Genomic DNA, 115,343 nt, shown 5'->3' on the forward strand with positions numbered 1-115,343 from the left:
TGGTTCAGAGCACCTCGTTTACACCGAGGGGGTCGGGGGTTCGAACCCCTCATCGCCCACCAAATTAAATCCTACAGAAATGTGGGATTTTTTTATACACCAAAATTTAATTTACAGGCCCTATTTAGTCTGCATTCTTCAGAGCCTGAATAAAGACAAGTTTTAAATTATATTATTAATTTAAAAAATACATGTTATTAATTTGAGATTAATAATAAAAAAAGCTTCGAGTTCCCTCGAAGCTTTCCAATGTTAAGGGTGAAAGACGGGTCTCGAACCCGCGACCTTCGGAACCACAATCCGACGCTCTAACCAACTGAGCTACAATCACCATTTGTTTTGCGAGTGCAAATATAGGGGTTTACTTCTATCTTGCAAAGATTTTTTTTACTTTTTTACGACTATTTTACTTTAAATCTCCTAAGCTATTGACTGCCAAATATCTTTCTACAGTAAAACCTTCAGCATATTCTACTCCAATTAGCCTTCCAAGGTCTTCAGCACGATATTTTACACTATCTAAAAATGTTTTTGAAGTAATTGGCGTAACTGGCTCTTTGGAGTTTGGATCATAAAATTGTGAACCGTACGCCAACACTGATTCCATTTTTTTATCCATAAATCCTGAAATATCAACCACAAAATCAGGTTCGATGTTTTGCCATTGAATGTAATGGTAGACTACTTTTGGTCGCCAAGCTTGTTGTTTTTCTCCGTTTAATTCGGTTTCAATTTTAACCAAACCTGATAAAAAACAAGCATCACTAACCAATTTACTTCCTTTTCCGTGATCTATATGTCTATCAGCAATTGCATTACACAACACGATTTCAGGACGGTATTTACGAATCATTTCAATTACTTTTGTTTGATGTGCTTCATCGTTTACGAAGAAACCATCACGCATATCTAAATTTTTACGAACAGAAACACCTAAAATTTCAGAAGCTTTTGCCGATTCCGAATTACGAATTTCAACCGAACCACGAGTGCCAAGTTCGCCACGAGTTAAATCGATAATCCCGACTTTCATACCAAGGCTAACTTCTTTGGCAATGGTGCCACTACAACCTAATTCTACATCATCTGGATGCGCTCCAAAAGCTAATATGTCTAATTTCATTTTTAAACTTTTATATTTTTTAAACACATAGAATCATAGATTTTCTTTGTGTTTATTTTAGTCGTTTCACTTAACATAGTCTGCATAGCATAGCATTTCTATGCAAACTATTTAAAATACAATGCCTTTCAAATTTTTCTATGTGCCTATGTGTTTACATTTTATTTTGAAACTAAAACATTTCGCATTGTCATGGATTTATTCTCGGTTTCAATGAATTCCTTTTCAGGGTTGCTGTCTTTTGTGATGCCACAACCTACGTAAATATTTACCACATCATTTTCTAGTTCTAAACAGCGTAAATTTACAAATAAATCGGTTTGATTGTCTTTATTGTATTCGCCTAAAAAACCAGCATAATATTTTCGATTATATCCTTCATTTTTCAGAATAAAATCGATGGCATTTTCTTTGGGTAAACCACAAACTGCTGGAGTTGGATGTAAGGTTTTTATTAAAGCATTCGCCTGAAAATCAGCAGTTAATTCTCCTGAAATAAACGATTTTAAATGTACTAAATTTCCAGCTTTAACTGTTTTAATATCAGAAACAATAAGGTTATTTACTTTATCTTTTACTTTAGATACAATATAATCCGTTACAAATTGCTGTTCTTCTATTTCTTTGGTTGCCCAAATTACATTTTCTGAATACAATTGCGTTCCCGCCAAAGCAACAGTTTCAAAGTGATTTTGATTGATTTTCACAAATTGTTCAGGCGTTGCTCCCATCCATAAACCAATTTTGGGATGAAAAAACAAATAGCGAAAAGCCGTTGGATACGTCGAAATCAAGTTCTGAAACGTTTCTATAATTGAAATTTGCTCATTTAAAACTATTTTACGAGACAAAACTACTTTATCAAATTCATCATTTTGAATAGTGGAAATTCCTTTGGAAACTAAATCTTCAAAAGCTGATTTTTGATTCGTTTGAGTAGTGAAATTTTCAGCTGATTTTTGCTCCAATTTTTCAAGATTTCCTTGCGAGAACTTATTCCCTTCAAACGGAATTACGATTTGTTTTCCTTCATGAAAAGGTATAAATACAAATCCGGCTTGACCTGAAAATTCAATAATTCCATCATTTTCTTGTGAAAGTAAATTCCAAACTATTTCATTTGGTTTTACATAACACACAAACGTTTTATGTTGCAATAATAAAGCTTGTATTTCTTCGAAAACTTGCATTATTGTCTTCTTGAAAGTATCATATTTGTCAATTTACAAAGCGAAATCAATTTTCCTTGTTCATCAACAATTCTAATTTCCCACAAATGTATACTTGCTCCTTTATGAACAATTTTAGCAGTAGCTGTAACAATTCCTTCTCGTTTGCTTTTCAAATGATTTGCCGAAATTTCAATGCCACGAATTTCTTGTTTTTCTGGATTAATAAACATTATTGAAGCTGCACTTCCAACACTTTCTGCTAAAGCTACTGTTGCTCCTCCATGCAATAATCCCATAGGTTGATGCACTCTTGGATTAACAGGCATTGTAGCGGTTAGGAAATCTTCACCTGCATCGGTGTAAACTATTTCTAAGGTATTCATTAAAGTATTTTTGCTCCAATCGTTACACAATTGCAGCATTTTTTCTCTATCAAACATCATAACTTTATTTTTTGTAAAATTAAGCATTCCGAATAGAATATTTCATGTTATTTAACGTTTTATAAATATTTGTACGTAACTAAAATTGACTAAAACAAAATAATTACCACATAGATACATAGTCCTAAAATTGAATTTAAAGGCCTTCAAACTTAACATTAGGAAACATAGCGCTATGCTATTCAATATTTGAACTAAAATGAACTCAGTCAAAAAGGTTATCTATGTTTCTATGTGGTTAAAACGAAAAGTTTATTTTCAAAAATTTAAATTAATAATTACATTTACCAAAATTAACACTACATGCGTCGTTTATTACTTTTATTACTTATAGGTTTTGCCGTTTCATTAACTTCATGCCGAAACGATTTTGATTTTGAATCAAGAACTGGTGGTTTGGAATTTTCTAAAGACACCGTTTATTTAGATACTGTTTTTACTGACATTGGTTCAAGTACTTACACCTTAAAAGTATATAACCGAAGTGATAAAAACATTTCAATTCCATCACTTAGATTAAAAGAAGGAACAGCATCAAAATACCGTTTAATGGTAGATGGAATGGCAGGTCAAGTATTTGAAAATGTAGAAATCTTGGCAAAAGATAGTATGTACATTTTTGTTTCCGTTACTGCCGAAGTTGCCGATGCAAATCCTACTGATTTTCTCTATACTGATAAAATTTTATTTGGTGATGAATCTAATCCAAATCACCAAAAAGTGGAATTGGTTACTCTAATTCAAGATGCTTATTTTATTTATCCTGGAAGAGTTCAAAATCCTGATGAATCCTATACTTATGATGAACTAAACTTAGGTGTTGATGGAGACGGAAATCCTATTACGATTCGTGGTAGATTTTTGGAAGAAACGAATCCAATCAATGGAAACGAATTACATTGGACCAATACCAAACCTTATGTCATTTATGGTTATGCGGCTGTTCCTTCAAACAAAACTCTTGTTGTAGATGCTGGAGCAAGAATTCACTTTCATGCAGAATCGGGGTTAATCGTTGCTAATAATGCTTCGATTCATGTGAATGGGACAAGTTCAACAACCGCAGCTTTAGAAAATGAAGTCATCTTTGAAGGCGATCGTTTAGAACCCGATTTTGCAGAAGTTCCAGGTCAATGGGGAACGATTTGGCTCACACAAGGTAGTACAAACAATCAAATCAAAAATCTAACTATCAAAAATGCTACAGTTGGGCTTTTAGTTACTGGAAACGATGGAACTCCTACTCCAACTTTAGATATCGAAAACACTCAAATTTATAATTGTGCTAATGTTGGACTTTTAGCTCGTACCGGTAACATTGAAGGAAGAAACATGGTTATCAATAATTGCGGTCAAGCTTCTTTTGCAGGAAGTTTTGGCGGAAATTATGAATTTACACATTGTACCTTTGCAAATTATTGGCCAAGTCCAACACATACAGCAGTTTTATTAGACGATTATGATGGAAATGCGATTTATGCACTTACCAAAGCGAATTTCAAAAATTGTATTATTCATTCTTCTAGTAATTTAGCCATTAACCTGAAAAAAGAAGGAACGACTTTTGTTTACAATTTTGACCATTGCTTAATCAAATTTGCTGATTTTAGTAATCAATTTACGAATAATCCGCTCTATGATTTTTCTAATGCTACGCTTTATGATACTTGCTTAATTGCTACCAATTCAACTGTTAATAATCCAGATTTTAAAGACGCTAGAAATAATGAATTAATTATTGGAGAAGATTCTGCTGCAAAAGGCGTGGCTGACAACTCTTATTCAACGTTCAATGATATTTTAAACAATCCAAGAATTGGAACTACAGATATTGGTGCTTACAATTGGACAACATTTAATTAAATATTAAAATTTTCAATAAAATAAAATAAATCAAAATAATTACATAATTTTGCAAAATCAAACTATCTGATATTTAATATTTTAAAATTTTTTTTCTAATAGTTTTAAATATTTCAAAAAATATTTTAATGAAATTATTTGTTTTGTTTTTTTGTTTTTTTGCAACTTCATATTCACAAGTAGGTATTGGTACTACTTTTATAGACGATGATGCTTTATTACAACTTGAAAGTACCAATAAAACTTTTGTTCCCCCACGAGTTACCACTACAGAAATGAACTTAATAAGTTCTCCTCTTGAAGGTTCCTTTGTATTCAATACAACTTTAGAAACACCTTTCGTATATATTAATGGAAATTGGATTGAATTTATAAGTAATAGAACTCCTACTTTACTTTTAAGAAGAAGTACTGGGATTTTTCCAACATCTTTAGTAAGTGAATTCCAAATACCATTAAATGCTTCTCATATCATTGAAAATGAATCATCTGTATATTCGGTTAATAGTGATGGTAATATCACTATTTTAAAATCAGGAATATATGTGTTTTCTGCCACTATAAGCACAAGTAATTTAGCTAGTGGTAACCGAAAATTTTATCTTAAATTATATAAAAATGGAATTCCTTGTGGAATACTTTCAAACACAAGTTTCACAATGCCTTCAACTGATTTTTGGGGAGGAAATGGCATTATAATAATTAATGCCTCTATAAATGATGTATTTGATTTAAGATATTTTTTAAATGAAAATAATGTAAATAAAAATATTGCCCTTATATCCTATAATATTACTAAACTTAAATAATGAAAAAGATATTAGTGTTGTTAATTTTATTGATTTCTTCAATAAAAAATCATGCGCAAGTTGCAATTGGAACCATAACTCCTAATAGTAGTTCTTTACTTGAATTAGAAAGTAACGCCAAAACGTTTGTTCCGCCAAGAATGAGTACGGCACAAATGAATGCAATCCCCTCTCCTTTAGACGGTTCTATGATATATAATACAACCGAAGATGCTATGTATGTAAAAACAAATATAGGATGGAAAAGTATGTTTTATGTAAATAATGACATTATATTATTAAATAAAGAATTTACACCTGGTAATAATGTATTAGCTACTTCCAATAATACATATTTTGATATACCTATAAATGCAAGTAGCATCATTCAAACAGACCCTACTACTTTTAGTGTTATTGGCGACGGTACCATTCAAATATTAAAAACTGGAGTTTATTCAATTGTTTCAGGATTGTCAACATCAAATTTACCTCCAGGAAATATTAAGCATATTATTGCTGTTTATGTAAATGGTGTTTTATATAATTATTTAGCAAGAGGAATCGTTAACAACATCACTACAGATGAATTTGGTTTTAGTGGATCAACGGGAATAACAGCAAATACAGGTGATATTATCAAAATTAGGTATGTATTAAATAATAACGGAACTCCATTAGATGCAAAATTTATTAATATAGGTGTTACAAGACTTAAATAATAAAATCTTACAGCTGTTCAAAAAGAACAGCTTTTTTTATTTTTAAAAACTCTTAAAACTTTGAACTTCTAACTTTTTGCAATAAATTTGCACTTTCAAACAACAACACAAAACATTCAAACAAGTCTTGACTTGTTCATTAAAACATAACTACAATGATTCATTTCTTCGGAAACCAATCCAACACCGTTTTTGCGGTACAAACGCAAAACGACTTATCGACTGAAGACATCAACAAATTAAATTGGCTTTTTGGCAATGCACATAAAATAGAAAAATCCGTATTGTCGGATTTTTTTGTTGGACCTCGTGCCGCTATGGTTACGCCTTGGAGTACAAATGCGGTAGAAATTACTCAAAACATGGGGATTTCTGGCATCATTCGTATCGAGGAATTTGAAAAAGTAGCTGCTGATTTTAACGATTTCGACCCAATGCTTTCGCAAAAGTATTCGGAATTAAATCAAGACATTTATACGATTAATATCCAACCAGAACCAATTTTGAATATTGAAGATATTGATGGGTATAATAAATCAGAAGGTTTAGCATTGAGTCCAGAAGAAGTGGAATATCTAAATAATCTATCCACTAAATTAGGAAGAAAGTTAACCGATTCTGAAATTTTTGCTTTCTCTCAAGCGAATTCAGAACACTGCCGTCACAAAATTTTCAACGGAACATTTGTTATAGATGGCGAAGAAAAACCAACTTCTTTATTCAAATTAATTAAGAAAACATCAGAAACCAATCCAAACGATATAGTTTCAGCTTATAAAGATAACGTAGCTTTTGTTAAAGGACCGAAAGTAACGCAATTTGCTCCAAAAAGTGCTGACAAACCTGATTTCTACCAAGAAAAAGAATTTGATTCTGTACTTTCTCTAAAAGCAGAAACACACAACTTCCCAACCACAGTTGAGCCATTCAACGGAGCTGCAACCGGTTCAGGAGGAGAAATTCGTGACCGTTTAGCGGGAGGACAAGGTTCGTTACCCTTAGCAGGAACTGCAGTTTACATGACTTCTTACTCTCGTTTAGCACCTTTCGACTCCGCTCAAGATGACAAACGTCCATGGGAAAACGGAATGGCAGAAAGACCTTGGTTGTACCAAACACCAATGGATATTTTAATTAAAGCTTCGAACGGTGCTTCTGATTTTGGAAATAAATTTGGACAACCTTTAATTACAGGTTCTATTTTAACTTTCGAGCACGAAGAAAACAATCGTAAAATTGGTTACGATAAAGTAATCATGCAAGCAGGTGGAATTGGATACGGAAAATTAGATCAAGCGATTAAAAAGAAACCTACGGCTGGCGATAAAATCGTTATTTTAGGTGGAGAAAATTATAGAATTGGAATGGGCGGTGCTGCGGTTTCTTCTGCAGACACAGGTGCTTTTGGTTCAGGAATTGAATTAAATGCTATCCAACGTTCGAATCCAGAAATGCAAAAACGTGCTGCTAATGCTATTCGTGGTTTGGTAGAAAGTGATAACAATCCAATTGTTTCGATTCACGATCATGGAGCAGGCGGACATTTGAATTGTTTATCGGAATTAGTAGAAGAAACAGGAGGATTAATCGATTTAGATAAATTACCTGTTGGTGACCCAACACTTTCAGCTAAAGAAATCATCGGAAACGAATCGCAAGAAAGAATGGGATTAGTTATTGGTGAAAAGGACATTGAAACATTACAACGAATTGCCGATAGAGAGCGTTCCCCAATGTATCAAGTGGGTGACGTAACTAACGACCATAGATTTACTTTTGAATCAAAATCGACTGGTGTAAAACCAATGGATTATGCTTTAGAAGATTTCTTCGGAAGTTCGCCAAAAACGATTATGACGGATAAAACCGTTGCCACCAACTATTCAGATTTAGAATATTCAAAAGAAAATATAGGAAGCTACTTAAGTCAAGTTTTACAATTGGAAGCAGTAGCTTGTAAAGATTGGTTAACAAACAAAGTTGACCGTTGTGTAGGCGGACGCGTTGCAAAACAGCAATGTGTTGGACCATTACAATTACCTTTAAACAATGTCGGTGTAATGGCATTGGATTTCAAAGGAAAAGAAGGAATTGCTACATCGATTGGGCACTCACCTATTTCGGCTTTAGTTAATCCAGTTGCGGGCTCAAGAACTGCGATTGGTGAAGCTTTATCAAATTTAGTTTGGGCACCATTAAAAGAAGGAATGAAATCGGTTTCCTTATCAGCTAACTGGATGTGGGCTTGTAAAAATGAAGGAGAAGACGCTCGTTTATATGAAGCAGTGAAAGGTTGTTCGGATTTTGCTATTGAATTGGGAATCAATATTCCAACAGGAAAAGATTCGCTTTCAATGAAGCAAAAATATCCAAATGATGAAGTAATTGCACCAGGAACGGTTATTATTTCAGCAGCTGGAAATTGTTCAAATATTACTAAAGTCGTTGAACCTGTTTTACAAAGAAACGGTGGCAACATTTACTACATCAACTTATCGCAAGATTCGTTTAAATTAGGTGGAAGTTCATTCGCTCAAGTTTTGAATAAAATTGGAAATGACGTTCCAACGATTCAAAATTCAGAATTCTTCAAAAAAGCATTCAACGTTTTACAAGATTTAATCAAAGACAGAAAAATTAAAGCAGGACATGATATTGGAAGCGGTGGTTTAATCACGACTTTATTAGAAATGTGTTTTGCAGATGATAAATTAGGAGCCTTAATCGACTTGACTTCTTTAGGTGAAAAAGATACGGTTAAAGCCTTATTTAATGAGAATATCGGAGTTGTTTTCCAAGCGAATGCTGAAGTGGAAGTAACTTTCGCACAACATAATATCGAGATTTTCAAAATTGGTTCAGCTACAGATGGTGATGCGTTTACCGTTATTAATGGTGAAGATAGTTTAACATTTAGTATTTCAACTTTAAGAGATACTTGGTACAAAACGTCTTTCTTATTAGATTCGAAACAATCTAAAAATGGAATGGCTCAGGCACGTTTTGATAATTATAAAAATCAGAAATTACAATTTACTTTCCCATCGCATTTTACTGGTAAATTACCTGTCATTTCGAGCGTAGTCGAGAAGCCAAAAGCAGCAATCATTCGCGAAAAAGGAAGTAACTCGGAACGTGAAATGGCAAATGCTATGTTCTTAGCCGGTTTTGATGTAAAAGATGTTCACATGACCGATTTAATTTCGGGAAGAGAAACTTTGGAAGACATTCAATTCATTGGAGCAGTTGGAGGATTTTCGAATTCGGATGTTTTAGGTTCGGCAAAAGGTTGGGCTGGAGCGTTTTTATACAACGAAAAAGCCAATACAGCGTTGAAAAACTTCTTCAAAAGAGAAGACACACTTTCAGTCGGGATTTGTAATGGTTGTCAGTTACTTATGGAATTAGAATTGATTAATCCAGAACACGAAGTTCATGGAAAAATGCATCACAATACTTCAAACAAACACGAAAGTGGCTTTACTTCGGTAACGGTTCAAAAGAATAATTCAGTGATGTTATCAACGTTAGAAGGAACAACTTTAGGAGTATGGATTTCGCACGGAGAAGGAAAATTCAAATTACCATATTCAGAAGAAAAATATAACATTGTAGCTAAATATGCTTACGAAGGTTATCCAGCAAATCCAAATGGTTCTGATTTCAACACAGCTATGATGTGCGATACAACTGGAAGACACTTAGTAATGATGCCACACATTGAGCGTTCAACTTTCCCTTGGAACTGGGCACATTATCCAGAACGCGGACAAAAAGACGAAGTTTCTCCATGGCTAGAAGCGTTTGTAAATGCTAGAAAATGGATTGAAAATAAAAAATAAAATAATAAGTATAAAAAAACAGCCTTCTTAAGAAGGCTGTTTTTTTATACTTATTTAATAGAATCATTTCTACTAATATAGGAATTAAGAAAATCTCCTTTAGGTTTACCTATATCAAAAGGACTCCATTTCGTAATCCATCTTGTTTTTTTTCTTGCTTGCTCTTTATCCATATTTTCATATTCAATTCTGTAAATAGCAGAATACATTTCGGCTCTTCCCACACCATGATAACAATGAATAAGTACCGGATAATTATCTGGATTATCCATAATCTTAAAAAAATAATCTAAATTATGTTTTTCTGGAACTTGCTTTGATCCGTTATTAAAGTAATTTACACCTTTAATCTTAGCGACTGCAGCTCGTTCAGATTTTAATTCCTCAGGAACTTCAGGATTATTAATTTTATCTTCTGTACCAGGAAAACGTAAATCTACTATACTTTTAATTTTATATTTTTTAACATAATTTTCAATTTCATTTGGAGGTATAACCCCAGATTTATATACTTTTCCATCAGAAATCGTTTCGAAATTATGATTGATATGCATTTGAAACACATAGGCACCAACCCCAACTAATACTACGAAAAATAATAATATTCCAATTCTTTTTTTCATTTTGTAATTATAATTTTTTATTAACGATTCTATTAAAATAATCTTGTAAAAATGCTTTGCATTTTAATTCTAAAGTATTCATTTCTGAATTTCTTTTACTAATTAAATTTTTTTCCAAACCTTTATCTGAAATATCGTAAAAACCTGTAGCTTTCTTTCCATCAAATGTACAAATATAATTTCCACTTTGAAATTGATATTGATTAGAAAAATAATTAATTACATATGGTGTTTCATTTGTATTACTAACTAAACTTCTACCCCAACTTCTGAAAGGTTTATTATATCCGATCATATCTAATATTGTTGGATAAATATCTATGTGCTGTACAATATCTGTTCTTTTACCTATTAAATTCTTTTTTGGATAATAAATTAATAATGGAATAGCAGAACGATTCACCACTTTTTTATATTCTGGATAAAATGTTTGATTACAATGGTCTGCAGTAATAATAAAAATAGTGTTTTCAAACCAAGGTTCTTTTTTAGCTTCCTCAAAGAATTTTTCAAATGCCATATCGGTATAACCAACACATTGATGAATAGGTAAATCTCCTTTTGGAAACTTATTTTCATATTTCTTAGGAACAATGTATGGTTCATGAGAAGAAACCGTAAAAATGGTACTGAAAAAAGGACCTTTCTTTTTATCCATAGTTTGTTTCATGAATTGAAAAAATGGTTCATCCCAAATTCCCCAAACACCATCAAAATTATTATCGTTGTTATATTCTGTTTTACCATAATAATGATCAAATCCTAAAATATTACCAAATCCTTGAAAACCCATAGAACCATTAGGCGCTCCATGAAAGAAAGAAGTATCGTAACCTTGACTTTTTAAAATTGAAACTAAAGATTCTACTTTTTGTTTTGCATATGGTGAAGATGTGTATGCATCTTTAAATGATGGAATTCCTGCTAATACAGAAGACATTCCATGAATAGATTTACTACCATTTGCATAAACATCAGTAAAAATCAAACTTTTCTTGGCTAGCCCATCAAGAAATGGTGTATAACTTACATAATTAGGAATTTGCTTTTCTTCATTAAAAGCTCCCCAATATTCTCTTCCATAACTTTCTGTAATAAACAAAACGATATTAGGCTGTGAATTTTCTTTTGTAGTATAAACCTTAATAGGTTTTATATATTGATTTACAATTTCATCAGAAATATTAAAATTAGTCTCTTTAAAACTTGTTTTTCCTAATGTTCTAATGATAGCAAAAGGAGTATTTAAAATGACATCAGCATGCTCAACTTTTGTAACATTTCTGTTTGCGTCAATCATGTTTAATGGTCTTGTACTCTTTTTGAAATCTCCTCTAATTCCACCTACCATTAACAAAAGAATTAAAACAACACCTATTTTAGAAAAAGTAAAATATTTAATTTTAGAATATTGAATTTCTTTATGTTGTACTCTAACTTTTTTGTACAAATAAATCCATAAGCAAGATGTAAAGAAAAACAATGCAAAAACATGCCAATAGCTCACTAAAAATCTAAAAAACATACTTCCCAGATTATTTTCATCTTTTAAAGAATCTAAAACAGCAATAGTTGTTCTTGCGTATATAAATTTATAATAAATAAAATCAATGAAATTTGTAGCATAAGCTATTAAATTGGTAATAAAATAAAGATAAAATATAAATTTTTGATATCCTGGTTTTGTATTTTTCCAAAAAGGTAAAATAGAAAATAAGATAAACAAAGCATTGATATACAAAATAGCCGTAGTATCAAATGCCAAACCTTGGTATACTAAATTAAAAAACTCAGAAATACTAGTAACTTTTAAAAGACTGAAGTTGTAAATTAGAAACAAAACTCGAGCTATAAAATAAAAAAAGTATACTAAAAGAATTCTGTAAAGTAATGTCTTGTATTCTTCTATTCGGAAAAAATTCTTCATATATTAATTAAACTAAGGTAAGATATTGCAAATTTACAAATAATAAATTGGATACAAATAATTGTTATGCATGCATAATAAATTACAAATCAATAAGTTAATACGATATCATTATCATATCAATAAAAAATTGCTTAATTAATTATATTTTCTTAATTTGCATCAATTAATAATTGCGAATTATGAACAATATTACACGCTTATTCGACTTTCCTTACTATCAATTAGAAAAGTATAATTTAAAAGATGCTTTAGTTACTAAATATGACGGAGAATGGATTAAAACATCTACTCAAGAATATTTAGACAAAGCCAACGCCATTTCTAGAGGTTTGCTTCGATTAGGCGTAAATAAAAATGATAAAATTGCTATCATTTCGTCTAATAATAGAACGGAATGGCACATTACAGATATTGGAGTTTTACAAACAGGAGCACAAACAGTTCCTATGTATCCAACAATTTCAGCCGAAGATTATGAATATATTTTAAATCACTCAGAATCGCAGTATGTTTTTGTTTCTGATGATGAAGTGTATGAAAAATTGCAAAGTATTAAAGCTAATGTTCCTTCATTAAAAGAAGTCTATTCTTATAATGATATTGCTGGATGCAAAAGTTGGAAAGAAATAATAGAACTGGGTGCTGATGCAGCAAATCAAGATGTTGTTGAAGATAGAAAAAATCAAGTCTTAACTACAGATTTAGCTACTATTATTTATACTTCTGGAACTACAGGAAGACCAAAAGGTGTAATGTTAACGCATCAAAATATTGTTTCCGATGTTTTAATGAGTGCTCCAAGAGTTCCATTGAGAGCTGGAGATACAAGAGCTTTAAGTTTCTTACCTATTTGTCATATCTTCGAAAGAATGCTAACGTATTTGTACCAATATTATGGTATATCGATCTATTTCGCCGAAAGTATAGAGAAAATTTCGGACAACTTAAAAGAAGTAAAACCACATGTAATGTCGGTTGTTCCTCGTTTATTAGAAAAAGTGTACGATAAAATTTATGCTAAAGGTGCCGATCTAACTGGAATCAAAAAAGCACTTTTCTTCTGGGCATTAAATTTAGGCATGGACTACAAACCTTATAAACAAAACGGTGCTTTTTACGAATTTAAACTTAAAATTGCTCGAAAATTAATATTCTCTAAATGGCAAGAAGGTTTAGGTGGCGAATTAGAATTACTAGTTTCAGGAAGTGCTGCGTTACAAAGTAGATTAACAAAAGTTTTCTGCGCTGCTAATATTCCAGTTATGGAAGGTTATGGTTTAACTGAAACTTCTCCTGTAATTTCTGTAAACGATATGAGAAATGGTGGTTTCAGAGTAGGATCTGTTGGAAAAGTATTAGACGGAGTTGAAGTTAAAATAGCTGAAGATGGAGAAATCTTATGTAAAGGTCCAAATGTAATGATGGGATACTACAAAGATGAAACTCAAACTGCTGAAGTATTAAAAGATGGTTACTTCCATACAGGTGATATCGGTGAAATTGATTCAGATGGTTTCCTAAAAATTACCGATCGTAAAAAAGAAATGTTCAAAACTTCAGGTGGAAAATACGTAGCACCTCAAATTTTAGAGAACACTTTCAAACAATCTAGATTTATTGAACAAATCATGGTTATTGGTGATGGCGAAAAAATGCCAGCCGCTTTCATTCAACCTAATTTTGAATTTGTTAGAGAATGGGCAACTCGTAATAACAATGCTAGTTTTGCTACTAATGAGGAATTATGTAATAGTAAAATGGTCATTGATAGAATCCAAGAAGAAATTGATGTTGCTAATGAGAAATTTGGTAATTGGGAAAAAGTAAAACGTTTCGAGCTTACTCCAGATGTTTGGTCTATCGTTGATGGACATCTTACTCCTACTATGAAATTAAAACGAAAAATCATTAAAGAAAAATATAACGACTTATATCAAAAAATTTACGGATAGAAATGCTAAAACCCACATTTCGTGGGTTTTGCTATTTTAAAATGTTAAATTTAAAAAAAAATGTCAAAAATACTATGCATGCATAGTATTTTTTTTTATATTTGAAAAAGTTTAGATAGTAATTCTATGAAAGATAAAACAATAGACTATATACTCAGAGCAACTTGGCAAGCAGTTGCCAGGATGTACAACGAAGAAGCTGCAAAATACAGTGCCACAATGGCTACTGGATTTGCTCTTTTAAGTATCGATAGAGAAAAAGGTTCTCCTTCTACAACATTAGGTCCAAAAATGGGTATGGAAGCAACAAGCTTAACTAGAACGCTAAAGTCAATGGAAGAAAGAGGATTAATTACTCGTAAAAAAAATCCAACTGACGGAAGAGGCGTAATTATTCAATTAACTAAAGAAGGAAAAGAAAAAAGAGAACTTTCGAAAGAAACCGTACTTCGTTTTAATGAAACCGTAAAGCAACATATTAGTGAAGAAAAATTACAACACTTTATGGAAGTTGCCGAAATCATCAACGAATTGATTGCAGACAAAAAAATCTATAACGACAAATAAAACAACAAACCTATAAACATGAAACGTAATATTAAAAAAGTTGCTGTTATTGGTTCCGGAATTATGGGAAGTGGTATCGCTTGCCATTTTGCTAATATTGGTGTAGAAGTCTTATTATTAGACATCGCGCCAAACGAACTAACCGAAGCCGAACAGAAAAAAGGATTGACTTTAGAGAGTAAAGCCGTTAGAAACCGATTAGTGAATGATCATTTAGCTAACGCTTTAAAATCAAAACCTTCTCCTATTTATCATCCAAGTTTTGCATCAAGAATTACAACAGGTAACACTACAGATGATATGTCAAAAATTGCAACTGCCGATTGGGTTATCGAAGTGGTTGTAGAACGTTTAGACATCAAGAAAATTGTTTTCGAACAAGTTGACAAATACAGAAAACCAGGAACTTTAGTAACATCAAATACGTCTGGTATTCCAATTCAATTCATGAGCGAAGGAAGAAGCGACGATTTTCAACAACATTTCTGTGGAACGCACTTTTTCAATCCAGCACGTTACTTAAAATTATTTGAAATCATTCCAGGTCCAAAAACCTCTAATGAAGTATTAGATTTCTTGAATGGTTATGGTGAAAAATTCTTAGGAAAAACTTCAGTTGTAGCAAAAGATACTCCAGCTTTTATCGGAAATAGAATTGGAATCTTCGGAATTCAAAGCTTATTTCACCAAGTAAAAGAAATGGGCTTAACCGTTGAAGAAGTGGATAAATTAACGGGACCAGTTATTGGTCGTCCAAAATCAGCTACTTTTAGAACGGTTGATGTAGTTGGTTTAGATACTTTAGTTCATGTGGCTAATGGAATTTATGAAAATTGTCCAAACGACGAAGCGCATGAATTATTCAAACTTCCTGAATTTGTTAACAAAATGATGGAAAACAAATGGTTAGGAAGCAAAACTGGACAAGGTTTCTACAAAAAAGAAGGTAAAGACATCCTAACCTTAGATTTAGATACATTAGAATATAGAGCCAATAAAAAAGCATCATTCGCTACTTTAGAGTTAACCAAAACGATTGAAAAACCAATCGATAGATTCAAAATTTTAGTGACTGGAAAAGACAAAGCAGGCGATTTTTACAGAAAAAACTTTGCTTCTATGTTCCAATACTGTTCAAACAGAATTCCTGAAATCACAGACGCGTTCTACAAAATCGACGATGCTATGAAAGCTGGTTTCGGTTGGGAAAACGGCCCATTCGAAATTTGGGATGCTATCGGAGTTGAAAAAGGAATCGAATTAATGAAAGCGGAAGGTTATCAACCTGCTTCTTGGGTAACGGATATGTTAGCTTCTGGAAACACTACTTTCTATTCTATTAAAGATGGAGCAACGCACTTCTACTCTATCACCAACAAAAAAGTGGAGAAAGTTCCTGGTCAGGATGCTTTCATTATCTTAAATAACATTCGCGAAAGCAAAAAAATATGGAACAACAGCGATGCAATCATTACCGATTTAGGTGATGGAATCATCAATTTAGAATTTACATCTAAAATGAATTCTATTGGCGCTGGTGTTTTACAAGGAATTAACAAAGCTATTGACATTGCTGAAAAAGATTACAATGGTTTAGTAATTGGAAATCAAGGCGCTAATTTCTCTGTTGGAGCCAATTTAGGAATGATTTTCATGATGGCTGTTGAGCAAGAATATGACGAATTAAACATGGCAATCAAAATGTTCCAAGACACAATGATGCGTTGTCGTTATTCAGCTATTCCAGTTATCGCAGCTCCACACGGAATGACATTAGGTGGTGGTTGCGAATTAACTATGCACGCAGATAGAGCGGTTGCCGCAGCAGAAACCTACATCGGATTAGTAGAATTTGGTGTTGGAGTAATTCCTGGTGGTGGTGGTTCTAAAGAAATGGCTTTAAGAGCATCTGATTTATTCCGTAAAAATGATGTTGAGTTAAATGTGCTTCAAGAATATTTCTTAACTGTAGGAATGGCAAAAGTAGCTACTTCAGCTTACGAAGGCTTTGATACCGGAGTTTTACAAAAAGGAAGAGATATTGTTGTCGTAAACAAAGACCGCCAAATTGCAACAGCTAAACAAGTAGCATTACAAATGGCAGAGCAAGGTTACACACAACCAGTAAGAAGAAAAGATATCAAAGTATTAGGTAAACAAGCTTTAGGTATGTTCTTAGTAGGAACTGACCAAATGGAAGCGGGTAAATACATTTCTGAACACGATAAGAAAATTGCAAACAAACTGGCTTATGTTATGGCTGGTGGCGATTTATCAGAAGCAACTTTAGTTTCTGAACAATATTTATTGGATTTAGAAAGAGAAGCATTTTTATCATTAACTGGAGAAAGAAAATCTTTAGAAAGAATTCAGTACATGTTAACCAAAGGGAAACCATTAAGAAACTAAGAAATGAGAACAGCATATATAGTAAAAGGATTTAGAACAGCAGTTGGAAAAGCTCCAAAAGGTTTATTCCGATTCAAAAGACCTGATGAATTAGCAGCAGAAACCATCGAACACATGATGAAAGAGTTGCCTGATTTCGACAAAACACGTATTGATGATGTCATGGTAGGAAACGCCATGCCAGAAGCAGAACAAGGTTTAAACGTTGGGCGTTTAATTTCATTAATGGGATTAAAAATCACAGATGTTCCTGGAGTTACTGTAAACAGATATTGTGCTTCTGGAGTAGAAACTATTGCAATGGCAACCGCTAAAATTCAATCAGGAATGGCAGATTGTATTATTGCTGGTGGAGCTGAAAGTATGAGTTATATTCCAATGGGAGGTTACAAACCAACACCAGACTACAAAGTTGCCGCTGCAGGTCACGAAGATTATTACTGGGGAATGGGTTTAACAGCTGAAGCAGTTGCAAAACAATTCAATGTTTCTCGTGCTGACCAAGATGAGTTTGCTTATCAATCACACATGAAAGCGTTGAAAGCGCAAGCAGAAGGGAAATTCGACAAACAGATTGCGCCTATCACGGTTGAACAAACGTTTATTAATGAAAACGGTAAAAAAGAAACCAAATCTTATGTAGTAAATAAAGACGAAGGTCCAAGAGCTGGAACTTCGGTAGAAGCTTTAGCAGGATTACGACCAGTATTCGCTGCTGATGGTTCGGTTACCGCTGGAAACTCTTCACAAATGAGTGATGGTGCAGCTTTCGTTTTAATCATGAGCGAAGAAATGGTTAAAGAATTAAACCTAGAACCAATCGCAAGAATGGTAAGCTATGCTGCTTCAGGTGTAGAACCAAGAATTATGGGAATTGGTCCAGTTACTGCAATTCCAAAAGCATTAAAACAAGCGGGATTAAAACAAGACCAAATCGATTTAATTGAGTTAAACGAAGCTTTCGCAGCACAATCTTTAGCTGTTGTCAGAGAATTAGGTTTAAATCCTGAAATCGTAAACGTGAATGGTGGAGCCATTGCTTTAGGTCACCCACTAGGTTGTACTGGTGCTAAACTATCAGTTCAATTGTTTGACGAAATGCGCCTGAGAAACAGCAAATACGGAATCGTTTCAATGTGTGTTGGAACAGGTCAAGGTGCAGCTGGAGTATTTGAATTCTTGAAATAAAAAAACAAGGAACACAGATTAGAAAAATTAGAGAAATTTTAAAATTTTATTCATTTCTTCAATCTGTGTTCCAAAAAATAATTAACCAATAATGAAAAGAAATTAAAATTTTCTTTTCTCTAAAAAATAAAAGTTATGTCAGATATCATCAGAGGAGGACAATTCCTTGTAAAAGAAACAAAATGCGAAGACATCTTCACTCCAGAAGACTTCAATGAAGAACAAGTTATGATGCGTGATTCCGTAATCGAATTCGTAGACAAAGAAATTTGGCCAAACAAAGAACGCTTCGAAAAGAAAGATTACGCTTTAACCGAAGACATCATGCGTAAGGCTGGAGAATTAGGTTACTTAAGTGTTGCCGTTCCTGCTGCTTATGGCGGAATGGAAATGGGATTCGTAAACACCGTTTTAGTTTGTGATTATATTTCAGGAGCAACTGGTTCGTTTTCAACAGCTTTTGGAGCACACACTGGAATTGGAACGATGCCAATTACTTTATACGGAACAGAAGAACAAAAACAAAAATATGTACCAAAATTAGCTTCTGGCGAATGGTTTGGAGCTTATTGTTTAACTGAACCAGGCGCAGGTTCTGATGCAAATTCAGGAAAAACAAAAGCCGTTCTTTCAGAAGATGGAACACATTATAAAATCACTGGTGGAAAAATGTGGATTTCAAATGCTGGTTTTTGTAACGTAATGATTGTTTTCGCTCGTATTGAAGACGATAAAAACATAACAGGTTTCATCGTTGAAAATGATCCTTCAAACGGAATTTCAATGGGTGATGAAGAGCACAAATTAGGAATTCGCTCCTCTTCTACGCGTCAAGTTTTCTTTAACGAAACAAAAGTTCCTGTAGAAAATATGTTGGCAGGTCGTGGCGAAGGTTTCAAAATTGCGATGAATGCTTTAAATGTTGGTCGTATTAAATTAGCAGCAGCTTGTTTAGAAGCACAACGTAGAACCATATCTACAGGTGTAAATTATGCTAATGAAAGACTTCAATTTAACGTTCCAATTTCAAGTTTTGGAGCAATTCAAGCTAAAATTGCTGAAATGGCAACAAATGCTTATGCAGGAGAAAGTGCTACTTACAGAGCTGCATCAGATATTGAAAACAGAATCAATATTAGAGTTAGTGAAGGAAATTCACACCAAGAAGCTGAATTAAAAGGGGTTGAAGAATTCGCAATCGAATGTTCCATTTTAAAAGTAGCAGTTTCTGAAGATGTTCAAGCGTGTACAGATGAAGGAATTCAAATTTTTGGTGGAATGGGATTCTCTGAAGATGCACCAATGGAAAGTGCTTGGAGAGATGCTCGTATTGCCAGAATTTACGAAGGAACTAATGAAATCAACAGAATGTTATCTGTTGGAATGTTAGTAAAAAAAGCGATGAAAGGTCACGTCGATTTATTAGGTCCGGCAATGGCTGTGGCTGAAGAATTAATGGGAATTCCTTCTTTCGGCATTCCAGATTATTCAGAATTATTTGCTGAAGAAAAAGAAATGATTGCCAAATTGAAAAAAGTATTCTTAATGGTTGCAGGTGCTGCAGTTCAAAAATACGGCCCAGAATTAGAATCACACCAACAATTGTTAATGGCGGCTTCAGATATCTTAATCGAAATCTATATGGCTGAAAGTACAATTCTTAGAACTGAAAAATTAGCTAAAAAAGAAGGCGAAGACAAAGTTCAGGAGCAAATTGCTATGGCAAAATTATACTTATATCATGCCGTAGATATCGTGAACCAAAAAGGAAAAGAAGGAATTGTTTCTTTTGCTGAAGGCGACGAACAACGTATGCTGTTAATGGGATTAAAACGTTTTACAAAATATACGAATATGCCAAATGTAATTGGTCTTCGTGAAAAAATTGCTGCAAAAATTATTAGCGAAAATAAATACGCTTTTTAATACAGCAATTAATTGGTTTAGTTTGTTTAAAAAAACCATTCGTTTAGGCGAATGGTTTTTTATTATTTTAAAATCTGAGCAGCATGGGCTTTCGTTTTTACATCCGAAATTACTTCTTCAATAATTCCGTTTTCATCAATTACAAAAGTGGTTCGGTGAATACCATCATATTCTCTTCCCATAAATTTCTTTGGTCCCCAAACACCAAACGCTTGAATAACCGATTTATCTTCATCAGCTAACAAAGGAAAAGGCAAATCATATTTTTCTATAAACTTCGCTTGTGCTTTTGCACTATCCGCACTCACGCCTAACAAAGCGTAATTATTAGCCTGAAAACGAGCGTAATTATCTCTCAAATCACAAGCTTCTGTAGTACAACCTGGTGTACTTGCTTTTGGATAAAAGAAAACTACTAATTTTTTTCCTTTATAATCGGCTAATTTATGTGAAGTTCCACTTTGGTCAAAACCTGAAAAATTAGGTGCTTTATCTCCTGTTTTTAATGTTGTCATTTATTTATGGTTTAAAAGGTTATCAGTTTATAAGGTTAAAAGGGAAAGAACTCATCAATAAAATTGAATTTTGATATTGCGCTTTTACTTTATAACTTTACGAATCAAATTTAGTTAAAAATGACCAAAAGCGAGAAGGTAACATTTGTTATAAATACGTTAAATGAATTATATCCTGAAATTCCAATTCCTTTAGACCATAAAGATCCTTATACTTTACTAATCGCTGTGTTGCTTTCGGCACAATGTACGGATGTTCGCGTGAATCAAATTACTCCAATTTTGTTCGCAAAAGCAGATAATCCGTATGATATGGTAAAAATGACAGTGGAAGAAATTAAGGAAATTATTCGCCCGTGTGGCTTATCGCCTATGAAATCAAAGGGAATTCATGGTTTATCAGAAATTTTAATTGACAAATACAATGGCGAAGTGCCTCAAAGTTTTGAAGCTTTAGAGTCTTTACCAGCAGTAGGACATAAAACAGCGAGTGTGGTGATGAGTCAAGCGTTTGGAGTTCCTGCTTTTCCAGTAGATACACACATTCATAGATTAATGTATCGATGGGGATTAACTAATGGTAAAAACGTACAACAAACAGAAAAAGATGCCAAACGTATTTTCCCAGAAGCATGTTGGAATGAACTACACTTGCAGATCATTTGGTACGGACGTGAATACTCTCCGGCTCGTAGTTGGAATTTAGAAAAAGATATTATTACGAAGACGATTGGGAGAAAAAGTGTTATTAATGAACTTAAAAAATAAATGGCAGCAAGAAGTATAAATCATATGATCTTTGCTGGTGTTTATCCTCATTACATAAACAAAGTAGAGAGAAAAAATCGTACAAAAGCAGAAGTCGATGAAATTATTTGTTGGTTAACAGGTTACACAATTGAAAGCTTACAACACCAAATTGATACTAAAGTTGACTTTGAAACCTTTTTTGAGCAAGCACCTAAATTAAACGAAAACGTTTCAAAAATTACTGGTGTTATTTGTGGCTATCGCATTGAAGAAATTGAAGGCCAATTAATGAAAAAAGTGCGTTATTTAGATAAGTTAATTGACGAATTAGCCAAAGGAAAAACCATGGAAAAGATTTTAAGAAAATAAAAAAAACTCATTTCAAAAATAGTTGAAATGAGTTTTTATAATAGTTATTTATTTAAAACATGATAAGCAATTAATCCATCAATAGGTCTTCTTAATACGTTTCCAATTTTAATATCATATTTATTAAGAATTTCTGACAATTCATCTTTTAAATAAAATGCAATTGAGCCGATAAAATGCACTGGTACTTCTTTACAATTTTCATATTGCATGATGTAATTTTTGGTGAATTTTTTAAGTTCATTTTTTATAATCTTTTTACAATATGGATGTTCTTTATGTTTGATTATAAATTTTGCTAAAGTAGCTAAGTACGCATTTGGATTAGCTTCTTTGTATAAGTTATGCTTAATATAATCTGCATCAACATTATATTCTTCTTGAAATTCTTTAGCCAAATCTTCAGGCATAGAATTAAAATAGTATTTTCTTAACAAGTGTCTTCCAAATCGGTTTCCAGAACCGTCATCCATTGCAATATAACCTAATGATTGTACTTTTTGATGTAAAACTTTACCATCAAAATAACTACAATTTGAGCCTGTTCCTAAAATACAAACAATTGCTTCTTCGTCTTTAGGTGTAGTGGCATATACTGCTGCAAAGGTGTCTTCATGAACTACAATTACTGCATTTTTAAAATAATTTTGAAAAACTTCTGAAAGAAAATTTTTCATTCTATCAGTTCCACAACCTGCTCCATAAAAGAATAAATGTGCGGCTTTGTCTTTGTTGTGAGAAATATCAAATTTATCTTCTAAACGATTGATGATTTCTTCTTTATCTAAAACTTCTGGATTTAAACCTAAAGTTTGTGTTGTGAATAGTACTTTTCCTGAATCATCAATTGCAATCCAATCGGCTTTGGTAGATCCACTGTCAACTAGTAATTTCATTGGGTTTTGATTTTGTTAGGTAACAAAAATCCCGTATACATAAGATGTCACGGGATTTTTTAATATATACATATTATTTTAAACCAGCTACGTGTACTGATAAGTCGATTAATTTACTTGAATAACCATATTCATTATCATACCAAGATACAACTTTAAAGAAAGATGAATTTAAACCAATTCCAGCTTTAGCATCAACAATTGAAGTTCTAGAATCAGAAATAAAATCTTGAGAAACAACTAAATCTTCTGTGTATCCTAAAATACCTTTCATAGATGTTTCAGAAGCTAATTTAAGCACTTTCATAATTTCTTCATAAGACGTTTCTTTTGCCGTTTTAAAAGTTAAATCAACAACAGAAACATCAACAGTTGGAACTCGCATAGACATTCCAGTTAATTTACCATTAAGTTCTGGAATAACTTGTCCAACAGCTTTTGCAGCACCAGTTGAAGATGGTATAATATTACAAGAAGCTGCACGTCCACCTCTCCAGTCTTTACGTGAAGGTCCGTCACAAGTCATTTGTGTAGAAGTAGTAGCATGAACAGTTGTCATTAAACCTTCAACAATACCAAAATTATCATTAATTACTTTAGCTAATGGAGCTAAACAGTTTGTAGTACATGAAGCGTTAGACACAACTTTATCTGCTGCTGTAGCTTTTTCATGGTTAACTCCCATAACAAACATTGGTGCATCAGCTGATGGAGCTGATATAACTACTTTTTTTGCTCCTCCATCAATATGGGCACTAGCTGTTTCAATTGTAGTAAAGAAACCTGTACATTCTGCTACCACATCTACATCAACTGAAGCATCATCCCATTGGATTAATTTTGGATCTCTTTCAGCTGTAACCCTAATAAATTTATCGTTAACGTATAATTTTCCTTCTTTAACTTCTACTGTACCATTAAATCTTCCGTGAACAGAATCATATTTAAGTAAATATGCTAAATGATCAACATCTAATAAATCGTTAATAGCAACTACTTCTACATTATCTCTATTAAAAGTTTCTCTAAAAACAATTCTTCCAATTCTTCCAAATCCGTTAATTCCTAATTTTACTTTTGACATTTTTTTCTTGATTTTATTTGTGTTTATGATGAAACAATATCTGAAACTTTAACTAGTTCCATATCGATTTCGCTTTGTCCTTTAATTGCTTGATCTAATGGAGTTAAAATTACTTTATCTTGATATAATCCTACCATTAAATTCGATTTTCCTTCCAGTAACGTTTCTATAGCTTTTACTCCTAATCTTGATGCTAATACACGATCAAAACATGATGGTGAACCACCACGTTGCATATGACCTAGAACTGAAACTCTAACATCATATTCTGGCATATTTTCTTCTATATAATCTTTTAACTCGAATACGTTTTTACCTATTTTATCACCTTCAGAGACTACAACAATACTTGAAGTTTTACCTGATTCTTTACTTCTTTTTAAGGATTCAACCAAACGATCTAACCCAAAAGCTTCTTCTGGAATTATTATTTCTTCAGCCCCTGCCCCAATTCCTGCATTTAAAGCAATATGCCCAGCATCTCTACCCATTACTTCAACAAAAAATAATCGATTGTGCGAATTTGCAGTATCTCTAATTTTATCAATTGCATCAATAACAGTATTTAGAGCAGTGTCATATCCTAAGGTGTGACTTGTACCATAAATATCATTATCTATAGTTCCTGGTATTCCTATAACTGGAAATTTATATTCTTCATTAAAAATTTCAGCTCCTGTAAAAGAGCCATCACCACCTATTACAACAAATGAATCAATTCCTGCCGCTACTAAATTTTCATACGCTTTTTGCCTTCCTTCTTTTGTTCTAAAATCGGCTGATCGAGCTGATTTTAAAATAGTACCACCTTTATTAATGATATTTTTTACATCTCTTGGCCCCATTTCTTTAAAATCTCCTTCAATCATGCCTTGGTAGCCTCTATAAATACCTACACACTCTACATTATAATAAGCACATGCTCTTACTACTGCACGAATTGCAGCATTCATTCCAGGAGAATCTCCTCCAGAAGTTAAAACACCAACTCTTTTAATCTTTGCTGACATATTATTTGATTGTTTATGTAAAATTATAAAACGAAAAATAAAAAAACGCCTTTTTTTGCTTAGTATTTAATAATACCTGCAAAATCAAACGTTTTCGTTAATAACTTTTTGTTTTTATTGCTAAATATATACGAATTAATCGATTTCAGGAACTTTTATTGCATCTTCAATAATTGCATCTGAAGATTTTGTTTTTCTTTGATTAATTAAATCCAAAAATTCAGGTGGAAATTCTGAATCTGGTAAGTCATCTTTAGATTTTGACGAATTTTTTTTCTTTTTGTTACTATTGAATATCTTTCGCAACATTTCTTTAAATGTATTGAATTCAACATTATATGTAATTCCAAGCCCTTGTGTATAACGAATACCGTCACCTACATAGTTAATATCATTCTCTCTATTAAAAACGTGAGCATTTAGTGAACCATCTTCATTTAACTGAATTAAAATTTCTAAATTACCTACAATGACTGACTCAGTTACACCTCCAACCGGTACACCAAGTTTACCATTAATAGAAATTTTATCATTAATCCTTGTATTCATTGTAACACCAACCCTATCTGAAACTTCAGTTAATCTATCTCCTTGTGAGTAATCAAATCCGAGTTGTAATTTACTATCCTCATCTGCAAAAATATCATTAATAATAGAGCTAGCTCCTTCAATTAATGAACCATAAGCTGAATTACCCGTAGATTCGGCTGTAATAAACGAACCTGTTGCCAATAATGCAAACGCTTGAGTTTGTCTTGTATCCTTATCCTGTAATTTATAATCTATTTCACTTTTAAGAACCGTACTTACAGTAGGAAAATCTATATTAAAATTAGGCTGAGGGTTACTTAAATTTCCATTTAACAATATGGAAACATTAGTATCTACCTTTCTATTAATAGAGGCACTTTCTACAAGTACAGAAGGATTAGCTTGAGTTTTATATGTAGCTTTTAAATCTAAAACAGCATTCATTGGTTGTCCATCCCAACGAATAGTACCGCCTTTTTCAACATTAAATTTTTTATCTATAACACCACCATATTTAAAATTATATTGCCCCTCCTGAACTATAAAATCACCAAACATTTCAAATTTTCCAAGTGTATTAATATTCATTTGCATTGAACCTACACCCTTTCCTTTCATAGCGTGACCAGTTTCTCTATTTAAAATGATTTCAATATCTGTATCTGTATCAATATCAAAATTAAAATCGAGTTCTAAACCTTGATATTTATCTTCATTTACAATTTTATTAATTAAAGATTTTTGATATTCTTCGACTGTCATAAAATTAATAAAAGAATTGTTCCCAAGATCTTCATCATCATTAACAGGAATCTTTATTGAAGTGCCTTTTTCTGATTCACCTGCAACATTAATAACCAAAGCATCAATAGACCCCATAATACTTGCTTTTCCTTTCATAAAAGCTGTACCATAATAATACGCATCTTCAGAATCCTCAGTATTAAGTGCTAATATATTATCGGATATTAAATGCAAATCTAAATCCCAATCTCCTAGTTTTTCATGACGAATGGTACCATCAAAAATTCCTTTTGTATTATATTTTGTATCAGTAATTTCTATTTTTCTTAAACTAAACTGATGCTCAGTCAAATCAATAATTGCATTTTTTTCAAGCGCATAGTCAACATTTAGATAAGGTACTTTAATACCTGCATCATTTAAATAGAGTCGTCCATCCATTTCAGGATTTGTAAAAGAACCTCCTATAGTTGTTCTACCTGTTGCATTTCCTCTAACATCAGATAATACTCCATTTAATAAGGTACCAAAGGGAGCTAAATCAAATTTATCAAAACCGGCTTCTAGTTCTAAAGTTGATTGTTCGCCTTCAAAATTAATGTTTCCATCAAGAAAAAACCGTTCAATATCTCCTTGTTCTAAACTAGAATTAATTTTAAATTGATTAAAGTTTTCATTGCCTTCAATTTTAAAATCTAAATCACCTAATAAAAATTGGTTAACAGCTAAACTGTCTATTGTTAAATTGGAAATTGGAGAATATTTATTATCATCTTGCTTATACGTAATCATTCCATTTATTTTTCCTCCTAATGACAAACTATCTAACGATGGTGTTATTTTATTTAAATCAACATCTTTAAATGTAAGATTAAAATCTTTATAATTTGTTCCTCTCATGGATCCAAAAAAATCTATATTTTGATGATTATGAGATAAAGTAAGTTTTTCAAAATCAAAATTTTTAAAATCCTTGTCAAACACAACCTTGTTGTTATCTGTTTCGTTTTCATTTATAAACCATAAATAATCTTTAAACTTAACTTCTGATTTTTTAAAACCTAAAATTGATTGCTTTTCTTTATTAATGGTATGATAAAGGTTTAAATCATAAGCATCTTCAGTCTTTGGTCCACCTTTAAATTCAGACCTTACAAATAAAGTGTCATTTAACGTAACATTTATTAAATCAAAATCTGCAATTTTATATTTACTGTTTTTAATTGTATCAACTGTAATATAGGCGTTATATAAAGGATTTTTATTATTAATTTCAATATTGATATTATTAATTGTGTTATCATAAGCAACTATATTAGGACAAGTAAAGTCAAACAAGAATTTACCTTCATCTCCATTTATTTTACCTTTAGCTTTTGTGTTTTCTGAAATTTTGATTTCCGGAATAAAAACTTCAACGATTTTATCATGTATTGTAATATCGAAATTTAAAAACTGACCTTTTAGTAATTTATTTGGAGTATAATTAGCATACAAACTTCCAAGTGCATTTTCAACAATCTTTTGCACTTGATTTACTTTATATTTCCCTACAATTGTTCCGGTTATGATATCTGGAGAATTCACTTCAATTGTTCTTACTTTCTCTTTATCAAATGATGAAGTAATTTCAAAATCATTAAAAAAATATGAATTCTTACTATTTTGATACGATACATTTTTAATATGTAAAATTCCTGCTAAATCATCAATTGAATTTCCGTTTGCTTTGAATTCAATGTTTCCTTTAAATATTGAAACTGAATCTGTTTTATAAAAATTTAAAATGTGTAAATCTGCGTAGTCAATTTGTGCCTTGAAATCGTAATTTTTAGCTTTTAAACTCAAATCTATGATACCATTAAAATCCATTTTTAAATTAGGATCATTGCTATTGAAATATCCTTTATAATAAGGCATTTTCATACTTCCATCCACCGTAATATTTTGATAGTTATATCCGTTGTAATAAAACTTTTCTATTTTACCTTTTATAGCTGTGTTTAGAAGTTTTTGGGTAAACCCTTTACCATCAACATTTAAATCTAGAGTTGCTTTTCCAATATCTTTCTGACTTAAAAGTGTTCCTAAATCAAAAGCATCTAATTTTATATTTCCTTGATACGAAGCATTATCTATGTTATTGATATTTTGCATAGCTAAGTCACCTTCAAGATAACCTAATTGGGATAACATACTAACATCAGCGTTAACATACTTTTGTGTTAGTTCAACATCTCCCGCAATATTTACATTTCCTAATTTGGCTAAAACCGATGGCAAATTACTACCCAAAATTCGCGGAAGAATTGATTTTAAATTTTCGTAATTTGAAGAAACTCTATCAAAGCTTCCCTTCATATAAAACTCTTGATTGCCTTTGCCAAAAAGATTTCTAAAGTTTGCAGTTCCAATAATCTCCGATTGATTTTTATCAGCTAATTTTAAATTATGAGTAGTGAAGTTGTTTAATGTTCCAACCAAATGCGTGTCTACATAGAAAACATTATTTTTTCCAAATTCGTTGTAAAAATAATTCAAATCGTTTGATGCAATTGAAGCTTTATCAAATTGAACATCAAAAATTACTTTGTTATTAAAATCAGAGAAATCTTTTCTATCATATTTCAACTCTACTCTACCTTTCATTTCCGATTGAGGCGTTTTCATCGATAAGCCATCTAATAAAATGTTCTTTTTTGTATAAGTAAAATCAGATGTAATATTTTCAACTACTAATCCTCTATGATCTTTAAAGGATAACTTATCAATATAAGTAGTAACATTTGCACCTTTAATAAAAAAATCTTCAATATTTGCATTCAACTTGGTAAAATCGAGCATTTTTGGCGTTTGAAGATTGTAATCAATATATTGAAAACGACTATTATAAACCGTCATTTTATTAGCTTTCATTCTAAATTTCCCTGAAGAAGGCGAACCATCGTCAAACGCTTCAATAAATTTATCTAAGTTGGTATAATCTTCATTTTTGTAATTTACAATTCGAACATCCATACCATGCAACACCAAATTTTTCAAATAAGGATGGCCTGGATCATAAATTTTCTTAAAACTTAAAATTGAAGTATTTAATTTCTTGATATAAAACAAAGTATCCTTATGATGGTCTAAAACCAAAACATTACCCAGTTTTACACTGCCAAAAGGCGTCATAGCAACTTTCCCTATTGAAATGTTAGTTCCAAATGATTTATTTAAACTATCAGTTGCGTATTTCCCAAGAGCTGTTTGCACAAAGGGTAAAGATAAAAGAATACCCAATAACAATAGAAGCAATAATATTGCAATCAAAGTTCGAAATAGTATTTTTTTAAATTTTTTGATACGTTTTTTTGTTTTAAATTTGCGTCAAAATATCCCTTTATGGTATAACTCAACAAAAATAGGGAATTTTGTAAGATAATTATAATATCTTTAGTTCAAATTTCATGCCTAAAATGTCAGAAAGAAAAATTTATACTTTAGCTATCGAAAGTTCATGTGATGACACTGCTGCTGCCGTACTTTGTAACGATGTAGTATTATCAAATATTGTGGCGCGCCAGGCAATTCATGAAGAATATGGTGGCGTCGTTCCTGAGTTGGCTTCAAGAGCCCACCAACAAAATATTGTACCAGTTGTTGATGTTGCTATTAAAAAAGCCGGAATTACAAAAAACGACTTGAACTGTATAGCTTTTACACAAGGTCCTGGATTAATGGGTTCGCTATTGGTCGGTGGGTCTTTTGCGAAATCGATGAGTATGGCGTTAGACATTCCGTTGATTGCAATTAACCATATGAAAGCGCATATTTTAGCCCATTTTATTGCCGAAGAAGGTTTTAAAAAACCCACATTTCCCTTTATTGCCTTAACTATTTCTGGTGGACATACACAAATTGTAAAAGTGAATAGCTTTTTTGATATGGAAATTATTGGCGAAACTACCGATGATGCTGTTGGTGAAGCATTTGATAAAAGTGCCAAAATTTTAGGACTTCCCTATCCTGGAGGACCTTTAGTAGATAAATTTGCTCAAGAAGGAAATCCGAAAGCGTTTCCGTTTACCAAACCAAAAGTTGAAGGATTGAATTTTAGTTTTAGCGGATTAAAAACTCAAATCTTGTATTTCGTTCAGAAAAATGTGGCTTTGAATCCCAATTTTATTGAAGAAAATAAAGCGGATATTTGTGCTTCAATTCAACACACCATTATCAATATTTTAATGGATAAGCTGAAATTAGCGGTTGCTGAAACTGGAATTAATCAGATTGCAATTGGTGGTGGTGTTTCGGCAAATTCTGGAATTAGAACTACATTGAAAGGAGCAGAAAAAAAATACGGTTGGAAAACGTACATTCCTAAATTTGAATACACAACCGATAACGCAGCAATGATTGGAATTGTAGGTTATTATAACTTTTTAGAAGAAAATTTTAGTAACGCTGAAATAACATCTAAAGCACGAATTGAATTTTAATCTTATGCAATTATTCTATAATTCAGACATAAAAAAAGGTGATTCAAACTTCTTTTTCGACAAAGAAGAAAGCAAGCACATCGTTAAAGTTTTACGTAAAAAAGAAAGTGATAAAATATTTATTACTAATGGATTAGGTTTTTTATTTGAATCTAAAATTATTTTAGCTTCAGAAAAAAAATGTGAAGTGAAAATCATCAAAGAAACCTTCAAAGAACCAGATTCTTTTTACACACATATTGCTGTAGCTCCAACTAAAATGAACGACCGTTTAGAGTGGTTTTTAGAAAAAGCAACCGAAATTGGTATTCATGAAATCACACCAATTATTTGCGATCATTCGGAAAGAAAAGTATATAAAATTGATCGAGCGGAAAAAATTATTCAGGCTGCCATGAAACAATCGTTACATTATTATTTACCTAAGATTAACGAACCTGTTTCTCTTACACAATTTGTAAAATCAAATATCGACGGACAAAAATTCATCGCACATTGCGAAGAAACAGATAAGAAATCGTTTAAAAATGAAGTTAATAAAAATAATAAAGTAACTATCTTAATTGGTCCAGAAGGCGATTTTTCTACAAAAGAAATAAATTTGTCTATTGAAAATAATTTTATTCCTGTAACTTTGGGAAACACAAGATTACGAACTGAAACTGCAGCTTTAGTAGCTTGTCATACAATTGCACTTATAAATGAATAAACTTTTAACTTTCGGAATTTTATTAGTTTGGAATTTGGGATTTACTCAAGAAATCGCTGTTGCTAAATATTCTGGTGGTGGTGATTGGTATGCAAATCCGACTTCTTTACCTAATTTAGCTAAATTTTGCAATCAGAATATCAAGACCAATTTAAATACTAAAATTGCAACGGTTGAAGTAGGAAGTGCTGAAATATTTTCCTATCCATTTGTTCACATGACCGGTCATGGAAATGTAGTCTTTAGCGCTAATGATATAATTAATCTAAGAAACTACCTTACTTCAGGTGGTTTTTTACATATTGATGATAATTACGGAATGAACGAATTTATTCGAAAAGAAATTAAAAAGATATTCCCTGATAATCCATTGACTGAAATTCCTTCCTATCACATTTTATTTCAAGAACCTTTTTCATTTCCTGGTGGGTTACCTAAAATTCACGAACACGACAATCAAAAACCTCAAGCTTTCGGAATTTTTATTGATGGTAGAATCGTTTTGCTTTACACTTTCGAAACTGACTTAGGTGATGGTTGGGAAGATACCGAAGTGCATAATAATCCCCAATCAACCCGAGAAAAAGCATTAAAAATGGGAGCCAATATTATCAATTACGTTTTTAAAAATTAGTAAATGACTTCAAAAGAATTATCCCTCGGAATTGTAAGAGCAGTTGCTATAATGGCATCTATTTTACTTCTTTTATTTTTCTTGTACAAAGTAGCAACCGTTATTGTTTACTGCATAGTTTCGGTTATCTTTTCACTTTTACTTTACCCTTTAGTATTATTTTTAAGAAGAAAGCTCAAATATAGAAATACATTGGCTGTAGTTGTTTCTTTATTATTAGTTATTTTTTTAATTGCGGGAATTTTTTTATTATTTGTTCCATTAATTATTTCACAAGGCGAAAATTTATCGCTTTTAGATATTAATTCTCTTGAAAATAATTACAATACTTTACTAAATGATGTCACAGTATATTTAAGTTCTCACAATATCGATTTACAACAAATTGCTAAAAGTTCTAATCTTACTTCTTTTTCCAATTTTGAATTTATTCCCAATTTCTTAAATAATATCATTATTACCATTGGTAATATCGGAATGGGATTGGCATCGGTTTTATTCATCTCATTTTTTATACTTAAAGAAAGAAGCTCCTTTTCATTAGCATTTAAAAATATTTTACCTGTAAATCAAAAAGAAAAAGTTTTAAATTCTGTTGAGAAAATCAACGAAATGCTATCCAAATATTTCTTAGGATTGTTATTGCAATTGTTCATCATCTTAGTTTTATATTTTATCGTCTTTTTGATTTTCGGAGTAGAAAACGCCTTAATAATTGCACTTTTATGCGCAGTTTTTAACATTGTTCCCTATGTTGGACCAATCATCGCCACTTTTGTAGCCGGACTTCTAATTATGATTAATAGTATAGGAACTGGTGCCGATTTTGCTTCCGAAACTTTACCAACTACTATTTACGTTTTAATAGGAATGTTTGTGGTGCAATTGATTGATAACAATGTGAGTTCGCCATTGATTTTTTCAAAAAGCACTAATTCACATCCTTTAGAAATCTTTTTAGTGATTTTAATTGCTGGAATTTTATTCGGTATTACCGGAATGATTATCGCTGTTCCTTTTTACACTTCGTTAAAAGTAATTGGCAAAGAATTTTTACCTGATAACAGAATCATTAAAGTCCTTACCAAAAACTTATAGTTTTGAATTTAGAATTTCTTTTACATACTGAAATACAGAATTTCATCAACCAAAATCTAAATTCGGATAGTTCGAAGTTGGCTTTAAAGAAAAACCCTTTTCCTGAAGAAAATTATTCGGTTATCATCAATCAAATTATTGCAAAAAAGAAAGCGAAAGACAAACTTCCAACTTGGTTTTCTTCTGAAAATATTATTTATCCTGAAAAAATATCTATCGAACAAACATCTTCAGAAACTACAGCAAAATATAAAGCTTCATTAGTTTCAGGTGAAAAATTAATCGATTGCACAGGCGGATATGGTATTGACGACTACTATTTTGCCAAACAATTTAAATCGGTTATTCATTGCGAATTAAATGCTGATTTATCTAAAATTGTAACACATAACTTTGAAGTTCTAAAAGTTTCTAATATCGAATGTTATCAAGGCGATAGCACTGAATTTCTAAAAAAACGTCAGATTGAGCTTGTCGAAATCCAAAAGTTCGACTGTATTTACATTGATCCTTCCAGAAGAAATGATGCGAAAGGCAAAGTCTTCATGCTAGCCGATTGTTTACCAAATGTTGTTGACTTACAAGATTTTTATTACCAATTTGCCGATACTATTTTAATCAAAACTGCTCCTATTTTAGATCTTCATGCTGGATTATTGGAATTGAAAAATGTTTCGGAAATTCACATCGTAGCTGTGGATAACGAAGTAAAAGAGTTGCTTTGGAAAATAGAGAAAAAATGCAATGAAGCACCTGAAATCATTGCCGTGAATCTTGAGAAAGAAAAACAAACGATTACCAAAATTGAAAGCTCAAAATCGTACTCAGCGCGTTATAGTTTACCAAAAAAATATCTGTACGAACCCAATGCATCTTTAATGAAATCTGGCGGATTTGAAGCCGTTTCCGAATTGTTTGCTGTTGAAAAATTGCACCAACATTCGCATTTATATACTTCGGATGAACTTATCGATTTTCCTGGAAGAAAGTTTCAAATTGATGCCATTGTTCCGTTTCAGAAAAAAGAAATTTCGCAACATATTCAAGGTAAAAAAATGAATGTTTCCACACGAAATTTCCCCATAAAACCTGAAGAAATTAAGAAAAAATACAAAATTACAGATGGTGGAACAATTTTTGCTTTTTTTACCACGAATGTAAATAATGAAAAAATAATTTTACTTTGCACCAAATTATAATCCAAATGAAACACCTTTTATCGCTGCTATTGTTACTTACGTTAAGTGTTAACGCTCAAAAGAAAGACTGCATTTACGACATTGAAGAAAAAACCGATTCTACTTCGTTAAAAGTATTACCAAATGTTCTAGTACACGAAAAAATATTTGGAAACACTAATGAATACTTATTCTTTGCACTTTTAAACGACAATGGAACGCCAATGCTAAGTATTCAACAATTGCAAAAAAGTAAAGATTTTATTAAAACCAATTGTATTGCTAAAAATTCAAAAATCATCTTACAATTAATGAATGGAAAAATCATAAACCTTATTAGTTCAGATGAAGAAGCTTGTAGTGTTTTGATATTTGATACAAAAGAAAAAAATAACATGCGTGTTTTAGATGGTTATTTTTACTTCACAAAAACCAATTACGAAGAATTAAAAAATAGTCCAATTAGTTTAATGCGAATTCAATTTGCAGGAGAAACAAAAGATTACGTACTAAAAAACGAATTAAACTCAGAAACTTTAAAAACAACTTCTAAACCCGATAGTTATTTTATGCAGTTTTTGAAGTGTGTGGAGTAGGTATTTAACGTCCCTGTCTATGGCAAGTGCGGGATTTTAAAACCAAATCTTTGTCCGCCAGCGGAATGTTGTTTAGTTGCAATGTCTTCATTTTTAAGCATTCAGCCCGCATTTGCTATAGCCGATGTTGTGCTTAGTTTTTTTTCTCATTCATTCTACTGTCATCAATAATATGAATACACACACTATCATTATCGGTGCAGTGTAAGCCATTATTTTTCGACATTTTCTAATTCTATCCGTTGTCCGTTTAAGTTTTTCATATTTCAAGTACTTGTCAGCTTTTGGAATTCCAATTATCCAACAGTCCAAAGTGTGAAAGTTAGTCAAATACCAACTTGTCGGCGCATGTGTTTTTGTTAGTTCCCCGTCCTTGTCGATCGAATCCATCATTGTCCGTAAGTTAAAACAGGCAGGAGTATAAAATACAACTGTCACTATCCAAAAAATCAGGAAGCTTAAACTTGTTAATATTAATAGGGTCGTCTCCATTTTACATTAAGCACAACTTGTTTATAACACCAAATATACCAAACTTTTAACCAAAATAAAAAAACATTTCAGGAAACTACAAAAAACAAAAAAGCCTTGCGTTTGCAAGGCTTTTTGTGATCGCGCCAGGATTCGAACCTGGGACCTACTCATTAGAAGTGAGTTGCTCTATCCAGCTGAGCTACGCAACCTATTTTATTATCGTCGGGGTGGCAGGATTCGAACCTGCGGCCTCCTGCTCCCAAAGCAGGCGCGATAACCGGGCTACGCTACACCCCGCAAAAACAAAAAAAAGCGGAGAGACAGGGATTCGAACCCTGGCGACGGTTACCCGTCGACAGATTAGCAATCTGCTCCGTTACCACTCCGGCACCTCTCCTATTATTCTGTAAGAACTTATCTTTTTTGCGGTTGCAAATGTATGTTTTCATTCGTTAATATACAACTATTATTAGAGATTTTTTAATATTTTTTTAATATAAATTTTAAAAGCACTAATAGTCAATACAATAACAATGATTAAAAATTTAGGAATAATTCGCATTTCATAGAAAATCAAAAATAAAGTCTAAATAGTAGAAATCCATTTTAATTATTAAAAATCAATTTCATTTCCTTTTTAAGGAAGAATTATAGTGTTTTCTTTATCAAAATTCGAATAAAAATAGTAATTTCGCAATTCAAATAAAAAACCATTCTATCATGAACAAAAAAGTAGTTATCGTTTCTGCCGTAAGAACTCCAATTGGAAGTTTCATGGGAGCTTTATCTAGTGTACCTGCAACTAAGTTAGGTGCTGCTGCCATCAAAGGCGCTTTAAATAAAATCAATTTAGACCCTAAATTAGTTGACGAAGTATTAATGGGTAATGTAGTTCAAGCTGGAAACGGCCAAGCTCCTGCAAGACAAGCCGTTTTATATGCTGGTTTATCTGAAAATGTAGCTTGTACTACCATAAATAAAGTTTGTGCGAGTGGTATGAAAGCTGTTATGCAAGGAGCTCAAGCTATTATTGCCGGAGATGCTGAAATCGTAGTGGCAGGTGGTATGGAAAACATGAGTTTAATTCCGCATTATGTTCATTTAAGAAATGGCGTAAAATTCGGTCCAACTTCATTAGTAGACGGAATGCAAAAGGACGGCTTAACAGATGCATACGATAATAACGCTATGGGCGTTTCTGCTGACTTATGTGCGTCTGAATATAACATTACAAGAGAAGATCAAGATAACTTCGCAATTCAATCGTATGAGCGTTCTGCGGCTGCGTGGGAAGCTGGTAAGTTTGATGCAGAAATTGTTCCTGTTGAAGTTCCTCAAAGAAGAGGTGACGCTATCATAGTTTCTAAAGACGAAGAATTCACTAATGTAAAATTAGATAAAATTCCATCTTTGGCTGCTGTATTTACTAAAGAAGGAACGGTAACTGCTGCAAATGCTTCCACTATTAATGACGGAGCTGCAGCTTTAGTATTAATGAGCGAAGAAAAAGCACAATCATTAGGATTAACTCCTTTAGCTTACATTAAATCATACGCTGATGCTGCTCAAGAACCAAAATGGTTTACAACTGCGCCTGCAAAAGCATTACCAAAAGCATTAGACAAAGCTGGTTTAACAGTTGCTGATGTTGATTTCTTTGAATTCAATGAAGCTTTCGCTGTGGTTGGATTAGCTAATGCACAAATCTTAGGATTAGACAATGATAAAATCAATGTAAACGGTGGAGCTGTTTCTTTAGGTCATCCTCTGGGATGTTCTGGAGCTAGAATTATCGTTACTTTAATCAGTGTTTTAAACCAAAACAATGCTAAAATTGGTGCAGCTGCTATCTGTAATGGTGGTGGTGGTGCTTCTGCAATTGTTATTGAAAGAGCGTAATTTTTAACATTTATTAATGGTGAATTTTGAAATTTAATTACATTTGTAATTAAATTCTTAATTCACCATTTTTTATTCAGACCAACATGTTTGGAATTTGTAATTTAGCCATAGTACCCGTAAGAGCGGAAGCCAGTGACCGAAGCGAACAAGTTTCGCAATTACTATTTGGCGAGCACTTTAAAATTATTGAAATGACTGCCAAATGGGTGCAGGTAGAATTGGCATTTGATAATTACATTGGGTGGATTGACTCTAAACAATATCAAGCTATTTCAGAAGAATATTACAACATTTTAAACGATACTCCTATTGTTTTAAATGCTGATTTGGTTGAATATATTACCGCTCCAAATAATCAATTAACTTCGATAACACTGGGTGCTTCGCTATCATTTTTAGATAATGAAGAAATTAACACCAATAAATACAATTTTGAAGGCATTAAAGTCTGCGGTCAAAAAAAGAAATCTGAATTGATTAAAACCGCTTTCATGTATTTGAATGCACCTTATTTATGGGGAGGAAAAACGCCATTTGGAATTGATTGTTCAGGTTTTACTCAAATGGTTTATAAATTAAACGGTTATTCACTTTTAAGAGATGCTTCACAACAAGCCACTCAAGGAGAAGCTTTAAGTTTTATTGAAGAAAGTGAACCAGGCGATTTAGCCTTTTTCGATAACGAAGAAGGTAATATCATTCACGTTGGAATTATGATGGAAAACAACTACATCATTCACGCATCAGGAAAAGTACGAATTGACCGTTTAGACCATTTAGGAATTTACAATGCAGAAGTCAATCGACACACCCACAAACTGAGAGTTATTAAAAAAATAATATAAAAAAATCCCGATGAAAATCGGGATATTTTGTTTTAGTTGATAGCTTTTGCTTTTTCAGGCTGACCAATTATTTCGTATGTCAATTTTAAAATGCTTTTTGTATTTGCATCATTTGGATTGATAGAATATGCTTTTTCAAAATCTGGCAATGATTTAGCAAACATTTCTTTTCTCTTTTGCATCAATTCATCATACTTTTTTTTATCTGCTCTTGAATTGTTGATTTCTGTTACCAATTTATCATCTTCCGCCAAACCTGAATATCCTGAGTTAAAATAGATATTAAATTCTCCATTTTTTAACTCTTCATCATTTGGAGATAATTTTCTAGCTTCTGCATAAGTTGCTTTAGCTTTATCCATATTTCCATTTTGAGTATACAAAATAGCTAGAATTTTTAACACATCTGGTTTAGTTCTACTTACTTTTACATCTCTTGGTTTTTCATATAATCCCATAGAAATGTATTTTGTTCTTTCTTCTCTGGAACCAATTTCTTCCTCATTCCCATTTGCTTTATTAGTAGCATAATAATACATTCCTGATTTCATGTAATCACTATTAGCCAATTCTTCGTACAATTTTTCAGCTGATTTATATTCTTTTGAATTTACAGCTAAAATTGCAGCATTGTTTAAAGCTTTTCCTTCTCCTTTTGGATCAAAAAGATATAAACTATAAAAAATGGCAGATGATTCTTTTAATTTTGAAGCATTGTTTAAACTTCCCGCTAAAGCATTTAATGTTTCTTTAAAACCTTTTTTCTCTTCAATTAGTTCATCTGTGTAAATCTTTTTTCCTGACTTTTTTTCGAATGCAATTGTTTCATCTATTACAACTCCATATTGCTTAATGAATTCAGGATTATACAATCCCATCTGATCTTGTATCGTTGCTTTATCACCTTTAGAAGCTAAAACAATTGTTGGATACATCGTTTTGTAAAATTTAGCATATACTTTATCTGACTCTTCTGTTGCAGAAGTTTCTAAAGCATCACTTGCTGTTTTGTATGCAGCTATGTCTTTATCAGATATAGTTTCTTTACTATAAATTTTCTTTAATGTTTTTAGCTCATCTTTTTGAGCAAATGTGGCAACTGACAATAAAAGCGTTGCACTTAATAGTAATTTTTTCATTGTTTTAAAATCTGGGTTAAACAAAAGCCCAAAATAAATTTGGGCCTTATACTTTTTTATTCTTGTGTTTCTTCTTCTGATGAATCAATGTCTGTGCTTGTTTCAGCATCTGAAATTTCTCCATTTTCGTCTAAAACAATTTCTTCCTCTTCACGAAGTACTTTTGTAACTGCTGCAATAGAATCATTACCTTTAATGTTAATCAATTTAACACCTTGAGTTGCTCTACCCATTACTCTTAAATCAGAAACCATCATTCTAATAGTTAACCCCGATTTATTAATAATCATTAAATCATCGTCGTCTGTTACATTGTTGATGGCAATTAAAGCACCCGTTTTTTCAGTAATGTTTAATGTTTTTACACCTTTTCCACCACGATTAGTAATTCGGTATACATCTACTCCATCTTCTTCAACTAATTTAGTACGTTTTCCGTAACCGTTTTCAGTAACTACTAAAATTTGTGTTTCGTTCACATCTTCTTTGTTTACTGTCACAATTCCAATTACTTCATCATTCTCATCAGCTAATGTAATTCCTCTAACTCCAGATGCAGTTCTACCCATTGGTCGCGTTTTTTCTTCTTCAAAACGAACCATTTTACCCGATTTTCCAGCAATTAATACTTGACTTGAACCGTTAGTTAATTTTGCACCTAATAATTCATCGCCTTCTTTAATTGTAATAGCTGCAACACCGTTTACACGAGGCTTAGAATATTTCTCTAAAGATGTTTTCTTAACTTGACCTTGTTTCGTTACCATAATTAAATTGTGGCTCTTAATGTAGTCTTGGTCTTTTAAGTCTTGTGTGCAAATAAATGCTTTTACTTTATCATCACTTTCTATGTTGATTAAGTTTTGAATAGCACGACCTTTACTTGCTTTAGTTCCTTCAGGAATTTCGTATACACGCATCCAGTAACACTTACCTTTTTGCGTGAAATACATTAAATATTGATGATTTGTTGCCACAAATAAATGCTCTAAGAAATCTTGATCTCTTGTTCCAGCTGATTTTTGTCCAACTCCTCCTCTATTTTGTGTTTTGTATTCTGATAATGAAGTACGTTTGATATATCCTGCATGAGAAATAGTAATTACTACACTTTCATCTGCAATTAAATCTTCAATACTAACATCGCCACCAGAATATTCGATTTGCGAACGACGCTCATCTCCATATTTATCTCTGATTTCTACTAATTCGTCTTTAATTACTTGCATTCTCATTTCTTTGCTTGCCAATAATTCTTTCAAATAAGCAATCAGTTTCATGATTTCTTCGTATTCAGCGCGTAATTTATCTTGCTCAAGACCTGTTAATTGTCTTAAACGCATTTCAACGATAGCACGTGCTTGAATTTCCGATAACTTGAAGCGTTCAATTAATTTTGTTCTAGCTTCATCACCATCCTTAGAAGCTCTAATGATTTTGATTACTTCATCTATATTATCAGAAGCAATGATTAATCCTTCCAAGATATGAGCTCTTTCTTCTGCTTTTCTTAAATCATATTGAGCCCTACGAACTACAACATCATGACGGTGTTCTACGAAATGATAAATCAAATCTTTAAGATTCAACATTTGCGGACGCCCTTTAACCAATGCAATATTATTTACACTGAACGAAGCTTGTAATTGAGTATATTTATAAAGTGTATTTAAAACTACGTTTGGAACCGCATCACGTTTTAATTCATACACCACACGCATACCATTTCTATCCGATTCATCACGAATATTTGATATACCTTCAATTTTCTTATCGTTAACTAAATCGGCAGTATGTTTAATCATATTTGCCTTATTTACTTGATAAGGAATTTCAGTTACAATGATAGCTTCTTTTCCATTCACTTCTTCAAAACCAACTTTAGCACGCATTACAATACGACCTCTACCTGTTTTGAATGCTTCTCTTACACCTTCGTAACCATAAATAATTCCTCCAGTAGGGAAATCAGGAGCTTTGATATGATTTATTAACTCATCAATTTCAATATCATTGTTATCAATATAAGCCAAAATACCATCAACAACTTCAGTTAAGTTGTGTGGTGCCATATTTGTAGCCATACCTACCGCAATACCCGAAGCTCCGTTTACTAACAAAGTTGGTATTTTAGTTGGCATAACCGTTGGCTCTTGTAATGTATCGTCAAAGTTTAATTGGAAATCAACTGTTTCTTTATCTATATCTGCCAACATTTCTTCCGAAATCTTTTTCATTCTGGCTTCCGTATAACGCATTGCTGCTGGACTATCTCCATCGACAGAACCAAAGTTACCTTGACCGTCAACCAATAAATAACGCATACTCCATTCCTGAGCCATACGTACCATAGCGTCGTAAACTGAGGAATCTCCATGTGGGTGATACTTTCCTAAAACCTCTCCTACAATTCTCGCCGATTTTTTGTGGGCAGATCTTGAGTTAACTCCCAAATCATACATACCATAAAGTACTCTTCGGTGAACAGGCTTTAAACCATCTCTAACATCAGGAAGTGCTCTTGATACAATAACAGACATCGAATAATCGATGTAAGCTGATTTCATTTCTTCCTCTATGTTAATAGGAATTAACTTTTCTCCTTCTGACATAAGTATTTACATTAAAATTATATATTAGTACTAAAACGTGCCAATATACGGCTTTCTGAACTTTTAACACAAATTTTGAACCACTAATTTCGACTATTTATTAACAATTTTGTTTACAAATTGCTTATAATTCACATAGAAGAAACTTTCATTTTTCAAATATTTTTTGTCATTTAGCCTATCTGTACTTTTTATAAGGTATGATTTTTGTATTTCCTTATAGAATTTTGTACTTTTACTTATATTACTAATGCTATGGACGATAATTTTTCACCGAGAGTTAAAGACGTAATTACCTACAGTAAAGAAGAAGCTTTACGATTAGGTCACGACTTTATTGGTACCGAACACTTAATGCTAGGAATACTTCGAGATGGCAATGGAAAAGCAATTAATATCTTGAATAATTTAGCTGTGGACTTATCTCACTTAAGAAAAAAAGTAGAGATATTAAGCCCTGCTAACCCTAATGGCATTCAAAATATTGAAAAGAAAAACTTGCATCTTACGCGCCAAGCCGAGCGTGCATTGAAGACTACTTTTTTAGAAGCGAAACTTTTTAACAACTCTGAGATAAGTACCGCTCACCTATTGCTATGCATTTTACGCAATGAAAACGACCCAACAACTAAATTGATGGGCAAATTAAAAATCGATTACGAAACCGTTAAAGAACAGTATACAGCCATGATGACAAACGAAGACGATTATTTAGAAAACTTACCGAAAGCCGAGTCATTCAATGACGATTCAGGACAAGATGACAGTTTAAAAGAAAGCTCATTTAACAATCCTCCCTCAGGTGGAAAAACCAATAAAAAATCAAAAACTCCAGTTTTAGATAACTTCGGTCGTGACTTAACGGAAATGGCAGAAGAAGGAAAACTTGACCCAGTTGTGGGACGTGAAAAAGAAATCGAGCGTGTGTCTCAAATTTTAAGTCGTAGAAAGAAAAACAACCCACTTTTGATTGGAGAACCTGGAGTTGGAAAATCAGCAATCGCTGAAGGTTTGGCTTTACGAATTATTAAGAAAAAAGTATCTCGAAATTTATTCAATAAACGCGTGGTTACGCTTGATTTAGCAAGTTTAGTTGCTGGCACAAAATACCGCGGACAATTCGAAGAAAGAATGAAAGCCGTTATGAATGAATTAGAGAAAAATGACGATATCATTTTATTCATTGACGAAATTCACACTATTGTTGGCGCAGGTGGCGCAACTGGTTCGCTTGACGCTTCTAACATGTTCAAACCTGCTTTAGCTAGAGGTGAAATTCAATGTGTTGGAGCTACTACTTTAGATGAATACCGTCAATATATTGAAAAAGATGGCGCATTAGAAAGACGTTTTCAAAAAGTAATTGTAGAACCAACATCTGTTGAAGAAACAATTACGATTTTAAATAACATCAAACCAAAATACGAAGATCACCACAATGTAATTTACACTCCTGAAGCAATTGAAGCGTGTGTAAAATTAACAAATCGTTATATGACAGATCGTTTTCTTCCAGACAAGGCTATTGATGCTTTAGATGAAGCCGGTTCTCGTGTTCATATTATCAATATTGATGTTCCAAAACAAATTTTGGAATTAGAACGTCAGTTAGAAGAAGTGCGTGAACTGAAAAATACGGTTGTTAAAAAACAGAAATATGAGGAAGCAGCTAAACTTCGTGATGATGAAAAACGCATCGAAAAAGATTTAGCTATTGCACAAGAACAATGGGAAGAAGATTCTAAAAACAACAAAGTTACCGTTACAGAAGATAACGTTGCCGATGTGGTTTCGATGATGACAGGAATTCCTGTAAATCGTATTGCTCAAACTGAAAGTAATAAATTAGCTCACTTACCTGAACTAATTAAAGGTAAGGTAATTGGGCAAGATGAAGCGGTGTTAAAAATCGCAAAATCAATCCAAAGAAATCGTGCTGGATTGAAAGATCCAAACAAGCCAATTGGTTCGTTTATTTTCTTAGGTCAAACTGGTGTTGGAAAAACACAATTAGCAAAAGTGATAGCAAAAGAATTGTTTGATTCTGAAGACGCTTTGGTTCGCATCGACATGAGTGAGTACATGGAAAAATTTGCAATTTCAAGATTAGTTGGAGCACCTCCAGGATATGTAGGATATGAAGAAGGTGGTCAATTAACTGAAAAAGTTCGAAGAAAACCATATTGCGTAGTACTTCTAGACGAAATCGAAAAAGCACATCCAGATGTATTTAACATGATGCTTCAAGTTTTGGATGACGGACATTTAACTGATAGTTTAGGAAGAAAAATAGATTTTAGAAATACGATTATCATTATGACTTCTAACGTTGGTGCTCGTCAATTGAAAGACTTTGGAACCGGAGTTGGATTTGGAACAGCTTCAAAACAAGCACAAACAGAAGAACATTCAAAAGGAATTATCGAAAATGCTTTGAAAAAAGCATTTGCTCCTGAGTTTTTAAACCGTATTGATGATGTAATTGTCTTCAATGCTCTTGAAAAAGAAGATATTGATAAAATTATTGATATCGAAATGGATAAATTATATTTAAGAGTTAAAGATTTAGGTTACACTTTAAAACTTTCTGAAGCAGCCAAAGATTACATTGCTGAAAAAGGTTTTGATAAGCAATTTGGAGCGCGTCCGTTAAAAAGAGCCATTCAAAAATATGTTGAAGATGCTCTAGCTGAAGAGATTATTACTCAAAAAATTCATGAAGGCGATCAAATTTTCATGGACTTAGATGAAACGGCTCAAGAACTCAAAATAGAAATTAAAAAATTAGAAGAACCAAGCTCATAGCTTGGTTTTTTTATTTTATGCAATTTTAAAATTATATTAAAAAAAATACTACATTAGATTCTTAATTTATTCGTTTAAAAATGTTAGACAAAGTTATTGTAGGTAGCGAAGAATGGTGTTCCTTCCCTACTTTAGGAATCCCAACAATTAAAGCACGTGTTGACTCAGGAGCAAAAACTTCTGCTCTTCATGCTATCAATATTGTTACTTTTGAAAAAGACAGTGAAAATTGGGTTAAATTCGACATCAACCCTATTCAAAATAACGCTAAAGCAGTAATTCATTGTGAAGCTCCTTTGGTAGACAAACGTGTTGTTAAAAGCTCTAGTGGCTACCGAGAACAACGTTATGTGATCAAAACCAAACTAGAAATTGGAGGAAAAACTTGGGATATCGAGGTAACTTTAACCAATCGTGACTCAATGGGTTTCCGAATGTTATTAGGTCGTGAAGCGATGTCGGGCCGTGTTTTGGTCGATCCTGAACAACGATATTTATTAGGACAACCAACTACTGAAAAACTTAAAGAATACTACTACGCTACAAATGAAACAAAAAAAGGATTAAAAATTGGTTTATTAGCAAGTAATCCCGAATTATACAGTAACAAACGAATTTTAGAAGCAGGCGAATTAAGAGGGCACGAAATGCACTTTTTAAATTTGAAATACTGCTACATGAAATTAGACGCAGACACACCAGAAATTCATTACCGTGGTGGAAAAGTTTTAAACGATTTTGATGCTGTAATTCCAAGAATTCGACCAAGTATGACCTATTATGGTTGTGCGTTAACCCGTCAATTTGAAGCTTTAAAAGTATTTGCTTTGAACAATGCTTCTGCGATTACTCAATCTAGAGATAAACTGTTTTCATTACAATTATTGTTGAATAACGGAGTAGACATTCCAACTACTGGATTTGCCAATTCGCCTTTAGATACTGACGATTTAATTAAAATGGTGGGTGGTTCACCTTTAATTGTAAAATTATTAGAAGGAACACAAGGAAAAGGAGTTGTTTTAGCAGAAACCAAAAAAGCAGCCGAATCAGTAATAAATGCTTTCAAGAGTTTAAATGCTAATATTTTAGTACAAGAATTCATTAAAGAAGCCAATGGTAAAGACTTGAGACTCTTTGTGGTAGACGGAAAAGTCGTTGCTGCTATGCAACGAGAAGCTGCGCCAGGAGAATTCAGAGCGAATATTCATATGGGCGGAACTGCTTCTGTGGTTAAAATTACTTCTGACGAAAAGAAAATTGCCATCAAAGCAGCAAAAGCTATGAATTTAAAAGTAGCCGGAGTTGATATTATTCGTTCGTCAAAAGGACCTTTATTGTTAGAAGTAAATTCATCTCCAGGTCTTGAAGGAATTGAAGGCGCTACTCAAAAAGACATTGCAGGCGAAATGATTAAAGCAATTGAGAAAAACTTTAAGTGGAAATAATATGAAAAAGCAATATACAGTTCCGTTGGTTTTATTCCTTTTAGGAATGGCAATTACAATAATTGGTTCTTTATTTAAGATTATGCATTGGCCTGGTGCAAACGTAGCATTAGTCATTGGAATGCTTACAGAAGTTTCTGCAATTATAACATTGATTGTTGTTGTAATAAAAAATACAAAATGAACAAAAACCGATTAGAAGCTTTTAGCGACGGCGTTTTAGCCATTATAATTACTATTATGGTCTTGGAATTTAAAGTTCCGGATGATACTACCTTTGAAGCCGTTACTAAATTATCGCATAAGTTTCTAAGTTATATATTAAGTTTTATTTATGTTGGAATTTATTGGAACAATCACCATCATTTAATTCATTCACTTAAAAATGTAAATGGAAAAATACTTTGGGCAAACTTGCATTTATTGTTTTGGTTGTCTTTAATTCCTTTTACAACAGCTTGGATTGGTGAACATCACTTTGCTTCTTTCCCAATGATGCTATACGGAATTGTATTGTTAATGAACGCTTTCGCCTACTTTATTCTGCAACGATTAATTTTAATTGACCACGGAAAAGATTCAGCTCTTTCAAAAGCAATTGGAAAAGATTACAAAGGAAAATTATCAGTAGTTTTATATTTGATTGCTGTTTTCCTAACCAAATATTCAGTTGAAATTTCAGGAACTATTTATATTTTGGTGGCTCTAATTTGGTTAATTCCAGACAAGAGAATTGAGCGTACTTTTAATAAAAACGACTAAATTATGCATTTCATTAGTAAAATATTCATCGTAATTATAGCCTTATTTCACCTGTATTTTCTATGGCTAGAAATGTTTGCATGGACAACTGCAGCTAAAAAAGTATTCCGAACCATTCCCGAAGATTTATTCGAAAAAACAAAAGTTTTAGCCGCTAATCAAGGTTTGTATAACGGATTCTTATCTGCAGGCTTACTTTGGTCTTTGGCTATTTCCGATGAAAACTGGAGTAAAAACATCGCTTTATTTTTTCTTTGTTGTGTTGCTGTTGCGGGAATTTTTGGAGCTTATTCCGCTTCTAAGAAAATATTTTATGTGCAAGCACTCCCTGCAATTATTGCAATTATTACAATTCTATTTTTATAAAAAAAGCTCAAGATTATCTTGAGCTTTTAATTTTATATACTTTGTATTAATCTTCCATTTCTATTTGAAAGCTATTCAAAAACGAAACTGATTTTTCAATATCGTAATGTAAAATTCTGTCTTCTGATACAAACGGAACATCTTCTCTATACGATTTAACAAAACTTTCAATAAACTCACTCGATTGTAATGGTCTTCTGAATTCTAAAGCTTGCGAACCGTTTAATAATTCAATTCCTAAAATACGTTCTACGTTTTCAACAATATGTAACGTTTTAGTTGCCGCGTTTGCTCCCATACTCACGTGATCTTCTTGTCCGTTTGAAGAAACAATACTATCAATACTTGCTGGAGTTGCCAATTGTTTGTTTTGACTCGCGATACTTGCCGCTGTATATTGTGGAATCATGAAACCTGAATTCAATCCTGGATCGTTTACTAAAAACGCTGGTAAACCTCTTAATCCAGAAATCAATTGATACGTTCTTCTTTCCGAAATACTTCCTAATTCTGATAACGCTATTCCTAAGAAATCTAAGGCTAAAGCTAAAGGTTGTCCGTGGAAGTTTCCTCCCGAAATAATCAAATCTTCTCCAACGAAAATATTTGGATTATCGGTCACCGAATTGATTTCAGTACGGAATACTTTCTTCACATAATCAATTGTATCTTTCGAAGCGCCATGTACTTGTGGAATACATCTAAATGAATAAGGATCTTGAACGTGAACTTTTGGTTGCGCAATGATTTCGCTATCTTCCAACAAATCGCGCATTCTTTCAGCGGTTTGAATTTGCCCTTTATGAGGACGAACTAAGTGAATCAAATCTGTAAAAGGCTCTAATCTTCCATCAAAACCTTCTAATGAAACTGCTCCGATGACATCAGCTAAATACGAAATTTTCTCAGCTTTAATCAAGCAATAAACCCCGTAAGCACTCATGAATTGCGTTCCGTTCAATAAAGCCAATCCTTCTTTCGATTGTAAAACGATTGGTTCCCAACCAAATTTCTCTAATACTTTTGATGAAGGTTGTCTGAAACCATCTAAATACACTTCACCTTCTCCTAACAATGGTAATGATAAATGTGCTAACGGAGCTAAATCACCCGAAGCACCTAACGAACCTTGAGTATAAATTACTGGAAAAATATCATTGTTGTAAAAATCAATCAAACGTTGCACGGTTACTAATTGAACACCTGAATGTCCGTAGCTTAACGATTGGATTTTCAATAACAACATGATTTTTACAATTTCATGAGGTACTTCCTCCCCTGTTCCGCAAGCGTGCGATTTTACCAAATTCTCTTGCAATTTTGATAAATTTTCATTCGAAATCTTCACATTACATAACGAACCAAAACCAGTGTTAATTCCGTAAATTGGATCTGAGTTTGATTTCATTTTATCGTCTAAGTATTTTCTACATTTCTCAATGTTTACAATAGCTTCCTCTGATAATGCCAACTGTTTTCCTTGAAAAACAATCTCGTTAATCATGTCGATAGACAATAAATCTGAACTTATATAATGTGTAGTTTCCATTTGGTTAATTTTAAAAGTCCAAAATTCCGCAAACAATTGTTAAAATGCAAGATTTATCAGCATTATTAATAAAAAATAAATATCGCTCAAATTTTAAGGGAATTCTGGGTGCATTTTTAAGAATTTTCAATAAATTAGCGCTCTCTAATAATACAACATCAAATCATGAAAAATACAGCGTTAACGCACATTCACGAAAGTTTAGGAGCTAAAATGGTTCCGTTTGCAGGATACAATATGCCTGTACAATATGAAGGAGTAAATGCAGAACACGAAATCGTTAGAAATGGCGTAGGTGTTTTTGACGTTTCTCACATGGGAGAATTTTTCTTAAAAGGAGAAAATGCGTTGGCTTTAATTCAGAAAGTAACTTCAAATGACGCTTCTAAATTAGTTGATGGAAAAGCTCAATATTCTTGTTTACCAAATAACGAAGGTGGAATTGTTGACGATTTAATCGTTTATAAAATTGCTGATAACCATTATATGTTGGTGGTTAATGCTTCTAACATTGAAAAAGATTGGAATTGGATTTCTTCGCACAATGATTTAGGTGTGGATATGCAAAATCTTTCTGAAGGCTATTCATTATTAGCTATTCAAGGACCAAAAGCTGCAGAAGCTATGCAATCATTGACTTCTATCGATTTAACGAATATGGGATATTACACATTTCAAATTGGTGAATTTGCTGGGAAAAGCGATGTAATTGTTTCTGCTACAGGTTATACAGGTTCGGGAGGATTTGAAATTTACTTCAAAAACGAAGATGCTGAATACATTTGGAACAAAGTTTTTGAAGCTGGAGCAGCTTTCGGAATCAAACCAATTGGATTAGCAGCGCGTGATACGTTACGTTTAGAAATGGGATTCTGTTTATACGGAAACGATATTAACGATACGACTTCTCCATTAGAAGCTGGTTTAGGATGGATTACGAAATTCGATAAAGAATTTACCAATTCCGAAAACTTAAAGAAACAAAAAGAAGCTGGTGTTTCTCGTAAATTAGTTGGTTTCGAAATGGTAGAAAGAGGAATTCCTCGTCACGATTACGAAATTGCTGATGCAAACGGAAATGTAGTTGGAATCGTAACTTCTGGAACACAATCACCTTCTATGGGAATTGCTATCGGAATGGGATATGTTCCAACAGAATTAGCAACTCCAGATTCTGAAATTTATATTAGAATTAGAAATAAAGATATTAAGGCGAAAGTGGTTAAAATGCCTTTTTACAAGAAATAGTCAAGGGCAAGAACAATGACAAGATCAATTACAAATTTGAAAATTGAACTTGAACTTGAATTTGAAATTATTATTTTTGCATCGAAATTTTGAACAACGAATTAAGAACATTGAAATTATATAGAAATGGGAAGAGCGTTTGAATTTAGAAAAGCCCGTAAAATGAAACGTTGGTCAGCAATGGCTAAAACGTTTACACGTATAGGAAAAGATATTGTAATGGCCGTTAAAGAAGGCGGACCAAATCCTGAAACCAACTCACGTTTAAGAGCGGTTATTCAGAATGCGAAGGCTGCGAATATGCCTAAAGATAACGTAGAACGCGCTATTAAAAAAGCATCGGATAAAGACACGGCTAACTTTAAAGAAGTATTATTTGAAGGCTATGCACCACACGGAATTGCAATTTTAATTGAAACCGCTACGGATAACAACAACAGAACCGTTGCTAATATTAGAAGTTATTTCAATAAATGCAACGGAACGTTTGGAACACAAGGTTCGGTAGAATTTATGTTTGATCATACGTGTAATTTTAGAATTCCAGCAGAAGGACAAGATGTGGAAGAATTAGAATTAGAAATGATTGATTTTGGTGTAGAAGAAATCTTTGCTGACGAAGACGGAATTTTAATGTACGCTCCTTTTGAACGCTTTGGAACTATCCAAAAAGAATTAGAAACTCGTGGATTAGAAATCTTATCTTCTGGATTTGAAAGAATACCACAAATAACAAAAGAATTAACACCAGATCAAGTAGCTGATGTTGAAAAACTATTAGAAAAAATTGAAGAAGACGATGACGTAATGAACGTATATCACACAATGCAAGAAAGCGCTGAGTAATCCTTTTTCTATCTTATATCCTAAATCCTCCCAAGAAATTGTGAGGATTTTTTTATATATTAGCGTATCTTAAAGATATCTTTTAGATGATATTTATTAGTTAGTGTTAATTTTATAAATCGAGAAAATTTAAAATGAGAAAAAAAATATTAATTATTATTCTATTAATCATAATTGGAGTATTATACTTCCATTTTCGACATCATATAACTCAATATTTCTTCAATCAACATGTAATCTACTGGTCAAAAGATGTAAATATTAATTTTTCAGATTATCAACAAAAGCCAAAAGCTGATAGTCAATTAAAAATTGTTGATTTTCATGGCTTAAATTTATACGTAGAGAATATTGAAAAAGCTAATGTTCGTGCATATTTTGATAAAAACCGTTCTTGGGTAAAGGACTCAACAAACTTTAATATTGAAGCTGTTAAACAATTTCAAAAGTTACGCTTTGATCTTTATGAAGTTTATGCACGAAAATTTAATTCAGAAATTGATAAAATTAGACATAATCCTAAAACCACATTTGCGGATTTGGAAAATATAGGCAATAGGATATATCAAGAACTACAAAGGTTCGAAGATGAAATTTACTCTGGAGAATATTCAACTCAAGAAAGAGTAGAAATATGGAAACCAAAAATCGACCAATTACTTGAAGAAGATACAAAACAAAGTAATAATTCTGATAAATCAATAAATCAGCAAAATGAATATGATGGTAGACAAATAACTCGTAAATATCATCCTAAAGAAATGATAATCAAATTAATACCCATAAAGAATAATGGAATAAAAGAAAATTATAAACTAACCCTTATCAAAAGTGATTTTCTAGATAATAATTTTGAAAATATTAATAAATATTCAAACGAAATTGTAATATTATATTATGATATTTTAATGAAAAATAACACTAATTTAAACTTTGATAAAATCACTATAGAAATTGTACATAATAGTGGAAAAAAAAGCAGGTTTTATTATAGTAATGAAGACATTAAAGAAATTACGAAATTAAACTAATAAACTCCCATAGCGCAGAGTTGCATTCCGTGCCCACAAAACAAAAACAAAAAAAACACACTATAGGGTGGAAAATATCATTCGTTCTGATTGAAAACATAAATCAGTTTATGAAAAATAAATAAAGCATAGAAAACAATTTGAGTTTTAAATTTCTTTTAAATTATTTAATATTACAAGAACAAAAAAGCAGCTAATTCATTATAAAATAGCTGCTTTTTCTATAAACAAACATGAAATCCTTATTTCTTAATAAACATATTAGTGTAGTATTTTCTACCTTGATCATCCATTTTAATTGCAGCTCCAAAATGAGTGTAATCTCCTTCTAAATTAGCTTTATGACCTGTGCTGTTTACCCATGCTGTAACAGTTGCTTGTACAGAAGAATAAGCAAAAGCTACATTTTCTCCTACTCGGTAAGCACCTAATACTTCTTGTAAATTTGATTTTCTTTGATCAAAACCTTCATGAGTTACTATTTGATTAGCCAACATGTAATCATTATGCTCTGAAGATTTGTATGATATATGTTCAATAATTTCTAACGGATTTAAACCTAATGAAACTCTGTAAGCATTAACTTCGTCTAATAATTCTAATTCTAGTATGCTATGTGTATAGCTTTTAGCTGTTTCTTTTGGTTCGTTTACAGTTTCGCTATCAGACGAACAAGATGTTAAAGATGATAATCCAATTGTTAGGGCAAAAAGAGTAATCATTAATTTTTTCATGAGTAGTGAGTTTTTTTTAGTTGTTGTGTTAATCATTCCTAAAAATCGATTAAGTGATTGATTAACAGGACAAATGTACAAAAACATCGGTAACGTGCAAAAAAAATCGATGAAATACATTAAATTTTAACTTTTTAAACATTTGGATATCAATTACTTACAATTTTACTTACAGAAATAAAAAAATCCCAAGCTATTAAACTCAGGATTTTGTTTAAAAAAACTAAAATATTGATTATCAAGGCGATAATCGTTGTATTTTCCAATCGTATTCATTAGTTAATTGATAGCGAATTCTGTCATGCAAACGATTAGGTCTTCCTTGCCAAAACTCCACTTCTACTGGTCGCACTAAAAAGCCTCCCCAATGTGCCGGACGCAAAATTTCTTTTCCCTCCCACTCTTTTTCTAATTGTTTTAAGTTGTCTTCTAAAAACTCACGATTCGGAATTACTTCACTTTGAGGCGAAACAATTGCTCCTAGCTTACTTCCATCAGGACGCGAAGCAAAATAATTATCGGAAATATTATCAGCTGTTTTTTCAGCAATTCCTTTTATAATAATCTGACGTTCAACTGTTGGCCAAAAGAAAGACAAACACACATTAGGATTATTTAAAATTGCTTTCCCTTTTTCCGAATTATAATTGGTATAAAAAATAAAACCTTCTTCATTGAATTTTTTAAGCAATACCACGCGCGCTTTCGGAAAACCATCTAAACCAATTGTCGTAACGGTCATGGCGTTTACTTCCTCTGCAGCGTTTAAATTTTCGGCTTCATAAAACCATTTATGAAATAAGTTAACTGGATCTTCCGGAATTTGGTTTTCCAGTAATTCGCTCTTTTCGTATGATTTTCTATAATTGCTTAAATCTTTCATATTATTAACTCTCGTAGTTTATGCAAAGCAAAGTTACAAAGGGAAACTTGTTTTTTTACTAAAACAAAAATTAAAATTAAACCTTTTTGAATATCTTTAGTCTTATAAACAAATATCGCATTTTGCAAGACGAAAAAGCTTTCATCTCCGAATTATTAAACCCGAAAACGCAAAATGAAGCGTTTCGAAAGCTCCTGCAATTGTATCAAAAACCATTGTATTATCACATTAGAAACATGGTTTTAAATCATGATGATGCCGATGATGTGTTGCAAAACACGTTTATAAAAGTATTTGGTAATCTTAAAAATTTTAAAGGAGATAGTAAATTGTATTCTTGGATGTACCGAATTGCTACGAATGAAGCCATTACTTTTATGCAACAACGAGCAAAAAAACAAGGCATTTCAAACGAAGAAGCCCAACAAAAAGCCATTAATAAATTAGAAAGTGATGTTTTTTTTGATGGAGATGACATCCAATTAAAATTACAAAAAGCAATTGCAAAATTACCTGATAAACAACAAATGGTATTTAAAATGCGCTATTTTGAAGAAATTAAATACGAAGAAATGTCCGAAATTTTAAATACTTCGGTGGGTGCTTTAAAAGCAAGTTACCATATAGCCGCAAAGAAAATTGAAGAATTTTTACATACTAATTAAACCTTTACACAAAATTTTTGTCCAATAGATATGAAACCTTTTGACTTAGAAAATAAAAACGAAATAAAATCGGGATTTAAAGTTCCAGAAAATTTCTTTGAGCAATTTGAAGCTAAAATGATGGCACAAATTCCGGTAGAGAAAGAAACGAAAGTGGTTTCCTTATTCTACAGAAAACAAGTTTGGATTAGTGCTATTGCTGCCGTATTTTTACTTGCGATTGCAATTCCTGTTTATTTTAATATGGCAAGTGAAAGCAATTTAGACGCTTCTACTATTGAAAATTATTTAGCACAACAGCAAAATATTGGAATAACAGAATTATCAAAACACTTAACCGATGACGATATTATAGCATTAGAGAAAAATTTATCTTTAAGCGAATCAAACCCAGATGCTGTTGAAGATTATCTTTCCGAGTCGGAAAACATAGAATATTACATTAACGAATAAAATTTACCCATTATGAATACGAAAATCTTATTTCCAATTATATTTCTTTTAGTTACATCATTATCATTCTCTCAAGGTTTTAAAGAAAAAAGAGAGAAAGTAAAAGCACTAAAAGTAGCATACATTACAGAGCAATTAGATTTGACTACAGATGAAGCTCAAAAATTTTGGCCTATTTATAATGCATTCGATGAAAAACAATCGGAACTACGTCATGAAAAAATGAGAGCCATTTTAGACCGATTCAAACCTGGAAATGTTGATAAACTAAGTGAAAAAGATGCTTCTAATTCATTAATACAAATGGAAAAAATTGAAGAAGATTTATTCAATTTAAAAAAGAAGTTCATCAAAGATTTACAAAGTGTAATTAGCGCCAAGAAAATCATCAAACTTAAAAAAGCTGAGGAAGATTTTAATAAGGAACTTATAAAACAAATTAAATTAAAAAGAAAAAAAGAGTAAATATTTATTCAATAACTACATTTTTACACTTTGGAATTAAAGCAATACAATAAGGTGAAGTAAGTACTGAAGTAGTTATTTCACCTTTTTTAGGAGCTACTTCTTTCTTCTTTACAATTATTGTGTGATTTTCGTTTTTTAAAGATTCAATGTCAATTGCATAACCTCCAGAACTTTTTTGTCCTTGATATAAAACTAATACATCTTTTTTCTTAAAATCAACTTTTAAAAAATTAGCGTACTCCGATTCATCAAGTTTAAGAGATTCTATAAATTGAATATAAGTTTCATTATTTTGAATTAAAACATGTCCCGATTTTTCAGTTCCACCCATTTCACTTTTAAAAATAAGGGTGTAAGTAATATCGAAAATTTCTTTTGGAGCATTGCTACTACATGATAACATTAGAAAAAATAAAGGAAAAAATTTAATCATTATTTTGAATTTAAAGCTTTAAAATAAACTTGTTCGTATAAAGGCATTATATTTTGAATATCAAATAATTTTGCCGTTTCTAAAGCATTGACTTTAAATTGAGCCAACTTATTTTCATCTTGAAGCAAAGTAATTGCATCTCGACTCATTTTAGTAACATCACCAACATCACTTAAATATCCTGAAAAACCATCCTTATTCACTTCAGGCAATCCACCTGAATTACTTGAAATTACTGGAACTCCACACGCCATAGCTTCTAAAGCGGCTAATCCAAAACTTTCGGTTTCTGATGGTAATAAAAATAAATCTGAGAAGCATAAAATCTTATCAATTTCATTACTGTTTCCAAAGAAAATTACTTTGTTTTGGATTCCCAATTGTTCACATAATTGCTCTGCGCCTTCTTTCTCTGGCCCTTCTCCTACCATCATTAGTTTGGAAGGCACTTCTTTCTGAATTTCATAAAAGATACGGACAATGTCATCTATTCGCTTTACTTTTCTGAAATTGGAAATATGTGTGATAATTTTTTCTTCTTCATTTGCCATTAAAGAACGATGGCACGGAATACTCTCTTTTAATTTATCTTTATTTAATTCAATGAAATTTGGGATAACTTCAATTTCATTTTTTATATCAAACAATCGATAGGTATCATCTTTTAAACTTTGTGAAACGCTCGTAACCACATCAGATTTATTGATGCTAAAACTTACTGCTGGTTTGTAAAATGGATGATTTCCAACCAAAGTAATATCGGTTCCGTGCAATGTAGTTACCATTGGAATATGAATACCTTCATCCGCTAACATTTGCTTAGCCATATAACCGGCATACGCATGTGGTATTGCATAATGTACGTGTAAAACATCAATTTTGTACAATTTTACCATATCCACTAATTTACTCGATAGCGCTAATTCATATGGCTGATAATGAAACAACGGATATTCTGGAACGTGAACTTCATGATAATGTACATTCGGATTCAACAAAGCCAATCGAACGGGTTGACTGTAAGTGATAAAATGTATTTGATGACCTCTTTTGGCTAATTCTAAACCCAATTCAGTTGCCACAACACCACTTCCTCCAAATGTAGGATAACAAACAATAGCAATTTTCATTTACGTAAATTTTGAAATAAAATTACCACTTCTAGAATTGGCAATTATAAAACATTTGTTAAAATTATTTTTTAAACACAGCTTCGTATGTCGCAATCCAATCTTCAACTGTGACTTTTTTTACCAATTCACCAATTAATTCAAAAGGAATATTTTCAGGCTTTTTGATGCGCAAACAACTTTTACCAATATCTAATTTTTGTTTCGAGTGTTTTGGATATTCGGTAACAAACCAATCGTATAATTCAGGTTTAGCATAAATGCCCATGTGATAAAAATTGATGCTATTTTTTTGACTCGCAAATCCCATAAAAGGTAAAGCTTGCTTAGGATCACAATGATAACCTTTTGGATAAATCGAATGTGGTACCACATAACCAGCCATACCATAACCCATGCCTTCTTGAAAGCCTTCGGGAAGATTTTTTAAAATAACATTTCTTAATTTTTGCAACGCTTCTCTTCTATCTTCTGGAGCTTCGTTGATGTATTGGTCTACTGTTGTTGCTTCTGAGGTCATGATTAGTTTGTTGAAATTAGAGAACTAAATTTACAAAAATTACTCAATAATCGCTTCGTAAATTACCCTTTGAATATTCTCTCTTATATTTTCTTTTGATAATTTATTCGAGGCGTTAGAATCAGGATACGTTCTGTTGGATAAGAAAACATAAACAATTTCTTTTTCTGGGTCGGCCCAAGTCATGGTACCTGTAAACCCTGTATGTCCGAAACTTGTTAGTGAAACACATCCACATGTTGGGCCTTCATTCCCTAATTGTGGTTTATCAAAACCAACACCTCTTCTATTCCCTTCTTTACAAAAATAGCATGTATTGAATATGTTAAAAGTGTTTTCGGAAATATATGTTCTTCCTCCGTAACTTCCTTTTTGTAGATACATTTGCATTACTTTAGCCACATCCAAGGCATTGGCAAACAAACCAGCATGACCTGAAATTCCTCCTTGCATCGCAGCTGCCATGTCGTGAACATAACCTTGCACTACTTGATGTCTGAAATAATTGTCATTTTCTGTTGGAATAACTCGGTTAGCATTCAATTTTCGTAACGGATTGTACATGATAGAATTCGCTCCTAAAGGTTCAAAAAAGTTAGCATGCGCTATATCTTCAAGTGATTTTTTATTGTGTATTTCCAAATATTCTTTAAAAAGAATAAAGGTAAAATCACTATATTTGTATTGCTTTTTAGGTAACAACTCGCTGTCTAAAATCGTTTTAACAATCGTATCGTTATAATCTTTTCTCAAATATAATTTATCAGCTACATGAATTGGAAAATCTTCAGAAAACACACTTCTATAATAATGTGTACTCGGTCGATTTAAACTGTCCAAAGTAGCTTTATAAAAAGGAATCCATGGCTGAAAACGGGCTTGATGTGTTAGCATATCTAAAACCGTTGCGTTAGCTTTATTTGAATTTTTCGCCGCAGGTAACATGGTACGTAATTTTGTTTCCAATGTTAAGTGACCTTTATCGAATTCTTGCATTACATTCGGTAAAGTAGCAACAATTTTTGTCAAAGAAGCTATATCATAAACATCCGTATTAGTTACTTTCTGATTCGTTTCATACGTATGGTTTCCGAATGATTTCTGATAAATTACTTTCCCTTTTCGAGCTACAACTACTTGAATTCCAGGTGTCATTTTTTTAGAAATGGCATAGTTAGCAATAGAATCGATTTTAGTCAATATTTTAGAATTCATTCCAACATTTTCTGGAATTTCAAATCCTAAACGCTTGATTTCTAACGTTTCAATTCCTTCATTTACTTTGAATTCGTCATCAATTGAAACAGGTAATTTCCCTTTTGCTCCAATCGCTCCGAAAATGATTTGAGGTGCAATGGTTTGTGCAATATCATTGTTTTGATACGCTAAAACAATTGTTTCTATTTCTTCGAAGTTTTTTAAATTCGTTAAAGAATAAGGCTTAGTAAAACAGGTTAAAATCACATCATTTTGTTTGGCAATTTGGTTAATCCACAACATTTCTTTGAAATTCATATTGTGATTTCTCCAAGCACCATCTTGTTTGTGATACCCAATAATTACTTTAGTAAAATCTTGTAATTGCACCAATACAGAATCTAAATTTTTATTGGTAATTTCACTAACAGATGCGTAATTTCTCAAATTTGTTAAAAAGGTATCTGATTTATCGTTTCCTAATTTAATATAAGCGATTTTCTCTTTTTCAATATCTCGAACCGGAACTAATTTATCGTGATTTTTAATTACCGTTACAGCATTTTCATATAATTTATAATTCAAAGCGTCAAATTCGACAACATTCAAATCTTGGTATAAATTATCTAAAACGATTGGTTGGTAGTTATTTAAGTTCGCTTTGTATTTATACGCCAAAATCTTTTTAACAGAATACATCAAACGTTCTTCTGTAATAATTCCAGCATCGAAAGTTTCTTTGAATTTTTTAATCGCAACGGGAACATTTTCAGCAAATAACAATACATCATTACCAGCTAAAAAAGCTTCTAAATCAATATCGCCCGGTTTTTTAAAATTACTTGCGCCCTTCATATTTAAGGCATCTGTAAAAATTAAGCCTTCAAATTGTAATTCTTTTTTTAAGATATCAGTTACTACTGGATATGAAATGGATGTTGGATAATTCGCTCTTGGTTCGATACTTGGCACATTCAAATGCGCTACCATTACACTAGCTAATCCTTTTTTAATCAATTCTTTATAAGGAAAAAGTTCGATTTCATCTAATCGATTTCTTTCAAAATTTACAACCGGTAATGTATGATGTGAATCGGTTGAAGTGTCGCCATGACCTGGAAAATGCTTAGCTGTAGCAAAAACGCCTTCGTCTTGTAAACCTTTCATTAAAGCAATGGCTCTAGAAGTAACATTTTCTTTTATTTCTCCAAAGGAACGATTTCCGATGATTGGATTTTTTGGATTGGTATTGATATCCACAACAGGCGCAAAGTTGAAATGAATTCCCATTCGTTTTGATTGTTTCGCCATTTGATTTCCGGCTTTTTCAATCAATTTCATATCTTGAACAGCACCAAGCGTCATGTTCCAAGGATAACGATACGTAGAATCTAATCGCATACTCAAACCCCATTCGGCGTCAATTCCGATAAACAAAGGAACTTTTGATTTGGCTTGATAACGATTTGTTAATTTTGCCTGACGTACTGGTCCGCCTTGAAAGAAAATTAATCCTCCAATTTTATATTCTTCAACTAATTTATCGATTGATTTATTGTGTGCTTCATCTTTATTGGAATAAGCGGCAACCATAAACAACTGCCCTACTTTTTCTTCGAACGAAAATTGGTTGTAAATACTATCAACCCAAACTTGTTGAGAAACTACTTTTTTAGCATTTAAAACAGGTTTAGCTTTATTTTGAGAAAATGATATATGTATAAAAACTACCGAAAACAGTAGTGTGAGAACTCTTTGCATAAATTTTAGTTTGATTTTATAACTTAGAACTAAATCCATGCCAAAATACTACATCTTGACTTTAAAATAAAGTGTTTTAGGTTTATTTTATGAAGAAAGTTGTTAACGTAAGTTTCTAAACTTAATTTGGAAGATGTACTTAACTAATCAATCAAATCGATATGACGATCGTGATAGCCTAATAAATATAAAACGCCATCTAATCCGATGCTCGATATAGAACTTTGAGCGTTGTCTTTTACTTTAGGTTTTGCATGAAAAGCTATCCCTAAACCAGCAAGGTTTAACATAGGTAAATCGTTAGCACCATCACCAACAGCAATGGTTTGGTTGATATCAATTCCTTCTCTAAGAGCGATTTCTTTTAGATATTCGGCTTTTTTATTTCCATCTACTATTTCACCAAGATAACCTCCGGTAAGAACACCGTCTTTGATTTCTAATTCGTTAGCATAAACGTAGTCGATTCCTAATTCTTTTTGTAAATATTTTCCAAAATAAGTAAATCCACCAGAAAGAATGGCGGTTTTAAAACCATACGATTTTAAAGTATCAATTAATCTCCTTGCTCCTTTTGTGATGGGCAAATTAATGGCAACTTCTTCTAAAACTTCTTCTTTCAAACCTTTTAAAAGAGACATTCTTTGTTTAAAACTTTCTTGAAAATCGATTTCACCTTGCATAGCAGATTCAGTGATAGCTTTAACTTGTTCTCCAACACCAGCTAATTCTGCCAATTCGTCAATTACTTCGGTTTGAATTAAAGTAGAATCCATGTCAAAGCAAACCAAACGGCGGTTTCTTCTAAAAATATTGTCTTCTTGAAAGGCGATATCTAAATTTAATTCGGACGAAATTGCCATGAATTTTTCAGTAAATTCAGACTTGTTTTTAATTTCACCACGAATGGATAATTGAATAGAAGATCTTGGATAATCATCTTCTTTAACCAAAGAAACTCTTCCTGTTAATCGTTTAATTGCATCGATATTCAAGTTTTTTTCCGAAATAACTTTAGTAACTTCTGAGATTTGTTCGGCAGTTAATTTTTCACCCAAAAGGGTTACGATATAACGGTCTTTTCCTTGAAGTTTTACCCATTTTTCGTACTCTTCATGAGGAATTGGTTTGAATTTGGCTTTAATACCTAATTCATATGATTTGAATAAAATATCTTTTAAAACGGCAGCTGATTTTTTTCCCGATTTAATTTGAAACAAAATACCCAATGAAAGTGTATCGTGAATATTGGCTTGACCAATATCTAGAACATTTGCATCATATTCTGCTAAAACTGCTGTTAATGAAGATGTTAATCCTGGTTTATCTTGTCCTGATATATTTAATAAAAAAATATCGCTATCCATAATGTTTTACAAGTAAGTTTATTATAAAATTATGTACTAGAAAAATCGATTATGCCAACTTTCATTTGCAGGAACTTCCCAGAAATCATTTAATTCTCCTAATGTATTTAATAGATTATTAAATACTATCGTATTTTCAGAAACAGCTTTTTCTTTCGCCATTTTTTTAAATTCGATAAGTGGTTTAAAGGCAACGTGATCACCTATTTTAAATGTTACATTCATTTTATCCAATAAATCAACATTATATTTTTGCTCTAAATTTTGAATAATTTGAACAGATGCATCAATAGAACAACCTGTAGCCACTTGCACATTTTGATTTACAGCAATTATAATAAAACGATTGTAGCGCGTTTCGAAAGAAGCTTCAAGAGGATGTCCGTGCGAAATCCAGTTTTCTGTAAAGAATTTTAATTCAGCTTCAATTTCTTGAATTTCTTCATCTGAAAATTTTCTATTTGATTGATAAATCCAAATTTTAGATTCTCCAGGTAATGTATCAAAAGGTACGAACATAATTTTATAAGTCTTGAGCATTAGCAATTATTTCAGCAATATCTAACACTTTAACATCATTTTCTTTGTGTGCAAATTTTACTCCATCGGTCATCATTGTATTGCAATAAGGGCAACCTGTAGCGATGATATTGGGTGTGGTTTCAAGAGCATCTTGAGTTCTTAATACATTAATATCCATATTCCCTTTTTCAGGCTCTTTAAACATTTGAGCACCTCCAGCACCACAACATAGCGCAGAACTTTTGCTACGTTTCATCTCAACAATTTCGGCATTTGTTTGAGACAATATTTCTCTAGGAGCTTGATATTCATTATTAGCTCTACCTAAATAACATGGATCATGAAATGTAATACGGCTACCTTTGTAAGTGTCTTTATTAAAGCTTATACGCCCTTCTTTTAAAAGCTGTTGAATAAATTGTGTGTGATGTAAAACGTCATAGTTCCCACCTAAACTAGGATATTCATTTTTTAAACAATTAAAAGAATGAGGATCGCATGTTACAATTTTTTTTACTTCATAAGCATTAAGTAACTCAATATTCATAAGTGCTTGCATTTGAAATAAAAATTCATTTCCTGCTCTTTTTGCAACATCTCCTGTACAACTTTCTTCAGTTCCTAAAACAGCAAAATTTACATTTGCTTTATTTAAAATTTTAACGAAAGCTCTTGAGATTTTTTTTGCTCTGTCATCGAAACTACCAGCAGAACCTACCCAAAAAAGAATTTCAGGTTGTTTTCCTTCGGCCATCATTTCGGCCATTGTTGGTACAATTAAATTTTCTGACATAATGTTTTATATTTTAAATCAATATTTAGAAATGACTCTCTAAATAGCAAATTTTATTTTTACTATTCGTTTACCCAATTTAAACGATCCATTTGATTGTATGGCCAAGGCGCTCCATTGTTTTCAATATTACTCATCATATTGTTTAATTCCATTGGTGCAGCACTTTGTTCCATTACTAAATAACGACGCATATCGATAATAATTGATAACGGACTAATATTAATAGGACATTCTTCCACACAAGCATTACAAGTTGTACAAGCCCATAATTCTTCTGGAGTAATGTAATCGTTTAATAATGATTTTCCATCATCAACAAATACCCCTTTATTTAAATCGATATTTCTTCCTACTTCCTCTAAACGATCACGAGTGTCCATCATAATCTTTCTAGGAGATAATTTTTTACCTGTTTGGTTAGCTGGACAAGAAGATGTACAACGACCACACTCGGTACAACTATACGCATTTAATAATTGTACCCAATTTAAATCTTGAACATCAGAGGCACCAAACTTAGCTGGAACAGCATCAGGATTTGCAGGCGCTGCAAAAGGATCAGCACTTGGATCAATCATTAATTTTACTTCGTTTGTAACACTTTCTAAATTATTTAATTTCCCTTTAGCATTTAAATCAGCAAAGAAAGTATTTGGGAAAGCTAGTAAAATGTGTAAATGTTTTGAGAAATATAAGTAATTTAAGAAAACTAAAATTCCTGCAATGTGTAACCACCAAGCGACTCTTTCAATAATAACTACTGAACCTTCGCTCATTCCGTTGAAAATTGGGGCAATAAACTGTGATATTGGAAAACTACCTACACTGTTATAATGACCAATACCTAAATTTTGCAAATGAAAATCAGCTGCATTCATAACTAAAAACAACGTCATCAATACCATTTCAAAATATAAAATGTAATTAGCGTCATTTTTAGGTTTTCCATTTAATTCTGAACTTGTAAAACGAGACAATTTTGTAACATTTCTTCTAATCCAAAATATTACAACTGCAACTAAAACTAAAAAAGCAAGAATTTCGAATGAACCAATTAAAATATTATAAAAAACACCCATAAAAGATAATACTCGGTGAGTTCCAAATAATCCATCGATGATAATTTCAATAACTTCAATATTGATAATTACAAATCCAACATAAACTATGATGTGTAAAAACCCAGCTATTGGACGTTTTATCATTTTTGATTGTCCTAGAGCAACCATAGTCATGTTCTTCCAACGTTCGGAAGAATTATCACTTCTATCTACATCTTGTCCTAATTTTATATTGCGAATTAGTTTTTTTACATTAATTGCAAAATAACCAATACCAATTGCTAAAAGCAATGCGAAGAAAATATTATCTAAAAATTGCATCGTATAAAAATTACTTTTTTATTGAATCGTTTACTGGAGCTACATAAGGTTTATTTTTCTTTCCAAAAAGAGAAACATTAACATAGCGTGTTGGGTTTAAACGTAAATCTTGTAACAATAATTCTAGTTCGTTTGAAGCTTTAGAGAAATTATTATACATCGTTTCGTCTTTCATTAGTTTACCCATGGTTCCATTTCCTTTTTCAATGTCACCCATTATTTTATCAACACTTGCTAATGTTTTTTCTAAATTTTTAACGGTTTGACCCAAGTTAGCTTTTGCAAGTGAATCAGACATTTTTTCTAAATTAGATGATGTTTTATCAAAATTTGTAATCATCGAATTTAATTTAGGTTTGTTTTCAGTAACTAAACCATTAAGGTTCTTTGAAACTTCACTAAATTCAGAAAGAGTTTTGTGCAATTCAGAAATACTACTCTTTAAATTTTGTTTTGTTTTTTCGTCTAAAATTTCGTTTACGTTTGTAAATAAAACATCAGCGTTATCTAACAATTTTTGAACTTTGTATTGTAAAGGTTCTAATTGTTGAGCCAATGCATCTGTTAATCCTAATTTACTACTTGCTTTTAAGTAATCGCCTGATTTAATATAATTTTTATCTTGAAAATTGGGTTTAATTGCAATTTGTCTTCCACCCACTAAACCAGAATCGTATATTTCAGCTACACTAGATTTAGAAATTGGAAAATCAGTAGTTATTTGCATTTCTACTAGCAACTTTCCATCAGGTTGAATATCAATTGAATTCACTTTACCAATAGCTAATCCATTTAATGTAACCGGAGCAGAATTAACAAGTCCTGCTACATTGTCATAAACAACATAAACTCTAGTGCTACTTTCAAATAAGTCTTTTCCTTTTAAAAAATTATATCCCCAAATAAATAAAAATATAGATACAATTACTAGGATTGCGGTTTTGATTTCTTTTGTTAGTTTCAAAGCATTATAATTTTTAACAAAATTAAACTTTTATTTTATTTTATTGCATCGGTAATGCTTATTTTTATTCCATCTTTATAAGCTACTATAAACGCTGTATTATATCCTTTTTGTTTGGCTTCAACTAATTTTTGCTTAGCTACTTCATAATTTTTTTCTGAAGCGTAATAATATTTATAAAGATTTCCTACTTGTTCTAATGAAATTGGACTCAATCCTTTAAAGTTTGAAGGAGCAGTAGATAATTCCTTAGTGCTTGCAGAAATTTGAACTTTAAAAATAATTCCTTTTTCAGGAGATTTTACCGTTTTAGGAGTTTCTTTTACTATAGTTTCTGCTTTCTGTTCAACTACTTTTATATCTTCTTTAATATTGTCGTTATTTGACGGATTAAAAAATTCGTTTTTATAATCTAAAATTGCACTTGCAATAGCTTCTGCTAATTTATCTTGACCTTCTTCGGAATTTAAAAATTCTCCTTCTTCTTTATTTGAAACAAATCCCATTTCTATTAACACTCTTGGCATTGTAATTTGTCTCAATACTAAGAACCCCGCTTGCTTTACGCCACGGTTTTTATTGTCTGTTTTTTTTGTAAAAAACTCTTGCACTCTTCCAGCGAGCTCAATACTTTGATCTAAGTGCTCTTCTTGAAGAATAGAAATTCCAATCACCGATTCTGGTGAATTTGGATCAAAACCATCATACTTAATCTTATAATTGGTTTCCAAAGTAACTACTTCGTTCTCATTTTTAGCTACTTCTAAATTGGATGCATTACGAGTAATACCCATTACATAGGTTTCATTCCCTGAAGCGGCTTGGTTTTTATTCGCATTACAATGCATCGAAACAAAAATACTTCCTTTCGATTTATTGGCAATATTAGCACGCTGTTGTAACTCGATAAAAACATCTGATTTACGTGTATATACCACATCAATTTGAGGATCTTTTTCTAAAATAGCTCCAACACGAAGCGTGGTTTGCAAAGCAATATTTTTTTCTATGTTGCCATGATATACGGCTCCATAATCTTTTCCACCATGACCAGCATCTAAAACTACTTTAAACTTTTGACCTTGACTATATCCTGATAAAAAATGCATTGCAATGGCTACAAATACAATTCTCTTAAACATACGCTTTCCTTTTTAGTTTGTAAATGTTACTATGTAAGCCGAAGTATATCCTTTTTTCTTTGCTTCTTCTAATTTTTTCGTACAAGCAACTAAATCTGTTTCTTCTCCGTAAAAATACTTGTATAATTTTTTATCTTTTTCAACTGTAATATTTTTTAACCCTTTAAAATTTGAAGGTTTTGTATCCAGTTTTTTTGTTCCAGCTGAAATTTGAACTTTATAATATGTCTTGTTTGATTTTTCTTTATTTGAATTATCCGAATTATTATTTTCAAAATTTAAATCTGCTTTTGTAGGCGTTGCATTTTCAACCGTTTCTCTTTCAGCAACTACTCCATTAAAGTAATTGTTTTTATAAGATACAATAGCATTTGAAATGGATTCCGACATTTCTTCTTTACCTTTTTCAGAATTTAAGTATTTACCTTCAACAGGATGCGTTACAAAACCTAACTCAATTAATACTCCCGGCATTACGGTTGCATCTAGTACCCAAATTGGTTGCTGTTTAACTCCTCTTGAAAAACGATTATTATCTTTAACAAAGTTCTTTTCAATTTCAGATGCTAAACTAATACTTTGGTCTAAAAATTCTTCTTGTAATATTTTTAAACCTAATAGTGTTTCCGGATTATTGGGATCAAATCCTTTATATTTTTCGTTATAATCTTTCTCTAGAAAGATAACACCATTTTCTTTTTTAGCGATATCTAAATTCGTATCGGTTCTCGACATTCCCATAACAAAAGTCTCTGTTCCTCTTGCAGCCGTACTTTTAACACCGTTACAATGAACTGAAATAAACAAATTAGCTTTTGCTTTATTTGCAATATTAGCACGTTCTCTTAAACCAATAAAAATATCTGTTTTACGAGTATAAATTACTTCAATGTCTTTATATTTTTCTAGAATTTTACCAATTTTAAGCACTACATGTAAAACCACATCCTTCTCCTTTATTCCGTTTTTTAATGCTCCAGGATCTTCTCCTCCATGACCGGCATCTAAAACCACTTTAAATTTAGTTGCGTTTTGACTAAAAGTAAAACTATAAGTGAAAAATAAAATCAATAATAACAGGTATTTAGTGTTTTTTTTAGATGGCATAAAACAATTGATAAGTTTATAAGTTATAATTTTATTAAAACATTATTTTTGCAAAAAAATATATGTAAGTTTGACACTTCAAAAAGTGAGCCAAATTTTTACAAAAATACTATTAAAAGCATTGCATACAAAGTTATTTCATATCGTTTTTTCAGTAATTTTTCTCATAGTAGGAACCACTACTATTTTTTCTCAAGAAAATCCAATTCCTGGCACCGTTACAATAACGAAATCGGATCTTGAAAAAGTAAAAGATTCTGCCACTACTTCTGTTGATACTTCAAAAAAGAAAAAACCTTTCTTAGACGGTGTTGTAAACATGAAAGCCAAAGAATATGAAAAACTAGATCAAAAGAAAAAAACTGTTACACTTCATGACGAAGCCGAAATCTATTATACCGATTTTGAACTTAAAGCAGGAAGAATTGTTTTAGATTATGAAAAAAATCTTGTTTTTGCTGGAAGATTAAAAGATTCTGCTGGAAATTATATTCAACGACCCGTTTTTAAACAAGGGGAAAATGTGGTTGAACCCGATTCAATTATTTTTCATACCAAATCAAAAAGAGCTAAAGTTTGGAATTCGAGAACGCAACAAGGCGAATTATTCATAAAAGCCGAAATTTCTAAAAAAGAAAATGATTCGGTTTATTTTATGAAGAATGCTCGAATGACCACTTCAAAAAACATTGACGATCCGGAATATTATTTTTTAGTTAGAAAAGTAAAATTTGTACCTAAGAAAAAAGTAGTTGCAGGATTAACGAACATGGTAATTATGGATGTTCCTACACCTATTGGTTTACCTTTTGCTTATTTTCCAATGTCTGAAAAAAGCACTTCCGGATTTATTATGCCAACACCAGGGCAAAATAACAGGCAAGGCTATTTTTTACAAAATGGTGGATATTACTTTGCGTTAAGTGATTATTATGATTTAGCAGTTTTAGGAGATTACTACACAAATGGTAGTTATGGTTTACGTGCAGAAAGTAGCTATGCTAAGCGTTACAAATTTAATGGCCGAATTAATTTCAGATTTGAAAATAACATTCAAAGCGAAAAAGGTTTTCCCGATTATGTTAAATCTAAACAGTACAACATCCAGTGGTCGCATTCACAAGATCCAAAAGCTTCTGCCGATTCACGTTTTTCTGCTTCTGTAAATTTAGGAAGTAGTCAATATTTTAGACAATCGGTAAACATGAATAACGTTGGCTCTGGTTTAAATAATAATTTAAGCTCTTCAGTATCCTATTCTAAAACTTTTCGTTCGGTTCCACAAGTTAATATGTCAATTTCTGCAACACATTCTCAAAATACAAATACTGAGGAAATTGATATGACCTTACCTACAATTCAAGCAAGCGTTGACCGTATTTTTCCTTTTGCACCTAAAGATGGTGTTAAAAAGGGATTTTTCAAAAATATAAATCTTCAATATAATGTTAGAGGTGAAAACCGCATTAGAACTCAGGATTCATTATTTTTTAAGCCTCAAATGTTCAGAGATGCACGATCGGGTTTACAACACACCATTCCAATTAATACCAATTTTAAAATTTTCAAATTTTTTAGTGTATCAGCTGGAGCTACTTATAATGAAACATGGGTTTTAAACACTATTAAAAAAGATTTTAGTTCAACCGAAAATAAAGTTATTATAACTGATGAAAATGGTTTTGAATCTTTTAGAACATATAATTTTAATGCGGGAATTGGAACCACTATTTACGGTACATTTAATTTTGGAGAAGATAAGAGAATTCAAGCCATTCGTCATGTAATGCGACCAAATATAAGTTATGGATTAACACCAAGCTTTGATCAGTATTTTGAAACTTATGCCTTAGACGCAACAGGAATAAATTTTAGCAATTATTCTAAATTTGAAGGAGGTCTTTTTGGTTCTCCATCAAACAGATTATCCAATCGTATGAATTTTTCTTTGAGTAACACTTTCGAAGCTAAAGTTAGAGACGAAGAAAGCAAAAAAGGGGAAGCAAAAAAAGTAATGTTATTAAATAACTTAAATTTTGGAATAGGTTATGACATTGCTGCCGATTCATTAAAATGGTCTGAAATTTCAGTTTCTGGAGGAACTCAACTTTTTAAACAGAAAATGAACGTTAACTTTGCAGCTACTTTAGATGCATTTGCAATTGATAATGCGGGTAGAAGAATTGATAAATTAAATATGGACAATGGTGGAAGTTTATTTCGTTTACCAAGAGCAAATATGACTATCAATTATAATTTTTCAAGTAAAGATTTTGGAAAAAACAAAAAAGAAACCCAACAAAATGAACTTAATGGAGGACGCAACGATGATTTATTTGGTAGAGGAGTTGATTTAAGCGATTCGCGTCAGAGTTTATTTGATGAAAATGAAGAAAAACTTAATAACAAAGATTTAGAATGGTATAATTATAAAATTCCGTGGGATTTAAGATTAGCGTATTCAATTACATATAACAATTCAAATCGACAAGAAGAAATATCATCACATTCACTTATGATGTCTGGAAATTTCGATTTAGCACCACGCTGGAAAGTTGGTTTTTCTTCTGGATATGATTTTAAACAAAAAGGTGTTACGTTTACACAATTACGTTTTGAGCGCGATTTAGAAAGTTGGAGAATGAGTTTTAACTGGGTACCTTTTGGACAAAACACCTATTGGGGATTCTTTATCGGAATTTCTTCTTCTATATTTAGTGATATTAAATATGAAAAACGCCAATTACCAGATCGCGTTTTTAGATAATAGTTAAATCAGTTTTTATGAAAAAAATTATTTTTACAGACAAAGCACCTGCTCCTATTGGTCCATATAACCAAGCGGTATTAGTAGGTAACACTTTATATACTTCTGGGCAAATTGCTTTAAACCCAGCCACTATGGAATTGGTTTTAGATGATATTGAAACTGAAACCAAACAAATAATGGAAAACATGAAAGCCGTTTTAGCTGCTGCCAATATGACATTTGAAAACGTAATTAAAACTACAATCTTCATCATGAACATGAACGATTTTGTAAGAATTAACAAGGTTTACGGAAGTTATTTTGACGAATCCACTGCTCCAGCAAGAGAAACCGTACAAGTAGCGTGTTTACCAAAAAACGTAAATATCGAAATTTCAATGATAGCTGTTAAAAGCTAATAAAAAAATGCCTCAAATATCTTTGAGGCATTTTCCTTAATTAGCAATAATTTCAAAACTTGATTTGCCAACCTTATGTATACTCAAAGCCTTTGAATAGTTGAGTAAAAACGAAATCGTTTCTTTTTTAGGTAACATTTTTTGAGTTGCTAATTTTTTCTTAGAGTAAAGTTTTGCCATTTATTATGATTTGGTTTATAAATCTATAACGACAATATTTTACTTTTAGTATTAGTTAGTCAAAATAATTTGATTTTTTTCAATAATTTTTCTCAAATTTAATAAAGCGTAACGCATTCTTCCTAATGCAGTATTAATACTAACTCCCGTTAAATCAGCTATTTCCTTAAAACTTAAATCTTGATACATACGCATTACCAAAACTTCTTTTTGATCTGCAGGAAGTTCGTCCAAAAGTTTAGCTAAATCCGATTCTACTTGTTCCGATATAATTTGTCCTTCAATATTCAAACTGTTATCGGTCATATAATTGAAGATAGAATATTCTTCCGTTTCACGTTGAAAAGGCATTTTCTTTGCTTTTCTAAAATGGTCTACAACTAAATTATGAGCAATACGCATTACCCAAGGCAAAAATTTTCCTTCTTCGTTATACGAACTCGTCTTTAAAGTTTTTATAACTTTAATAAAGGTATCTTGAAAAATATCGTCAGATAAATCTCTATCACCAATTTTGGAGTAAATAAATCCGTAGATTTTAGATTGATGTCTTTCAATTAATGAAGCTAAAGCAGATTCATCTCCGCTTATATAACTCTTCACCAACACTGCATCTGGAAGTACAAGATTAGCCATAACAATACCTTTTAGTTAATTAAAGTTCGGGGTCTAAAAAGTAATTGTTTGTATAGGCAATGTTGTTTATAAGATTAATTAAGCCAAATTTAACATAATTTTTATTTAATAAACAAATTTAAACTAAAAATTTAACACTTTTAAAGCAATAAAATAATAAATCACCTTCAAAAAGTAATAATTTTGAAGGTGATTTACATGATTTTTAAAGATGACTCTAATTTATTATCACCTTCTTAATACCTTTTCTATTCCCTGAATAAACTACCATTAAATAAACTCCATCTGAAAGGCTAGCTACTTCAATTTCATTCGTATTTGTAGATTGACTTATTATTTTATTTCCAAGAAGATTATAAATTTCAACTTTATCAATCTGGGAAGTAGTATTTATTGTAATATAATTATTAGCAGGATTACTGTAGGTAAAATCGGTAAATTCATTAAAACTATCCTGATTTAAAGCACAATTACTGCCTACCACATAAGAAATATATCGTGTTACAGAAAAACCATTAGCATAAGCAAATTTAACTGCATAATTAATTGTAGCTCCAATAGTTTGCCCAGTTATGGTGTGTGTGAAAATTCTTCCCGATACATAGGTCATTTGTGTTTCTGTAAAAGGAGATTGTTTCCATAAAATAGCAACTAACCCTACTCTATCAGTATCCAACATTTCGAAAGTGATTTTTACATCGGTACCAATGGTTTCAAATTCATAATTATAACCAATAGAAAAAGTTCCTTGTTGTGCTACTGAATCAGAACCCGAACAAGCTGTTACACCTAAAGTTGTTGCGTTAAGTATAATTGAATTATTGGATGCTTCATTTCCTGTAACATCACTTGCTGCTACAGAAAAAGTATAGTTTGTATTTGGCGATAAACCAGTAATAACAAACGATTTTTGAACACCAGACGTACCTATAGTTGAATTGGTAAGACTACCATAAGCTACATCATAAACTACTGATCCTGAATCGTCGTTTGCATTTAATAATAATTCAACCGATGAACTGGTTACATTACCAACAGTTGCTGTAAAATTTGTTGGAATTTGTGTATCAACAGTAATATTTTGATACACTCTAACGTAATCAATTACCATTGCACTTTGGGTAAAACTTGGGTCAATTGTTCCTGCAACACCTCCCATTGCAATATTTAATAAAAGATATTGTTCCAAATCAAAAGGCCAATTGCTTAACGTTTTTACAGCGGGATTATAGGTGTAAAAAGCAACACCATCTAATAAAAAAGTAATTTGATTTGGCGACCAATTCATAGAATAAACGTGAAAATCTGTTCCTAAATTATTTGCTAATGTTCCGCCATGATTAACAGTGTTACCAAATGAAGAAGGTGTATGAAGGGCACTTTGTATATAATTTATATTCTGTGAAGGCGTAATTCCATGCTCCATAATATCAATTTCACCACAAGCTGGCCAACTTGTTGTTCCATGTGTAGCATTAAAAAACCCGCCAGGTTCATTTATATTTTTTCCAAGCATCCAAATAGCAGGCCAAGTACCAGCTTCTATAGGTAATTTAGCTCTAACATCTACTCTACCATATTTAAAGGCAAATTTAGAATTTAATCGTGCCGAAGTATATTGTTTTGTAACACCTTGACTTGTGTATGGTTCTTTTTTAGCTACGATATTTAAAAAACCTCCATTTACATAAGAATTAGTTATTTCATTTGTATAATGCTGATCTTCACCATTATACCAACTACCTCCTGAAGGTATCTGTGTTTGATGAAACCAATTTGTTGCATTTATTGCTCCGTTTGCATCAAATTCATCAGACCATACCAAATCATTATAGACCACATCTACTTGAGCAAAGCTGATGTTAACAAATAATAGAAAAAATAGACTTCTTGTGATTTTATTTATCATTATACTTTAATTTCTCGTTTTTATCCCAAATACCCCAATAAGCGCCTACTTCACCTTCTGCTCCAACTTTCCATGACTCATCAAAAGAAGAAAAATAAAAAATATCTATATTAGATTCCTTAGACCAATGTTGCGTATTTATGAAATACTTCATTGCATTTTCTTTAGAAGGGTGAGAATCCTTAAAACTTTCACCTTGACTTGGCCAACCGGTTTCTGTTATAATTACTTTTTTACCTTTTCCAGCATCTAAAGCTTGGTAATACATACTTTTCATATGTGCCAATGAATAATCAATAGTACTTCCTTCCCAATACGGATAACAATTGGTTAAAATAACATCGCAAGCTTCAGTGATTCGAGGTTTTATTGTAAATTCATAATACGCATCTACATAACCTACTGGAATATGAGCAGGAATTTCTTTTCTTACTTTATGAATAAAGGATAATAATTCATCTTCCGATAAATCTTTTCGGTACATTACTTCGTTTCCTACAGCGGCTATATCAACAAAGCCTTCTTTTGCTAACTGAATTAAGGCTTCGATTTCTTTTTCATTTTTTTCTGCATCATCACCTAACCAAGCACCTACTAAAGTTTTCATGCCAAATTCGCGAGCTATTTTTGGAACAAATTCGTTTCCTTCGATACACGAAAAAGAACGCACCCATTTAGTGTAAGGCGCCATGATTTTCAATCGTCTTCTCACTTGCTCTTCTGAAATGTGGTCACCTGGTTTTTGACCATCCTCGTACATACTAAAGCAAAGTCCGTGCATGCCACTTTGTAAAATTTTTGCATAAAAAGTGTGAAGATCTTCAGGAGAATGTGTTGTAAAATCAAAGCCATTTTTGAAATCTGCTTGAGCAGCATCAAAATGTTGGGCATGTAAAATATAATCAGTTCTGAATGACATAATATTATGAATTTTTAGATAATTTTAAAGTACACCTCTTCTACTTTCTAACTCATCTTTAATTTCTTTAGCTCTTTTTTCATCTAAACTATATGACCACATCACCCAAATAGCTAAAGCAGCCGTTAAAACTGGTAGCACAATATCTGTAATTCGCATACCTGTTAATGCTTCTGCTGTCTGTGTAGAAGCTTTAGGATCATAGCCTAAAACGCTTAAAATAATACCTGAAAAAACCAAAGCAATACCTTGACCAACTTTAATCATCCACCAATAAACCGCACCAAAAGTACCTTCTTTTCTTGGCATTCCATTTTCTAATTCATCTAAATCACATACATCAGCAGTCATACTCATCATAAGTGTAAATAAACATCCCATTCCGAATGCCATCAATGGTATCGGTAAAAATAACATGTAAGGATTTTCTGGATCAAATCCCCACCATTTTAAAACATACCCAAAAATCGAAATTGCTGTTGCATAGATAAAAGCCTTTCTTTTACCTAATTTATTAGCCATATAATTTATAATTGGAATTGCAATAAATGCAGTATAAAATGCGGTAACCGCTGGAAAAATTGCTATCCACCATTTTGAGGCTCCCCAATCGCCATTAAACATGTAATAATTTATAATAAAAACCCCAAATTCTGCAACAATTTGAAAACCATTAAAAACTAAAAAAGTTGCTAAACATAATTTTACAAAAGGTTTGTTTTTTAAAATCTGCTTTATATTGTAAAATATTTTAGCACCACTTAAAAATACATTTTTTAATGTTATTTGCTCTCTTCCTTCAATTTTACTATCATCAATTCCTTTACAAAAAATTGCTGGTAAAATTCCCAATACTATTATGATAATTCCTCCTACTAAAGCAATAATTCTTACACCTTGAGCTTGACTTGTAAATAAATCTTTATCAGGAATTAACACATACAAAAAGGGAACAATCATCCAAGCAAATTGACCTATTGTATTTGCAAATCCCATTAATTTTGTTCTTTCTTTATAATCTGAAGTCATTTCATAACCTAATGCAATTAAGGGCGTAGAGAATATTGTATTTCCAAAGATTAACAATATTGAAAAAATAAGTAAATACCAAAAATTATACATTTCTGGATTTGTATCATGAATTTGCCAAAGAATTATAAAAATTATTCCTGTAAATATTGAACCTAAAAATATATATGGTCTTCTTCTTCCGTATTTTGAAGTTGTATTGTCTGAAATATAACCCATAATAGGATCTGTAAGTGCATCGAATATTCTTGGAATACCAACAATTAATCCTGCTAAAATTGTGTTCATTGCAAAACCTTCAGGTGATTTTAAAAAAACAACAAATACACCCAGTAATCCCGGTATTAAATTATTAATTAAATGCCCTGAACCAAATGCCATTTTTTGAACAAAAGACACTCTATTTCTATATGTTGTAGGAATAATTTCTTTCATAACTATATTTTTTATTTAATTAAAATCGTTTGCAAAGCTTTTCTAGCAATGGTAACAGTTTTTTTACTATTATTTAAGTTGATTGCTATCGAATGAGATTGTTCCGTTGGATTAAAAATGACTAAAGCAATTGATTGATCTGGATTTTGAACTGCGGTAACCTTTAAGTCTTTGTTATTGACTTCGCAACCAATTTTTATTGCTCCAGGGCGCATGAATTTACTGAAATGCGACATTACATAATACAAGGGTGTAAAATACACCTCATCATTTTTATCATCTACAATTATAGGAGCCACACACCAATTTTTGAACCAATTTGGGCCACCTTGTCTGTCTAAAACCATGTTCCAATCTACCCAACCATCAACTTGGTTATTCAAACAACCGATGATGTCTTCTGCGTAGCGATTAACTGGTGCGTATTTTGGATGTAAATATTTGTCTTTCTCACTTGCCCAATCCCAACCCCAATCGGTTGCTTCTTTTTTCCAATACCAAGCATCATCTTGCCAATGTGGCACTTCTGAATCTACACAAGCTTCTGTTTGAATTAAATGTTTATTGGGTGCTTTTTTGTAAGCATATCGTAACGCTTCTGGAAAAACTTCATAAGTGCTCTCGTACCAATGAATAGCAGTACCTGAAAAATATTTTGAGGTTTTCTCGTCTTTGTACATGGAATCGACCCATTCTTGTAAGCCCGCTCTATTTTGGTCATACCCTAAAATTTTAATAGAGTTCCAACCATCTCTTTCTAATTTTGGCCCAAGATGATTTTGAACGAACAATGTCATTTCCTCTGGAGAAAATAAAGTACTTTCCCAGTTATTTCCATTGCCATGAGGTTCGTTAATAACGGTTACACCCCAAATATTTATACCTTCTTTTTTATATGCTTCCAAATATTTTGAAAAATACAAAGCGAAAGTGTCGTTATATTCTGGTAACAATTTTCCACCCACATAACTTTTGTTGTCTTTCATCCAAGGAGGACAAGACCAAGGAGACGCGATAATATTAAATCCTTCTTTAGAAATCGCTTTTGCTTCTAAAATCATAGGAATAATATCGTCTTTGTCGTCTTCGATAGTGAAATGTTCTAAGGCTAAGTCGTTTTCTACTTTGGCGTAAGTATAATTCTTTAAAGAGAAATCGCAAGAAGCTATAGTTGTTCTTGTTAGTGAGTAATTGGCTCCATTTTCGCTGAAGTAAGCCTCTAAGATTTTCTTTCTGTTTTCTTTGCTCAATTTATTCAATAAATGAGCCGAAGCTTCAGTAAAAGAACCTCCAAAACCTGTAATCGTTTGAAACTTCTCTTCTGTATTAAGATGAATCACAACTTTATTTTCCGATGTAGAAAATTCATTTATTTTCTTCAAAGCATGACCACTTTCAGAAGTTTCGTAAACGGTTACTTCCAATGCACTATTGACTCCTTTACAATTCATCATTGTTACAAGAATTAAAAAACTTACTATGTAGTGAACTACTTTCATTTTACCCTTTTTTTGGTGGTGCTAAAACGCTTTTCATTAACAATTCTTTATTACCTGAATACGTTTTTTCAATGGTTTTCCCATCTCGTTTTAAATTAGAAAACACCTTTTCATCTACTAAATTCCACAAGGCGAATTTTGCTTTTCCATCTACTGTAAAAATTCCGAAATGATTTTCAGAGCCATTTTTATTGGAACTATCTTTCCAAGGTTCGTCAAAAGCCTCGAAGTAGAAACAAGTGATATTTTCTTTATTCGTCCAAGCTCGCATGCTTTGATAATACAAAGCTTGTTTATATTCGTCTGAAGCTTTTGAACCATGAAATCCATAATGTCCGTCGGAACTTGAAGCCCAACCCGTTTCTCCAATATGAATTGGTTTGTTTGGACTAATGGAATGCACGTAAGCTTTTACATTTTCATACTGTTTTTGAGCGAATAATTGCGTGCGAACCATTGCTGTATCGACCTTTTGCAATTCATCAAAATGATTTTCATTGCTGGAAGTTTGCCAAAAATCTGGATTGTAATGCGTGTTGTGATACGGATACGTATGCATCGAAACATAATCAACCGCTTTTATGATTTCTTCTAAATCTTTAGTGTGGTAACTTGTATCGCCTCCACCCCATGAAGCAAAATCATCGGAACTTGTAATCCAAATATCTTTTGCTAATTTGTTTTGTTTTTTCAACTCTTGTAAATGATTCACCCATTTCAAAATGATGTTGGGCGTAACATAATAACTGGTAGCCCAATTCACCATAGCTTCATTTCCAACAGCAATAATTTTTATAATTTCTGGATACGCATTGGTTAAACGAACCGCTTCTGCAATCTCGATAGCATTTCTATCACTTTCTTCATTGTGAATTGGTTCTAATTCTGTCCAAGCGTTTTTGCAATCAATCCAAGCTCCAAGCATGACATACATTTCGAAATTAGAATCTTCGTTTTTTAGTTGGGTAATGGCTTCTAATAAATTCGAAACTTCTTTATAATGAACATTATACGTTCTAACTATTTTGATATTTAATGCGGCTAAAATTTTTAAATCTTCTTTAATTTCTGCAATTGTAGGTTCAATTTCGCGCGTATTCTTGCGATAACCGCCATAACAAATGGCTTGGTAATTTGGATTTCCTAATAGCTCTTTTGCCGTTATTTCTATAGATTTTGCGTTCATTTCTTGGCTTTCTGATTTGGAATTACATGAAAACAGCAAACACAAACTTCCCATCAAAAGAAAGACTTTTGAAAGTTGGAAAAGTGCTATGTTTGTTTTGATTTTCATATCGCAATCCTTCTTATTTTAAGTTGGCAGCAACCACGTTTACAATTAGTTTCTCAATCACACCATTTCGACTAAATACATCTTGACTTGTTTTAGCATCTAATATTAATTGATTGATAGTTTTTGAGTTTCCTTGATTATCAAAAATTTCGATAGACGATGTCTCTGACAATTGATATATTACTGGAATTTGGCAGAACGTAAACGCCAATGAATTTTCGGTTAACTCAATCGTTTTGTGTTCGAAATGAACGTTTACATATTCGAACGATTTGGATTTAGTTAAAAACTCATCTTTTCGTAATAAGCAAGGATTGAATTTTAAAACACCATCTTTAATGAATACTCCTAATTCTCCAAAACGACTTAAAATATCTTCTTTAACTTGACCTGTCATTCCGGGTTGTTGTGCACCTTTTCCAGCTGGTGTGTGCGAATAGGCATCGGTTGGGAAAGCACCGTAAAGTGTTGGCGATTTGTGCACGCCAATTCCTTCGTTTATTTCGTAATAATGTTCTAATAAACGTCCGATAACTTCTGGAGATTCGTTTTCTTCTATGGCTTTTAGGCAACATTCTTGAACGGCTAATTGCAGTTTGGAAACCATGTGCCAATAAATCGAACCTAAACCTTCATATCCATAGAAAGTACCAGAACGACCTGTGAACGCTTTGTGATTAAACACTTCTTCAAAGATTTCTAAAACAATATTTTCTTCTTTTTCAGCTAATGCTTTAAAAGTGGTATTTTGTTTTACTTCTGCTAACGCCTTTTTCAAATCGTTGGCATTGTGAAAGTTTCCATTAAAATGGTAATTTCCTAAAATGTCTTGATTGATGATTTGAGCGTTTTTATTCGCTAATAAACTTTGTAATAATTCTGATTTAGAAACCGCTTCTTTTGAAATGGTATTTTTTTCGATGAATTTTGGTAATTCTTTATTCGGATATAATAAATAACTGTACTGATCGTGTCTAAACAATTTACTTGCTTTTAATGCGTCTAAAACTTTTAGATTTTCTTTTGATGATAAATAACCAGAACTCAAAACAGCAACTTGACCTTCTAACATTTCACTTAAATAAGAAATTGAAATCGAATTGTTGTTTTCAATCGTCATTAAATTGTAAGCGTGATATAAAGCATCAGATCGTTTATTAGCTTCAATGGAATGTTCGATAAATTTCAAACTTACTTTAGTGAAGTTTTTCAAACCTTGCATTGAATGCGTACGCTTTTTACCCCAAAATCCGCTGTTGTAAATTTGGTAACGGTAATCTGAAGTTGCTTTTCCTAATCGGTCTAAAATTGCCTTTCGGGTAACATCATCGATTTTTCCTGAAAGGAGGTGTTCGTTTTCTAACAAACATTCTCTAACTTCATGATAGAATTCGACCATTTCATTAGAAATTTTTATATTTTCTAAGTTAGAATTGTCTAATAATTGTTCGAAAAACTTCAAGAATCTTCTTAAATAATACAACGTTACCATCGAAACTCCGTTACCTACTAAAGCGTTATTAGCGTCGTTCCATTCTGGTCGTTGTGTGTTCATCCAAATGCCGGCTTCTGGAATAAAATTGGACATTTTAGATAAAACTGTAGCCAATATTTTTTCGATGAAATTCACATGATAAATGCTCTTATCGTTACTGTGTAACAAAGCACCATCGGCTCCCATTTGTTGTTTTCTATCGTTGATTAATTTTTCCCACGAATTACTATATTCTATGGTATCTTTTGGATTTTTTAGAATTTCATCATATGGTTTAATGATGTATGGAACGGCTGCATACACGAAACAATCCGTTTCAAAATAATTGTTTAATTTTCCTGGAGCGTATTTTTCACAGAATTCTAAAAACTTCAGCAAATAAATGATTTGGTGATCTCCCCAATATCCGATGTATGACCAAGGATTATCAGGCTCAATCGCTTCCCAATCGAAACCATCTTTGGTAACACGATACGGATTGTATCCATCAAAAGTGGAAGCATTCAAGAATTTATGAATCATGTTATCGATAAACTCTGGAAACGAATGTGCTAATGCTTCCCAGTTTTGGAAAATATCACGCCAATTTCCTTCGTAATCTAATATTTTAGAACCATCAATTTCATTGGTCGTATTGATAGAAAACTTATTCCAAGGTCGGCTTGGATCTCCGTGTCTTCTACTAAATTTTAAAGGTAAATATTCAAAACTTAGACGTTCAAAATCTAAATTGTTTTGTTGTTTCGCAAATTCTTTTAAATCTTGAAGTGAAAACGTTTCGGGTAATTGATTGATTTTATTAACTAATTTTTCAAAGACAACTTTGTTTGCTTTCTTGATATACAATACAAAATCTTGTTTTTCAATTTGGTAATTGTAGTCGAAAATTCCGCCTCGCATGATGTTGAAAAGCGTATTGGAAAAATGTCTTGTATCTCTTAAATTATATTCAGTAGCTTGAAGCGCGTCAGATGAAGCGTTAATTTCAATCAATTTTTGAGTTCCAAGATGGATATCTTCTTTAATTTGATTTTCTAAAGTTTTATCGTTAGCAATAGTTTCAATCAATTGAACGATATCTGCATGATTCTGATTCACATTGGCAACAATTATCCAATTTTTATCTGAATTTTGATTTAAATTAAATGTTGTATTGATGAAGTAAGCGCCTTTTTCGCCTTTAATATCATCTTCTTGCAGAATTGAATTTCCTCTTCTGAAATTATTTACTTGTAAAGAAGACACTAAATAAGATGGGTTTTCGAAACCTAAAGCATAAACTACATTGGCTTTTAAAGCTTCACTTGGTTCGGCTTTATCAACAATTATGGCACTTAATGCAAAAATTCCTAATCCGCTGTTTTGATGTAATTCGCTTCGTTTGTAGGCATCAACTAAATTACTTGTTGAAGCTTGCAAATCGCTACTTACACCATGTGGCATAATATTTTGTATTCCGTCTAAAACTGAAATTTGATACTGGTTATTCGAATGATTATGAAATTTCGATTTTTTTACAAAACCGAATTTATTACTTGAATTCCATTCGTAACTAAACGTAAGTTCTAAGTCATGATTTACTTCTTCGAAAATGATTTTATTACCATAGAAGTTTTTGTATAAATTTCTACTGATATTGTATTTACCTGTAAAACGTTCTGAAAAAGGTTCCCAAATTAGAGTTTGATTGTTGAACGAAATTTGAAAAATAGTTTTACTTCCTGTAATATCAGCAGATTCTGTGATTTTATCATCGGTATAATACGGAAAAAGTGCAAATTCGGCGTTTTTTCTTCCAGCAGTTAATCCGCCATTGCTTGAAATAAACATCCAATGATTAGAATCGGAAACAATGCTCATAAAAAATGGGCGCATTGCATCGTTATTTGAAATTTTATAAAATTTTTCTCCTTCGATTGTAACAATATCCATTGAAACCGATTTGTTTTCGGTTTTCGTTTCAGTATCAACAAAAGTTTCAGCGCTTTTACTCATGATTTGGTTGTTGCATTTTTAAATCCATAACAAAATCAATATTAGACTTCTCTGGCGAAAAGTCTAATATTTAATTCTGAATTGGTTTTATCTTTAATTTATTTAATTCTACTATTGATATATTCTTATGTAATCAACAAGCATAGTTTGTGGGAAAGCTGTTTCTGTATTTGGTGAACCTGGTAAATTTCCTCCCACAGCCATATTTAAAATAATGTAAAAAGGTTGGTCGAAAACCCATTCTCCAGGAACATCTTCTGGTGTTATTTGATTGTAAAGTTTATCATCTATATAATAATTGATGTAATCTTCACCCCATTCAATTCCAAAAATGTGGAAATCAGTATCAAAACGACTATTAGGTAATGTATAACTTTTAGAAATCGATTCTCCTGCAGAATAGCCTGGTCCGTGAACTGTTCCTAAAACTGTAGTTGGATTATTTCCTAAGTATTCCATGATATCAATTTCTCCACATTGTGGCCAAGAAACCGTGTCTGAATTAGCTCCTAACATCCAAAATGCTGGCCATAAACCGCGACCTAGAGGCAATTTAATTCTGGCTTCTATTCTACCATACTTTTGTTCAACTTTTCCTTTTGTCAAAATTCTTGCAGAAGTATAATTAGAACCCATATATAATTCTCTACGGGCTGTAATTTTTAGCATACCATCTTCTACTACAACATTTTCAGGTCGGTCTGTGTAATATTGCAATTCATTATTTCCCCAACCGTTGCTTCCTGTTCCGATATTATAACTCCAATTAGCACTATTTGGTGCACCGTCGTCATTAAATTCATCTTGGAATACAAGATTATTCATAGTGGTAACTGTTTGTTTTTCATCTGATGAACATGCCATAATTACAACTATTGAAGTAAATAATGTTAAAGATTTGATTGTACTATATTTTAAAATCATAATTGTTTCTTTTAATTTTATTACTTAATGATATTAGTTGTAGAAATAAACGTTATCTACATAAATTACAGAACTATCACCACCTTCAAGAATAATTTGTGCAACATTACTTCTACTTGCTAAACCTGGCATTGCCGAGAAAGGAATATCAATTGACATCCAATTTTGCGATACTAAAAATGGAGCGGTAAATGTTGTAGAATGTCTTGTATCATCGCCACCTCCAAAAGCACCATCTGCACCAAAATCAACAACAATAACTCTTAATTGTCTACCTGGAGCAATTGTTCCTGGAATAAAAGCATCCATGTGGAAATGCGTCATAGAAGTTGCATTTACAGTTGGCGCGCTAAATTCTATACCAACAAAATTAAAAATGGTATAATTTAAAATATTATCGTTGGCCACGGTAAAATCACTTGAAACTGTGGTTTGCCAAGGTGCCCAATATCCATTATAATAATTTACTGGTACGTTGTTATATGCATCTGAAAATATCGAAATTACATTGGCTTGACTTCTTGTAGGTGTTGGTGCATGAGTAAAGTTACCTGAACAATTTATAGTTAAACTTCCGTTTGCTTGAACACCGTTTATAGTTGCTGTAATTACACTTGTACCTGCACTTAAAGAAGTTACTAAACCATTAGAATCAACTGAAGCTACCGTAGGGTTAGATGAAGTAAACTCAAAATAAGCTGTACTTAAATTTACAATTTGGTTTATACCATTTGGTAAATTAAAAGTAGAAATGATTCCTGTAACATTTGAATTGACCCCAACAAATGTATTTACCGAAGAATTATTTCCGTTCATAATAGCTGCTCCAATAGTTCTTATTGTACCTAGTTTTTCAAATTTTAAATCATCAATCCAAAAGGTATAACCCAAACCGTTTGTTCCTTGAGTTCCTGCAGCATATCGAAACATTCCTCTTTCTTGTAAAAGTTTTGATGCATCTGGAATTGGAATAATTACTTTAGACCAATTTGTACCAACACTCACGTTTGTAATGGTAGCCATATACTTGTTTTGGTCAAAATCTTCTCCAAAACCTAACTCGGCAATAGTTACCCCTTGCGATGCTTTTATGTAAAAAGTTAAAGCATCGTATTCGGTTAAATTACGACCAGCTCCATCCATTTTAAAAATAGCACCTGCATAATTCCCTTCTGGATCAGTTACATTAGGCACATCAAATCGCATTGAGGCATTACTATTATAACCTTCCTCTCTATCTACAGACCAAGCTGTAGCTTTTGAGCCACCATAAGGGAAGTAAAAATTAGACCCCATGGCTACAAAATCATCTGTGAAGATTTCTGCAATTTTAGGAAAAGTTGCTTCGGTAGCATCATCAGACAATTCTCTTTCACAACTAGTATTGATAATTGCAATCGTTCCTAGAAGTAAAAAACTTGCTAAAAAATTAAACTTTGAGTTTTTCATATCTTCAATCTTTTTTTTATTATTTTCCAATATTAATGTGAATGTATGTTCTAATTTCCCATTCTGTACCGTTTCCAAAACCAACCGGGCTTAAAACTGGTTCTGGCGGGAATGTGTTTTCTGGAACTGCTGTTGGTGAGTATCTTGGTGAATATTGGTCTAATGAACGCCAAATTCCCATGATACCAATTCTTGTGTCTGGTAAAATGAACCAACTTGGTTTTCCAACAGAAGTTGAAATATCGATAGAACTTTGAACTGGGTATGTTAAGTTAAAATCTCTGTGATAATCGAATGGTCCCCAATCGTTAAATTTAAGAGAAGAAACTACTTTTACTTTTTTGTAAATAGCTCTAACATCTCCACCTGCTCTATTGATTGTTCTTTCTGAATCACCATTGGCTTGACCATTACCAAAGTATAGGTTAGCTATAATTCCTAAATCAGGTGAAATTTTTGAAACAATTCTTGTGTTTGATTCCCATAAATCTTGTGCTGGAGCTGAGCGCTCAAATGCAAAAGAAGATCTATTTGATAAAAACCCGATAGCAGCATCCATAGTTGTTGGTAAATGACGGTAAACAAATCCTGTACTGAATGCAAATTTTGCATCTTCTACCATGTCATTGTTCCATTCGTACATCCATGTTCCTGGTGTAGGGTCGTAAGTTAATAATAACTCTCCTCCAACAGTTTCACGGTTAGCTCTTACGATAAATGGGTCATCTAAAATATTTCTTAATCTTCCTGGAGCATCAACACCGTTTGGCATTGCTTCTACTAAAGGCTTTTGCCATAAGAAGTTTGGTGCAATTTGTAAATTAGAATTTACATTATACGTAAAACCAGCTAAGAAGTTCATTTGGTTTCCACTTCCTGTATCTTTCAATCTCCAACCTGTAAACGTTTGCGTATTATCTGCACCTCCGTTTGCAACTAAACCATGAATAGCTCCTTGCGTGTATGCGTTGAATCTTCCTTTAGAGAAAGTAAGTTTTGCTTTTCCCCCCCAATTATCTTTATTGTTTATTTTATCAACTTTTACAACATCGCCATCCATCATTTGGAATTCTCTTCCATTTAGTGGTTGACCTGCCCAAATACCTCCTAATTCAATTCCTAAATTTCCTAATTTAGTTTGAAGATATGCTGTAGCTCTTCTAGTTTTTGGTATTGGAAATGCAATAGATGAGACCGATTCAGAAACTTCTGCTTGATTAATATCTTCATGATAAACAGTAGCAAAATTAAATTTCCCAATTTTTGTGTTGTATTTTAATAAGTAAGCTGGATTGGCACCCCACCATAATTGAGGTCCAAAAGCAGCTTTTAATCCGTCTAAACTTCCTCTACCATCAATCTCAAAACCTAGAGTTTCTCCATTGTAAATATCTAAGTTTGGACCATAATTTGCTTCTGGATATAATCCGAAGAAATCGCCTTCATAACCCCAATGGTAGTGTCCTGTTCTGTAAAAACCTCTTAATTCAAAATCTTTAGCTGTCCATTTGTAGGATGCGTTGTAAATTTGAACTCGGTTTACATCTGTAGATAAAACTTCTCCTTCGTTTGTAAGAACTGTTTGTGCTCTGCCTCTATTTTCATAGAAAATCTCATTAATTGGATTTTCAGCAACATGCCCTAAAATATTGAAATTCACATTAGCTTTCATATTAGCTGATGGATTTCCTTCTACACCAATAAAATATGATTGCATGTGATCAAAACCTAATCTATTTGGATATCCGTTGGTATCAGGATCATCAGATTTTGGAGTTGTAATCAAACTTCCGCCCGTATTGAATGTCGTAAATTCTGCTCTAAGATTGCTTAATTTAATCATTCCTCCATCATTTGCAGATAAAGCTGCTTTATCTCCTCTAGCTCTTAAAGCAGCATCCATTAAATTGGCTTGACCAAAATGAGTATTCACCATTTGAGTGTTTACACCTTCTTTGAATGGATTTAATTTATGAATATCCTTTAAAACATAGTAAGCTGCTCTTGGATATAATTGATAATGACCTTTTTCATTAGTTGGACCTTTAGCACAGATTCCAAACCACTCTTCGTTCATATTATTTTGGCCTTCAGCGAAATCTTTTTGATAACCGCCATTAGACCAAGAAGCGTTTGAATCGTGAACATCTAAATTTTTAGTTTGTCCGTATTTCCACCAACCATCGCTAAATTGAAATGTAAATCCACCTATTGAGTTTCCAGATTTGCCTAATCCTGCAGCATTTTCATAAATTTCTTTCCAATTTCCTTTTAAGTAAAAAGCTTGTGCATTTTGATCTTCTTGATTCGTTAAAACATTGAAAGCATCAGAACCAAACTCTGTAAATAAAACTGGTTTACCGTATTCTTTCTTAACTCTTTCAAATAAATCACCAAAAGAAACACCACGGTATACATTTGTTCCAAAGATGTCAACATCTTTACATTCTTGAGCAATTATGTCAAGAAAAAGTAAATCACCATTACAAATTGCCATTGGATGATTTGTGTCTATCGCTTTCATTGCTACAACAGCTTCATTAAACAATTTGTACAAAGAACGAGCTCTAATTGTAGATTTTCTATCGTTTACTGGAATATTTTCTGTTTCAGCTCCATCCCAAAATAAACCGTAGTTATTCTCATTTCCTAAAAGAAATAAAAGAAGCCCTTTAGTATCTTTATAATCTGTAGCCATTTGAGTTACTTCTTTAAGAAGAAGCTCTCGAGTTTTAGCATCAGAATATTCGGTATTTGGTTTCCATACACCATCAATTGTTAAACCATAACGACCAAATGAGTGATTCAACATGGTGTAAATACCATAATTTGTATAAATGTATTCAATCCATTTTTTTGGAATACCCGAATAAACACGGATAGTATTCACACCCATGTTTTGAAGTAATCCCATTTCATCATCTAAAGCCTGACGAATAAAATCGTCTGATTGATTCCAAAGACTGTATGAGTAATTTGTACCGATTGGAAAATAATCCCAATTCATTCCGTTTACCATAAAATCTTTACCGTCTACTTTAAGTTTCAATTCCGAATTATTATTTTCAACTACAACTTTTCCAGATTGTGGATAGGTAGTAAATGAATAACAAAAAATTAGTATCAGAATAATTTTTTTCATTTGCTGTTTGGATTTAAATAATTAATAATCGTATTAAAAATTGGTTTTGTTAATGATTTCATAAAAATAGTGAGTAATAATTACATTATTGATAAAATTAACCTCAACAAAAAATATACATCGTAAAAAAGACTCGGGAGGCATTGAAAAATGCCAATAAAACATCGTTTTAACTGAATAAAAAAAGATTTTGATAATATCTTAAAATATCAGTTAAAGAATGTTTGTATAGGTAATGTATAGGTAAGAAAAAAGCGCTTTTAGGACATTATATAGCTAATAAGTATTCCACAAGTCCCATTTCATGAGGGAGATTTATTTTCTTTCGCAAACGATATCGCTTAATTTCGATACTACGTACTGAAATATTAAGTAAAGGTGCTATTTCTTTTGAAGATAAATTCAGTCGTAAATAGGCACACAAACGTAAATCATTTGGAGTTAGACTAGGATGATTTTCTTTAACTTTCTTCAAGAAATTATTATCGGCACTATCAAATGCTTCTTTGAAAATATTCCAAGTATTTTCTTCTTTCACATTTTTATTTATAGTAGAAATCACAGATTTAATACTTCTATTTGATGTGCTATCTGTTGAGTTTTTTAAATCTCCTTTAATAATGTTTAAAAGTTCTGTTTTCTTGATAAGATTCATTGTAGAAACAGCAAGTTCCTTGTTCTTTTTGTCTACATCTTGAGTAAGCTGTTCATTTTTAATTTTCATTATTTGCTGTTCATTCTCTAATTCCTTTAATTCTAATAAAATATTATTTTCAGCAATAATGCGTTGATGTCTTTTTTCGTGATAAATGGTATAAAACTTATGAATATAATATCCTAAAACTATCAATAAAATAATGTAGAACATTATGGCCCAATTGTTAGCATACCATGGGTTCTTAATCACAAAAGAATAGATAGCAATATTGTCTGTTACAGAATTTGCTACTTTAGCTCTAACACTAAAAACATAATCTCCAGCTGGTAAATTTTCAAAAACGACTTGAGAATTAAAAGACCACTCACTCCATTCGTCATGAAGTCCTTCTAATTTATACTGGTATTCTGCATTAATGTATTTATAGTATTCTGGAACGGTATAATTAAACGAAATGTTATTTTCATCATGATTAAAAGTACTTTTTTCGGTTAATGATATGTTTGTTGATTTTGAATTGATGACATTATTAGAAATTCCGAAAAGCGAAACTTTGTGATTACCAAATTTGAACTCATTGTTTTTTAAGACATAATAACCATCTGTCGTACCAATTAAATACGTTTCATCACCTAATTGTAGAATATTTTCATAACCAGGCATTGAATTGGTTAAAGACGAAGGAATTGGTAAACTATTTTTCTTTAACTCAGGAGATAATTTCCCAGAAGAATAATAGTGAATATAATTTTTAGTAAAAAACCATAATTTGTTTGATTTATCTACAATCATTTTCCCAGTTACATATTCGTCATTTTGAAATATTGCACTCAGTGATTTGTCTTTCTCAAAAATCTTTGTGGCATTATTCATTTTAAAAATACCATCCTTGGAAGCATAATAAATTTGATTATTGTACTTGGCTAAGGCTGCGTTTTTACTTTTTGTAAGGTTATCAAATTTAATAATATCAGAAGCATTTAGGAGAGAATTATCTACTTTAAATTTATAAACGCCTTTATATTCGTGACTTACATAAATTTCATTTGTGTTTAAAATCTCAAAATGTTTAGAAGAATAATTAAATCCTTTTATTTTGTTTTTATAAACCCAAGTATTATTCTTTTTCTCTAAAACAGTAATTCCATTGTAATTTCCTTGTAAAATGTAATTTGTATTTCCAAAAGGTACAAATTTCCAAGTCCCAGAAGCTGTAAAAATAGGAGTTGCATTTTTATCATTAATAATAAATGTTCCCGAATCATGTCCGCAAAAAAGCGTGTTTTGATAAGAAAACAAAGACCAAACTTGTCCTTTTGTATTTTGAACAAATTCAAATTTAGAGGTAGAATTCAAGTCTTTACAGAACAAACCTTGATTGGTTCCAATGTATAATTTATTATTATGAGTTATTGAAGCATAAGTAGTTCCTAAAATTCCGGTATTATCTATATAACTTTTTATTGGCGATTTAAGATTGATACAATTGATTCCGTTATCTAGTCCAATCCAAAGATTTTTATCAATATCCTCAAAAAGAGAAAGTGCAGTGTTATTACTTAATCCTGAATTTTGCGTTATATGATAGATGAGTTTGCCTTCTTTAGATAAGATAAATATTCCGTTTGAGATGGAACCTAAAGCTATACTTTGGTCTGATAATAATTGACTACTGTAAATATTACTTTGTTGAATTTCAGCATCGATATTGGTAGAAAACTTACTTAAAACGCCATTTTTAAAATTGAAAATTCCTTGCTTTTGGGTTACTAAAACCAAACCGTCGTTAGCATCAAAAATATTGATAAGTTTATTTTTATTAATAATTTCATTACTTAAAAACAACTTACTTTTACCTTGGTCAATTTCATATAATCCATTTGTGGTTTGAAAATAAATCCCGTTAGCCGTTTTAAAAGCCTTTAATATGGTGCTTTTTGGATCAACAATTGTAAAAGATTTTGTTTTAGTATTGTAGGCATAAATTTTTTCTAACGATTGAAAAAGTATCCAATTATCAAATGGAAAAATACCCCAAAATTGTTCATCTTCATTAATTTTATCTTTAATTGAATTGCTAAGCGAAGTATAAAACAATTGTCCATTTACAGCACGTTGCCAATAACCAAATTCCATAAAAGAACCCGTATAAATCTTATCGTTTATACACTTAACTGAACGAATAATTGTCTGATTTGGAGAAGGATTTAAAATCCATTTTGAGCCGTTAAACTCAAGTAAACCTTCATTATTTGCAAAATACATAAACCGATGATTATCTTGAGAAATCATCCAATTCTGAATCCCTGCATTATAGATATCTTTAGAATACTTAACAATTGGAGGTAATTGTTGTGCTGAACAAACTAAAGAAAATAAAATTGTCAAAAATTTGATTTGATTTTTAAGAAATTGCATTTTCAATGATATTAGAAACTAAAGATATATAATATTAATTTTAAAAAAAAATGAAATAAAAAAAAGACTGCCATTTCTGACAGTCTTATATAAATTATTTAAAGAAAATTATTCTTTAATGAATTTTGTAGATGAAACATTTCCATCAATCATAGTTTTGATTACATAAACACCTGCATTAAGGCTAGAAACATCAAGACTAATTGTTGAATCATTAGCTTCTCTATTCATAACTTCTTGACCTAAAACGTTATAAACCGCAATTGACTGAATATTTGCGCCTGCCTCAATATTTAAAATATTTGAAGTTGGATTTGGATACAATTTAACTTTTGTAACATTAAAATTATCAGAAGATAAAATAGTGTTTTTGTGTAAATAAATGTTGTCATACCAAACATTGCTAACCATTGCAGTTGTAATACCGATTTGAGCAACATCTGTTCTTGTTAAATTATTAGCTACAACTCCACCTAGTGCAGTAATAGGCACATCAACAGAAACCCATTGATTAGCTACTAACTGTGGTGTACTACCTCCATTAATATTAATCTCTAATGCAGAAGCTTCTGCAGCACCACCACCAAAATCTACTAATTTAACATTAAATACATCACCTGTTAAGTCAGTATCAGTAATATAAAAATCAAAATGAATATGCGTAAATGTTGATAAATCTAATTTATTTGACTGAAATTCAATTCCATGACATACAACACCCGAATTCTTTTTCAATGTATTATCTCCTACAATTTGAACCTCAGTTGTAGCAGCACCACCGCACCATCCTGCGTCAAAATTATCAAAAGTAATAGGAGCATAAGCATCACTATAAATAGACACTACATCACCTACAGGTCTAGCTGGAGGAGTTGGAGCAGCTACAGTTGGAGTAGGAATTACAGGAGGAGTACCAAGAGGACCTCTAATATTGTCAATGTAAAAAGTTCTCGCAGGTTTAGTTACATTTGGAAAAAATGATGTTTCACCAGTTGCCCAATAAGTATGAATTACAAAACCAGAATACGTTCCATCTGCTAAAGCAGCTTGACCATCTAATGATGTATTAAAAGTAAAAGAAAGTGTTTGCCATGTATTACCTCCAGGGTGAGTTACAGCAGCAGCAACTGTTGTAGCACTACCAGAACCACCAGTAGCTTTTACTAAAAATGTAATAGGATCAGCTGATAATACATCCATTGTCATAGTCTGTGTTGTAGCCAAACCAGCCAATGAAGTTAAAGTTAAATTAACACCTTGCCAAACATCTGTTGCAGGGTTACCTACAATTTTAAGTACTTTAGAAGTATTAGATCCTGTTCCATCTTCAACAACTGGAACAGCCATACCTCCAAATTCAGCACCTACAGATCCTGATTCAGCAACTTCAAATCCTAAAAGTAATGGCATTACTTCAACAACAGAAACATTGTCAATAAATACAAAACCTACAGCAGCACCTAAATCAAATATTACTCTATCTGTTACAGCATCTCCATAATTAATAGTAATGTCGTAAGAAAAAGTTTGAAGAGTAGGAGTTAATGTAGGATTAAAAGTCAAAGAAGCGTAAGGAGCGTTATTTTGACCTAAACCAGCTACAATTGATCTTGAACCTGTAGTTGCGTCAGTAAATGCATCAAATGTAAATCTGTACGTTTTGCCATCTTCTAATACGATATCTTGACTTAAATTTACATCCCATGGATTACCTGCCCCAAGAACATTAGCCTCGTTTACAAAATTTCCTCCACCTAAATCAACTACATTCGCAGCATTGTTGTACCAAGGAGCTGCAGTACCCGTTTGAAAATCACCATTAGTAACAAGGTTCTGAGCAAAACCAAGCGTACAAGTCATTAATGATAATAAAAAAGTAATTTTTTTCATAATATCTAATTTTAATTAGTTAAATAATAACAATTGTAAATTTAATTGATATATTTTTTAAACAATTCTCAATTCATATATACAAACTATACAACTTCTTTATAATTCAACTTTTTTTATTTTTTTATATCAAATCACAAATAATTAATAATCAAAGCTTTAATAAATATAAAAGTAACAAAAAATCAAATTTGTATAGTTATTGTATAGTTATTAAAATAAAAATAAATTTAACTATAACGTTTTCTTTTGGCATTTTTTAATAAATTTTGATTCTAAAAATAAAAGATAAGCTATAACTTAATTTAGAATAATTATCTTTGCGTTTCTATTAAAACCCATAATGATACAACCCGATTTTTCAACTTTAGAACCCAAAAAAAACATTCTAATAAAAGGTGCTCAATTACACAACCTTAAAAATTTAGATGTTGCTATACCACGAAACAAATTAGTAGTAATTACTGGTCTTTCAGGTTCTGGAAAATCGAGTTTGGCTTTTGATACTTTGTATGCAGAAGGTCAACGCAGATATGTTGAAAGTCTATCTTCATACGCACGACAATTCCTTGGAAGATTAGACAAACCAAAAGTAGAATACATAAAAGGAATTGCTCCTGCGATTGCCATTGAACAAAAAGTAAATACGAGCAACGCCCGTTCAACCGTTGGAACTTCTACCGAAATTTATGATTATTTAAAACTTCTTTTTGCACGAATTGGAAAAACCTACTCGCCTATCTCTGGTAAAGAAGTAAAAAAAGATACCGTTTCTGATGTAATTAATGACATCAAAGAATTTCCAATTGATAGCAAATGGTTATTACTTTCTCCAATTCATTTAGAAGAAGGAAGAGCTTTGGAAGACAAACTAAAAGTCTTATTACAACAAGGTTTTGCTCGTATTTTAGTGGATAACGAAATGGTGCGTTTAGATACAATTGACCAACATCAACTGGACAACAAAGATATTCTACTAATCATTGACCGTATTGTTGTAAAGGAAGAAGAAGAATTTTTCAATCGTTTAGCCGATGCAGTTCAAACGGCTTTTTATGAAGGAAAAGGTGTTTGTTATTTGCAAGAAGTAGATACCAAAAAACGCTTGGAATTTAGTTCTAATTTTGAATTAGATGGTATTACATTTTTAGAACCTAATATTCATTTGTTTAGTTTTAATAATCCTTACGGAGCTTGTCCAACATGCGAAGGCTACGGAAGTGTTATCGGAATTGATGAGGATTTAGTGATTCCAAATACCGCTCTATCCGTTTATGAAAATGCTGTATTTCCTTGGCGTGGCGAAAGTATGAGTTGGTACCGCGACCAATTGGTAAACAATGCTTATAAATTTGATTTTCCAATACACAAACCTTTTTTTGAACTTTCAGACGATCAAAAGCAGTTGATTTGGGATGGTAATTCCTATTTTACTGGATTAAACGACTTCTTTTCGGAATTGGAAGAGAAAAATTATAAAATTCAAAACCGCGTTTTACTTTCGAGATATCGCGGAAAGACAAAATGTACTACTTGTAAAGGCAAACGATTACGTCCTGAAGCTAATTACATTTCGGTTGGAGGAAAAACGATTTCTGATTTAGTGGATTTGCCAATTGTAAACTTGATTGATTTCTTTAAAAAATTAGAGTTAAACGAATACGATGCTAAAGTTGCCAAACGTTTGTTAATCGAAATCAACAATCGTTTGGACTTTTTATTCAATGTAGGATTGAGTTATTTGACATTAAATCGAAATTCTAATTCGCTTTCTGGAGGTGAATCACAGCGAATTAACTTAGCGACTTCTTTAGGAAGTAGTTTGGTGGGTTCGATGTACATTTTAGACGAACCAAGTATCGGTTTACATCCAAAAGATACCGAAAGATTAATCGAAGTATTGAAAGATTTACGTGATTTAGGCAACACCGTAATTGTAGTAGAACACGACGAAGATATTATGAAAGCTGCCGACATGATTATTGATATCGGTCCAGAAGCAGGAACACATGGTGGTGAATTAGTAGCACAAGGAACCTACGACGAAATCCTAAAATTTGATTCGCTTACAGCAAAATATTTGAATGGAAAAGAAGAAATTTCGGTTCCAAAAACCAGAAGAAAATTCAAAAATCATATTGAAGTTATTGGAGCAAGAGAAAATAACTTAAAGAATGAAAATTTTACTTTCCCTTTGGAATGTTTAACCGTAATTACAGGTGTTTCAGGAAGTGGAAAAAGTACGTTGGTAAAGAAAATTTTGTTTCCAGCCATTCAAAAGAAATTAGAAGGTGTTGGAGAAAAAGCAGGTCAATTTACCGAATTAGCCGGAAGTTTTTCACACATCAAACATATCGAATACGTAGATCAAAATCCAATTGGAAGAAGTTCGCGTTCGAATCCAGTTACTTATATTAAAGCGTATGATGATATTCGTGATTTATTTGCGAAACAAAATGTTTCTAAATTACGAAATTATCAAGCGAAACACTTCTCTTTCAATGTTGATGGAGGAAGATGTGAGGTTTGTAAAGGCGATGGCGAAGTAACCATCGAAATGCAATTTATGGCAGATGTTCACTTAGAATGTGAAGTTTGTAATGGAAAACGTTTCAAAAAAGAGGTGTTAGAAGTTACTTTCGAAGGAAAAAACATTAATGACATTTTAAAAATGACAATTGATGAAGCTTTAAATTTCTTTACCGAACAAAAACAGACAAAAATTACGCAAAAATTACAACCTTTACAAGATGTTGGTTTAGGTTATGTACAATTGGGACAATCGTCTTCTACTCTTTCTGGTGGCGAGGCACAACGTATTAAATTGGCTTCATTCTTAGTGAAAGGAACAATTAAAGATAAAGCGTTGTTTGTTTTTGACGAACCTACTACGGGATTGCATTTTCACGATATCAAAAAATTGTTAGCTTCGTTTGATGCTTTGTTAGAAAAAGGTCATTCGATTATCGTGATTGAACACAATTTAGATTTAATCAAATGTGCCGATTATATTTTGGATATTGGTCCAGAAGGTGGTGAAAATGGAGGAAAATTAATGGCTTTTGGTACACCAGAAGAAGTGGCTAAAAACAAAAAATCGGTAACAGGAAAATACTTAAAAGAGAAATTATAGAAAAATGATAAACCCATCTGCAAACGGTTGGATTGACAAGTTTTTTGCTGAAAACAATAATAATTTTGTTGATTTTCAAGGAAATATCTTGTCTTTTTATGAAGATTGTAGAGCAACCGGTTTTATTTATGGTTATGTAGTGCGCTTTCAACTTCAAAATCAAATCGATACAACAAAATGGTCGTATGATGAAGTAACGAAAGTTGGGTTTTTAAACACACTTTTTTCATTGTATCGCATTGAAAAACCAAACGGAACAAAAGAAGATTTCATTAATTCGGTTTACCAATTTTACAAAATCATTCAGCCTGAAAACCTGAATTTCATCAAAAAATTACTTCCTGAAGGTTCATATAGTTCGCGTTTAGAAAAAGTAATTGACGACCGAATTCAAACGAATAACAATACAATTAGCAAAAATTTTTCGCACATAATTACCAATGCGCTTTTGTTTATTGATGTTTTGGCTTTCGAACATTTTTTAAAAAACGAAACATTGCCAACTGATTATCTAAAAAATGTAGAATCTGATTGTATTAAGATTGTTTCGTTGGCTTTAAAAATTAAAGAGCGAAAATCGAAATACGATGAATTACTGGTGAAATTGTTCGAAAATTCGATTCGTTATACCAAATTCAATACTATCGAAAACATCGAATTAAATGAAATTAATTTGATGCGTCATACTTCGTTATTGGAAAAGTTGTATTTATTGGATATTGCACAAATGGCGCTTTGGAGTGATGAAAAATTAGAATCTAATGAGGAAAATTTCTTAAAAATTTTGAGTTTGGAATTAAAATTAGAATCTAGTTTACTTGAAAAAAGTAAAAAAGAAATCAATGAATTTATTGAAAAATATAAAGCTGAAATTCCGTTTTTTAATTATTCGAATCCTATAAAACATTTTTACGACCAAGCCAATAAAAATGTAACCAAACTTATCATTCGAAACAAAGACAGATTAACTAAAGAAATCAAAGAAAGTGGCGAATTAATGCAAATTTTAGCCAAATCAACCCGAAAAGATTTGAGCAAAGAAGAAAAAAAGAAAGTAAAAAAACAGTTGCTAGATGTATGTAAAACCATTCCATCGTTGACTATTTTTTTACTTCCTGGTGGCGGCTTGTTATTGCCTATTTTGATAAAATTTATTCCGCAGTTATTGCCTTCGGCTTTTAATGAAAATTTAGAGGATTAAAACTTCAACTGATACACATCATCTAAATCTTTATCACAACTAAAATTAACACCTAAATCGGTTACATAACCATCATTTAAACCATACACCCAACCGTGTAGGTACAATTCTTGTCCGCTTTTCCAAGCATTTTGAACAATTGATGTTTTGGCTAAATCCATGACTTGTTCTTTCACGTTTATTTCTACGAATTTGTTAAAACGCTCTTTTTCGTTATCAATAGCATCTAATTCTTCTTGGTGAAAACGATAAACATCTTTAATATGACGAATCCAATTGTCAATAATTCCGATAGAAGTATTTCCCATTGCTGCTTTAACTCCTCCACAACCATAATGTCCACAAACTATTATATGCTTAACTTTCAAAGCATTAACAGCATAATCAAGAACACTCAACATATTCATATCGGTATGAACGACCATGTTAGCAATATTCCTGTGAACAAAAACTTCACCAGGTTCTGCTCCTATAATTTCATTTGCAGGAACTCGGCTATCAGAGCATCCAATCCATAACAAAGGTGGGCTTTGTCCATCTGCCAAATTTTTAAAATACGCTGAATTAATGGCTAACTTATTTTCAACCCATTTTTTGTTATTGTCTAATATTTTTTTGTAAAAATCACTCATTAGTTTTGTGTATATAGAATAAAATAAAAAAGCTATCAATTCAGTTTTAAACTTGGGAGAAATGATAGCTTTTTATAATTATAATAAAAATTAAATTTAATGTCTTAATGCTGCAACAGTGAATTCAGGATTTAAACTATCTTTGATATACATTACATCATCATAGAAAATTACTTTTCCCGTTTCGATATCGTGCATAGCTCCAACAATTCCGATTTGACCTTCTTCTAACATTTGTTCTAAAACAAAACTTCTTTCAATAATATTTTTTACGCTACGTTTTACATTGATTTCAGCTACATTTTCAACGAAATCACTGTTCTTTGAAGTTCTATTATCAGTAGTTTCATTTTCTTGGTAAACAGAAGGTTGAATTTTAGATAATAGCTCTGTTAAATTACCCATTTCAACATGGTCACAAGCTCCTTTTACGGCACCACATTTTGAATGTCCTAACACTACAATTAATTTAGAACCAGCTACTTTACAAGCAAATTCCATACTTCCTAAAATATCCGTATTTACTATATTTCCCGCAATTCTTACTGAAAAAACATCCCCTAATCCTTGATCAAAAATTAATTCTGCAGAAGTTCTACTATCAATACAACTTAAAATCGTTGCAAATGGCCATTGACCATCACGAGTTTCATTTGCTTGTTCTAATAAGTTTCTGTTAGCTTTTAAGTTATTAATAAAACGATCATTTCCCTCTTGTAAAAATTGTAATGCTTTACGAGGAGTCATTTGTGCTTGTGTTTCTTTATTATGTGCTTTCATATTATTTTATTTCTTCTTTAGAATCTTTAATTTTTACGTGTTTGAATTCTGTATTATCTAAATCATATTGTTCTTTAAATCCTTTTAAAGTTAGATCTATTTTTTTGTCTTCCGCTTTTACATTCCTAAAATCCTTTATCAATTCAACCACATCAAAATCGATGTAATTTGTGTTTGATGCATCAATAATTAATCTAGAACCTTTTGGAATATTACCTAAAGTATTTTTTATAGCAGCTTTATTCAAAAATGAAACTTCTTGAGCTAGTTTAATTGTGATAACATCTCCATCATGGAAAGATTCTTTTTTAAACGAGTAAGCAATTTTTAAATTTTGGTATAAAATAAAAATGATACTTACTGCTAAACCAATTCCAACACCTTTTAGTAAATCAATACGAACTACAGCAATTACAGTTACTACAAAAGGAATAAATTGCGAATATCCGTTATTCCATAAATGAACAAACACACTTGGTTTTGCTAATTTATATCCAACCATTAATAAAACCGCTGCTAAAGCAGCTAGTGGAATTTTATTTAAGATAAAAGGAATTGAAAGTGCAAATACAATTAAAAGAATTCCATGAAAAATAGTTGAGAATTTTGTTCTACCACCAGAATTTATATTAGCCGAAGAACGAACTACAACAGAGGTCATTGGCAATCCTCCTAATAAACCGCTTAACATGTTACCAATACCTTGAGCTTTTAATTCTCTATTAGTATCTGTAAATCTTTTGTATGGATCTAATTTATCAGTTGCTTCAATACACAGTAACGTTTCAATTGAAGCTACAACTGCTATTGTTACAGCTACAATCCAAACTTTTTCATTTGTTAATGATGTGAAATTTGGCAATGCAAATCCATTACTAATTTCGGTAAACGAAGGTAAACTCACCAAATGATTTTGGGTAACAATCGCTAAACTTGAACCTGATTGAATAAAAAACTCATTCAATAAAATACTTACTACTACTACAACTAAAGCTCCTGGAACTACTTTTATCTTTTTAAGAGCGGGAACTTTTTCCCAAGTAATTAAAATGGCTAATGATAATAGTGCAATAATTAATGCTCCAGTATGAATATAATTTATCGATTCTATCAGCGTATCAAAAGTAGTATGACCTGATTTTTCGATGTAGAAAAAATCTCCTTCATTATCCACATCGTGACCAAAAGCATGGGGAATTTGTTTTAGAATAATGATGATACCAATAGCAGCCAACATTCCTTCGATAACACTTGTAGGGAAGTAATTAGAAAAACTACCCGCTCTTAAAAAACCTAATACAATTTGAATTAATCCAGCTAAAATTACAGCAACTAAAAAAATATCAAAACCTCCTAAATCGGTAATTGCAGATAAAACAATAGCTGTTAAACCAGCCGCAGGACCAGTAACGCTAAGAGCTGAATTACTCAAAAAACCAACAACAATACCTCCAATTACACCTGAAACAATTCCTGAAAATAAAGGCGCACCAGATGCTAATGCAATTCCTAAACACAATGGCAAAGCCACTAAAAATACAACAAGTCCAGCTGCAAGATCTCCTCTTACATTGGAAAAAATAGAATGATTATTCATAAAATAATATAAATACATTAATACTACACTTCAAAGACTGAAGCGCTAAAAATTTAAAATGTATTATATTAAATTGGGAGGTGGAGAGAAAATTTGATGTGCCAAATTGTCAAAACTCAACAAATCATGTTCCATTAGAACATTAAGTTTTGCTAATTCACCGAATGAAAAATGAACAACTGAATAATTAGTAGTGGGTACCGTTTTAATTTCATTAAATGGCGAATGGTTTTCCTCTTCTTCACACATCGTGTAAAAATAAGAGGTATCTGCTTCTTTATCTACCATTCCAATTAAAGTTGGAGTAGCTAAAAAAGTAATGAAAATAAATAAAAAGATATTTACTAATAATTTCATATTGCGAATATACTATTTCAAACCGAAACATTTCTTAATTTTTTTATAAAAAATCTACAAAATAATTCTCTAATTTAATTAACCCTTTCAAAATTTCACACCCTTTTCCTATAAATTTAATTGATAGTTTTTATATTTGTATCAAATTTACCAATGTTATGACAATTACTCAATTATATTACGTTTTGGCTGTTGCCGAATACAAAAATTTCACATTAGCTGCCGAAAAGTGTTTTGTAACGCAGCCTACTTTGAGCATGCAAATTCAAAAATTAGAAGATGAGTTAGATATTTTGATTTTTGATAGAAGCAAAAAACCTATTCTTTTAACAGAAGTTGGTGAGAAAATAGTTAACCAAGCAAAAAACATCGTAAACGAAGCTGGAAGAATTAAAGATATTGTAGACCAACAAAAAGGCTATATTGGTGGCGAATTTAAAGTGGGGATAATTCCAACAGTAATGCCAACATTACTTCCTATGTTTTTGAATAATTTCATTAAAAAATATCCAAAAGTCAATTTGATTATTGAAGAACAAACGACAGAAGACATTATCAAAAAATTAAAAAATGGTCATTTAGATTGTGCTATTGCTGCAACTCCGTTAGAAGAAGATAATTTAAAGGAAATCGTTTTATATTATGAACCTTTTGTGGCTTATGTGCCTTCAAATCATCCTTCAATTGATAAAAAAGAAATTGAAATTTCCGATTTAGACTTGGACAAAATTTTAATTTTACAAGACGGACATTGTTTCAGAAACGGAATTCTTAACTTATGTAAAAACAATAAATTTATAGCGGATAGTCATTTTCAATTAGAAAGCGGAAGTTTTGAAACGCTTATCAAATTAGCAGATGAAGGTTTAGGAACTACTTTGCTTCCTTATTTACATACTTTAGATTTGAATGAGAAGAACAAAGAAAAACTAAAACCATTTAAAGATCCAAAACCTGCTAGAGAAGTGAGTTTAATTTATCCAAAAAACGAATTAAAAATTCATATTATTAACGCCTTACGAGATACAATATCGGGCGTTGTTCGAGGGGCTATCGCATTTAGTGATGTAGAAATTATAAGTCCAAAGACAAAATAAATTTAATTTTATACCATAGAAAAAGTCCCGAAATTATCGGGACTTTATATTATTAGTTGATATAAATTAAACATTGTCTTAATTCTGGCTTTTCTTCTGTAAACTGTAAAAGCCACTCTCTCAATTGATCTATTTCATAAGGAAGCAATATTCGTACTGCTTTCTCTAATTCTTTACAAAATAGTTTCGCATCAAAACTCACTCTCTCCAAAATTGACTTGGTGTAAGAAAACATCGGTCTGGGCATACTTTTTCTAAATAAAAGGTTAGACTGGGGGTAAGAACTTGTCGTAAAGATAACTAAAAAAATGTTTCGAAAACGATGTAGTTGTTAAAAAAAATGCTAAAATTTTATTAAATTCTTACTTTAGAGTAAAAATCATACATTTTTTGTAGCTCGTAACATTTCACGTTTTCCTGGAGCTCCAGGTAGTTTTTCAATTGAAAATCCGACACTTAGCATCGCGTTCTTAATAGATGAACGGCATGCATAAGTAACAAGAGTTCCTTTGGGTAAAAGTGCATCGTACATTTTCTTAAAAATGATTTCACTCCACAATTCGGGTTGTAATGGAAATCCGAAAGCATCAAAATAAATTAAATCATATTGGTTTTTATCTTCGATATCTTGAAAAAACTGGTTTCTCTTAGTTAAAAAAAAGTTTTCATTAATCGTTTGTTGGATTTCCCAATCACAAGAATGTATTCTATCAAAAATCACCTGATACTTTTCGGCTTTAAGTTCAGAAACATAATTCATTTGCGCTATTTCTTCAGATGAAATCGGGTACGCTTCTACTCCAACGTAATTAACTTTTTCTTTATTTATAGTTTCCAAAAAAGTAATGAAAGCATTCAAACCAGTTCCAAAACCAATCTCTAATATGGAAATCGAATCCTGATTTTGAAACAAATCCAATCCATTCTTAATAAAAACATGTTTGGCTTCCTGAATAGCTCCATGAGTAGAATGATAGTTCTCATCCCAATCTGGAATTCGGATTGTGGTTGAACCGTCATCTGTGATAATAATTTCTCTTTTCATGGAATTTAAAATATAAAAAAGGTTGTTTAAAGTGTTTTGTCAAGCTGAATTCATTTCAGCTTCTCTTTTTTAAGATTCTGAAACGAGTTCAGAATGACAAACCAAATAACTTTAAACAACCCTTTCAAAACTATATCAAGTTTTACTCAATATACAATTTCTTAATTTTTGGAATAGGACCGCCACATTTTACTTCGTGGCACTTGATACAAGCATCGATTCCATTATTAAAATGTTCCTTAGCATTTTTTGGATCTTGATAAATCAATTCTTGCGCTTTGATAAATTTAGCCGCTTGTTCATCGAAAAAAGCATCTTTATCGGTTTCATCCGTCATTACTGCTTTATGAATACGAATAAAATGTTGTGGAAATTTACCAATCGTATCGCCTTTCATAATGCGTTCTTTCAAACGTTCATTATCCACATACATTTGTTCCATAAGAGCTGCCATTTCTGACATTTCGTACATTTCAAATCCGTCTTTATTTACCTTTGAATCGGTTTCACAAGCTTCTTTATCAGTTACTTTTTCATCCACTTTCTTATCACAAGAAATCGACAAAATAGCAAAAGAAAATAGTAGAATTATCTGTTTCATTATTTAGCAATTAAAACACCATTTGCCATAAACGAGTACGTTACTTTTGGCTCTACAATACTGTCAATTGCTGCTTGCGATTTTCCTGCGTCTTTTGCATAATGTTTTAAAACATCAACACTTTCAACGCTTACAAATGCTTTTCCGTTTACAATAACTTCTTTTTCTTGAGCATTTTTTGGAACGAAGAAACCATAGTCTTTAAATTTTACAAAAGCTTCTTTATCATCTGCTAAATCTAATGTCATCCAACAACCTTTCTTTTGACAAACTTCGTTAATACCTGATTTGAATTTTACTTCTAAAGTATCACCTTCTTTTAAAGATTTGAATTTTTCCATCATTTCTGCATTCGATAAAGCGCCTTCAGATGAAATTGAATCTCCAAAAACAGCATAATCTACCTTAGTAATTTCTGGTGTAGTTTCTTTTTTTTGTTCACAACTAACAAATGCAATAGTTAGAAGTGATAGAGTAAGTATTTTTTTCATTTTAATTGTGAATAATTTCAACAAAAATAACGATATTTTTTATATTTTCGGAGCATCAAAAAAGAAAGTTTCATCTCTTGTAAAAGAAGTTAACGAAAAGAAGATTTCTTATTTATTTTGTTGATTTAAAATCAATTTAAAGTTTTTATCAAGATAAAATTTTGTCAGTTGTTGATAATTATTTTTTGGTAAGTAAAAATAAAACTTCTTTTTTTTAGTAAATTTGCAACGAATACGTAAAAATTGACATTTTTTTTGTTGATTTTACAAAACTATAAATTATAACAGTTTGACCCAAATGGAATTAAAAACTTTAAACGAAATTGAAATTATTTCGGCTCCTCATTCAAAAATCAACGAGGTTGATTTTGAAAACCTAACCTTTGGTAATGTTTTTACAGACCATATGTTAGTATGTGATTATGTAGACGGAGCGTGGCAAAAACCTGTTATAGAACCATACGCGCCTTTCATGATTGATCCTTCTGCAAAAGTGTTCCACTATGGGCAAGCTATTTTTGAAGGAATGAAAGCTTATAAAGATGAGCAAGATGATGTTTGGTTGTTTAGACCTGATGAAAATTATCACCGTTTCAATAAAAGTGCTACCAGAATGGCAATGCCAGAAGTTCCTGAAGATGTTTTCTTAGGAGGTTTGCACCGTTTATTAGAAATCGAGAAAGAATGGGTTAAAAAAGGAAAAGGAAATACCTTATATATTCGTCCTTTTATGATTGCAACCGGACATGGTGTAATTGCGGCACCTTCTCAAGAATACCGTTTTATGATTATATTATCGCCAGCTCGTGCTTATTATTCTGGTGAAGTTAGAGTACTTATTGCGGAACATTTCAGTAGAGCGGCTAACGGAGGAATTGGTGCTGCTAAAGCTGCTGGAAATTACTCTGCACAGTTTTACCCAACAAAATTAGCAAACGAGCAAGGTTTCCAACAAATCATTTGGACAGACGATGCTACACATACAAAATTAGAGGAAGCAGGAACCATGAATGTTTTCTTTAGAATTAATGATACTATTTTTACTGCACCAACAAGTGAAAGAATTTTAGATGGTGTTACTCGTAAAAGTGTTATCGAATTAGCGCAAAGAGAAAATATTAATGTAGAAGTACGTTCTGTTTTAGTTGAGGAATTAGTGGCTGCTGCAAAAGACGGTTCATTAAAAGAAATCTTTGGTGCTGGAACTGCGGCTGTTATTAATCCAATCGTAGGTTTTTCTTATTTAGGTGAATACTATGAATTACCAAAATTAGAAAATTCAATGGCGCTTGAAATTAAAGAAAAACTTACCAACATTCAATATAAATTAGCAGAAGACACTTTCGGTTGGACTGTTAAGATTTAAGAATTTAGAAATATTTAAAAAAGGCGATTTCAAAATTGAAATCGCCTTTTTTTATTTTAAAATTTCCTCAAAATTAGGTTTGAAGTAATTTGGACCTTTCATTACTTTTCCGTCTTCTCTGTAAATAGGTTTTCCATCTTCTCCAAGTTTGCTCATATTAGAACGTTGAATTTCATCAAACACTTCTTCAATTTTATGTTGTAATCCGTGTTCTAAAATAGTACCACACAAAATATATAACATATCGCCTAGAGCATCTGCAATTTCAACGATATCATTGTTTTGAACGGCTTCTAAATATTCTTCATTTTCCTCTTTCATTAAGTTGAATCGAAGTTCATTTTTTAAAGTACCTAAATCGGCTTTCATTTCTTCACTTACTCCTAAACCATAGGTTTCGTGAAAAATTCTTACTGCTTTTAATTGTTTTTGCATAATTGACCTTATAAATTTCTCTAAATTAAAAAATTAGATAGTATTAAATTCTTATTTTTGTAAAAATTTTCAATATGTTTTCAACAGGACAAATCTACTTTGCTATTTTCTTTATAATTGCTTTTGTAACTACAATGATATTAGTATACCGTAAAGATTTAAGACAAATGAAACCGTTTTATAAAGGAACGTATTGGGTATTTATTGGATTTTTAGGCTTCATTGGTTTACTCTTTTTAATTAAAGTACTAATGAAAGATTAATTTTCTTACTTTTGAAAAACATATTCATGCCCATATGAGAATTTTAAAATACATACTTCTTTTATTGCTTCTATTTAGTGTGGCCTTCGTCGTCTTTGTTGCTACTCAGCAGAGCGACTATAGAGTGGTTCGTTCTAAAGAAATAAAAGCTTCAAAAGATATTGTTTATAATTTTGTTTCCGATAGCACTTCTTTAATCGATTGGAATCCTTGGGATAAAGACAATGCGGTTTTTAAAAATCTAAAATTAATTCCAGGAGATACCATTTTACAAAACATTACCGTTTCAGGTGAGAAAAACGAATCTTTCATGCGTTTTCAAAAAACCAAAAAAGGAGCATTAGTTACTTGGGAATTAAAAGGAAAATTAGATTTTGAATTAAAATTATTAAGTGTTTTACAAGGTGGCGTTGATAATGTATTAGGAGATAAATTAGAAGACGGATTAAACAATATTGACACTTACTTAGTTAAGGAGTTAACTACTTACAATATCAAAATACACGGTTTAGTTACGAAACACGCTACAAATTATATTCAACAAATAGACACTTGCTCGTTTGCCGATTTTCAGAAAGTTTCAAAAACTATGTTGCAAAACATGATGGCATTTGTTGAGAAAAACGACATTATAATTACAGGTCTTCCATTTATTACTTATGATACTTGGGATAAGAAAAACAAAACTACCATTTTTTCAATGTGTGTACCAGTTGAAGAAGAAATTTTAACAACTCCAGGAAGTGAAATATCAGGAGGACATTTTGATGAATTTTTAGCAATAAAAACGACTTTAACAGGTGATTATTCACACAATCAAGAAGCTTGGGACAAAACTTTAACTTATATTAAAAAGAAAAAACTAATTGAGGATTTAGAAGGTACTAACATTGAAGTTTACAAAATAAGTTTGCCAAAAGAACGTAAACCTTCAAAATGGGTAACTGAAATTTTTATTCCAATTAAAAAAAGAGTGTATGTACCTAAACCAAAACCAGTAGCAACTGAAGAAGGAATTACAACACCCACAGAAAATACAACAACAAATCCTACAGAATAAAAAATATAGAAACAAAAAATCCCGATTTTCATCGGGATTTTTTAGTTTTTTACTTTTCCAATCAAATGTTTAACAACTGTTTCGGCAGCGTGTAATCCAAAAAGCGCTGGCATCCAACTGTTAGTTCCATAAAAAGACTTTTTGAAATTAGATCCATCCGTCATTTTTACACTATCGTAATCGGGTCTTTCAAAAGAGTAAACTACTTTAACACCACTCGAAATTCCTTCTAATTTTAATCGTTTTCTCACTTGTTTCGCTAAAGGACAATAATCTGTTTTGCTGATATCTTTCACACGAACTTTTTCGGCTTCAAACTTACCACCTGCTCCCATGTTGCTGATGACTTTTACCTTTTTGCGTTTACAAGCTATAATTAAATTGATTTTTGGTGTTAAACTATCGATGCAATCTAAAACATAGTCAAATTCAGATGACACCAATTCATAAGCGCGCTCTGGAGACAAAAATTCTTCAATACGGGTTAATTTCAATTCTGGATTAATGTCCATCAAACGATCACCTACAATTTTTACTTTTGGTTCACCTACAGTGCTATGTAAAGCAGGTAATTGACGATTAATATTGGTAATATCAACCACATCGCCATCTACAATGGTCATCTTCCCTACTCCTGCACGAGCTAAAAATTCGGCAGCAAAACTTCCTACTCCACCCAATCCAACAACCAAAACATTAGCGTTTTCAAGTTTTTGAATTCCTTCTTCTTTAAATAATAAAACTGCGCGTTCTTTCCACTTTGCCATAATAGTGTTGAATCGTTAAATTGATTAATTGTTTAACTGAAAATCTTTGAAAAATTATTGAAAATGATAGCTTTCATCTCCTCTATCGAAATTCCTTTTATTAAAGCTGCTTTTTTATACACTTCATAAATGGATTCTTCAATCGTATCGGTTTCTAATAAAACTTGATTTTCGGGTGCAAAGGTAAATACTTTTTCTAAATCTGGATTACGAAGTAAGTATTTTCCAAACGAAAGATAAAAACCATTATTCAAAAGTGATTTCGCCACTTGTTCGTTTTTTGAAAAGCCATGAATAATCATTGGATTTTCTATTTTCATTTCTTTCTTGATAGCAATAACTTCATCATAAGCCGCAACACAATGTAAAACAATTGGTTTGTTAGTTTCCTTAACTATTTCTAATTGCTTCTTAAAAACAGAAATTTGTATGTCCATTGGAATTTCAATACGTTTGTCTAAACCACATTCACCAAGTGCTAAACATTCAGACAATTGTAATTTTTCTTTGATGATTTCTAAATCTGATTCTAAACGATTCTCATCGATATACCAAGGATGAATTCCAATAGAGTAATTAGGAATTGAAGCGTCAAATTCCCACGGATATTGATTGACAACTTCAATCACGTCCGAAAGATTAGAAAATTTGTGTGTATGTAAATTGATGTATTTAGTCATGAAATTTCTTTACACCAGCATTAATCTCAATATCCAAATCGTTCTCTAAAGGAACAATCGGACACGAATATTCGTAATTATAGGCACAATAAGGATTGTAAGCTTTATTGAAATCGATGGTCCATTTTTTACCTTTTTGAATTTTCATGTCAACATACCTTCCACCGATGTAGCTTTCTTTTCCGCAAGTTAAATCAGAAAATGGTAGAAATAAATAATCTTCATAACCCGGTTTTTTCTTCAAATTTATATTTTGATACACATTTAGTTTAAGTGCTTTACCATCAATTTTGAAATGCAATTCACCATATTTTTTGTACAATGGAGTTCTTGAAGTTGTTGTTTTCATGCCAAAAGGCTTTTCCTTTTTGGTTCTAATAAAAGTTGCTTCAACAATATATTTTTCATTTATCGAAAAGAATTCCAAACCTTTAAATTGCTTTAAATCCTCTTTATTCAAAGGGCTTTTCAATGAATCTGCATAACTTTTATTCAGTTCGATTTGAAATTTTTCAGCCGAAGACAAGTCTTTTTGAGCAAAAGTAATAGAAGTGCATAAAAGGAAAAGAATGATTTTTTTCATTGGAAGTAATTTTTACAAAAATATATAATTTCTATAACATTTTAATCGTGTTAGCTTTCGTAAATTTGCAATTCAACTTTAGATATGTTACAGCGCGCTTTCAACAAATATATCGACAATTTCAGAGGATTTTCTCGCGAAATTTGGATACTTACTCTTATCACTTTCATCAATCGTGCTGGAACAATGGTACTTCCTTTTTTATCTAAATATTTGAAGGAAGATTTGCATTTTTCGTACAGCCAAGTGGGTTGGATTATGGTGAGTTTTGGTTTAGGATCGATGTTAGGTTCGTGGTTAGGCGGAAAATTATCGGACAAAATTGGCTTCTACAAAATAATGATTTTTAGCTTACTTAGCAGTGGAATCGGATTTTTTGTATTGCAAACTATAACAAGTTATCATGGGTTGTTGATTGCCATTTTTATTATTATGGTAATTGCTGATATGTTTCGACCGGCCATGTTTGTATCTTTAGGTGCTTATGCCAAACCAGAAAACAGAACGCGTGCTTTAACTTTAGTACGATTAGCTATTAATTTAGGTTTTGCGGCTGGACCAGCTTTGGGCGGATTATTAATTATGAGTTTAGGTTATAAAGGACTTTTTTGGGTTGATGGAGCAAGTTGTATTTTAGCTATTTTAATTTTTTGGTGGAAAGTAAAAGAAAAGAAAAAATCGAAATTTATAGATAAAACAAATCCAGACGAAGTTTTTACACATTCAGTTTTTAAAGATGGTCCGTTTTGGATTTTTTTGACTATTTGCTTGATTTCGGGGATTATGTTTTTTCAATTGTTTACGACAATTCCGTTGTATCACAAAGAACAATTTAATTTATCAGAATTTCAAACCGGTTTACTCCTTACTTTTAATGGTATTTTAGTTTTCTTTTTAGAAATGCCAATTGTGAGTTATATTGAAAAACACAAAATCAACAAACTAAAAGTTATTAATTTAGGTGGATTATTAATGGCAATTAGCATCTATTTATTATTGGTAAACAATTGGGTTGGAATTTTAATTGTAATGATGTTATTCATGACGTTTGCCGAAATGTTTGCGTTTCCATTTTCAAATTCGTTTGCTATGAGCCGTGCACCAAAAGGTCACGAAGGACGTTATATGGCAATTTTTACCATGAGTTACAGTTTAGCTCATATTCTGAGTGCAAAAATGGGAATGACAATTATTGACAATCAGGGTTATCAATTAAATTGGTTTTTCATGGGAACACTTGGAATAATTAGTGTTTTATTAGGACTTTGGTTAATAAAATTAGTTCAAAAAGAACCCGCAAGAGAACTTAAAAACTAAAATAAAGTAAAAAATCCCGATTGACTCGGGATTCTTTATTTTTATATATTTGCCAAAAATTAAACCATGTATAAATTACTTGCCAAACTTAATAAAGCACTTTTACCTAGTTTTACTAAACAAGGTTTAGATCCTATCAAAGCTAAAAAATGGCAAAAAGCAATTATTGCTTATCGTTATTGGGTTACTATTAACAGTCTTTAAATTTAAAAAAAAATTATGTCCTAAAATTGATATAACTTTATATTAATATATAATTCTTCGTACAATTTCTTTCACAGGTAAAATAGCCTTTGTATTTTCAATACTTGGTCCAGCTACCCAAACGGTTTTATAGGTTACTTGAGTAGCAGCTTTTTCAGTAGCTTTCATTCCGATGTAGAAACGAATCATTTTGACCCATTTTTTCATGCTTTTGCTTTTGTTAAGTAGCGTTTCAAGCCAAGTTTGTTTGGTTCCTACTTTTTGCACATAAGGCGTATTGATTACGGTACAAGGTGTTCCAGAAATACGTTCGGTCATTACGATATCTTTCGCACCATAGTCTACACATGCTTGCTTATATTCTTGAGAAACCCCAGATTCAATTGAAGCTATAAACGGACTTCCTACAGAAACACCAACGGCTCCAAAACCTAACATCTTATCTAAATCGGTCTTACTTCCTACTCCACCAGCGGAAATTACTGGTAAAGAAGTATTTTCGTTTAAAGATTTTATTAATTCTTCTGGACTGATATTTCCTCTGTGACCACCAGCTTGATTGTTAACTGCTACTAATGCATCAGCACCTAAACTTCCTACTTTTTTGGCGAAAGCTAAATCGGTAACATCACAAAAAACCTTAATACCAACTTTATGTGCTTCATTAATAGTTTCTTCTGGCGAACCTAACGAAGTCAGAATAAAATCTACTTTTTCTTCACACAAAATACGCAATTGCTCTTTGTATTTTACATTAGACTTGTTAACAATCAAATTAAATCCAAAACTTCCTCCTGGAACTTTCGCCTCTTTTAATTCTACAATTGCGGATTTTAATTCCTCTAAAGTTCTATAATTCAATGCTGGAATACAACCTGCAACGCCACTTTTCATTCCTTCAATTACCATTTTAGTATTCGACACTAAAAACATAGGAGCTATAATTACTGGATGTGTAATTTGTATAAGCGAAGTCAACGATTGTTTTTCCATTTTATTTGAATTAATGTTCAAATATAAGAAAAAATCAAATACTATGCATGCATATTATTTTTTCTTTTTCCCTCCAGAAGTTTTTGGAGCTCCTTTTAATTCATATTTACTTGAAGCTGCATGATAAACATAAGTACTGTTTTGTGTTTTAGTTTTCATTACGAAACTTCCATCATGGTTTAGCGTAAATTCAAAACCTTCACTTCTATTTTTTTCTACATCGTGAGAAGCGGTTTTGTTTTTATCTAAGAAAATTGTTTCTTTTATATGAGATGTTTTATGAATGTTTCCTAATAATAACGTTTTTGTTTCTATATCCCACAATTGGTCTTCAGTAACAATACCTGTCTCTTTTTTTAATTTTGTATCTACTTTTATTTCCTCTTTCCAATTTACATGATAAAACTTTTTTCCTTGCGTTGTAAAGCTTTTTACTGTAAAATTTGTAGGTTTAAAATCTGCTTTATCTAACTTTTTTACTTCTAGTGTATCATTTTTATCGTTGTTTTTAACAAAAAGGACAATACGTTTTCCTGATTTTTCAGAAATAATTTCTGCAGTAATGTGATCAACTTTAGTTAAAACTACATTTTTAGTAGCTGCTGCTTTTGATTTAGTTTTTCCTTTTTGAGCGAATCCAATTGTTGACACTAATATAATTAGTAGTAAAAATAGTTTTTTCATAATAGTTTAGGTTAATAAATTTAAGTTACCAATATACAAAAAAATAGATACGATTGAATTTTATGAAACAAAAAAACCGAATCATTGCTGATTCGGTTTTTTTATTTAATTTTTAATTATCTTTTTTATTAATCTTTTATCTTGATCAAACACCTCTAATAAATATACACCAGATTGATAATTTGAAGTAGAAAGATTTCTAATTTGAGAATCTATTTCTCCAGTAGCAAGTACTCTTCCGTTTAAATCATACAATTTATAAGAAAATTTAGCGAGTGTTTCATCATTATTTTGAATGACAATTGCATCCGAATTTATATCATAATAAACAGAAAATAATTCATTATCAAAATTTGATTGAGACAAAGTAGAATTTAGTTGAGATATTTTTGAATATACAGAATCGCCTGCGTTTGATGATGACACTCTAAAATAATAGCCATCATAAGTTGATGGAACATTAGTAAGATTTAATGTATTTGTAAAAGCTCCTGAAATACCTGGCATGGTACCTCCGTCTGATAAATCAGTCCAATTTGCACCATCAATACTCATCTGCCATCTATACGAACTTGCATTTAATGTACTTACTGAAAAAGAAGTCGCTCCATTTACATTAAAAGTTCTGTCTGATGGCTGATCATCTATAATAACATAATCACAAATCAATGACCCCGCTCCTACTTGACCTTGATTGGTTTGTTGCACTAAAATACTTCCAGATTGACCAGAAAAATTTGTTGACATAATTACATAAAACTTACCACTTGGTGCATTTGAAACATTAACCAATTCAGTTGTAGAACCTGAGTAACTACAATCTAAAACATTATTAATAATTGATGTATTCCCACTTGGATAACCATAAAGCTCTGAAGTACAATCTGGTAAATGATCAAATGGTCCCCATAGAATAAAATCAACATCTTGATTGTTATATAATGGTGAGTTATTTCCTTGACTAAGTTGTAAGTCGATAGCACCGCTTAATCCTGATTTAAAAATATACCATTTAGGATTTGGCGTAGATCCTAAACAAATAATATTTCCCTCAGATGGAATTCCCCTGTAGTATTAGAAATTAAACTTCCATTAGCACATACAGGAGTTGCATTAAAACAACTAGTAATTTGCGAACTAATTAATCCTGATATAAATAAAAACGTAAATGTGTAAAGTTTTTTCATATTTGTAACTATTTCTTACAAAAGAACAAAAAAAAAACCGAATCAGAAATGATTCGGTTTTAAAAATATTTTCGATTTGAAAATTATTTCACTTCTTCGAAATCTACATCTTGCGTTTGATCTCCTGAAGCAGCCGCTTGTGGCTCAGCTTGAGAAGCTCCTTGCTCTTGTGATTTATACATTTCTTCTGTAGCTGTTTTCCAAGCTGCATTTACGTTGTCTAAACCTTTTTGAATAGCTTCTAAATCTTGATTTTCGTGAGCCATTTTCAACTCAGTTAGAGCGTATTCGATAGCAGTTTTGTGCTCAGCAGTTAATTTATCACCAATTTCTTTTAATTGACTTTCTGTTTGGAAAATCATCGAATCAGCTTCATTAATTTTTTCTACTCTTTCTTTAGCTAATTTGTCTGCTTCAGCATTCATTTCAGCATCTTTTTTCATTTTTTCAATTTCTTCTGATGTTAATCCTGAAGAAGCTTCAATACGAATATCATGTGATTTTCCTGTTCCTTTATCAGTAGCAGAAACTTTGATGATACCATTCGCATCAATATCAAAAGTTACTTCAATTTGAGGAACTCCTCTTGGTGCTGGTGGAATACCATCTAAATTAAAACGTCCAATTGTTTTATTGTCAGCAGCCATTGGTCTTGCTCCTTGTAAAACATGTAGTTCAACTGTTGGTTGATTATCTGCAGCAGTAGAGAAAATCTGTGATTTTTTTGTTGGAATAGTTGTATTTGACTCAATAAGAGTTGTCATAACACCACCCATTGTTTCAATTCCTAATGAAAGTGGTGTAACGTCTAATAATAATACGTCTTTTACTTCACCAGTTAAAACTCCACCTTGAATAGCAGCTCCAATTGCTACTACTTCATCAGGATTTACTCCTTTTGATGGTTTTTTATTGAAGAATTTCTCAACTTGCTCTTGGATAACTGGGATACGAGTTGAACCTCCTACTAAAATAACTTCGTCAATATCAGAAACTGATAAACCAGCATCTTTTAACGCTTTAGCAACTGGTTCCATAGAACGTTTTACTAAAGTTTCAGCTAATTGTTCGAATTTTGCTCTTGTTAACGTTTGAACTAAGTGTTTTGGTCCAGAAGCCGTAGCTGTTACGTATGGTAAGTTGATTTCTGTTTGAGCAGAAGCTGATAATTCAATTTTAGCTTTTTCAGCTGCTTCTTTTAAACGTTGTAATGCCATTGGGTCTTTACGTAAATCAACACCTTCAGCAGCATTGAAATCGTTCGCTAACCAATCGATAATTACTTGGTCAAAATCATCTCCACCTAAGTGTGTATCTCCGTTTGTAGATAATACTTCGAAAACTCCGTCTCCTAATTCTAAGATAGAAATATCAAAAGTACCTCCACCTAAATCGTAAACTGCGATTTTTTGGTCTTTACCTTGTTTGTCTAATCCATAAGCTAAAGCTGCTGCTGTAGGCTCATTGATGATACGCATTACTTTTAAACCTGCAATTTCACCTGCTTCTTTCGTAGCCTGACGTTGCGCATCGTTAAAGTAAGCTGGAACAGTAATAACTGCTTCAGAAACTGAATGACCTAAATAATCTTCAGCTGTTTTTTTCATTTTTTGAAGTGTCATTGCAGACAATTCTTGTGGTGTATATAAACGACCATCGATATCAACACGAGGTGTATCGTTATCACCTTTAACCACTTTGTAAGCTACTGTTGAAGCTTCTTTTGCACTTTCAGTATACTTGTTACCCATAAAACGTTTTACCGAAGCAATCGTTTTTGTTGGGTTAGTTACTGCTTGTCTTTTTGCCGGATCTCCAACTTTAATTTCTCCACCTTCTACAAATGCAATTACAGATGGTGTTGTTCTTTTACCTTCTGCGTTTGCAATTACAACAGGTTCTCCACCTTCCATTACAGCCACACATGAGTTGGTTGTTCCTAAGTCGATTCCAATAATTTTGCTCATTTTTATACTTGTTAGATTTTAAATTTCAATTTTAAACTCGATGACTCTAATTCAATGATTGTGCCATTACGAAAAAACAGGAAAATTGACAGAAAACAGCTTTTGTCAGGTTTTTAAAACTGACAAAATGTCGTTTTATGGTGATTATTTGAGTCTATTCTGTCTT

At 31.8% G+C, this 115,343-nt stretch carries 96 protein-coding genes and 4 tRNA genes (1 of these 100 cut by a window edge); 40 read left to right on the plus strand and 60 right to left on the minus strand.

Annotation, left to right across the window (positions count from 1 at the left end; genetic code table 11):
• Positions 1–256 precede the first annotated feature (256 nt).
• The 4 genes from GFJ94_RS04135 to GFJ94_RS04150 form a co-directional block, all read right to left on the minus strand.
• Positions 257–332: transfer RNA gene (locus GFJ94_RS04135), tRNA-His, on the minus strand.
• 74 nt (positions 333–406) lie between these two features.
• Positions 407–1,123, minus strand: coding sequence for a bacillithiol biosynthesis deacetylase BshB1 (gene bshB1, locus GFJ94_RS04140; protein WP_153200325.1), 717 nt, complete (start codon positions 1,121–1,123; stop codon positions 407–409).
• Between the two features lie 161 nt (positions 1,124–1,284).
• Positions 1,285–2,313: an isochorismate synthase gene (locus tag GFJ94_RS04145; protein ID WP_153200326.1), complete on the minus strand. Its 1,029-nt coding sequence runs from the start codon at positions 2,311–2,313 to the stop codon at positions 1,285–1,287.
• Positions 2,313–2,738 carry a hotdog fold thioesterase gene (locus GFJ94_RS04150; protein ID WP_153200327.1) on the minus strand — a complete coding sequence of 142 codons (426 nt, stop codon included), beginning with the start codon at positions 2,736–2,738 and terminating at the stop codon, positions 2,313–2,315. Before GFJ94_RS04150 ends, GFJ94_RS04145 begins: the two co-directional genes overlap by 1 nt.
• A 303-nt stretch (positions 2,739–3,041) precedes the next feature.
• Between GFJ94_RS04150 and GFJ94_RS04155 the strand changes: the two genes are divergently transcribed.
• From GFJ94_RS04155 to purL, 4 genes are all read left to right on the plus strand, one after another.
• Entirely contained in the window at positions 3,042–4,601 is a 1,560-nt protein-coding gene (locus tag GFJ94_RS04155; protein ID WP_153200328.1) for a hypothetical protein, read from the plus strand.
• A 128-nt stretch (positions 4,602–4,729) separates the two neighbouring features.
• On the plus strand, positions 4,730–5,410 hold the full coding sequence (locus GFJ94_RS04160) for a hypothetical protein (protein WP_153200329.1): 681 nt from the start codon (positions 4,730–4,732) through the stop codon (positions 5,408–5,410).
• Entirely contained in the window at positions 5,410–6,111 is a 702-nt protein-coding gene (locus GFJ94_RS04165) for a hypothetical protein (protein ID WP_153200330.1), read from the plus strand. Before GFJ94_RS04160 ends, GFJ94_RS04165 begins: the two co-directional genes overlap by 1 nt.
• 155 nt (positions 6,112–6,266) lie before the next feature.
• Positions 6,267–9,953: a phosphoribosylformylglycinamidine synthase gene (purL, locus tag GFJ94_RS04170; RefSeq protein WP_153200331.1), complete on the plus strand. Its 3,687-nt coding sequence runs from the start codon at positions 6,267–6,269 to the stop codon at positions 9,951–9,953.
• A gap of 50 nt (positions 9,954–10,003) precedes the next feature.
• On the opposite strand, the gene GFJ94_RS04175 is transcribed toward purL, so the two are convergent.
• Both GFJ94_RS04175 and GFJ94_RS04180 read right to left on the minus strand, forming a co-directional pair.
• Positions 10,004–10,576 (minus strand): dual specificity protein phosphatase family protein, encoded by a 573-nt coding sequence (locus GFJ94_RS04175; RefSeq protein ID WP_153200332.1) that lies wholly within the window; start codon positions 10,574–10,576, stop codon positions 10,004–10,006.
• A gap of 7 nt (positions 10,577–10,583) precedes the next feature.
• Positions 10,584–12,503: an LTA synthase family protein gene (locus GFJ94_RS04180; protein WP_153200333.1), complete on the minus strand. Its 1,920-nt coding sequence runs from the start codon at positions 12,501–12,503 to the stop codon at positions 10,584–10,586.
• Positions 12,504–12,685: 182 nt separating this feature from the next.
• Between GFJ94_RS04180 and GFJ94_RS04185 the strand changes: the two genes are divergently transcribed.
• The 5 genes from GFJ94_RS04185 to GFJ94_RS04205 all read left to right on the plus strand — a co-directional run bounded on the left by GFJ94_RS04185 (position 12,686) and on the right by GFJ94_RS04205 (position 20,548).
• The gene (locus GFJ94_RS04185; RefSeq protein ID WP_153200334.1) at positions 12,686–14,458 is read left to right on the plus strand and encodes a long-chain fatty acid--CoA ligase; all 1,773 of its coding nucleotides are present in this window, start codon (positions 12,686–12,688) and stop codon (positions 14,456–14,458) included.
• A gap of 126 nt (positions 14,459–14,584) precedes the next feature.
• Complete coding sequence (locus GFJ94_RS04190) at positions 14,585–15,025, plus strand: MarR family winged helix-turn-helix transcriptional regulator (protein ID WP_153200335.1); 441 nt, start codon at positions 14,585–14,587, stop codon at positions 15,023–15,025.
• A gap of 18 nt (positions 15,026–15,043) precedes the next feature.
• Positions 15,044–17,434: a 3-hydroxyacyl-CoA dehydrogenase/enoyl-CoA hydratase family protein gene (locus GFJ94_RS04195; protein WP_153200336.1), complete on the plus strand. Its 2,391-nt coding sequence runs from the start codon at positions 15,044–15,046 to the stop codon at positions 17,432–17,434.
• A gap of 3 nt (positions 17,435–17,437) precedes the next feature.
• Complete coding sequence (locus tag GFJ94_RS04200; protein ID WP_153200337.1) at positions 17,438–18,622, plus strand: acetyl-CoA C-acyltransferase; 1,185 nt, start codon at positions 17,438–17,440, stop codon at positions 18,620–18,622.
• Between the two features lie 135 nt (positions 18,623–18,757).
• Positions 18,758–20,548, plus strand: coding sequence for an acyl-CoA dehydrogenase family protein (locus tag GFJ94_RS04205; protein ID WP_153200338.1), 1,791 nt, complete (start codon positions 18,758–18,760; stop codon positions 20,546–20,548).
• A 62-nt stretch (positions 20,549–20,610) separates the two neighbouring features.
• On the opposite strand, the gene bcp is transcribed toward GFJ94_RS04205, so the two are convergent.
• A complete protein-coding gene (bcp, locus tag GFJ94_RS04210; protein ID WP_153200339.1) occupies positions 20,611–21,063 on the minus strand; it encodes a thioredoxin-dependent thiol peroxidase in 453 nt (150 codons plus the stop codon).
• 120 nt (positions 21,064–21,183) lie between these two features.
• On the opposite strand from bcp, the gene nth reads away from it, so the two are divergent.
• Both nth and GFJ94_RS04220 read left to right on the plus strand, forming a co-directional pair.
• Positions 21,184–21,831 (plus strand): endonuclease III, encoded by a 648-nt coding sequence (nth, locus tag GFJ94_RS04215; protein ID WP_153200340.1) that lies wholly within the window; start codon positions 21,184–21,186, stop codon positions 21,829–21,831.
• A complete protein-coding gene (locus GFJ94_RS04220) occupies positions 21,832–22,182 on the plus strand; it encodes a DUF2200 domain-containing protein (RefSeq protein ID WP_153200341.1) in 351 nt (116 codons plus the stop codon). It abuts the gene before it with no gap.
• Between the two features lie 44 nt (positions 22,183–22,226).
• On the opposite strand, the gene GFJ94_RS04225 is transcribed toward GFJ94_RS04220, so the two are convergent.
• The 4 genes from GFJ94_RS04225 to GFJ94_RS04240 form a co-directional block, all read right to left on the minus strand.
• Complete coding sequence (locus GFJ94_RS04225; RefSeq protein ID WP_153200342.1) at positions 22,227–23,078, minus strand: BadF/BadG/BcrA/BcrD ATPase family protein; 852 nt, start codon at positions 23,076–23,078, stop codon at positions 22,227–22,229.
• Between the two features lie 73 nt (positions 23,079–23,151).
• On the minus strand, positions 23,152–24,162 hold the full coding sequence (gene gap / locus GFJ94_RS04230) for a type I glyceraldehyde-3-phosphate dehydrogenase (RefSeq protein ID WP_153200343.1): 1,011 nt from the start codon (positions 24,160–24,162) through the stop codon (positions 23,152–23,154).
• 23 nt (positions 24,163–24,185) lie between these two features.
• Entirely contained in the window at positions 24,186–25,172 is a 987-nt protein-coding gene (gene pfkA / locus GFJ94_RS04235) for a 6-phosphofructokinase (RefSeq protein WP_153200344.1), read from the minus strand.
• A gap of 135 nt (positions 25,173–25,307) precedes the next feature.
• Complete coding sequence (locus GFJ94_RS04240) at positions 25,308–29,762, minus strand: translocation/assembly module TamB domain-containing protein (protein ID WP_238989434.1); 4,455 nt, start codon at positions 29,760–29,762, stop codon at positions 25,308–25,310.
• A 146-nt stretch (positions 29,763–29,908) separates the two neighbouring features.
• Between GFJ94_RS04240 and tsaD the strand changes: the two genes are divergently transcribed.
• The 6 genes from tsaD to GFJ94_RS04270 are packed head-to-tail and all read left to right on the plus strand — an operon-like array spanning position 29,909 to position 35,146.
• A complete protein-coding gene (gene tsaD / locus GFJ94_RS04245; protein WP_162523787.1) occupies positions 29,909–30,931 on the plus strand; it encodes a tRNA (adenosine(37)-N6)-threonylcarbamoyltransferase complex transferase subunit TsaD in 1,023 nt (340 codons plus the stop codon).
• 4 nt (positions 30,932–30,935) lie between these two features.
• On the plus strand, positions 30,936–31,640 hold the full coding sequence (locus GFJ94_RS04250) for a 16S rRNA (uracil(1498)-N(3))-methyltransferase (protein WP_153200346.1): 705 nt from the start codon (positions 30,936–30,938) through the stop codon (positions 31,638–31,640).
• Positions 31,633–32,274 (plus strand): DUF4159 domain-containing protein, encoded by a 642-nt coding sequence (locus GFJ94_RS04255; RefSeq protein WP_153200347.1) that lies wholly within the window; start codon positions 31,633–31,635, stop codon positions 32,272–32,274. Before GFJ94_RS04250 ends, GFJ94_RS04255 begins: the two co-directional genes overlap by 8 nt.
• A 3-nt stretch (positions 32,275–32,277) precedes the next feature.
• Complete coding sequence (locus GFJ94_RS04260; RefSeq protein WP_153200348.1) at positions 32,278–33,372, plus strand: AI-2E family transporter; 1,095 nt, start codon at positions 32,278–32,280, stop codon at positions 33,370–33,372.
• Between the two features lie 2 nt (positions 33,373–33,374).
• Complete coding sequence (locus GFJ94_RS04265) at positions 33,375–34,571, plus strand: class I SAM-dependent methyltransferase (protein ID WP_153200349.1); 1,197 nt, start codon at positions 33,375–33,377, stop codon at positions 34,569–34,571.
• Positions 34,572–34,576: 5 nt separating this feature from the next.
• Positions 34,577–35,146 (plus strand): hypothetical protein, encoded by a 570-nt coding sequence (locus tag GFJ94_RS04270; RefSeq protein WP_153200350.1) that lies wholly within the window; start codon positions 34,577–34,579, stop codon positions 35,144–35,146.
• Positions 35,147–35,755: 609 nt separating this feature from the next.
• Here GFJ94_RS04270 and GFJ94_RS04275 read toward each other — a convergent pair.
• The 3 genes from GFJ94_RS04275 to GFJ94_RS04285 all read right to left on the minus strand — a co-directional run bounded on the left by GFJ94_RS04275 (position 35,756) and on the right by GFJ94_RS04285 (position 36,017).
• Positions 35,756–35,829 (minus strand) — tRNA-Arg (locus GFJ94_RS04275).
• Between the two features lie 13 nt (positions 35,830–35,842).
• A tRNA-Pro gene (locus GFJ94_RS04280) sits at positions 35,843–35,917 on the minus strand.
• Positions 35,918–35,933: 16 nt separating this feature from the next.
• Positions 35,934–36,017: transfer RNA gene (locus GFJ94_RS04285), tRNA-Ser, on the minus strand.
• 323 nt (positions 36,018–36,340) lie between these two features.
• On the opposite strand from GFJ94_RS04285, the gene GFJ94_RS04290 reads away from it, so the two are divergent.
• Positions 36,341–37,519, plus strand: a complete 1,179-nt coding sequence (locus tag GFJ94_RS04290) for an acetyl-CoA C-acyltransferase (RefSeq protein ID WP_153200351.1) — start codon at positions 36,341–36,343, stop codon at positions 37,517–37,519.
• 86 nt (positions 37,520–37,605) lie between these two features.
• Positions 37,606–38,367, plus strand: a complete 762-nt coding sequence (locus tag GFJ94_RS04295; RefSeq protein WP_153200352.1) for a C40 family peptidase — start codon at positions 37,606–37,608, stop codon at positions 38,365–38,367.
• A gap of 32 nt (positions 38,368–38,399) precedes the next feature.
• On the opposite strand, the gene GFJ94_RS04300 is transcribed toward GFJ94_RS04295, so the two are convergent.
• Both GFJ94_RS04300 and gyrA read right to left on the minus strand, forming a co-directional pair.
• Positions 38,400–39,506, minus strand: a complete 1,107-nt coding sequence (locus GFJ94_RS04300) for a hypothetical protein (protein ID WP_153200353.1) — start codon at positions 39,504–39,506, stop codon at positions 38,400–38,402.
• A gap of 56 nt (positions 39,507–39,562) precedes the next feature.
• Entirely contained in the window at positions 39,563–42,118 is a 2,556-nt protein-coding gene (gene gyrA / locus GFJ94_RS04305) for a DNA gyrase subunit A (RefSeq protein WP_153200354.1), read from the minus strand.
• Between the two features lie 255 nt (positions 42,119–42,373).
• Here gyrA and GFJ94_RS04310 point away from each other — a divergent pair, with 255 nt between their 5' ends.
• The 5 genes from GFJ94_RS04310 (at position 42,374) to GFJ94_RS04330 (ending at position 47,499) form a co-directional block, all read left to right on the plus strand.
• Positions 42,374–44,923, plus strand: coding sequence for an ATP-dependent Clp protease ATP-binding subunit (locus tag GFJ94_RS04310; protein WP_153200355.1), 2,550 nt, complete (start codon positions 42,374–42,376; stop codon positions 44,921–44,923).
• 80 nt (positions 44,924–45,003) lie between these two features.
• A complete protein-coding gene (gene rimK / locus GFJ94_RS04315) occupies positions 45,004–46,371 on the plus strand; it encodes a 30S ribosomal protein S6--L-glutamate ligase (protein ID WP_153200356.1) in 1,368 nt (455 codons plus the stop codon).
• Between the two features lies 1 nt (position 46,372).
• On the plus strand, positions 46,373–46,555 hold the full coding sequence (locus GFJ94_RS04320) for a hypothetical protein (protein ID WP_153200357.1): 183 nt from the start codon (positions 46,373–46,375) through the stop codon (positions 46,553–46,555).
• On the plus strand, positions 46,552–47,133 hold the full coding sequence (locus tag GFJ94_RS04325) for a TMEM175 family protein (RefSeq protein WP_153200358.1): 582 nt from the start codon (positions 46,552–46,554) through the stop codon (positions 47,131–47,133). The genes GFJ94_RS04320 and GFJ94_RS04325 overlap by 4 nt, the downstream gene beginning before the upstream one ends.
• A 3-nt stretch (positions 47,134–47,136) precedes the next feature.
• Positions 47,137–47,499 (plus strand): DUF1304 domain-containing protein, encoded by a 363-nt coding sequence (locus GFJ94_RS04330; RefSeq protein ID WP_153200359.1) that lies wholly within the window; start codon positions 47,137–47,139, stop codon positions 47,497–47,499.
• 46 nt (positions 47,500–47,545) lie between these two features.
• Here the strand turns inward: GFJ94_RS04330 and hutH are convergent, their stop codons facing one another.
• Entirely contained in the window at positions 47,546–49,048 is a 1,503-nt protein-coding gene (hutH, locus tag GFJ94_RS04335) for a histidine ammonia-lyase (protein WP_153200360.1), read from the minus strand.
• A gap of 165 nt (positions 49,049–49,213) precedes the next feature.
• On the opposite strand from hutH, the gene gcvT reads away from it, so the two are divergent.
• The 3 genes from gcvT (at position 49,214) to GFJ94_RS04350 (ending at position 52,173) form a co-directional block, all read left to right on the plus strand.
• On the plus strand, positions 49,214–50,296 hold the full coding sequence (gene gcvT / locus GFJ94_RS04340) for a glycine cleavage system aminomethyltransferase GcvT (RefSeq protein ID WP_153200361.1): 1,083 nt from the start codon (positions 49,214–49,216) through the stop codon (positions 50,294–50,296).
• A 126-nt stretch (positions 50,297–50,422) separates the two neighbouring features.
• The gene (locus GFJ94_RS04345) at positions 50,423–51,142 is read left to right on the plus strand and encodes a YebC/PmpR family DNA-binding transcriptional regulator (protein ID WP_153200362.1); all 720 of its coding nucleotides are present in this window, start codon (positions 50,423–50,425) and stop codon (positions 51,140–51,142) included.
• Positions 51,143–51,276: 134 nt separating this feature from the next.
• Complete coding sequence (locus tag GFJ94_RS04350) at positions 51,277–52,173, plus strand: hypothetical protein (protein WP_153200363.1); 897 nt, start codon at positions 51,277–51,279, stop codon at positions 52,171–52,173.
• Positions 52,174–52,415: 242 nt separating this feature from the next.
• On the opposite strand, the gene GFJ94_RS04355 is transcribed toward GFJ94_RS04350, so the two are convergent.
• Complete coding sequence (locus tag GFJ94_RS04355; protein ID WP_153200364.1) at positions 52,416–52,907, minus strand: CAP domain-containing protein; 492 nt, start codon at positions 52,905–52,907, stop codon at positions 52,416–52,418.
• A gap of 238 nt (positions 52,908–53,145) precedes the next feature.
• On the minus strand, positions 53,146–53,790 hold the full coding sequence (gene pdxH, locus GFJ94_RS04360; protein ID WP_153200365.1) for a pyridoxamine 5'-phosphate oxidase: 645 nt from the start codon (positions 53,788–53,790) through the stop codon (positions 53,146–53,148).
• Between the two features lie 122 nt (positions 53,791–53,912).
• On the opposite strand from pdxH, the gene GFJ94_RS04365 reads away from it, so the two are divergent.
• Genes GFJ94_RS04365 through GFJ94_RS04375 form a run of 3 tightly spaced genes read left to right on the plus strand, consistent with a single transcriptional unit; the run spans position 53,913 to position 55,373 of the window.
• Entirely contained in the window at positions 53,913–54,455 is a 543-nt protein-coding gene (locus GFJ94_RS04365; protein ID WP_133607103.1) for an RNA polymerase sigma factor, read from the plus strand.
• A 30-nt stretch (positions 54,456–54,485) separates the two neighbouring features.
• Positions 54,486–54,908: a hypothetical protein gene (locus GFJ94_RS04370; RefSeq protein ID WP_153200366.1), complete on the plus strand. Its 423-nt coding sequence runs from the start codon at positions 54,486–54,488 to the stop codon at positions 54,906–54,908.
• Positions 54,909–54,920: 12 nt separating this feature from the next.
• Positions 54,921–55,373 (plus strand): sensor of ECF-type sigma factor, encoded by a 453-nt coding sequence (locus GFJ94_RS04375; protein WP_153200367.1) that lies wholly within the window; start codon positions 54,921–54,923, stop codon positions 55,371–55,373.
• A 4-nt stretch (positions 55,374–55,377) separates the two neighbouring features.
• Here GFJ94_RS04375 and GFJ94_RS04380 read toward each other — a convergent pair whose 3' ends face one another.
• The 11 genes from GFJ94_RS04380 to GFJ94_RS04430 all read right to left on the minus strand — a co-directional run bounded on the left by GFJ94_RS04380 (position 55,378) and on the right by GFJ94_RS04430 (position 67,697).
• Positions 55,378–55,809: a protease complex subunit PrcB family protein gene (locus tag GFJ94_RS04380; RefSeq protein WP_153200368.1), complete on the minus strand. Its 432-nt coding sequence runs from the start codon at positions 55,807–55,809 to the stop codon at positions 55,378–55,380.
• A complete protein-coding gene (gene bshA / locus GFJ94_RS04385) occupies positions 55,809–56,939 on the minus strand; it encodes an N-acetyl-alpha-D-glucosaminyl L-malate synthase BshA (protein WP_153200369.1) in 1,131 nt (376 codons plus the stop codon). The genes GFJ94_RS04380 and bshA overlap by 1 nt, the downstream gene beginning before the upstream one ends.
• Before the next feature lie 64 nt (positions 56,940–57,003).
• Complete coding sequence (locus GFJ94_RS04390) at positions 57,004–57,459, minus strand: DUF1801 domain-containing protein (protein ID WP_153200370.1); 456 nt, start codon at positions 57,457–57,459, stop codon at positions 57,004–57,006.
• A gap of 39 nt (positions 57,460–57,498) precedes the next feature.
• Entirely contained in the window at positions 57,499–60,417 is a 2,919-nt protein-coding gene (locus GFJ94_RS04395) for a glycoside hydrolase family 3 N-terminal domain-containing protein (RefSeq protein ID WP_153200371.1), read from the minus strand.
• 143 nt (positions 60,418–60,560) lie between these two features.
• Entirely contained in the window at positions 60,561–61,784 is a 1,224-nt protein-coding gene (gene serB / locus GFJ94_RS04400) for a phosphoserine phosphatase SerB (RefSeq protein WP_153200372.1), read from the minus strand.
• Between the two features lie 36 nt (positions 61,785–61,820).
• Positions 61,821–62,303: an ABC transporter ATPase gene (locus tag GFJ94_RS04405; protein WP_153200373.1), complete on the minus strand. Its 483-nt coding sequence runs from the start codon at positions 62,301–62,303 to the stop codon at positions 61,821–61,823.
• Between the two features lie 4 nt (positions 62,304–62,307).
• Positions 62,308–63,099, minus strand: a complete 792-nt coding sequence (locus GFJ94_RS04410) for a (Fe-S)-binding protein (protein WP_153200374.1) — start codon at positions 63,097–63,099, stop codon at positions 62,308–62,310.
• 62 nt (positions 63,100–63,161) lie between these two features.
• The gene (locus GFJ94_RS04415; RefSeq protein ID WP_153200375.1) at positions 63,162–64,484 is read right to left on the minus strand and encodes a (Fe-S)-binding protein; all 1,323 of its coding nucleotides are present in this window, start codon (positions 64,482–64,484) and stop codon (positions 63,162–63,164) included.
• 10 nt (positions 64,485–64,494) lie between these two features.
• The gene (locus GFJ94_RS04420; protein ID WP_153200376.1) at positions 64,495–65,448 is read right to left on the minus strand and encodes an MlaD family protein; all 954 of its coding nucleotides are present in this window, start codon (positions 65,446–65,448) and stop codon (positions 64,495–64,497) included.
• 35 nt (positions 65,449–65,483) lie between these two features.
• A complete protein-coding gene (locus GFJ94_RS04425) occupies positions 65,484–66,590 on the minus strand; it encodes an N-acetylmuramoyl-L-alanine amidase (protein WP_153200377.1) in 1,107 nt (368 codons plus the stop codon).
• Between the two features lie 12 nt (positions 66,591–66,602).
• Positions 66,603–67,697, minus strand: coding sequence for an N-acetylmuramoyl-L-alanine amidase (locus GFJ94_RS04430; RefSeq protein WP_153200378.1), 1,095 nt, complete (start codon positions 67,695–67,697; stop codon positions 66,603–66,605).
• A gap of 121 nt (positions 67,698–67,818) precedes the next feature.
• On the opposite strand from GFJ94_RS04430, the gene GFJ94_RS04435 reads away from it, so the two are divergent.
• Both GFJ94_RS04435 and GFJ94_RS04440 read left to right on the plus strand, forming a co-directional pair.
• Positions 67,819–70,464: an LPS-assembly protein LptD gene (locus tag GFJ94_RS04435; protein WP_153200474.1), complete on the plus strand. Its 2,646-nt coding sequence runs from the start codon at positions 67,819–67,821 to the stop codon at positions 70,462–70,464.
• A gap of 17 nt (positions 70,465–70,481) precedes the next feature.
• Positions 70,482–70,865, plus strand: coding sequence for a RidA family protein (locus tag GFJ94_RS04440; protein WP_153200379.1), 384 nt, complete (start codon positions 70,482–70,484; stop codon positions 70,863–70,865).
• Between the two features lie 36 nt (positions 70,866–70,901).
• Here the strand turns inward: GFJ94_RS04440 and GFJ94_RS12610 are convergent, their stop codons facing one another.
• The 13 genes from GFJ94_RS12610 to GFJ94_RS04495 form a co-directional block, all read right to left on the minus strand.
• Positions 70,902–71,045, minus strand: coding sequence for a hypothetical protein (locus GFJ94_RS12610; RefSeq protein WP_203228645.1), 144 nt, complete (start codon positions 71,043–71,045; stop codon positions 70,902–70,904).
• 51 nt (positions 71,046–71,096) lie between these two features.
• The gene (locus tag GFJ94_RS04445) at positions 71,097–71,681 is read right to left on the minus strand and encodes an RNA polymerase sigma factor (RefSeq protein WP_153200380.1); all 585 of its coding nucleotides are present in this window, start codon (positions 71,679–71,681) and stop codon (positions 71,097–71,099) included.
• Positions 71,682–71,898: 217 nt separating this feature from the next.
• Positions 71,899–73,590: a family 16 glycosylhydrolase gene (locus GFJ94_RS12720; protein ID WP_153200381.1), complete on the minus strand. Its 1,692-nt coding sequence runs from the start codon at positions 73,588–73,590 to the stop codon at positions 71,899–71,901.
• Positions 73,580–74,509, minus strand: coding sequence for a glycosyl hydrolase family 17 protein (locus tag GFJ94_RS12660; RefSeq protein ID WP_238989435.1), 930 nt, complete (start codon positions 74,507–74,509; stop codon positions 73,580–73,582). The genes GFJ94_RS12720 and GFJ94_RS12660 overlap by 11 nt, the downstream gene beginning before the upstream one ends.
• Before the next feature lie 24 nt (positions 74,510–74,533).
• On the minus strand, positions 74,534–75,973 hold the full coding sequence (locus GFJ94_RS12665) for an MFS transporter (protein WP_238989436.1): 1,440 nt from the start codon (positions 75,971–75,973) through the stop codon (positions 74,534–74,536).
• An 11-nt stretch (positions 75,974–75,984) separates the two neighbouring features.
• Positions 75,985–77,472 carry a glycoside hydrolase family 30 beta sandwich domain-containing protein gene (locus GFJ94_RS04460; protein WP_153200382.1) on the minus strand — a complete coding sequence of 496 codons (1,488 nt, stop codon included), beginning with the start codon at positions 77,470–77,472 and terminating at the stop codon, positions 75,985–75,987.
• Position 77,473: 1 nt separating this feature from the next.
• Positions 77,474–78,766 (minus strand): glycosyl hydrolase family 17 protein, encoded by a 1,293-nt coding sequence (locus GFJ94_RS04465; RefSeq protein ID WP_203228646.1) that lies wholly within the window; start codon positions 78,764–78,766, stop codon positions 77,474–77,476.
• Positions 78,767–78,779: 13 nt separating this feature from the next.
• Entirely contained in the window at positions 78,780–82,256 is a 3,477-nt protein-coding gene (locus GFJ94_RS04470; RefSeq protein ID WP_153200383.1) for a hypothetical protein, read from the minus strand.
• 111 nt (positions 82,257–82,367) lie between these two features.
• Positions 82,368–83,180 (minus strand): family 16 glycosylhydrolase, encoded by an 813-nt coding sequence (locus GFJ94_RS04475; protein WP_153200384.1) that lies wholly within the window; start codon positions 83,178–83,180, stop codon positions 82,368–82,370.
• A 33-nt stretch (positions 83,181–83,213) separates the two neighbouring features.
• Positions 83,214–84,629 carry an Ig-like domain-containing protein gene (locus GFJ94_RS04480; RefSeq protein ID WP_153200385.1) on the minus strand — a complete coding sequence of 472 codons (1,416 nt, stop codon included), beginning with the start codon at positions 84,627–84,629 and terminating at the stop codon, positions 83,214–83,216.
• Positions 84,630–84,648: 19 nt separating this feature from the next.
• The gene (locus GFJ94_RS04485) at positions 84,649–87,771 is read right to left on the minus strand and encodes a glycosidase (protein WP_153200386.1); all 3,123 of its coding nucleotides are present in this window, start codon (positions 87,769–87,771) and stop codon (positions 84,649–84,651) included.
• A gap of 268 nt (positions 87,772–88,039) precedes the next feature.
• Positions 88,040–90,817 (minus strand): triple tyrosine motif-containing protein, encoded by a 2,778-nt coding sequence (locus GFJ94_RS04490; RefSeq protein WP_305069014.1) that lies wholly within the window; start codon positions 90,815–90,817, stop codon positions 88,040–88,042.
• A 138-nt stretch (positions 90,818–90,955) separates the two neighbouring features.
• Positions 90,956–92,737, minus strand: coding sequence for a carbohydrate binding domain-containing protein (locus tag GFJ94_RS04495; protein WP_153200388.1), 1,782 nt, complete (start codon positions 92,735–92,737; stop codon positions 90,956–90,958).
• Positions 92,738–93,080: 343 nt separating this feature from the next.
• Between GFJ94_RS04495 and uvrA the strand changes: the two genes are divergently transcribed.
• The gene (uvrA, locus tag GFJ94_RS04500; RefSeq protein WP_153200389.1) at positions 93,081–95,870 is read left to right on the plus strand and encodes an excinuclease ABC subunit UvrA; all 2,790 of its coding nucleotides are present in this window, start codon (positions 93,081–93,083) and stop codon (positions 95,868–95,870) included.
• Positions 95,871–95,874: 4 nt separating this feature from the next.
• Positions 95,875–97,071, plus strand: a complete 1,197-nt coding sequence (locus GFJ94_RS04505) for an LETM1-related biofilm-associated protein (RefSeq protein ID WP_153200390.1) — start codon at positions 95,875–95,877, stop codon at positions 97,069–97,071.
• On the opposite strand, the gene can is transcribed toward GFJ94_RS04505, so the two are convergent.
• From can to GFJ94_RS04525, 4 genes are all read right to left on the minus strand, one after another.
• Positions 97,068–97,703 carry a carbonate dehydratase gene (can, locus tag GFJ94_RS04510; RefSeq protein ID WP_153200391.1) on the minus strand — a complete coding sequence of 212 codons (636 nt, stop codon included), beginning with the start codon at positions 97,701–97,703 and terminating at the stop codon, positions 97,068–97,070. The two genes, GFJ94_RS04505 and can, sit on opposite strands and share 4 nt — an antisense overlap.
• 96 nt (positions 97,704–97,799) lie before the next feature.
• Positions 97,800–98,483 carry a carbonic anhydrase family protein gene (locus GFJ94_RS04515; protein ID WP_153200392.1) on the minus strand — a complete coding sequence of 228 codons (684 nt, stop codon included), beginning with the start codon at positions 98,481–98,483 and terminating at the stop codon, positions 97,800–97,802.
• Between the two features lies 1 nt (position 98,484).
• The gene (locus GFJ94_RS04520) at positions 98,485–100,080 is read right to left on the minus strand and encodes a SulP family inorganic anion transporter (protein ID WP_153200393.1); all 1,596 of its coding nucleotides are present in this window, start codon (positions 100,078–100,080) and stop codon (positions 98,485–98,487) included.
• 63 nt (positions 100,081–100,143) lie between these two features.
• The gene (locus tag GFJ94_RS04525; RefSeq protein WP_153200394.1) at positions 100,144–100,437 is read right to left on the minus strand and encodes a hypothetical protein; all 294 of its coding nucleotides are present in this window, start codon (positions 100,435–100,437) and stop codon (positions 100,144–100,146) included.
• Positions 100,438–100,595: 158 nt separating this feature from the next.
• Between GFJ94_RS04525 and GFJ94_RS04530 the strand changes: the two genes are divergently transcribed.
• Positions 100,596–101,534: a LysR substrate-binding domain-containing protein gene (locus tag GFJ94_RS04530; protein WP_153200395.1), complete on the plus strand. Its 939-nt coding sequence runs from the start codon at positions 100,596–100,598 to the stop codon at positions 101,532–101,534.
• A 52-nt stretch (positions 101,535–101,586) separates the two neighbouring features.
• Here the strand turns inward: GFJ94_RS04530 and GFJ94_RS12670 are convergent, their stop codons facing one another.
• The 4 genes from GFJ94_RS12670 to GFJ94_RS04545 form a co-directional block, all read right to left on the minus strand.
• On the minus strand, positions 101,587–101,781 hold the full coding sequence (locus GFJ94_RS12670) for a hypothetical protein (RefSeq protein ID WP_111565666.1): 195 nt from the start codon (positions 101,779–101,781) through the stop codon (positions 101,587–101,589).
• 132 nt (positions 101,782–101,913) lie between these two features.
• Positions 101,914–102,579: a tRNA (5-methylaminomethyl-2-thiouridine)(34)-methyltransferase MnmD gene (gene mnmD, locus GFJ94_RS04535; RefSeq protein ID WP_153200396.1), complete on the minus strand. Its 666-nt coding sequence runs from the start codon at positions 102,577–102,579 to the stop codon at positions 101,914–101,916.
• A gap of 142 nt (positions 102,580–102,721) precedes the next feature.
• Positions 102,722–103,180 carry a hypothetical protein gene (locus tag GFJ94_RS04540; RefSeq protein ID WP_153200397.1) on the minus strand — a complete coding sequence of 153 codons (459 nt, stop codon included), beginning with the start codon at positions 103,178–103,180 and terminating at the stop codon, positions 102,722–102,724.
• Positions 103,180–103,671: a DUF4920 domain-containing protein gene (locus tag GFJ94_RS04545; protein ID WP_153200398.1), complete on the minus strand. Its 492-nt coding sequence runs from the start codon at positions 103,669–103,671 to the stop codon at positions 103,180–103,182. The genes GFJ94_RS04540 and GFJ94_RS04545 overlap by 1 nt, the downstream gene beginning before the upstream one ends.
• Before the next feature lie 298 nt (positions 103,672–103,969).
• On the opposite strand from GFJ94_RS04545, the gene GFJ94_RS04550 reads away from it, so the two are divergent.
• Positions 103,970–105,037, plus strand: a complete 1,068-nt coding sequence (locus GFJ94_RS04550; protein ID WP_153200399.1) for a branched-chain amino acid aminotransferase — start codon at positions 103,970–103,972, stop codon at positions 105,035–105,037.
• Between the two features lie 51 nt (positions 105,038–105,088).
• On the opposite strand, the gene GFJ94_RS04555 is transcribed toward GFJ94_RS04550, so the two are convergent.
• Positions 105,089–105,472: a nucleoside triphosphate pyrophosphohydrolase family protein gene (locus GFJ94_RS04555; RefSeq protein ID WP_153200400.1), complete on the minus strand. Its 384-nt coding sequence runs from the start codon at positions 105,470–105,472 to the stop codon at positions 105,089–105,091.
• Between the two features lie 74 nt (positions 105,473–105,546).
• Between GFJ94_RS04555 and GFJ94_RS04560 the strand changes: the two genes are divergently transcribed.
• Together GFJ94_RS04560 and GFJ94_RS04565 are read left to right on the plus strand one after the other, a co-directional pair.
• On the plus strand, positions 105,547–105,735 hold the full coding sequence (locus tag GFJ94_RS04560; protein WP_133607488.1) for a hypothetical protein: 189 nt from the start codon (positions 105,547–105,549) through the stop codon (positions 105,733–105,735).
• 34 nt (positions 105,736–105,769) lie between these two features.
• Positions 105,770–106,795 carry a GyrI-like domain-containing protein gene (locus tag GFJ94_RS04565; RefSeq protein WP_153200401.1) on the plus strand — a complete coding sequence of 342 codons (1,026 nt, stop codon included), beginning with the start codon at positions 105,770–105,772 and terminating at the stop codon, positions 106,793–106,795.
• Positions 106,796–106,836: 41 nt separating this feature from the next.
• Here GFJ94_RS04565 and GFJ94_RS04570 read toward each other — a convergent pair whose 3' ends face one another.
• Genes GFJ94_RS04570 through GFJ94_RS04580 form a run of 3 tightly spaced genes read right to left on the minus strand, consistent with a single transcriptional unit; the run spans position 106,837 to position 108,825 of the window.
• Positions 106,837–107,562: a ThiF family adenylyltransferase gene (locus GFJ94_RS04570; RefSeq protein WP_153200402.1), complete on the minus strand. Its 726-nt coding sequence runs from the start codon at positions 107,560–107,562 to the stop codon at positions 106,837–106,839.
• A 32-nt stretch (positions 107,563–107,594) separates the two neighbouring features.
• Positions 107,595–108,242 carry a TatD family hydrolase gene (locus GFJ94_RS04575; RefSeq protein WP_153200403.1) on the minus strand — a complete coding sequence of 216 codons (648 nt, stop codon included), beginning with the start codon at positions 108,240–108,242 and terminating at the stop codon, positions 107,595–107,597.
• On the minus strand, positions 108,235–108,825 hold the full coding sequence (locus tag GFJ94_RS04580; protein WP_153200404.1) for a DUF1684 domain-containing protein: 591 nt from the start codon (positions 108,823–108,825) through the stop codon (positions 108,235–108,237). Before GFJ94_RS04580 ends, GFJ94_RS04575 begins: the two co-directional genes overlap by 8 nt.
• Positions 108,826–108,909: 84 nt before the next feature.
• On the opposite strand from GFJ94_RS04580, the gene GFJ94_RS04585 reads away from it, so the two are divergent.
• Both GFJ94_RS04585 and GFJ94_RS04590 read left to right on the plus strand, forming a co-directional pair.
• On the plus strand, positions 108,910–110,142 hold the full coding sequence (locus GFJ94_RS04585) for an MFS transporter (protein ID WP_153200405.1): 1,233 nt from the start codon (positions 108,910–108,912) through the stop codon (positions 110,140–110,142).
• Between the two features lie 66 nt (positions 110,143–110,208).
• Positions 110,209–110,346, plus strand: a complete 138-nt coding sequence (locus GFJ94_RS04590; protein ID WP_153200406.1) for an SsrA-binding protein — start codon at positions 110,209–110,211, stop codon at positions 110,344–110,346.
• 42 nt (positions 110,347–110,388) lie between these two features.
• Here the strand turns inward: GFJ94_RS04590 and GFJ94_RS04595 are convergent, their stop codons facing one another.
• The 5 genes from GFJ94_RS04595 to GFJ94_RS04615 all read right to left on the minus strand — a co-directional run.
• On the minus strand, positions 110,389–111,339 hold the full coding sequence (locus GFJ94_RS04595) for a nitronate monooxygenase family protein (RefSeq protein WP_153200407.1): 951 nt from the start codon (positions 111,337–111,339) through the stop codon (positions 110,389–110,391).
• 54 nt (positions 111,340–111,393) lie between these two features.
• A complete protein-coding gene (locus GFJ94_RS04600; protein ID WP_153200408.1) occupies positions 111,394–112,023 on the minus strand; it encodes a hypothetical protein in 630 nt (209 codons plus the stop codon).
• Positions 112,024–112,128: 105 nt separating this feature from the next.
• A complete protein-coding gene (locus GFJ94_RS04605) occupies positions 112,129–112,770 on the minus strand; it encodes a T9SS type A sorting domain-containing protein (protein WP_153200409.1) in 642 nt (213 codons plus the stop codon).
• Between the two features lie 523 nt (positions 112,771–113,293).
• Positions 113,294–115,177 (minus strand): molecular chaperone DnaK, encoded by a 1,884-nt coding sequence (gene dnaK, locus GFJ94_RS04610; protein WP_153200410.1) that lies wholly within the window; start codon positions 115,175–115,177, stop codon positions 113,294–113,296.
• Between the two features lie 144 nt (positions 115,178–115,321).
• Positions 115,322–115,343, minus strand: the 3' end of a protein-coding gene (locus GFJ94_RS04615) for an EamA family transporter (protein WP_153200411.1). Its footprint extends 878 nt past the window's final position; 22 of the gene's 900 nt are visible here — the last part of the coding sequence; its start codon lies beyond the right edge, outside the window — the gene reads right to left on this strand; the stop codon is at positions 115,322–115,324.

Origin of the sequence: Flavobacterium sp. LMO8, from assembly GCF_009495755.1 — a bacterium.
Taxonomy (GTDB): domain Bacteria; phylum Bacteroidota; class Bacteroidia; order Flavobacteriales; family Flavobacteriaceae; genus Flavobacterium.

Bases quoted from the DNA above. Each gene is read 5' to 3' on its own strand.
- bshB1 (WP_153200325.1), bottom strand. From the start codon at position 1,123: ATGAAATTAGACATATTAGCTTTTGGAGCGCATCCAGATGATGTAGAA.
- GFJ94_RS04145 (WP_153200326.1), bottom strand. From the start codon at position 2,313: ATGCAAGTTTTCGAAGAAATACAAGCTTTATTATTGCAACATAAAACG.
- GFJ94_RS04150 (WP_153200327.1), bottom strand. From the start codon at position 2,738: ATGATGTTTGATAGAGAAAAAATGCTGCAATTGTGTAACGATTGGAGC.
- GFJ94_RS04155 (WP_153200328.1), top strand. From the start codon at position 3,042: ATGCGTCGTTTATTACTTTTATTACTTATAGGTTTTGCCGTTTCATTA.
- GFJ94_RS04160 (WP_153200329.1), top strand. From the start codon at position 4,730: ATGAAATTATTTGTTTTGTTTTTTTGTTTTTTTGCAACTTCATATTCA.
- GFJ94_RS04165 (WP_153200330.1), top strand. From the start codon at position 5,410: ATGAAAAAGATATTAGTGTTGTTAATTTTATTGATTTCTTCAATAAAA.
- purL (WP_153200331.1), top strand. From the start codon at position 6,267: ATGATTCATTTCTTCGGAAACCAATCCAACACCGTTTTTGCGGTACAA.
- GFJ94_RS04175 (WP_153200332.1), bottom strand. From the start codon at position 10,576: ATGAAAAAAAGAATTGGAATATTATTATTTTTCGTAGTATTAGTTGGG.
- GFJ94_RS04180 (WP_153200333.1), bottom strand. From the start codon at position 12,503: ATGAAGAATTTTTTCCGAATAGAAGAATACAAGACATTACTTTACAGA.
- GFJ94_RS04185 (WP_153200334.1), top strand. From the start codon at position 12,686: ATGAACAATATTACACGCTTATTCGACTTTCCTTACTATCAATTAGAA.
- GFJ94_RS04190 (WP_153200335.1), top strand. From the start codon at position 14,585: ATGAAAGATAAAACAATAGACTATATACTCAGAGCAACTTGGCAAGCA.
- GFJ94_RS04195 (WP_153200336.1), top strand. From the start codon at position 15,044: ATGAAACGTAATATTAAAAAAGTTGCTGTTATTGGTTCCGGAATTATG.
- GFJ94_RS04200 (WP_153200337.1), top strand. From the start codon at position 17,438: ATGAGAACAGCATATATAGTAAAAGGATTTAGAACAGCAGTTGGAAAA.
- GFJ94_RS04205 (WP_153200338.1), top strand. From the start codon at position 18,758: ATGTCAGATATCATCAGAGGAGGACAATTCCTTGTAAAAGAAACAAAA.
- bcp (WP_153200339.1), bottom strand. From the start codon at position 21,063: ATGACAACATTAAAAACAGGAGATAAAGCACCTAATTTTTCAGGTTTT.
- nth (WP_153200340.1), top strand. From the start codon at position 21,184: ATGACCAAAAGCGAGAAGGTAACATTTGTTATAAATACGTTAAATGAA.
- GFJ94_RS04220 (WP_153200341.1), top strand. From the start codon at position 21,832: ATGGCAGCAAGAAGTATAAATCATATGATCTTTGCTGGTGTTTATCCT.
- GFJ94_RS04225 (WP_153200342.1), bottom strand. From the start codon at position 23,078: ATGAAATTACTAGTTGACAGTGGATCTACCAAAGCCGATTGGATTGCA.
- gap (WP_153200343.1), bottom strand. From the start codon at position 24,162: ATGTCAAAAGTAAAATTAGGAATTAACGGATTTGGAAGAATTGGAAGA.
- pfkA (WP_153200344.1), bottom strand. From the start codon at position 25,172: ATGTCAGCAAAGATTAAAAGAGTTGGTGTTTTAACTTCTGGAGGAGAT.
- tsaD (WP_162523787.1), top strand. From the start codon at position 29,909: ATGTCAGAAAGAAAAATTTATACTTTAGCTATCGAAAGTTCATGTGAT.
- GFJ94_RS04250 (WP_153200346.1), top strand. From the start codon at position 30,936: ATGCAATTATTCTATAATTCAGACATAAAAAAAGGTGATTCAAACTTC.
- GFJ94_RS04255 (WP_153200347.1), top strand. From the start codon at position 31,633: ATGAATAAACTTTTAACTTTCGGAATTTTATTAGTTTGGAATTTGGGA.
- GFJ94_RS04260 (WP_153200348.1), top strand. From the start codon at position 32,278: ATGACTTCAAAAGAATTATCCCTCGGAATTGTAAGAGCAGTTGCTATA.
- GFJ94_RS04270 (WP_153200350.1), top strand. From the start codon at position 34,577: ATGAAACACCTTTTATCGCTGCTATTGTTACTTACGTTAAGTGTTAAC.
- GFJ94_RS04290 (WP_153200351.1), top strand. From the start codon at position 36,341: ATGAACAAAAAAGTAGTTATCGTTTCTGCCGTAAGAACTCCAATTGGA.
- GFJ94_RS04295 (WP_153200352.1), top strand. From the start codon at position 37,606: ATGTTTGGAATTTGTAATTTAGCCATAGTACCCGTAAGAGCGGAAGCC.
- GFJ94_RS04300 (WP_153200353.1), bottom strand. From the start codon at position 39,506: ATGAAAAAATTACTATTAAGTGCAACGCTTTTATTGTCAGTTGCCACA.
- gyrA (WP_153200354.1), bottom strand. From the start codon at position 42,118: ATGTCAGAAGGAGAAAAGTTAATTCCTATTAACATAGAGGAAGAAATG.
- GFJ94_RS04310 (WP_153200355.1), top strand. From the start codon at position 42,374: ATGGACGATAATTTTTCACCGAGAGTTAAAGACGTAATTACCTACAGT.
- rimK (WP_153200356.1), top strand. From the start codon at position 45,004: ATGTTAGACAAAGTTATTGTAGGTAGCGAAGAATGGTGTTCCTTCCCT.
- GFJ94_RS04320 (WP_153200357.1), top strand. From the start codon at position 46,373: ATGAAAAAGCAATATACAGTTCCGTTGGTTTTATTCCTTTTAGGAATG.
- GFJ94_RS04325 (WP_153200358.1), top strand. From the start codon at position 46,552: ATGAACAAAAACCGATTAGAAGCTTTTAGCGACGGCGTTTTAGCCATT.
- GFJ94_RS04330 (WP_153200359.1), top strand. From the start codon at position 47,137: ATGCATTTCATTAGTAAAATATTCATCGTAATTATAGCCTTATTTCAC.
- hutH (WP_153200360.1), bottom strand. From the start codon at position 49,048: ATGGAAACTACACATTATATAAGTTCAGATTTATTGTCTATCGACATG.
- gcvT (WP_153200361.1), top strand. From the start codon at position 49,214: ATGAAAAATACAGCGTTAACGCACATTCACGAAAGTTTAGGAGCTAAA.
- GFJ94_RS04345 (WP_153200362.1), top strand. From the start codon at position 50,423: ATGGGAAGAGCGTTTGAATTTAGAAAAGCCCGTAAAATGAAACGTTGG.
- GFJ94_RS04350 (WP_153200363.1), top strand. From the start codon at position 51,277: ATGAGAAAAAAAATATTAATTATTATTCTATTAATCATAATTGGAGTA.
- GFJ94_RS04355 (WP_153200364.1), bottom strand. From the start codon at position 52,907: ATGAAAAAATTAATGATTACTCTTTTTGCCCTAACAATTGGATTATCA.
- pdxH (WP_153200365.1), bottom strand. From the start codon at position 53,790: ATGAAAGATTTAAGCAATTATAGAAAATCATACGAAAAGAGCGAATTA.
- GFJ94_RS04370 (WP_153200366.1), top strand. From the start codon at position 54,486: ATGAAACCTTTTGACTTAGAAAATAAAAACGAAATAAAATCGGGATTT.
- GFJ94_RS04375 (WP_153200367.1), top strand. From the start codon at position 54,921: ATGAATACGAAAATCTTATTTCCAATTATATTTCTTTTAGTTACATCA.
- GFJ94_RS04380 (WP_153200368.1), bottom strand. From the start codon at position 55,809: ATGATTAAATTTTTTCCTTTATTTTTTCTAATGTTATCATGTAGTAGC.
- bshA (WP_153200369.1), bottom strand. From the start codon at position 56,939: ATGAAAATTGCTATTGTTTGTTATCCTACATTTGGAGGAAGTGGTGTT.
- GFJ94_RS04390 (WP_153200370.1), bottom strand. From the start codon at position 57,459: ATGACCTCAGAAGCAACAACAGTAGACCAATACATCAACGAAGCTCCA.
- GFJ94_RS04395 (WP_153200371.1), bottom strand. From the start codon at position 60,417: ATGCAAAGAGTTCTCACACTACTGTTTTCGGTAGTTTTTATACATATA.
- serB (WP_153200372.1), bottom strand. From the start codon at position 61,784: ATGGATAGCGATATTTTTTTATTAAATATATCAGGACAAGATAAACCA.
- GFJ94_RS04405 (WP_153200373.1), bottom strand. From the start codon at position 62,303: ATGTTCGTACCTTTTGATACATTACCTGGAGAATCTAAAATTTGGATT.
- GFJ94_RS04410 (WP_153200374.1), bottom strand. From the start codon at position 63,099: ATGTCAGAAAATTTAATTGTACCAACAATGGCCGAAATGATGGCCGAA.
- GFJ94_RS04415 (WP_153200375.1), bottom strand. From the start codon at position 64,484: ATGCAATTTTTAGATAATATTTTCTTCGCATTGCTTTTAGCAATTGGT.
- GFJ94_RS04425 (WP_153200377.1), bottom strand. From the start codon at position 66,590: ATGTTTAAGAGAATTGTATTTGTAGCCATTGCAATGCATTTTTTATCA.
- GFJ94_RS04430 (WP_153200378.1), bottom strand. From the start codon at position 67,697: ATGCCATCTAAAAAAAACACTAAATACCTGTTATTATTGATTTTATTT.
- GFJ94_RS04440 (WP_153200379.1), top strand. From the start codon at position 70,482: ATGAAAAAAATTATTTTTACAGACAAAGCACCTGCTCCTATTGGTCCA.
- GFJ94_RS12610 (WP_203228645.1), bottom strand. From the start codon at position 71,045: ATGGCAAAACTTTACTCTAAGAAAAAATTAGCAACTCAAAAAATGTTA.
- GFJ94_RS04445 (WP_153200380.1), bottom strand. From the start codon at position 71,681: ATGGCTAATCTTGTACTTCCAGATGCAGTGTTGGTGAAGAGTTATATA.
- GFJ94_RS12720 (WP_153200381.1), bottom strand. From the start codon at position 73,590: ATGATAAATAAAATCACAAGAAGTCTATTTTTTCTATTATTTGTTAAC.
- GFJ94_RS12660 (WP_238989435.1), bottom strand. From the start codon at position 74,509: ATGTCATTCAGAACTGATTATATTTTACATGCCCAACATTTTGATGCT.
- GFJ94_RS12665 (WP_238989436.1), bottom strand. From the start codon at position 75,973: ATGAAAGAAATTATTCCTACAACATATAGAAATAGAGTGTCTTTTGTT.
- GFJ94_RS04460 (WP_153200382.1), bottom strand. From the start codon at position 77,472: ATGAAAGTAGTTCACTACATAGTAAGTTTTTTAATTCTTGTAACAATG.
- GFJ94_RS04465 (WP_203228646.1), bottom strand. From the start codon at position 78,766: ATGAAAATCAAAACAAACATAGCACTTTTCCAACTTTCAAAAGTCTTT.
- GFJ94_RS04470 (WP_153200383.1), bottom strand. From the start codon at position 82,256: ATGAGTAAAAGCGCTGAAACTTTTGTTGATACTGAAACGAAAACCGAA.
- GFJ94_RS04475 (WP_153200384.1), bottom strand. From the start codon at position 83,180: ATGATTTTAAAATATAGTACAATCAAATCTTTAACATTATTTACTTCA.
- GFJ94_RS04480 (WP_153200385.1), bottom strand. From the start codon at position 84,629: ATGAAAAACTCAAAGTTTAATTTTTTAGCAAGTTTTTTACTTCTAGGA.
- GFJ94_RS04485 (WP_153200386.1), bottom strand. From the start codon at position 87,771: ATGAAAAAAATTATTCTGATACTAATTTTTTGTTATTCATTTACTACC.
- GFJ94_RS04495 (WP_153200388.1), bottom strand. From the start codon at position 92,737: ATGAAAAAAATTACTTTTTTATTATCATTAATGACTTGTACGCTTGGT.
- uvrA (WP_153200389.1), top strand. From the start codon at position 93,081: ATGATACAACCCGATTTTTCAACTTTAGAACCCAAAAAAAACATTCTA.
- GFJ94_RS04505 (WP_153200390.1), top strand. From the start codon at position 95,875: ATGATAAACCCATCTGCAAACGGTTGGATTGACAAGTTTTTTGCTGAA.
- can (WP_153200391.1), bottom strand. From the start codon at position 97,703: ATGAGTGATTTTTACAAAAAAATATTAGACAATAACAAAAAATGGGTT.
- GFJ94_RS04515 (WP_153200392.1), bottom strand. From the start codon at position 98,483: ATGAAAGCACATAATAAAGAAACACAAGCACAAATGACTCCTCGTAAA.
- GFJ94_RS04520 (WP_153200393.1), bottom strand. From the start codon at position 100,080: ATGAATAATCATTCTATTTTTTCCAATGTAAGAGGAGATCTTGCAGCT.
- GFJ94_RS04525 (WP_153200394.1), bottom strand. From the start codon at position 100,437: ATGAAATTATTAGTAAATATCTTTTTATTTATTTTCATTACTTTTTTA.
- GFJ94_RS04530 (WP_153200395.1), top strand. From the start codon at position 100,596: ATGACAATTACTCAATTATATTACGTTTTGGCTGTTGCCGAATACAAA.
- GFJ94_RS12670 (WP_111565666.1), bottom strand. From the start codon at position 101,781: ATGCCCAGACCGATGTTTTCTTACACCAAGTCAATTTTGGAGAGAGTG.
- mnmD (WP_153200396.1), bottom strand. From the start codon at position 102,579: ATGAAAAGAGAAATTATTATCACAGATGACGGTTCAACCACAATCCGA.
- GFJ94_RS04540 (WP_153200397.1), bottom strand. From the start codon at position 103,180: ATGAAACAGATAATTCTACTATTTTCTTTTGCTATTTTGTCGATTTCT.
- GFJ94_RS04545 (WP_153200398.1), bottom strand. From the start codon at position 103,671: ATGAAAAAAATACTTACTCTATCACTTCTAACTATTGCATTTGTTAGT.
- GFJ94_RS04550 (WP_153200399.1), top strand. From the start codon at position 103,970: ATGGAATTAAAAACTTTAAACGAAATTGAAATTATTTCGGCTCCTCAT.
- GFJ94_RS04555 (WP_153200400.1), bottom strand. From the start codon at position 105,472: ATGCAAAAACAATTAAAAGCAGTAAGAATTTTTCACGAAACCTATGGT.
- GFJ94_RS04560 (WP_133607488.1), top strand. From the start codon at position 105,547: ATGTTTTCAACAGGACAAATCTACTTTGCTATTTTCTTTATAATTGCT.
- GFJ94_RS04565 (WP_153200401.1), top strand. From the start codon at position 105,770: ATGAGAATTTTAAAATACATACTTCTTTTATTGCTTCTATTTAGTGTG.
- GFJ94_RS04570 (WP_153200402.1), bottom strand. From the start codon at position 107,562: ATGGCAAAGTGGAAAGAACGCGCAGTTTTATTATTTAAAGAAGAAGGA.
- GFJ94_RS04575 (WP_153200403.1), bottom strand. From the start codon at position 108,242: ATGACTAAATACATCAATTTACATACACACAAATTTTCTAATCTTTCG.
- GFJ94_RS04580 (WP_153200404.1), bottom strand. From the start codon at position 108,825: ATGAAAAAAATCATTCTTTTCCTTTTATGCACTTCTATTACTTTTGCT.
- GFJ94_RS04585 (WP_153200405.1), top strand. From the start codon at position 108,910: ATGTTACAGCGCGCTTTCAACAAATATATCGACAATTTCAGAGGATTT.
- GFJ94_RS04590 (WP_153200406.1), top strand. From the start codon at position 110,209: ATGTATAAATTACTTGCCAAACTTAATAAAGCACTTTTACCTAGTTTT.
- GFJ94_RS04595 (WP_153200407.1), bottom strand. From the start codon at position 111,339: ATGGAAAAACAATCGTTGACTTCGCTTATACAAATTACACATCCAGTA.
- GFJ94_RS04600 (WP_153200408.1), bottom strand. From the start codon at position 112,023: ATGAAAAAACTATTTTTACTACTAATTATATTAGTGTCAACAATTGGA.
- GFJ94_RS04605 (WP_153200409.1), bottom strand. From the start codon at position 112,770: ATGTCAACAAATTTTTCTGGTCAATCTGGAAGTATTTTAGTGCAACAA.
- dnaK (WP_153200410.1), bottom strand. From the start codon at position 115,177: ATGAGCAAAATTATTGGAATCGACTTAGGAACAACCAACTCATGTGTG.